This window comes from Paenibacillus sp. 8b26 (assembly GCF_050626875.1).
Lineage (GTDB): Bacteria > Bacillota > Bacilli > Paenibacillales > Paenibacillaceae > Paenibacillus.
Genome location: NZ_CP192445.1, coordinates 4355001 through 4470343, shown reverse-complemented (window position 1 = coordinate 4470343; position 115343 = coordinate 4355001). Strand labels below are relative to the sequence as shown.

At 46.7% G+C, this 115343-nt stretch carries 106 protein-coding genes, 15 tRNA genes, 1 rRNA gene, 5 pseudogenes and 2 riboswitches (2 of these 129 cut by a window edge); of the genes and pseudogenes, 32 read left to right on the top strand and 95 right to left on the bottom strand.

Translation table 11 applies throughout. The features are described from left to right. Positions 1 to 402 carry the 5' end (the start) of a TrkH family potassium uptake protein gene (locus tag ACQ4MX_RS20795; RefSeq protein ID WP_431087076.1) on the bottom strand. The gene continues 939 nt to the left of window position 1, outside the view, so the window shows 402 of its 1341 coding nt (coding positions 1-402); its start codon is at positions 400 to 402; its stop codon lies beyond the left edge, outside the window. A gap of 418 nt (positions 403 to 820) precedes the next feature. Then, a riboswitch (cyclic di-AMP (ydaO/yuaA leader) is annotated at positions 821 to 970 on the bottom strand. Positions 971 to 1233: 263 nt separating this feature from the next. Between ACQ4MX_RS20795 and ACQ4MX_RS20790 the strand changes: the two genes are divergently transcribed. Further along, positions 1234 to 2964 carry a CPBP family intramembrane glutamic endopeptidase gene (locus tag ACQ4MX_RS20790; protein ID WP_431087075.1) on the top strand — a complete coding sequence of 577 codons (1731 nt, stop codon included), beginning with the start codon at positions 1234 to 1236 and terminating at the stop codon, positions 2962 to 2964. Here the strand turns inward: ACQ4MX_RS20790 and uvrC are convergent. From uvrC to ACQ4MX_RS20770, 4 genes are all read right to left on the bottom strand, one after another. Beyond that, positions 2933 to 5023: an excinuclease ABC subunit UvrC gene (gene uvrC / locus ACQ4MX_RS20785; RefSeq protein WP_431087074.1), complete on the bottom strand. Its 2091-nt coding sequence runs from the start codon at positions 5021 to 5023 to the stop codon at positions 2933 to 2935. The two genes, ACQ4MX_RS20790 and uvrC, sit on opposite strands and share 32 nt — an antisense overlap. Positions 5024 to 5176: 153 nt before the next feature. Next, a complete protein-coding gene (gene trxA / locus ACQ4MX_RS20780) occupies positions 5177 to 5494 on the bottom strand; it encodes a thioredoxin (protein WP_010347861.1) in 318 nt (105 codons plus the stop codon). Between the two features lie 125 nt (positions 5495 to 5619). Then, the gene (gene dnaI / locus ACQ4MX_RS20775) at positions 5620 to 6567 is read right to left on the bottom strand and encodes a primosomal protein DnaI (RefSeq protein ID WP_431087073.1); all 948 of its coding nucleotides are present in this window, start codon (positions 6565 to 6567) and stop codon (positions 5620 to 5622) included. 228 nt (positions 6568 to 6795) lie between these two features. Further along, a complete protein-coding gene (locus tag ACQ4MX_RS20770; protein WP_431087072.1) occupies positions 6796 to 8313 on the bottom strand; it encodes a helicase DnaB in 1518 nt (505 codons plus the stop codon). 347 nt (positions 8314 to 8660) lie between these two features. Here ACQ4MX_RS20770 and hemQ point away from each other — a divergent pair, with 347 nt between their 5' ends. Continuing rightward, positions 8661 to 9440, top strand: coding sequence for a hydrogen peroxide-dependent heme synthase (gene hemQ / locus ACQ4MX_RS20765; RefSeq protein WP_431087071.1), 780 nt, complete (start codon positions 8661 to 8663; stop codon positions 9438 to 9440). Between the two features lie 155 nt (positions 9441 to 9595). Here the strand turns inward: hemQ and ACQ4MX_RS20760 are convergent, their stop codons facing one another. The 4 genes from ACQ4MX_RS20760 to ACQ4MX_RS20745 form a co-directional block, all read right to left on the bottom strand. Then, entirely contained in the window at positions 9596 to 10759 is a 1164-nt protein-coding gene (locus tag ACQ4MX_RS20760) for an ABC transporter permease (RefSeq protein WP_431087070.1), read from the bottom strand. Further along, positions 10756 to 12093 carry an HlyD family secretion protein gene (locus tag ACQ4MX_RS20755; protein ID WP_431087069.1) on the bottom strand — a complete coding sequence of 446 codons (1338 nt, stop codon included), beginning with the start codon at positions 12091 to 12093 and terminating at the stop codon, positions 10756 to 10758. The genes ACQ4MX_RS20760 and ACQ4MX_RS20755 overlap by 4 nt, the downstream gene beginning before the upstream one ends. Before the next feature lie 115 nt (positions 12094 to 12208). Then, entirely contained in the window at positions 12209 to 12715 is a 507-nt protein-coding gene (locus tag ACQ4MX_RS20750) for a MarR family winged helix-turn-helix transcriptional regulator (protein ID WP_431087067.1), read from the bottom strand. 166 nt (positions 12716 to 12881) lie between these two features. Further along, positions 12882 to 14072 (bottom strand): NAD(P)/FAD-dependent oxidoreductase, encoded by a 1191-nt coding sequence (locus ACQ4MX_RS20745; RefSeq protein WP_431087066.1) that lies wholly within the window; start codon positions 14070 to 14072, stop codon positions 12882 to 12884. A 244-nt stretch (positions 14073 to 14316) separates the two neighbouring features. Here ACQ4MX_RS20745 and ACQ4MX_RS20740 point away from each other — a divergent pair, with 244 nt between their 5' ends. Next, positions 14317 to 15321: an NAD(P)/FAD-dependent oxidoreductase gene (locus ACQ4MX_RS20740; protein WP_431087065.1), complete on the top strand. Its 1005-nt coding sequence runs from the start codon at positions 14317 to 14319 to the stop codon at positions 15319 to 15321. A gap of 160 nt (positions 15322 to 15481) precedes the next feature. Here the strand turns inward: ACQ4MX_RS20740 and ACQ4MX_RS20735 are convergent, their stop codons facing one another. Next, positions 15482 to 15625 (bottom strand): sporulation histidine kinase inhibitor Sda, encoded by a 144-nt coding sequence (locus ACQ4MX_RS20735; protein WP_007431918.1) that lies wholly within the window; start codon positions 15623 to 15625, stop codon positions 15482 to 15484. A 282-nt stretch (positions 15626 to 15907) separates the two neighbouring features. After that, positions 15908 to 16564 (bottom strand): YheC/YheD family protein, encoded by a 657-nt coding sequence (locus tag ACQ4MX_RS20730; RefSeq protein ID WP_431091374.1) that lies wholly within the window; start codon positions 16562 to 16564, stop codon positions 15908 to 15910. Positions 16565 to 16785: 221 nt separating this feature from the next. On the opposite strand from ACQ4MX_RS20730, the gene ACQ4MX_RS20725 reads away from it, so the two are divergent. Further along, a complete protein-coding gene (locus ACQ4MX_RS20725) occupies positions 16786 to 18333 on the top strand; it encodes a Ppx/GppA family phosphatase (protein WP_431087064.1) in 1548 nt (515 codons plus the stop codon). Here the strand turns inward: ACQ4MX_RS20725 and ppk1 are convergent. After that, positions 18293 to 20407 (bottom strand): polyphosphate kinase 1, encoded by a 2115-nt coding sequence (gene ppk1, locus ACQ4MX_RS20720; RefSeq protein WP_431087063.1) that lies wholly within the window; start codon positions 20405 to 20407, stop codon positions 18293 to 18295. The genes ACQ4MX_RS20725 and ppk1 overlap by 41 nt on opposite strands. 306 nt (positions 20408 to 20713) lie before the next feature. Here ppk1 and ACQ4MX_RS20715 point away from each other — a divergent pair, with 306 nt between their 5' ends. The 3 genes from ACQ4MX_RS20715 (at position 20714) to ACQ4MX_RS20705 (ending at position 22735) form a co-directional block, all read left to right on the top strand. After that, positions 20714 to 20959: a hypothetical protein gene (locus tag ACQ4MX_RS20715; protein ID WP_134912850.1), complete on the top strand. Its 246-nt coding sequence runs from the start codon at positions 20714 to 20716 to the stop codon at positions 20957 to 20959. A 261-nt stretch (positions 20960 to 21220) separates the two neighbouring features. Further along, the gene (locus ACQ4MX_RS20710; RefSeq protein WP_431087062.1) at positions 21221 to 21880 is read left to right on the top strand and encodes a futalosine hydrolase; all 660 of its coding nucleotides are present in this window, start codon (positions 21221 to 21223) and stop codon (positions 21878 to 21880) included. Beyond that, on the top strand, positions 21881 to 22735 hold the full coding sequence (locus tag ACQ4MX_RS20705) for a 1,4-dihydroxy-6-naphthoate synthase (protein WP_431087061.1): 855 nt from the start codon (positions 21881 to 21883) through the stop codon (positions 22733 to 22735). A gap of 151 nt (positions 22736 to 22886) precedes the next feature. On the opposite strand, the gene ACQ4MX_RS20700 is transcribed toward ACQ4MX_RS20705, so the two are convergent. The 6 genes from ACQ4MX_RS20700 to ACQ4MX_RS20675 all read right to left on the bottom strand — a co-directional run bounded on the left by ACQ4MX_RS20700 (position 22887) and on the right by ACQ4MX_RS20675 (position 26164). After that, complete coding sequence (locus ACQ4MX_RS20700) at positions 22887 to 23201, bottom strand: hypothetical protein (protein WP_013311820.1); 315 nt, start codon at positions 23199 to 23201, stop codon at positions 22887 to 22889. Positions 23202 to 23513: 312 nt separating this feature from the next. Continuing rightward, complete coding sequence (locus ACQ4MX_RS20695) at positions 23514 to 23804, bottom strand: hypothetical protein (RefSeq protein ID WP_025682160.1); 291 nt, start codon at positions 23802 to 23804, stop codon at positions 23514 to 23516. Between the two features lie 6 nt (positions 23805 to 23810). Beyond that, positions 23811 to 24149 (bottom strand): hypothetical protein, encoded by a 339-nt coding sequence (locus ACQ4MX_RS20690; RefSeq protein WP_044645459.1) that lies wholly within the window; start codon positions 24147 to 24149, stop codon positions 23811 to 23813. Between the two features lie 30 nt (positions 24150 to 24179). Continuing rightward, positions 24180 to 24524: a YkvA family protein gene (locus ACQ4MX_RS20685; protein ID WP_431087059.1), complete on the bottom strand. Its 345-nt coding sequence runs from the start codon at positions 24522 to 24524 to the stop codon at positions 24180 to 24182. Positions 24525 to 24534: 10 nt separating this feature from the next. After that, positions 24535 to 25149 carry a hypothetical protein gene (locus ACQ4MX_RS20680; protein ID WP_431087058.1) on the bottom strand — a complete coding sequence of 205 codons (615 nt, stop codon included), beginning with the start codon at positions 25147 to 25149 and terminating at the stop codon, positions 24535 to 24537. An 85-nt stretch (positions 25150 to 25234) separates the two neighbouring features. Beyond that, positions 25235 to 26164, bottom strand: a complete 930-nt coding sequence (locus ACQ4MX_RS20675) for a DMT family transporter (protein WP_431087057.1) — start codon at positions 26162 to 26164, stop codon at positions 25235 to 25237. A 152-nt stretch (positions 26165 to 26316) separates the two neighbouring features. Here ACQ4MX_RS20675 and ACQ4MX_RS20670 point away from each other — a divergent pair, with 152 nt between their 5' ends. After that, positions 26317 to 27195 carry a LysR family transcriptional regulator gene (locus ACQ4MX_RS20670; protein ID WP_431087056.1) on the top strand — a complete coding sequence of 293 codons (879 nt, stop codon included), beginning with the start codon at positions 26317 to 26319 and terminating at the stop codon, positions 27193 to 27195. A gap of 498 nt (positions 27196 to 27693) precedes the next feature. Here ACQ4MX_RS20670 and ACQ4MX_RS20665 read toward each other — a convergent pair whose 3' ends face one another. Both ACQ4MX_RS20665 and ACQ4MX_RS20660 read right to left on the bottom strand, forming a co-directional pair. Beyond that, positions 27694 to 29268 carry a sigma-70 family RNA polymerase sigma factor gene (locus ACQ4MX_RS20665; RefSeq protein ID WP_431087055.1) on the bottom strand — a complete coding sequence of 525 codons (1575 nt, stop codon included), beginning with the start codon at positions 29266 to 29268 and terminating at the stop codon, positions 27694 to 27696. Positions 29269 to 29461: 193 nt separating this feature from the next. Then, positions 29462 to 29827, bottom strand: a complete 366-nt coding sequence (locus ACQ4MX_RS20660) for a hypothetical protein (RefSeq protein WP_431087054.1) — start codon at positions 29825 to 29827, stop codon at positions 29462 to 29464. Between the two features lie 267 nt (positions 29828 to 30094). Here ACQ4MX_RS20660 and ACQ4MX_RS20655 point away from each other — a divergent pair, with 267 nt between their 5' ends. After that, on the top strand, positions 30095 to 30322 hold the full coding sequence (locus ACQ4MX_RS20655) for a helix-turn-helix domain-containing protein (protein ID WP_013311830.1): 228 nt from the start codon (positions 30095 to 30097) through the stop codon (positions 30320 to 30322). Between the two features lie 623 nt (positions 30323 to 30945). On the opposite strand, the gene ACQ4MX_RS20650 is transcribed toward ACQ4MX_RS20655, so the two are convergent. Further along, positions 30946 to 31719: an S-layer homology domain-containing protein gene (locus tag ACQ4MX_RS20650; RefSeq protein WP_431087053.1), complete on the bottom strand. Its 774-nt coding sequence runs from the start codon at positions 31717 to 31719 to the stop codon at positions 30946 to 30948. A 246-nt stretch (positions 31720 to 31965) separates the two neighbouring features. Beyond that, on the bottom strand, positions 31966 to 32325 hold the full coding sequence (locus ACQ4MX_RS20645) for a HesB/IscA family protein (protein ID WP_014277861.1): 360 nt from the start codon (positions 32323 to 32325) through the stop codon (positions 31966 to 31968). Between the two features lie 372 nt (positions 32326 to 32697). On the opposite strand from ACQ4MX_RS20645, the gene mqnE reads away from it, so the two are divergent. Both mqnE and ACQ4MX_RS20635 read left to right on the top strand, forming a co-directional pair. Next, on the top strand, positions 32698 to 33804 hold the full coding sequence (mqnE, locus tag ACQ4MX_RS20640; protein WP_431087052.1) for an aminofutalosine synthase MqnE: 1107 nt from the start codon (positions 32698 to 32700) through the stop codon (positions 33802 to 33804). A gap of 265 nt (positions 33805 to 34069) precedes the next feature. Then, complete coding sequence (locus tag ACQ4MX_RS20635; protein ID WP_431087051.1) at positions 34070 to 35137, top strand: NAD(P)/FAD-dependent oxidoreductase; 1068 nt, start codon at positions 34070 to 34072, stop codon at positions 35135 to 35137. Between the two features lie 120 nt (positions 35138 to 35257). On the opposite strand, the gene ACQ4MX_RS20630 is transcribed toward ACQ4MX_RS20635, so the two are convergent. Further along, positions 35258 to 35515, bottom strand: a complete 258-nt coding sequence (locus ACQ4MX_RS20630) for a YuzB family protein (protein ID WP_014277865.1) — start codon at positions 35513 to 35515, stop codon at positions 35258 to 35260. Between the two features lie 87 nt (positions 35516 to 35602). On the opposite strand from ACQ4MX_RS20630, the gene ACQ4MX_RS20625 reads away from it, so the two are divergent. Then, positions 35603 to 35848 carry a NifU family protein gene (locus ACQ4MX_RS20625; RefSeq protein WP_013311836.1) on the top strand — a complete coding sequence of 82 codons (246 nt, stop codon included), beginning with the start codon at positions 35603 to 35605 and terminating at the stop codon, positions 35846 to 35848. Positions 35849 to 35940: 92 nt separating this feature from the next. Here the strand turns inward: ACQ4MX_RS20625 and ACQ4MX_RS20620 are convergent, their stop codons facing one another. From ACQ4MX_RS20620 to ACQ4MX_RS20585, 8 genes are all read right to left on the bottom strand, one after another. Then, a complete protein-coding gene (locus ACQ4MX_RS20620; RefSeq protein WP_431087050.1) occupies positions 35941 to 36705 on the bottom strand; it encodes an SDR family oxidoreductase in 765 nt (254 codons plus the stop codon). 145 nt (positions 36706 to 36850) lie between these two features. Beyond that, positions 36851 to 37693 (bottom strand): MetQ/NlpA family ABC transporter substrate-binding protein, encoded by an 843-nt coding sequence (locus ACQ4MX_RS20615; RefSeq protein WP_044645446.1) that lies wholly within the window; start codon positions 37691 to 37693, stop codon positions 36851 to 36853. A 75-nt stretch (positions 37694 to 37768) separates the two neighbouring features. Next, positions 37769 to 38437: a methionine ABC transporter permease gene (locus ACQ4MX_RS20610; RefSeq protein ID WP_134912822.1), complete on the bottom strand. Its 669-nt coding sequence runs from the start codon at positions 38435 to 38437 to the stop codon at positions 37769 to 37771. After that, complete coding sequence (locus tag ACQ4MX_RS20605) at positions 38434 to 39456, bottom strand: methionine ABC transporter ATP-binding protein (RefSeq protein ID WP_431087049.1); 1023 nt, start codon at positions 39454 to 39456, stop codon at positions 38434 to 38436. The genes ACQ4MX_RS20610 and ACQ4MX_RS20605 overlap by 4 nt, the downstream gene beginning before the upstream one ends. 137 nt (positions 39457 to 39593) lie before the next feature. Beyond that, a riboswitch (SAM riboswitch) is annotated at positions 39594 to 39733 on the bottom strand. Between the two features lie 130 nt (positions 39734 to 39863). Then, entirely contained in the window at positions 39864 to 40583 is a 720-nt protein-coding gene (locus ACQ4MX_RS20600; RefSeq protein ID WP_431087048.1) for a Cthe_2314 family HEPN domain-containing protein, read from the bottom strand. Positions 40584 to 40636: 53 nt separating this feature from the next. Next, positions 40637 to 42403 (bottom strand): UbiD family decarboxylase, encoded by a 1767-nt coding sequence (locus ACQ4MX_RS20595; RefSeq protein ID WP_431087047.1) that lies wholly within the window; start codon positions 42401 to 42403, stop codon positions 40637 to 40639. A 129-nt stretch (positions 42404 to 42532) separates the two neighbouring features. Then, positions 42533 to 43465, bottom strand: coding sequence for a COX15/CtaA family protein (locus ACQ4MX_RS20590; protein WP_025684722.1), 933 nt, complete (start codon positions 43463 to 43465; stop codon positions 42533 to 42535). 197 nt (positions 43466 to 43662) lie between these two features. Continuing rightward, on the bottom strand, positions 43663 to 44007 hold the full coding sequence (locus ACQ4MX_RS20585) for a thioredoxin family protein (RefSeq protein WP_431087046.1): 345 nt from the start codon (positions 44005 to 44007) through the stop codon (positions 43663 to 43665). A 224-nt stretch (positions 44008 to 44231) separates the two neighbouring features. Between ACQ4MX_RS20585 and ACQ4MX_RS20580 the strand changes: the two genes are divergently transcribed. Beyond that, positions 44232 to 45521, top strand: a complete 1290-nt coding sequence (locus tag ACQ4MX_RS20580) for a DUF2515 family protein (protein ID WP_431087045.1) — start codon at positions 44232 to 44234, stop codon at positions 45519 to 45521. Positions 45522 to 45549: 28 nt separating this feature from the next. Here ACQ4MX_RS20580 and ACQ4MX_RS20575 read toward each other — a convergent pair whose 3' ends face one another. From ACQ4MX_RS20575 to ACQ4MX_RS20545, 7 genes are all read right to left on the bottom strand, one after another. Further along, positions 45550 to 47184: a putative polysaccharide biosynthesis protein gene (locus tag ACQ4MX_RS20575; RefSeq protein ID WP_431087044.1), complete on the bottom strand. Its 1635-nt coding sequence runs from the start codon at positions 47182 to 47184 to the stop codon at positions 45550 to 45552. 131 nt (positions 47185 to 47315) lie between these two features. Then, positions 47316 to 47795: a DUF456 domain-containing protein gene (locus ACQ4MX_RS20570; RefSeq protein ID WP_025684726.1), complete on the bottom strand. Its 480-nt coding sequence runs from the start codon at positions 47793 to 47795 to the stop codon at positions 47316 to 47318. Between the two features lie 51 nt (positions 47796 to 47846). Beyond that, positions 47847 to 48596 carry a Cof-type HAD-IIB family hydrolase gene (locus ACQ4MX_RS20565; RefSeq protein WP_431087042.1) on the bottom strand — a complete coding sequence of 250 codons (750 nt, stop codon included), beginning with the start codon at positions 48594 to 48596 and terminating at the stop codon, positions 47847 to 47849. A gap of 94 nt (positions 48597 to 48690) precedes the next feature. Further along, entirely contained in the window at positions 48691 to 50757 is a 2067-nt protein-coding gene (locus ACQ4MX_RS20560) for a peptidoglycan D,D-transpeptidase FtsI family protein (RefSeq protein ID WP_431087041.1), read from the bottom strand. 181 nt (positions 50758 to 50938) lie between these two features. After that, a complete protein-coding gene (locus ACQ4MX_RS20555) occupies positions 50939 to 53023 on the bottom strand; it encodes a peptidoglycan D,D-transpeptidase FtsI family protein (RefSeq protein WP_431087040.1) in 2085 nt (694 codons plus the stop codon). Between the two features lie 20 nt (positions 53024 to 53043). After that, the gene (locus tag ACQ4MX_RS20550; RefSeq protein WP_431091373.1) at positions 53044 to 54195 is read right to left on the bottom strand and encodes a transglutaminase domain-containing protein; all 1152 of its coding nucleotides are present in this window, start codon (positions 54193 to 54195) and stop codon (positions 53044 to 53046) included. A 16-nt stretch (positions 54196 to 54211) separates the two neighbouring features. Further along, positions 54212 to 54697 (bottom strand): hypothetical protein, encoded by a 486-nt coding sequence (locus tag ACQ4MX_RS20545; RefSeq protein ID WP_431087039.1) that lies wholly within the window; start codon positions 54695 to 54697, stop codon positions 54212 to 54214. 213 nt (positions 54698 to 54910) lie between these two features. On the opposite strand from ACQ4MX_RS20545, the gene ACQ4MX_RS20540 reads away from it, so the two are divergent. From ACQ4MX_RS20540 to ACQ4MX_RS20530, 3 genes are all read left to right on the top strand, one after another. Further along, positions 54911 to 56080 carry an MFS transporter gene (locus ACQ4MX_RS20540; protein WP_431087038.1) on the top strand — a complete coding sequence of 390 codons (1170 nt, stop codon included), beginning with the start codon at positions 54911 to 54913 and terminating at the stop codon, positions 56078 to 56080. Between the two features lie 146 nt (positions 56081 to 56226). Next, positions 56227 to 56325, top strand: coding sequence for a YjcZ family sporulation protein (locus tag ACQ4MX_RS20535; protein ID WP_223264362.1), 99 nt, complete (start codon positions 56227 to 56229; stop codon positions 56323 to 56325). A gap of 166 nt (positions 56326 to 56491) precedes the next feature. Further along, a complete protein-coding gene (locus tag ACQ4MX_RS20530) occupies positions 56492 to 56833 on the top strand; it encodes a toprim domain-containing protein (protein WP_431087037.1) in 342 nt (113 codons plus the stop codon). Positions 56834 to 56950: 117 nt separating this feature from the next. Here ACQ4MX_RS20530 and cyoE read toward each other — a convergent pair whose 3' ends face one another. Then, on the bottom strand, positions 56951 to 57895 hold the full coding sequence (cyoE, locus tag ACQ4MX_RS20525) for a heme o synthase (protein WP_431087036.1): 945 nt from the start codon (positions 57893 to 57895) through the stop codon (positions 56951 to 56953). Positions 57896 to 58099: 204 nt separating this feature from the next. On the opposite strand from cyoE, the gene ACQ4MX_RS20520 reads away from it, so the two are divergent. Continuing rightward, positions 58100 to 59083, top strand: coding sequence for a metal-dependent hydrolase (locus tag ACQ4MX_RS20520; RefSeq protein WP_431087035.1), 984 nt, complete (start codon positions 58100 to 58102; stop codon positions 59081 to 59083). 262 nt (positions 59084 to 59345) lie between these two features. On the opposite strand, the gene ACQ4MX_RS20515 is transcribed toward ACQ4MX_RS20520, so the two are convergent. Then, the gene (locus ACQ4MX_RS20515) at positions 59346 to 59567 is read right to left on the bottom strand and encodes an alpha/beta-type small acid-soluble spore protein (RefSeq protein WP_134912799.1); all 222 of its coding nucleotides are present in this window, start codon (positions 59565 to 59567) and stop codon (positions 59346 to 59348) included. Positions 59568 to 59687: 120 nt separating this feature from the next. On the opposite strand from ACQ4MX_RS20515, the gene ACQ4MX_RS20510 reads away from it, so the two are divergent. Then, positions 59688 to 59855: a hypothetical protein gene (locus ACQ4MX_RS20510; protein WP_014277888.1), complete on the top strand. Its 168-nt coding sequence runs from the start codon at positions 59688 to 59690 to the stop codon at positions 59853 to 59855. A gap of 43 nt (positions 59856 to 59898) precedes the next feature. Here the strand turns inward: ACQ4MX_RS20510 and trpS are convergent, their stop codons facing one another. After that, on the bottom strand, positions 59899 to 60888 hold the full coding sequence (gene trpS, locus ACQ4MX_RS20505; protein WP_431087034.1) for a tryptophan--tRNA ligase: 990 nt from the start codon (positions 60886 to 60888) through the stop codon (positions 59899 to 59901). A gap of 458 nt (positions 60889 to 61346) precedes the next feature. Between trpS and ACQ4MX_RS20500 the strand changes: the two genes are divergently transcribed. Together ACQ4MX_RS20500 and ACQ4MX_RS20495 are read left to right on the top strand one after the other, a co-directional pair. Beyond that, positions 61347 to 62312 carry an aldose 1-epimerase gene (locus ACQ4MX_RS20500; RefSeq protein ID WP_431087033.1) on the top strand — a complete coding sequence of 322 codons (966 nt, stop codon included), beginning with the start codon at positions 61347 to 61349 and terminating at the stop codon, positions 62310 to 62312. 90 nt (positions 62313 to 62402) lie between these two features. After that, on the top strand, positions 62403 to 62642 hold the full coding sequence (locus ACQ4MX_RS20495; RefSeq protein WP_044645425.1) for an alpha/beta-type small acid-soluble spore protein: 240 nt from the start codon (positions 62403 to 62405) through the stop codon (positions 62640 to 62642). A 124-nt stretch (positions 62643 to 62766) separates the two neighbouring features. Here the strand turns inward: ACQ4MX_RS20495 and ACQ4MX_RS20490 are convergent, their stop codons facing one another. Both ACQ4MX_RS20490 and ACQ4MX_RS20485 read right to left on the bottom strand, forming a co-directional pair. Continuing rightward, positions 62767 to 63168 (bottom strand): O-methyltransferase, encoded by a 402-nt coding sequence (locus tag ACQ4MX_RS20490; protein WP_044645424.1) that lies wholly within the window; start codon positions 63166 to 63168, stop codon positions 62767 to 62769. A gap of 258 nt (positions 63169 to 63426) precedes the next feature. Continuing rightward, on the bottom strand, positions 63427 to 65214 hold the full coding sequence (locus ACQ4MX_RS20485; RefSeq protein ID WP_149094656.1) for a M3 family oligoendopeptidase: 1788 nt from the start codon (positions 65212 to 65214) through the stop codon (positions 63427 to 63429). A 97-nt stretch (positions 65215 to 65311) separates the two neighbouring features. Between ACQ4MX_RS20485 and ACQ4MX_RS20480 the strand changes: the two genes are divergently transcribed. Further along, a complete protein-coding gene (locus ACQ4MX_RS20480) occupies positions 65312 to 65482 on the top strand; it encodes a YycC family protein (RefSeq protein WP_014277894.1) in 171 nt (56 codons plus the stop codon). Further along, on the top strand, positions 65479 to 65715 hold the full coding sequence (locus ACQ4MX_RS20475) for a hypothetical protein (RefSeq protein WP_082067120.1): 237 nt from the start codon (positions 65479 to 65481) through the stop codon (positions 65713 to 65715). The genes ACQ4MX_RS20480 and ACQ4MX_RS20475 overlap by 4 nt, the downstream gene beginning before the upstream one ends. 90 nt (positions 65716 to 65805) lie before the next feature. Here ACQ4MX_RS20475 and ACQ4MX_RS20470 read toward each other — a convergent pair whose 3' ends face one another. Continuing rightward, complete coding sequence (locus ACQ4MX_RS20470; protein ID WP_187644871.1) at positions 65806 to 66516, bottom strand: DUF2225 domain-containing protein; 711 nt, start codon at positions 66514 to 66516, stop codon at positions 65806 to 65808. Positions 66517 to 66558: 42 nt separating this feature from the next. After that, complete coding sequence (locus tag ACQ4MX_RS20465; RefSeq protein ID WP_134912784.1) at positions 66559 to 66936, bottom strand: globin; 378 nt, start codon at positions 66934 to 66936, stop codon at positions 66559 to 66561. 412 nt (positions 66937 to 67348) lie between these two features. On the opposite strand from ACQ4MX_RS20465, the gene ylbJ reads away from it, so the two are divergent. Continuing rightward, on the top strand, positions 67349 to 68686 hold the full coding sequence (ylbJ, locus tag ACQ4MX_RS20460; protein WP_431087031.1) for a sporulation integral membrane protein YlbJ: 1338 nt from the start codon (positions 67349 to 67351) through the stop codon (positions 68684 to 68686). 66 nt (positions 68687 to 68752) lie between these two features. Further along, positions 68753 to 69556, top strand: coding sequence for an NAD kinase (locus ACQ4MX_RS20455; RefSeq protein ID WP_354451846.1), 804 nt, complete (start codon positions 68753 to 68755; stop codon positions 69554 to 69556). A 139-nt stretch (positions 69557 to 69695) separates the two neighbouring features. Here ACQ4MX_RS20455 and ACQ4MX_RS20450 read toward each other — a convergent pair whose 3' ends face one another. Next, positions 69696 to 70613 carry a YutD-like domain-containing protein gene (locus tag ACQ4MX_RS20450; RefSeq protein ID WP_431087028.1) on the bottom strand — a complete coding sequence of 306 codons (918 nt, stop codon included), beginning with the start codon at positions 70611 to 70613 and terminating at the stop codon, positions 69696 to 69698. A gap of 24 nt (positions 70614 to 70637) precedes the next feature. Then, complete coding sequence (gene lipA / locus ACQ4MX_RS20445) at positions 70638 to 71540, bottom strand: lipoyl synthase (RefSeq protein ID WP_431087027.1); 903 nt, start codon at positions 71538 to 71540, stop codon at positions 70638 to 70640. 248 nt (positions 71541 to 71788) lie between these two features. On the opposite strand from lipA, the gene ACQ4MX_RS20440 reads away from it, so the two are divergent. Next, the gene (locus tag ACQ4MX_RS20440; RefSeq protein WP_431087026.1) at positions 71789 to 72892 is read left to right on the top strand and encodes a M23 family metallopeptidase; all 1104 of its coding nucleotides are present in this window, start codon (positions 71789 to 71791) and stop codon (positions 72890 to 72892) included. Positions 72893 to 72951: 59 nt separating this feature from the next. Here ACQ4MX_RS20440 and yunB read toward each other — a convergent pair whose 3' ends face one another. From yunB to ACQ4MX_RS20385, 11 genes are all read right to left on the bottom strand, one after another. Further along, positions 72952 to 73758 (bottom strand): sporulation protein YunB, encoded by an 807-nt coding sequence (gene yunB / locus ACQ4MX_RS20435; protein WP_431087025.1) that lies wholly within the window; start codon positions 73756 to 73758, stop codon positions 72952 to 72954. Positions 73759 to 73899: 141 nt separating this feature from the next. Next, positions 73900 to 74832 (bottom strand): aldo/keto reductase, encoded by a 933-nt coding sequence (locus ACQ4MX_RS20430; RefSeq protein ID WP_431087023.1) that lies wholly within the window; start codon positions 74830 to 74832, stop codon positions 73900 to 73902. Positions 74833 to 74941: 109 nt separating this feature from the next. Further along, the gene (locus tag ACQ4MX_RS20425) at positions 74942 to 75631 is read right to left on the bottom strand and encodes a DNA alkylation repair protein (protein ID WP_431087022.1); all 690 of its coding nucleotides are present in this window, start codon (positions 75629 to 75631) and stop codon (positions 74942 to 74944) included. 19 nt (positions 75632 to 75650) lie between these two features. Beyond that, the gene (locus ACQ4MX_RS20420; protein WP_431087021.1) at positions 75651 to 76268 is read right to left on the bottom strand and encodes a DNA-3-methyladenine glycosylase family protein; all 618 of its coding nucleotides are present in this window, start codon (positions 76266 to 76268) and stop codon (positions 75651 to 75653) included. Positions 76269 to 76338: 70 nt separating this feature from the next. Then, positions 76339 to 77157, bottom strand: a complete 819-nt coding sequence (locus tag ACQ4MX_RS20415) for a radical SAM protein (protein WP_431087020.1) — start codon at positions 77155 to 77157, stop codon at positions 76339 to 76341. 2 nt (positions 77158 to 77159) lie between these two features. Further along, positions 77160 to 77675 (bottom strand): methylated-DNA--[protein]-cysteine S-methyltransferase, encoded by a 516-nt coding sequence (locus ACQ4MX_RS20410; protein ID WP_431087018.1) that lies wholly within the window; start codon positions 77673 to 77675, stop codon positions 77160 to 77162. Next, positions 77656 to 78261 carry a bifunctional transcriptional activator/DNA repair enzyme AdaA gene (locus tag ACQ4MX_RS20405; RefSeq protein WP_431087017.1) on the bottom strand — a complete coding sequence of 202 codons (606 nt, stop codon included), beginning with the start codon at positions 78259 to 78261 and terminating at the stop codon, positions 77656 to 77658. Before ACQ4MX_RS20405 ends, ACQ4MX_RS20410 begins: the two co-directional genes overlap by 20 nt. A 161-nt stretch (positions 78262 to 78422) precedes the next feature. Further along, positions 78423 to 79913 (bottom strand): alanine/glycine:cation symporter family protein, encoded by a 1491-nt coding sequence (locus tag ACQ4MX_RS20400; protein WP_431087015.1) that lies wholly within the window; start codon positions 79911 to 79913, stop codon positions 78423 to 78425. 215 nt (positions 79914 to 80128) lie between these two features. After that, complete coding sequence (locus ACQ4MX_RS20395; RefSeq protein ID WP_431087014.1) at positions 80129 to 82018, bottom strand: beta-glucoside-specific PTS transporter subunit IIABC; 1890 nt, start codon at positions 82016 to 82018, stop codon at positions 80129 to 80131. 250 nt (positions 82019 to 82268) lie between these two features. Further along, the gene (licT, locus tag ACQ4MX_RS20390) at positions 82269 to 83099 is read right to left on the bottom strand and encodes a BglG family transcription antiterminator LicT (RefSeq protein ID WP_431087013.1); all 831 of its coding nucleotides are present in this window, start codon (positions 83097 to 83099) and stop codon (positions 82269 to 82271) included. A gap of 274 nt (positions 83100 to 83373) precedes the next feature. Then, positions 83374 to 84813 (bottom strand): 6-phospho-beta-glucosidase, encoded by a 1440-nt coding sequence (locus tag ACQ4MX_RS20385; protein ID WP_431087011.1) that lies wholly within the window; start codon positions 84811 to 84813, stop codon positions 83374 to 83376. Positions 84814 to 85451: 638 nt separating this feature from the next. Here ACQ4MX_RS20385 and ACQ4MX_RS20380 point away from each other — a divergent pair. After that, entirely contained in the window at positions 85452 to 86882 is a 1431-nt protein-coding gene (locus tag ACQ4MX_RS20380; protein WP_431087010.1) for a PLP-dependent aminotransferase family protein, read from the top strand. Between the two features lie 46 nt (positions 86883 to 86928). Here the strand turns inward: ACQ4MX_RS20380 and ACQ4MX_RS20375 are convergent. From ACQ4MX_RS20375 to ACQ4MX_RS20360, 4 genes and pseudogenes are all read right to left on the bottom strand, one after another. After that, a pseudogene (locus tag ACQ4MX_RS20375) lies at positions 86929 to 87249 on the bottom strand (carboxymuconolactone decarboxylase family protein); the annotation flags it as partial. A 121-nt stretch (positions 87250 to 87370) separates the two neighbouring features. Further along, entirely contained in the window at positions 87371 to 88597 is a 1227-nt protein-coding gene (locus ACQ4MX_RS20370; protein WP_431087009.1) for a benzoate/H(+) symporter BenE family transporter, read from the bottom strand. 10 nt (positions 88598 to 88607) lie between these two features. Then, on the bottom strand, positions 88608 to 89351 hold the full coding sequence (locus ACQ4MX_RS20365) for a YggS family pyridoxal phosphate-dependent enzyme (RefSeq protein ID WP_431087008.1): 744 nt from the start codon (positions 89349 to 89351) through the stop codon (positions 88608 to 88610). A 531-nt stretch (positions 89352 to 89882) separates the two neighbouring features. Beyond that, complete coding sequence (locus ACQ4MX_RS20360) at positions 89883 to 90404, bottom strand: pyridoxamine 5'-phosphate oxidase family protein (RefSeq protein ID WP_431087007.1); 522 nt, start codon at positions 90402 to 90404, stop codon at positions 89883 to 89885. Positions 90405 to 90699: 295 nt separating this feature from the next. Here ACQ4MX_RS20360 and ACQ4MX_RS20355 point away from each other — a divergent pair, with 295 nt between their 5' ends. Together ACQ4MX_RS20355 and ACQ4MX_RS20350 are read left to right on the top strand one after the other, a co-directional pair. Continuing rightward, complete coding sequence (locus tag ACQ4MX_RS20355) at positions 90700 to 91011, top strand: transposase (protein WP_431087005.1); 312 nt, start codon at positions 90700 to 90702, stop codon at positions 91009 to 91011. Between the two features lie 32 nt (positions 91012 to 91043). Continuing rightward, entirely contained in the window at positions 91044 to 91913 is an 870-nt protein-coding gene (locus ACQ4MX_RS20350) for an IS3 family transposase (protein ID WP_431087003.1), read from the top strand. Positions 91914 to 92185: 272 nt separating this feature from the next. On the opposite strand, the pseudogene ACQ4MX_RS20345 reads toward ACQ4MX_RS20350, so the two are convergent. The 3 genes and pseudogenes from ACQ4MX_RS20345 to licT (ACQ4MX_RS20335) all read right to left on the bottom strand — a co-directional run. After that, positions 92186 to 93519 (bottom strand): annotated as a pseudogene (locus tag ACQ4MX_RS20345) (family 1 glycosylhydrolase); the annotation flags it as partial. Between the two features lie 105 nt (positions 93520 to 93624). Then, entirely contained in the window at positions 93625 to 95520 is a 1896-nt protein-coding gene (locus ACQ4MX_RS20340; protein ID WP_431087002.1) for a beta-glucoside-specific PTS transporter subunit IIABC, read from the bottom strand. 148 nt (positions 95521 to 95668) lie between these two features. Then, positions 95669 to 96505, bottom strand: coding sequence for a BglG family transcription antiterminator LicT (gene licT / locus ACQ4MX_RS20335; protein ID WP_431087001.1), 837 nt, complete (start codon positions 96503 to 96505; stop codon positions 95669 to 95671). A gap of 420 nt (positions 96506 to 96925) precedes the next feature. Between licT (ACQ4MX_RS20335) and ACQ4MX_RS20330 the strand changes: the two genes are divergently transcribed. Then, a protein-coding gene (locus ACQ4MX_RS20330) for an IS3 family transposase (RefSeq protein ID WP_431087000.1) occupies positions 96926 to 98052 on the top strand; the annotation gives its coding sequence in 2 pieces (ribosomal slippage) (positions 96926 to 97175 and positions 97175 to 98052; 1128 coding nt in all). A 304-nt stretch (positions 98053 to 98356) separates the two neighbouring features. On the opposite strand, the pseudogene ACQ4MX_RS20325 reads toward ACQ4MX_RS20330, so the two are convergent. After that, a pseudogene (locus ACQ4MX_RS20325) lies at positions 98357 to 98493 on the bottom strand (family 1 glycosylhydrolase); the annotation flags it as partial. A 34-nt stretch (positions 98494 to 98527) separates the two neighbouring features. Here ACQ4MX_RS20325 and ACQ4MX_RS20320 point away from each other — a divergent pair. Then, complete coding sequence (locus ACQ4MX_RS20320; RefSeq protein ID WP_431091372.1) at positions 98528 to 98791, top strand: sigma factor-like helix-turn-helix DNA-binding protein; 264 nt, start codon at positions 98528 to 98530, stop codon at positions 98789 to 98791. A gap of 817 nt (positions 98792 to 99608) precedes the next feature. On the opposite strand, the gene ACQ4MX_RS20315 is transcribed toward ACQ4MX_RS20320, so the two are convergent. Both ACQ4MX_RS20315 and ACQ4MX_RS20310 read right to left on the bottom strand, forming a co-directional pair. Beyond that, on the bottom strand, positions 99609 to 100397 hold the full coding sequence (locus ACQ4MX_RS20315) for a TrmH family RNA methyltransferase (RefSeq protein WP_431086999.1): 789 nt from the start codon (positions 100395 to 100397) through the stop codon (positions 99609 to 99611). A 40-nt stretch (positions 100398 to 100437) separates the two neighbouring features. Further along, positions 100438 to 101103 (bottom strand): annotated as a pseudogene (locus ACQ4MX_RS20310) (potassium channel family protein); the annotation flags it as partial. A gap of 161 nt (positions 101104 to 101264) precedes the next feature. Between ACQ4MX_RS20310 and ACQ4MX_RS20305 the strand changes: the two are divergent. Further along, the gene (locus ACQ4MX_RS20305) at positions 101265 to 101498 is read left to right on the top strand and encodes a small acid-soluble spore protein SspI (protein ID WP_044648543.1); all 234 of its coding nucleotides are present in this window, start codon (positions 101265 to 101267) and stop codon (positions 101496 to 101498) included. Between the two features lie 146 nt (positions 101499 to 101644). On the opposite strand, the gene ACQ4MX_RS20300 is transcribed toward ACQ4MX_RS20305, so the two are convergent. The 3 genes from ACQ4MX_RS20300 to ACQ4MX_RS20290 form a co-directional block, all read right to left on the bottom strand. Then, the gene (locus tag ACQ4MX_RS20300) at positions 101645 to 103225 is read right to left on the bottom strand and encodes a peptide chain release factor 3 (RefSeq protein ID WP_134912754.1); all 1581 of its coding nucleotides are present in this window, start codon (positions 103223 to 103225) and stop codon (positions 101645 to 101647) included. 309 nt (positions 103226 to 103534) lie between these two features. Then, positions 103535 to 105091 carry a glucose-6-phosphate dehydrogenase gene (gene zwf / locus ACQ4MX_RS20295; protein WP_431086997.1) on the bottom strand — a complete coding sequence of 519 codons (1557 nt, stop codon included), beginning with the start codon at positions 105089 to 105091 and terminating at the stop codon, positions 103535 to 103537. Between the two features lie 186 nt (positions 105092 to 105277). Further along, positions 105278 to 106048, bottom strand: coding sequence for a YwmB family TATA-box binding protein (locus ACQ4MX_RS20290; RefSeq protein ID WP_431086996.1), 771 nt, complete (start codon positions 106046 to 106048; stop codon positions 105278 to 105280). A 244-nt stretch (positions 106049 to 106292) separates the two neighbouring features. Between ACQ4MX_RS20290 and ACQ4MX_RS20285 the strand changes: the two genes are divergently transcribed. After that, a complete protein-coding gene (locus tag ACQ4MX_RS20285) occupies positions 106293 to 106766 on the top strand; it encodes a hypothetical protein (protein ID WP_431086995.1) in 474 nt (157 codons plus the stop codon). Between the two features lie 145 nt (positions 106767 to 106911). Here ACQ4MX_RS20285 and ACQ4MX_RS20280 read toward each other — a convergent pair whose 3' ends face one another. From ACQ4MX_RS20280 to ACQ4MX_RS20165, 24 genes and pseudogenes are all read right to left on the bottom strand, one after another. Then, positions 106912 to 107562, bottom strand: a complete 651-nt coding sequence (locus tag ACQ4MX_RS20280) for a response regulator (RefSeq protein WP_431086994.1) — start codon at positions 107560 to 107562, stop codon at positions 106912 to 106914. Beyond that, positions 107540 to 108619, bottom strand: a complete 1080-nt coding sequence (locus ACQ4MX_RS20275) for a histidine kinase (protein WP_431086993.1) — start codon at positions 108617 to 108619, stop codon at positions 107540 to 107542. The genes ACQ4MX_RS20280 and ACQ4MX_RS20275 overlap by 23 nt, the downstream gene beginning before the upstream one ends. A 16-nt stretch (positions 108620 to 108635) precedes the next feature. Next, the gene (liaF, locus tag ACQ4MX_RS20270; protein ID WP_134912745.1) at positions 108636 to 109283 is read right to left on the bottom strand and encodes a cell wall-active antibiotics response protein LiaF; all 648 of its coding nucleotides are present in this window, start codon (positions 109281 to 109283) and stop codon (positions 108636 to 108638) included. Between the two features lie 150 nt (positions 109284 to 109433). After that, positions 109434 to 110138, bottom strand: a complete 705-nt coding sequence (locus ACQ4MX_RS20265; RefSeq protein WP_431086992.1) for a PspA/IM30 family protein — start codon at positions 110136 to 110138, stop codon at positions 109434 to 109436. Beyond that, entirely contained in the window at positions 110138 to 110626 is a 489-nt protein-coding gene (locus ACQ4MX_RS20260) for a PspC domain-containing protein (protein WP_134912743.1), read from the bottom strand. The genes ACQ4MX_RS20265 and ACQ4MX_RS20260 overlap by 1 nt, the downstream gene beginning before the upstream one ends. A 7-nt stretch (positions 110627 to 110633) precedes the next feature. Then, positions 110634 to 111302 carry a PspA/IM30 family protein gene (locus tag ACQ4MX_RS20255; RefSeq protein WP_134912741.1) on the bottom strand — a complete coding sequence of 223 codons (669 nt, stop codon included), beginning with the start codon at positions 111300 to 111302 and terminating at the stop codon, positions 110634 to 110636. An 86-nt stretch (positions 111303 to 111388) separates the two neighbouring features. Next, entirely contained in the window at positions 111389 to 111700 is a 312-nt protein-coding gene (locus tag ACQ4MX_RS20250; RefSeq protein WP_025686559.1) for a LiaF transmembrane domain-containing protein, read from the bottom strand. Between the two features lie 150 nt (positions 111701 to 111850). Beyond that, positions 111851 to 112504: pseudogene (locus tag ACQ4MX_RS20245) on the bottom strand (MFS transporter); the annotation flags it as partial. Between the two features lie 190 nt (positions 112505 to 112694). Continuing rightward, positions 112695 to 112773 (bottom strand) — tRNA-Leu (locus tag ACQ4MX_RS20240). 11 nt (positions 112774 to 112784) lie between these two features. Then, positions 112785 to 112858: transfer RNA gene (locus ACQ4MX_RS20235), tRNA-Cys, on the bottom strand. 12 nt (positions 112859 to 112870) lie between these two features. Then, a tRNA-Gly gene (locus ACQ4MX_RS20230) sits at positions 112871 to 112942 on the bottom strand. A gap of 7 nt (positions 112943 to 112949) precedes the next feature. Then, a tRNA-Gln gene (locus tag ACQ4MX_RS20225) sits at positions 112950 to 113024 on the bottom strand. Positions 113025 to 113036: 12 nt separating this feature from the next. Then, positions 113037 to 113109 (bottom strand) — tRNA-His (locus ACQ4MX_RS20220). Positions 113110 to 113129: 20 nt separating this feature from the next. Continuing rightward, a tRNA-Trp gene (locus tag ACQ4MX_RS20215) sits at positions 113130 to 113203 on the bottom strand. A 7-nt stretch (positions 113204 to 113210) separates the two neighbouring features. Continuing rightward, positions 113211 to 113296 (bottom strand) — tRNA-Tyr (locus ACQ4MX_RS20210). A 5-nt stretch (positions 113297 to 113301) separates the two neighbouring features. Further along, positions 113302 to 113377, bottom strand: a tRNA-Thr gene (locus ACQ4MX_RS20205). A gap of 22 nt (positions 113378 to 113399) precedes the next feature. Then, positions 113400 to 113472: transfer RNA gene (locus tag ACQ4MX_RS20200), tRNA-Phe, on the bottom strand. Positions 113473 to 113511: 39 nt separating this feature from the next. Next, a tRNA-Asp gene (locus ACQ4MX_RS20195) sits at positions 113512 to 113588 on the bottom strand. 25 nt (positions 113589 to 113613) lie between these two features. Beyond that, a tRNA-Met gene (locus tag ACQ4MX_RS20190) sits at positions 113614 to 113687 on the bottom strand. A 27-nt stretch (positions 113688 to 113714) separates the two neighbouring features. After that, positions 113715 to 113790, bottom strand: a tRNA-Val gene (locus tag ACQ4MX_RS20185). A 69-nt stretch (positions 113791 to 113859) separates the two neighbouring features. Next, positions 113860 to 113931, bottom strand: a tRNA-Glu gene (locus ACQ4MX_RS20180). A 17-nt stretch (positions 113932 to 113948) separates the two neighbouring features. After that, positions 113949 to 114040 (bottom strand) — tRNA-Ser (locus tag ACQ4MX_RS20175). Between the two features lie 3 nt (positions 114041 to 114043). Next, positions 114044 to 114119: transfer RNA gene (locus ACQ4MX_RS20170), tRNA-Asn, on the bottom strand. A 66-nt stretch (positions 114120 to 114185) separates the two neighbouring features. Beyond that, positions 114186 to 115343: ribosomal RNA gene (locus ACQ4MX_RS20165) — 23S ribosomal RNA — on the bottom strand (it continues 1769 nt past the right edge of the window).

The following is a 115343-nucleotide window of genomic DNA, read 5'->3' as shown; positions in this document are numbered from 1 at the left end:
GTACAGCAACACTCTGCGAATCAATCCGACAATTCCCTCAACAGAAGTCTGGTTCATTGCTTCCTTCAAAATCAGGCGCTCCCGCAAGGAAATGCGGCGCTTGAACACCAGCGCAATCAAGGTAGCCATCGTCATAAAGCCGAGACCACCAATCTGGATCAGCGCGGCGATAACCACCTGCCCAAAGGTGGTAAAGAAGGTGCCAGTATCCTTAACGACAAGACCTGTTACACAGGTTGCGGAGGCGGCTGTAAACAAAGCGTCTATAAATGCAAGCGGCTTTCCCGTTGTATTGGAAATCGGCAGCATTAACAACAAGCTACCTATAAGAATGATAATGGCAAATCCCACAACGAATATCTGCGGTGGAGAAAGCCGAAGCCATCTTGCATTGGGATTCATCTATTTATCACGGCTCCTACTTGGTGAATTATGAGCATGGAGACGCTCCAGCTCATAAAATCACCAATCTCTTTTCAGTTTCTTTAGTCCGTTTTTTTAGCAAACAGTAAAGTATCCGCAGGCAAAGATACTTTTACCTATCAGTACTCATCACACTTCATACCTCACTACCTCATGAAACGTTTAGTGACTTTAAGGCGGGCAGCAGCGCAGCGATCCATTTGAATCTGGAGAAGCGGTAGCGCTCGCCTTTGTCTATGAATTTTAACCTTAACAGGGCTTATCTAATCCAATAAAATTCAGAGACAACAGCTATCGGAAGATCAAATGGAACGCGAAGCGGACTTAACTCAGCAACGTTTTAATTATCCAACTTTTATTCGCACAAAAAAAGACACCGGAAATCCGAGTGCCTGACTTGGTTCCTGCTCACAGCCTACGAGGTTAGCTGACGGATTCGGGCTGCACAGTATGCCCTATTCACACTTCCGGTCCGGGACCGGCTGTAAAATTCACCCCAGTAACATGGTTCCCCCGTTTTCCTATGGAAATTCGGCTCAAATGTATATCGTTACCTATATATTTCATATGCATTGTCTCAACAGATTATAATCCTTCTATATACAGAGCACAAAACCGATTTCTTCGAAATAACGTTAAATTAGCGGTAATTTGAGAATAGTCCACCTTTAATCGCAGCTTATCTTATTTTATTGAAACTTTATAGTGCTTTCACTCCATTTTCATGAATATCCTAGGTCTGTTGGCGGGAACCTGTGCAGTATGATATCTTTAATGGATGTTCTTATTTACAGATTAAGGAGGAAACTCATGAATCCTATCGGGAAACCGGTCGTGCTCACGGCCAACTTCAAAAGATTAGGCTTGCTGGGCGGGATTGGCCTGATTTGCTTTTTTGTCTTTCAATTGCTTATTCCCTCGTTTAGTAATCCGAATCCGGAAGCACTGACGAATGCCAAGGTCATCAGCAAGCAGGAAGCAGTCATACACGCGCTGGACTTCGCTCGCTCCGAGCTGGGCTATACCGAATCGCAGCCGGAAAAGCCTGTCGTGACCTATCAGGCCGAAACGGACCTGTACGGTTATTTATCCAGAGAAAAGCTGCTTCAACAGTATGACCGTACATGGAAAAAAAGTTATCCTTACGAAACCTTCCGGGTCGATTTACCGGAACCTTCTTCCAAAAGCAAAGTGCAAGTTCATGTGGATTTGTCCACAGGCAAAGTCGTCAGCTTTAAACGAATTACCTCCAGCACCAGTTATACACAAGCTGATATTTCTACGGATGAGCAGGCACGTAGCAGGCTTGTACGCGCAGCCGAGGGAGATATGACGTTGGAAGCTAAAGAGCAGGCAGCGGCAGCCTGGATAAAACGCTTTGGCTTTAAACCATCGGACTTGAAGCTTGCGACATCCGAAGGCGAGGGCGGATTGAAGTACACCGTAAACGACAAAAAAATCGGCTCCTCTGTGCTTACACTGGCGTTTACGTTTGAAGACGGAAATGTTCGCTCGTTTACACAGAGCTTTTCCGCCCCATCGTCCTATACGGATTATGTCAAAAAGCAAACGTACTGGGCTAACTGGATGACCTACGCAGGCTATGCCTTATTTAGCTTGGTGTTAGGCATACTTGCCATCGTATACGCCTCACTCACACGACGCCACACTTCCTTTGTACGTGGCATTGTGCTGTCCATTGTATATTTTGCTGCCAGTATGGCAGGGACATTTAACATGCTGCCTATACTGCAAGCAGAAGCAGGCGGTCGGCGAGCACTTATATTTCTTATGATTTTGCAAGTTGTGGTTTCCTTCGTAATGGCTGTAGCGATCTACTTTTCCTTGGTTGGCGGTGACGGGCTGATGAGCAAGGTTGGACTGAATGCCTGGCCACGCGCCAAAGAGCCGGGCTACGGGCTGTATGTGCTTCGCAGCATGTATGTGGGCTACTTGTGGGCCTTTATTTTACTCGGTGTACAATCCATTTTGTTCTTTGTGCTGGAGCGTACGTTTAATACGTTCTCCACAACAGATGCCACACAATCTCCTTACAACATGGCCTATCCATGGTTACTGCCGATTATGGCATGGATGGCAGGCATTGGAGAGGAAGCCGTATACCGTCTGTTTGGTATCCCGATGGTGAAAAAGATGGTGAGAAATACTTTTGTTGCCTGTCTGATTACCACGCTGATTTGGGCATTGGGGCACACACTGTATCCAATCTATCCGGTCATTTCCAGACCGATTGAGCTGACCTTCCTTGGATTGCTGTTCAGTTTTGTGTTTCTGCGTTATGGCTTTATTGCCGCCATGTTCAGCCACGTTATTTTTGACAGCATTCTGATGGGACTGAGTGTGATGACGCTAGGAGATAGCGTGAACCTGTTCGCAGGTATATTCTGGATCGTGCTCCCTGCCATTGTGGCTTATATCATGTACTGGTTTAGTCCGAAGAAACCAAATCGAGTTATGTTTGAGCCCATAAAAAAAGAAGAGCCGTATTCTACGACTCCTCCTCCCGAAGGGCAGCTATAATCTGACGCGCAAGCTTATCACCAATAGAGAGAGGCCGGAAGTCTTCGACGCTGGCCTCTCTTATTTTTTTAAGCGAACCAAAATGCTTTAGCAGCAGCTTACGCCGCTTCTCGCCAATTCCCGGAATCGAGTCCAAACGAGAGGTTACCATGGATTTGCCCCGTTGCTCACGATGGAATGTAATGGCGAATCGGTGAACCTCGTCCTGAATCCGTTGCAGCAGGTAAAATTCTTCACTATTGCGGGCTAGTGTCACTGCCTCAGGAGAATCCCCCACCAGTAGTTGAGAGGTTCTGTGTTTGGCATCCTTCACCAGACCACACACAGGAATGAACAAACCTAGTTCATTCTCCAGCACATCCGCAGCGGCCTTAATCTGTCCGCGTCCACCATCGACGACGATCAAATTCGGACGCTCCAGATTTTCCTTGAGCACACGTTCATATCGACGCCGAATGACCTCACGCATCGTTTCATAATCATCCGGCCCCTGCACTGAACGGATTTTATATTTACGGTACTCCTTCTTGGCAGGCTTGCCATCAATGAACACAATCATTGCCGAGACTGGATCGGAGCCCTGTATGTTGGAGTTATCAAACGCCTCCACCCGATGCAGGCTATCCAGCCCAATCGCACGCCCCAGATTGCTTGCAGCCTTGGATGTCCGTTCCTCGTCCCGTTCAATCAGCTTAAACTTCTCATCCAAAGCGACCCGTGCATTTTCCGTAGCCATCCCTGTCATTTGCTTTTTCAGTCCACGCTGAGGCACCAGCACCTTTACATCCAGCCATTCAGCCAGAGCTAGAGCCGCCGTAGCTGGTTCCTCCAGCCCACCTGACAGTTGGGTTTCAGTATGGTCTCGATCCGTTGCTTCTCTATAAGAAGCACGCTCTTCGGCCACCAGCAGTGCATCCGCGGAACGCTCGAACGGCTGCTCTTCATTTGGCACATCCGATAATGTCCCTGCTTCTTGTACAGCATTGTTACTGGTCTGCGCGGTTTCCTCGGTTGTTGCAGTGTAAGAAACAGCTTCCGTCACAGCCGATTGACCGACATCCCCCTGTTCCGTCTGCTTCATCAGCTTCGGTGTATCCGGCAGCAATATTTCCTGCGGCACCGCCGGGTTATCACTATAATATTGCGTCACATAGGACATAAAGTCGCTGTAGGCCTCGCCGTAAAAAGGAAACGTAGACATATGCCGCTCGATCATTTTACCTTTACGAACATATAAGATCTGCACACACATCCAGCCCTTGTCTACCGAAAATCCGAATACATCGCGGTCCTTCGCATCGGCTGTCGTGATCTTCTGCTTTTCCATCATCGCGTCAATGCTAATAATCTGGTCACGTAGCTCCTTGGCACGCTCAAAGTACAGCTCCTCTGCGGCCTCCTGCATTTTGCGTTGAAGATCCTTTTTGATTTCCTCATGCCCGCCACTCAAAAAAGAACCGATCTCCTGACCAATCTGTTCATACGTTTCCTTCTCAACCTCTTTCACACAAGGCCCCAAGCATTGATGCATATGATAATAAAGGCACACTTCCTTCGGCATCACACCGCACTTGCGTAACGGATACATGCGGTCCAGCAGCTTCTTTGTCTGATGTGCTGCGTAGGAATTAGGATAAGGGCCAAAATATTTTGCTTTATCTTTCAGAACGCGCCGGGTCACCTCCAGCTTGGGGTGCTCCTCGTTCGTAATTTTCAAATACGGAAAAGTTTTGTCATCCTTCAACAGCACGTTATAGCGCGGCTGATGCTTTTTAATCAGGTTGCACTCCAGAATGAGCGCCTCCATATTACTGCCCGTAACGATATATTCAAAATCACGGATATCGGAAACCAGTCTTTGCGTCTTGCCGTTATGGCTACCTGTAAAATAGGAACGAACCCGGTTTTTCAGCACTTTGGCCTTGCCGACATAAATAATGGTGCCCTCGCTGTTCTTCATCAAGTAACAGCCCGATGCATCCGGCAGCAACGCTAATTTGTGCCTTATGTTCTCCAGCGCCTTCTCCTGATTCCGCAAGTCCTCCGCATAAGATTCCATTCGCCCGGTTCCTCCTTCCATTCTTAAATGACTTCGACTACTATATAATATGCAGGAATAATACACAAAAACGCCCCCGGTATTTACAACCGGAGGCATTGACCGTTCATGGCCGCTCCCAAGCTCTACAGGAGCATGGGCCACATGCGATGATTACTGGTGTTTGGTAAGCATGCTTTTCAGTGCTTCTTTGGAGTTCAGACCCACCACTTTATCAACGGGCTGTCCGTCTTTGAAGACGATCAGGGTAGGAATGCTCATAACGCCGAAACGGGAAGCAGACTCTGGATTTTCATCCACGTTCACTTTCGCGATTTTGACGCTGTCGCCAACTTCTGTGGAGAGATCCTCCAGAATAGGAGCGATCATTTTGCAAGGCCCGCACCATGGCGCCCAAAAATCAACTAAAACGGTTCCTGTACCTTCGACTTCTGCGTTGAAGGATTGGTCGGACACGTTAACAATTGCCATTGTATGTTCCTCCTTTATAGAAAAGTCAAGATTATTATAACCTGTAATTTCTTTTTTGACACCTTTTAATTATATCACAATAGTTTTTTAATTGTAAGATATCAAAATAGCAAATTGATTTACAATTATCCTCGCTGATTTTTCCCTTTAACGGTAATAACATCTACAAAAGGGCGAATCCGGTCCATCAAACGCTGTCCCTTGTACAATTCCTCACCGTCCTTGCTCGTAAAGCTCAGATGCTTCTCCAGCCCTTGCAACGAATAATTCGAAGTATAAAAGGTAGGTTTGCGGTTCATTCGATAATTTAAAATCGAGCCCATCACATGATCCCGTACCCATGGACTCAAATTTTCGGCTCCAATGTCGTCAAATACGAGCAGATCACAATTTTTAAGCATTTCAGTCGTTTCCTTCAGCTTCTGCCCTTCCTGAATCATGGACTTTAAGTCCTCCACAAAATCAGGCATATACACAATCACACCGTTCAGTCCGGACAAGGCCAGCTCGTGCAGCAGATATCCCATTAAAAAGGTCTTACCCGTACCAAACGTACCTTCCAGGTAGAGTCCTTTTTTGGATAAGCCCTGGCTTTTCGTTTCTTCGATGTAACGGAATAGCTGTGTAACTGCGGGCATACGTTGTGCATCCTTACGTGCAATCTCAAGGGCATTATAGCCTTCCAAGAGCGCACGCTCATCCACATAAAAGCTTTTAATCCGCTGGCGCACCCGCTGTTCGTGCTGTGAAGCTACCAGTTTGGCGCAAGGGGTACGGATGTCCACCATTTCGGCTGTACCATTTGGGTATTCTACGCCCAGCTTGCAAAAATGTCCCTGAAAATCGTTAGGACACTGTTCGAGTCCCGGACAATTGTCGCAATTTCGACGATCCCGGGCATACTGAAAAAGCATACTCATGTTTAATCGCAGTTGTGTTTCGTCAATATCGGGATGCGCAGCACAAAAATCCTGCACCAGCGGATCATTGAGAACCTGATCGGACACATTGCGCGTGCGCTGGCGAAACGAAGGGTTCTGCATCTGCTGTAGCAAATCGCCCAGTGATTCCAAGAACGCTCCTCCTTTCTAAAATGTGCAGAGTTATGGGGGGAGACGCTTCGCGTGCAGATTGTTCTTCCGATTGCTTTTATCCCCGGATTTTTCCTATTGAAATAAGGATTTAAAGGTTAAAATCCGGGGATAAAGGCAAACGCTTCGCTTCTTCAGAACAATTCTGCCCGCTCCGCTGCCGACCGCCATAAGGTCGACACATATTTGAATTGGCTTCGCTTAATATTTTTACACCTTTTTCTGTTTACCCGATTGCATTCGTTCGGCTAGGCGCAGCAGTTCATCCAGTTCTTCCTCGGATACGGATTCCTCGGAAGGATGATCCTGTACAATGGGAATGGATGGCTTGGATGGGCCGTTGTTTTTGGCATATGAACGGGAACGGCCGCCGGAAGGAGAGGCAGCGGACTGCTTGCCTTTTACCTTGGCTTGATCACGTATATATTGAACAGCCTTTTCGTAGGTACTTACCTGCTTTAACAGCATATTGGAAGCGACAGCCTCGACAAAGTTGCGGTTAATCCGCTGATCGCTTCCTGATACCAGCAGGGACATTAAATAATGGATAAGTACATTGATGACTTCACCGGGCAGCTTGTAGCTGATATCAATCTTTTCGAATATATCCAGCAGGTTACTGGGAACCTTGCCGGGGAAAAAGGTTTGCAGCAAACGACGATAAGGCTCGTTGCGCAGCATCATATTATATTGGTGAATGTCGCATTTGGCTGTGAACTGTGGCGGAACCTCCACATAAAATTCCATCTCCACGGCTTGCTCCGCAGGCGGCTCTTCCGGAGTGGCAGCTTCTCTCTGACGCAGGGCAACCACTTTCGCGGCCTGCACCTGCTGTTCCTCCTGTCGCTTTCGATCCTGTCTGGAATGCTGGCTGGCCCGAAGCTGGAGCTCGTCTAGCAACAAATCGCCTGTTTCGGTAAAAATGCCGTCCTCATCCAGCAAGCGGCTGATGTCCTGTACAGATAAGTCGAATTTGCGAACAACGTAATTGACCATGCCTAGCTGCTCGTGCTCAAAACGCAGACGCTCCACATGCTTGCGGTTGACGGATTCGCGCGGAAAACGGAGAATGATGTCCGCATAATTCAGCCCTTCCTCCGACTCTGCGGCCAAAGCCCCATTGTGACGGCCCGAAGACACCTCGGACAGCGCCTGCTCCAACTCGTAATCAATGACATGGGTGTTCAGCTCAAATAACTCGTAAAACGGAATAGATATATTCTCTTTATTATAGGAAGATTGCGACCATTCCGCAGATTCGCTGCTCCACAGCGATTCTCGCAGAGAAAGCACCGCAAACTTGCCAATTTTGTCTCTCAACAAAAGAGTAAGATGCTGCGTCCTAAAAAAATCGGCAGGCGCAAGCGGTGGCTGCATCTCATATTCATACATATAGTCGTCCGTTTCCGGTGCATACAGCCTGGACGTCTGCAACAGACCGACAGCCTCCAGCTTGGAGGTCTGTTCAATTAGATACTTGCGTCCCTTCTCGCTTGGCTCCAGCCCTAGTGTCAGAAAAAGACGACGCTGCTGCTCCAGCGGCGAATAACCGATCTGTCCGGCTGGCACATGCTGGAACAATAGCCGATACAGGCTGACCGCAAATGCGCCTACCATCGGCTGATAGACGCTTCCCAGCATCAATTCATCCAGTGCGCTCAAGCCGAATTCCCGATAAACGCAGTAGCGGTGGTTCTCAGTATAGTGCAGCAGGTTTTTCATCCGCATTCCAACATTCTTCCTTTCCTGACATAACGGTCTCCAAGATGTTTTTCTATTCTATCATACTTGCCCCCTGCTGAGACCAGCAAAATAAGTCCAATTGTCCTCCTTTTTGGCAGCCTCATTCGTCCGTGTTCCCCTTTTTTCGAGAATACTAACTATTTTACGACTTGTGACCTGCATCACGGAAAAAATAAAATTCTTCACATTTCTTTCATTGGTGAAAATCCTTTATTTGGGCTACAATATAATAGTTAAGCATTACACATTCTTTATTCGCAGGACATACTTAAAACGCACATGTTTCGGCCATGCCGATGATTATTTACAGATTTGAAAAAGGAGTGACCATTGTGAACCAACATCAACCTCAACAACCCCCATCAACGCCAAATGAAGTAGCATCCACGCTGGAAGGCTGGTATGCACTTCACGATTTCCGATCCATCAACTGGACGGCATGGAAAACAGCAGACGATGAAGAACGCGCCGGAGCGCTGGACGAGCTTCAAGAGTTTATGAAGGAATGGAGCGTTACCGAGGAAGCGGGTCTGGGCAGCTCTGCCGTATATACTGTAATCGGACAAAAGGCTGATTTTGTTATGTTACATCTACGCGAAACGCTGGAAGACCTCAACAAACTCGAAAATGAGTTTAACAAAACCACCTTTGCCAAATATACGACTAAAACCTACTCTTACGTGAGTGTGGTGGAGCTGAGCAACTATTTGAGCAAAGAAGAAGATCCGATGCAAAATCCGCAAATTGTTGCACGTCTGAAGCCTGTTTTGAACAAGGCTCGTTATATTTGCTTCTATCCGATGAACAAAAAACGCGATCTGGACGACAACTGGTACATGCTTTCGATGGATGAGCGCCGCACTCTGATGCGCAGTCACGGTTTGATCGGACGCAGCTACGCTGGCAAAGTGAAGCAAATCATTTCCGGTTCCGTCGGCTTTGACGATTGGGAATGGGGGGTTACGCTGTTCTCCGACGACGCCCTTCAATTCAAAAAGCTAATCTACGAAATGCGTTTTGATGAAGTTAGTGCCCGTTACGGTGAATTTGGCTCCTTCTATGTCGGCAGCGTGTTGAACGAAGAAACATTTGAAGACATGTTAAAGCTGTAAAACGTAAATCACCAGAAACATTTTTAAAATAAATCGACCAAGGATTTCGTGAACTCCCGCTTAAGGGAATGCGGAATCCTTTTTATATGCTGCAAAGCCGCACAAGATGAGAAAAGGCCCCCTCACAGGCGCCTGAAAAATCATATTCTTTGATATTAGTGTAACACAGGTTCAACCACTACAGCTGCATCCTCGCTTTTTGACTTTCTTTTCTCCAGAGCAATCAGAATAAAGATCAGAAGCAACAAAGCACTTAACAGGATCAAAAATCCTCCAATCTCAGGAATGAAATACTTCAAGCTTCCGCCCTTGAATCCCATCCCTCTCAAAAACTTAAAATGCCAGGTTAATGGAAGAATGTTACTTACATACTGCAACGATGGAGGTAGCATAGCTACCGGCAATTGAGCACCACTCAGCATAAACGAAGGCAATATAAGCAGCATGAGACGCGGGGAAGCTTTTCCCGGATTAGCCGCACTCCATCCCAGAACCATTGCAAACAAACCCAAAGTAATCGTATACATTAAAAACGGAATACTCATCTGCCATGCATTGGCTTCAAAACGGAGTCCGCCGATCTGCTTGAGCAAACCAATGGATAGAAAAAAGGATACACATCCTACTACCGCATACGGTATCACCCTCAAAATCAGACCGTATGAATGCTGCAGCTCTTCTTTTAATCGTTCTTCCTCCCGTAAGCGAGGAACAATCGTCAGCGTAGCAGCACCAATCAGCGAAATCATGATTGTATTCATAAACCCCATAACCGAGGTCATCAGCGTAACGTTAGTGGGATTATACAATAGCCGCTGCTGGAGCAGCATATTGGAGGTAAGCCCTGTAACCTGGCTGTCACTCATTCCCATGCCCTTTAGTCCACCAACAGCCAGCATCGCATTTTCCGTGGCAATGATCTCCGTCACCGCCGACCGCAGATTCCCTGTAGCCAGCCCGACCGTGTTATCTACATAAAAGCCGATGTTGCTCTGGACTCCCTTAACTCTATTCTCCTCCAGACCTGCCGGAAGATAAATCACTGCAAAAAACTTTTCATTATATAAGAGTAAATTCGGATCGGTTTCATTCTCTTGCACATAACGTACATCAATATACTGGGATGCATTTAATTTATTAATAAGCTGTCGGCTATAATTACTATGATCTAAATCCACTACAGCTACAGAGGCATCGTTAAGCTGGTTATTTTTAAATACAAATCCGAATGCTACGGCAACTACGATAGGAACGAGCAGCATAATGAAAACCAGTCTGCCACTGATCAAGAGCTTCCATTCTTCTATAAACGCCTTCATTTCGTCACAACCTCTACCGTCATTCCAGGTAGTAATTCAGATGTTCGCTGAACATCTACCCTTACCTGGAAGGAGCTTATATCCGACGAACCTTTATCCCGGCTCATTCTCATGTTGGTATATTGCGGAGCAGAGGTAACGTATCTCACCTTGCCTTGGATATTTTTGTCTAAAGCTACGACATGTGAAGCCACATTTTCCCCTGCTTTAAACTGTGAGATGGAATCCTCATCCACATAAATATCATAGTATAGCTGGTTGGTTTCAATAACGACGCCTGTTGCCCCCGTAGCAACGATTTCTCCCATCTTGGGAACAATGCGGGACACTTTACCGTCTGCGGATGCCTTCAGCACCGTACGTCCGCGCTGCAATTCCAAGGTTTTGAGCTGAACGGTTAATGCCTGCTTTTGTTGAGCCAGAAGATCCACGTTGTATTCACTATTTTTAACATCTTTACGTGTTTGGGAGGTCTGGGTTAATGCTTCCTTGGCCTTTTCTGTTTTGATGCGGGCCTGTTCGCGTTCCTCTGCGGTTGCACCTGCCTCCATTTTTTCCAGAGCGGTTTGCTGCTGGGCGATACTATTTTTAGCAATGTCGGATTGTTTGCTGGCCGCAGTAATCTGATTATTGGCAATCTCCACCTGATCCCGGGCTGTATCCAGCGCAATTTGTGCAGAATCCAGTTGGTTTTTAGCGTTATCCAGCTCCGCCTTGGTTCCAGCCCCAGCATCGTACAAAGCTTTGATACGGTTGTAATTGACTTTAGCCAGTTCCAGCGCCTGTTGTCTGGAGGTCACTGTCTTTTGCGCGATCTCTGCATTTCTTTTGGCTGTCTCCACTCCTGTCAGAGATGCGTCCAGCGATTGCTGCGCCGCTTCAATAGCCAGCTTTTGCTTTTGGATATCCTCCGCACGTGTGCCTTGGTTCAACAGGGATTCTCCCGCTTGCGCAGCCTGAATATCGAGTTGCCCCTGTTTTTCTGAAGTCGAAATTTTCTCCGACTGATTTTGCAGTCCGTCTTCAGCCTGCTTTATTTTTACATCAGCCTGCGCGATATCCGTTTTTAATTTCTCAATTTGCAGGTCGAGGTCCACAGGATCGAGGGTCATGAGCACATCCCCTTTTTTCACCTGTTGCTCCTCCTTCACCTCAATGGTGTTCACTCTTCCCCCAACGCCCTGAAAGGCAGCATTTACGGTATCTGCCGTAAGCAGCGTGTTTTTTTGTGTGGCAGCCATACTCACAGCATCCTTGCCGCTCATAGCCATCAGCGTACCTCCAGTACCTAACGCGGCAACAAGTATAACGTACACAATGATCTTTTTATTCATTGCAATGAACTCTCCTTCATGATGATTTAGCCAATAATAAGCGGAAAATGATTGTTTAAAAAATAAGTACGAAATCTGATAGTACGACGTCTAACTATCGGCCTCGGGAAAGGTATTATTCCCGTTTTATTCTCTCCAGACCTTTGGAAAGCTTCTGTAGCATCCCAGCGAAGTGAACATGATCTTCCTTCGTAAATTCCTTCAATAAATCCGAAAAAAGCTGAATGAACATCGGAATTCTTTCCGTCATTAACTGTCTTCCTTCCTCAGTCAAGTAGATCGCAGTCATACGGCGATCTACCAGTGTACTTCTTCGGATGATACCGTCACGTTCCAGCTTGTCGATTACACTGGTTACGGTTGAACGTGTAACTCCTGAATATTCGGCCAATTCAGATGGAGTCAACGCACGTTCATGCAGATACAGCGGAATTAAAATTTTCATACTTCCAATCGATAGTCCATATTCGGACAGTCTGGAGCACACACCATTGTATACTTCATGAGCTGTCTGAATGAAAAGCGCTAGCGTACTCAACGATTGGGGGTCCACATGGGGAAATTTTTCTGCCAATAAATTTATCTTTTTGGGATCACTCTTGAAGTTAAAATCAGAATACAACGTGAAGGCCCCCCTCTGTAATTAATATCCACACTATACGTCGCCGTATAGTTATGTGTCAATACCCTTTTTAGGGGTACATTAATAAAAAAGGTTTCCAAGCTCCCTGGCCAGGAGTCATGGAAACCTTCTCAATGCAAAGGATTTTTTGATGTCATGTTCAAGTTTAGAAAAACCGTCCCTTTTTCAGCACCAGCGGAATCCCGCCAATGATGAACAGATAGCGGATATCCACAATTTTTTTCAGCTGTGCGGCAATCCAGCCCTTTATTTTGCGATTGCCCACGACCGCGACAGCCTCCCCTTTTCCAAGAGAAGCAACCGTTCCTTTATTGGAAAATACGAACTTATGCAGCTCCTTTTTCCGTAGCGTAGCTGCTAAATTCTTCGCACAGAGTACCCCTTGCTGCATCGCAATTTGGGCGGTCGGCGGATACGGGCGTCCTTCGGGATTAAACATTAAAGAACTGTCCCCGATAATGAAAATGTCCTCATGACCCGGTGCACGCAGAAAATCGTCGATCTTCACACGTCCGCGCATCACTTCAAATCCGGCTTTCTCGATCAGACCGTTACCACGAATACCTCCAGTCCACACGACCGTGCAAGCTTCGATTTTCTCATCCTCACCGACAATGACGCCATCCTCAAGACATTCCTTAATGGGAACACCGATGCGGAAGGTGACGCCCTTGCGCTTGAGAACATCCATCGCGTACTCTACCAGCTCTGGATCGAAGCCCGGTAATGCCGTAGGAGCCGCCTCGACGTTAATAATTTGAATCCGGTTAAAATCAATATCATAGACTCTTGCCAATTGCGGCAGACGATCCGCCAGCTCCGCTACGAATTCAATCCCGCTAAAGCCCGCACCTCCGACTACAAAATTTAGTCGTCCGGGGTTCCCGTCATTTTTATACAGGGCAAGCTGGTATTCGACATGCTCACGAATCAAGCGGACCGAGTTAATACTTCGAATCGTAAGCGCGAACTTATCCATCCCCTGAATACCGAAGGTTTCCGGTTCCCCGCCCAATCCGATTACCAGATAATCGTAGGATAGCGATCCATCCTCCAGCACGATTTTTTTCTCCTTCGGTATGATTTCCTTAACCGTCCCTTTGATTAGATCCACCTTGAACTCATCGATCAGCTGCGAAATCGGAATCCGTGAATGCTCAATCGTATCCGTACCCGCCGCAGGCATGTGGAGATGCGTTGTTATATAGTGGTAATCATGGCGGTTAACCAGCGTGACATCCGCCTCGTTGTGCTTGAGCTCCTTTTGCAATTGCTGAGCCGTCAAAATACCGCCATACCCGGCGCCCACAATGACAATTTTGGGAACACTGCTCATGCTTCTACCCCTTCCGGTTTACGTAATCAGTGATTATTCACAGCTTTGCTCTCAAAATGGCTAATTTATACACGCCGGATAACCTTCATTAAAATATTAATCACTTAAACTTTCCAAGCGGAACCCGGCAGTTTATAATGATAAACAGTGAATCATGCGTTCGGCGGCTTTCTAAACCTCTATGCGGCTGATTCTACATTCAATATCCATTATCCATACTATCCCTTTCGGAGGTGTTTTTAGAGTGACAGTTCAATCCACAGGTGCGGAACTCCGCGATCTGATTATCATCGGAGGCGGCCCAGCCGGTATTTTCGCTGCTTTCTACGGGGGAATGCGTCAGGCATCCGTCACCTTAATTGAAAGTATGCCCCAACTCGGGGGCCAGCTTGCAGCCCTTTATCCTGAAAAATATATTTATGACGTCGCTGGCTTTCCTAAAGTGACTGCACAGGAACTAGTCAACAATCTGGTTCAGCAGATGAACCACTTTAATCCAGAAGTACAGTTAGAAGAGAAGGTCGTATCATTAGAGAAAAAGGAAGAACGCCACTTCATCGTCAAAACAGATAAAGGCGGCGAGTATCACGGAAAAGCGGTCATTATTACCGCTGGCGTGGGTGCTTTCGAGCCGCGTAGACTGGAACTGCCGGGCGCAGATCGTTTTGAAAAAACGAACCTGCATTACTTTGTCAGCGACCTGAGCAAATTTGCAGGCCGGAAAGTGCTGATCAGCGGCGGCGGCGACTCTGCGGTAGACTGGGCGCTCATGCTGGAACCGATTGCAGAACAGGTTACATTGATTCACCGCCGCGACAAGTTCCGTGCGCATGAACACAGTGTAGAAAACCTCCTCGCTTCCAAAGTAAACGTCGTTACACCGACTGAAATTACAGAGCTGCACGGGGAAGACTCAATTACGAAGGTTACCCTTGCTCATGTAAAAACCAAAGAAGCTCAGGAAATCGAAGTGGACGATGTGATCGTTAACTTTGGATTTGTATCTACTCTCGGCCCGATTGCCGAATGGGGAATCGAAATCGAAAGTAACTCCATCGTGGTCGATTCCCGTCAGGAAACGAATATTCCCGGCATTTTCGCCGCAGGGGACATTACGACCTATCCGGGCAAGCTCAAGCTGATTGCTGTCGGCTTCGGTGAAGCGCCTACGGCCGTCAACAACGCCAAGGTTTATGTAGATCCGGACGCCAAGCTGTCCCCGGGTCACAGCAGTAACATGAAACTGTAGTCTATTCTAGACTATGACAAAAAAGGGTATTTTACTCCAAATTTGAATCGTTGGAGTGAAATACCCTTTTCTACGGTGTGCCTATTCGTTGCAGTGATTGTCCGTAAAGTCATTCGAACCCTGAATGACTTCACAGTCGCAGTACGAGAGCTTGTCCGGTCTAATGAAGGACTACGGCTGTATTCATCTCTAAGTTTCTTTTGTGAATCTCAGCCAGCAACAGTGCAATGAAGTCACATTCAAGTTTAAGCTCGATTGCCATCTGATAGGAATCCAAAAGCATTTCATCCGTCAGCATAGCCATCCTCGACACAACCTTTCCTTTTATTTCAAAATCTATTCTATCAAAATACCAAAAACGGAACAAGCGTTCTGTTATCCACAGCATGTTGTGGAAATCCTGTGTATAAATTGTTGGTAAGTGTCGTTAACCCATATATGTGACAGGGGATAATGTGGACAATACTTATACACAGGGTTTTGACGCTTCTAAATAAAAAAAATATTTTTATAGTTTACACATATATATTATATTTACAATCTAATAAATTGAAATTAATGGAGGTTAATTTAAGAAATTCAACGATTATTGGGGTCTTGTGTTTACCTCCAAAATCCATATCCGTCCATTCGGATCAAGCCCATAATCAAATCCCAATTGTCCAATCCCCGGAAATCTGCCCTCCAGTACAGGAATACACCGCTGTGTAAGATTAACCATTTCACGTCGCTTTCGGGTAGCCACCCAGCGGGGATAAATCATCCGAAGCGCATTCATTCCCTTCATCAGAGTTCCCCCTTTGCAGAGGTTCGTAATAACCAGTCCGGGGCGAGCATGACGTGCGACCACCGACCGGAAACCCCATCTCTGGCCCACCTTCACCACTTTTACCCGATAGTCAACTGGTCTGCCCTGAATAGTGGCCAACCTAATACCCTGCTGAATCAAATACGGACGCTGGAGCCGGAGCTTTCCGATTCCGACAGCAAGCGCTCGAAAGCTACTAAACCGGTATGTGCGTTCCATGCGCGTGCAGGTGTATTCCCTGCGTTCCTTAGCCACACGCATAACTCCGATTCCACCGCCGCCCTTCACGGGCTTTATGAATACAAAGCCATACCGCCTTAGCATCATGCGCAACTGTTCCTCGTTATAAAGACTGGTTTCCGGTATATAAACGGCGGTATGTGGATGGTGCAACAGCGCCTTCGTCTTTAACCATTTGCTTGCAAGTTGTCTCATCATACCCTTTCTCCTTTCGCCGTCAGGTATACTTATACATACTCAACAGCAACTAACTATTCTTGGATGATAGTCCAAGGTTCAAGTCCATTTCGGCAAGATCCCTGCCAACGGTAGCATGCACCTGATATCACTGGTACAATGACAATAATCTGACTACCATTTGCACGGAGTAGCGAAATTTACGGGCAAATCGTTTTTTTCGACAAGGAGGTCATACCATGAATAGCAAAATCGGCATCATGGACATTGGATCAAACTCCATTCGTCTAGTAATTTATGAAATGACAGAGACAGGAGCCTACCGGATTGTGCAGGAATGTAAGGAAGCCGCACGACTGAGCGAGAAGGTTGGGGCGAATGGTCGTATGGAACGGGAGGCCGTTCGGAGCATCGCTCCATTGCTGAATCAATTTTTGGCGGTATGCCGTATGCACGGGGTCATTCGTATGCGAGCAGCAGCTACAGCCGCCATCCGCAATGCGGCGAATTCAGATGAAATTGTCCAATGGATCGCTGAGGATACGGGCTTAACGCTGGAAATACTGAGCGGAGAGCAGGAGGGCTATGCGGGCTTTCTGGGCGTGGTAAATACAATGAACGTGAACGATGGGATTATTATAGATATTGGGGGCGGCAGCACCGAAATTACACTGTTCCGTGAGCGGCAGCGGCTTCATACCATATCGTTTCCTTTTGGCGCGGTCAACATGAATTGGCGCTTTGGTCGGGAAGTCAGGAACGGTGAATGGTCCCCTCAGCAGATTGAGGAGATGGAGAGCTTCGTCCGTTCTTCGCTGCAAAACCATGATTGGATCTTTTCCAATCCGGGCCTGCCGTTCATCGGTCTGGGCGGTACCTTGCGTACCTTGGCTAAAATCAATCAGAAGCGGCAGGATTACTCGTTGCCCGTGACGCACCATTACGAAATGACGACAGAAGATGTCGATTATTTTTATGTCAGTCTGCCCCATCTTCCCTATGAAAAACGCAAAAAAACAGCCGGCCTGTCCAAAGACAGAGCCGACATTATTGTACCGGGGCTAATTATCTTGAAAACGATATTCGAGGCCGCTCAAGGCTCCACCTATTTGGTCAGCGGAGCGGGCTTGCGTGACGGACTGTTTCATGAGCTGGTCAATTCCGAACAGCCCGTGGTCGACAATCCACTCATCGCGTCGATCCGCAATATACTTTCATTCGCTGTTCCGGTTAGCGAAGCGCACGTCAAACGGGTTAACGAGTACGCTGTCCGACTTTATGACGAACTCGTTGACATATGGACTGACGTGTCATCCTCAGCGATGGACAAACGTTTGCTGCTGACCGCCGCAACACTGTACAAAACCGGAGCGGCCTTGAACTACTACCATTTCCGGCAGCATTCCGTGTTCTGGATTCTACATGCAGGCATCGGCGGTCTGTTCCATCGGGAAACGGTGCTGGCCGCGCTGATTGCGGACTACCATCCCAAGAATCGGACGCCTCGCCTATTGCGCACACATGCCGACATTCTGGAGTCTTCCGACGAGGCGCGTGTACATCGACTCGGCTCGCTGCTCCAGCTTGCGATTGGCATGGATCGGAGCGAATCCGGCATTATCACCAGCATCAATCCCGCCACAGGAGACGATGCACTGCATCTTCGTCTGGAAAGCATGGGTGAACCAATTCTGGAACAGCGGGAACTGGAGGCTGTCGCCAAAGATTTTCAAAAAGCATGGAACCTTACGTTATCATGGTCCATTCTTCCTTCTTCCAATTTCTAACCTTCATAGCTTCGGATTGGCTCCGCATAGGGGCCTCTTCGTCGTTTCTGGACACAAACTGATAGCTACCGTTAGGCAGAAGCTGCCGCGCCTTCACATTATCCCTCAAGGACAAATGCAAAATATCCGACAGCATCCCCTTGATCCGGTCATCATAAATCGGGCACATTAGTTCAATCCGACGTGTCAGGTTGCGAGTCATCCAGTCCGCGCTGGACAGGAACAACTCCGAAGCCCCCGCATTTTCAAAATAGAACAACCTTGAATGCTCCAGAAAGCGATCCACAATACTGATGACGCTGATATTCTCGCTGAATCCTTCCACACCGGGACGCAAGCAACAAACCCCTCTAATGATCAGATCAATCTTCACACCCGCCTGAGAAGCTGCATATAGTTCATCAATCATCTCCTGACTGGATAAGGAGTTGATTTTGGCGATAATCCGGGCGGGCTTGCCTGCCAAAGCTTGCTCTGCTTCCCTACGGATCAGCTCGAACAGCTTGTTCTTCATCCCTGTTGGAGCCACCGTGAAAGCCTGCAAGGTCTTGAGCGCGGAAAAGCCTGTAATTTCATTAAACAGCTCGGAAGCATCCTCGCCAAGCACCGGGTCGGATGTGAACAAACCAATATCCGTATACACCCGTGCTGTGCTTTCATTGTAATTGCCTGTGCCCACATGCACGTAGCGCTTGAGCGCGTTACGCTCGTGGCGTACCACGAGAATAATTTTGGCATGCGTCTTCAATCCGACCAGACCGTACACCACATGACAGCCTGCTTTTTCAAGCTTGCGTGCCCAGGCAATATTACGTTCCTCGTCAAAGCGGGCTTTCAGCTCCACGACCACCGTTACCTGCTTGCCCGATTCAGCCGCACGAGCTAATGCCGGGATCAACTTGGATTCACCGTTGACACGGTACAAAGTCATTTTGATCGCCATCACATCCGGGTCCTCGGACGCTTCAATCACAAAATCAGTCACCGCATCAAACGATTCATACGGATGGTACACCAGCACGTCCCGTTTACGGAGTACGTTGAAAATATCCTCCTGCGGAGGCAGCTCTTCCGGGTACAACGGCTTGATCGACGGAAACTTCAAATGCGAATACCCTTCCAATTGATCAGCAAAGGACGACAGAAACGTCAAATCCAGCGGCCCGTCCATCTCAAACACATGATCGAATAGTTTGAATTCGCGCTGAAGCTCCATCAAAGCAAAAGGATGAATCCCTTTTTCCACTTCCAGCCTTACCGGCGCACCGCGTCTTCTTCGACGCAGTTCTTTTTCAATCTCTTCGAGCAAATCTTCGATTTCTTCTTCATTAATGGACAAATCGGAATTGCGCGTGACACGAAAGGCTTGAACCGATTCCGGCACATAGCCCGTGAACAGCGTTTGAATATGATGCTTGATCAGCTCTTCAATTAAAATGAATGATTTCTTCTTGCTATTGGAACGTAGCGGCACAGACACGACACGCGGAATATTGGAAGGCACCTGCACGATGGCAAAAAACGGCTTATCCTCCTCCGTATCCCCTTGACGTCTCAATACAACTGCCAAATATACGTTTTTATTATGAACCAGTGGAAAAGGACGGCTCTGATCGACCGCCATCGGCGTCAGCACCGGAAATATAATTTCATGAAAGTAGGTATCCAGAGACTTGCGCTGTGTCGCATTCAAGCCCTCATATTCAAGCAGCAAAATCCCCTTTTTCGTCAACAGGCGAGAAATTTCGCGGTAGGTTCGATACTGCTCCGATACCATCGAGACCGTGCGCTTGATCAGCCGTTTGTATAAACCGGAGGGGGTATATCCGGTGAAGTCCTTTTGCATAAAACCGGCCTTGATCTTCTCCCGCGTTTCTGCCACCCGAACAGCCATAAATTCATCCAGATTGCTGGACACAATCGCCAAAAATTTGGCTCTCTCCAGCAACGGTGTATCTGTATCCTGCGCTTCCTGAAGCACACGGCGGTTAAATTCAATCCAGCTTAAATCCCGATTAAAGTAGCGTTCTGACCCAGCTTTATCTTTATCCTTATTCTGACTCTCTATCAACATATGGCCTCCATCAATCATGCAGTATAGTTATGCTTCATTGTACTATTAGATGAAACGCACTAGCATCATAGCTGTGTAAACGCAATGTAAAATGTGTGTAAACGCAGCCTGATGTTGAAAAGGTCACTCGGATACTTTACAAAAATAGCATTAAAGGGTACAGTGTTTACGTCTGTTTCATTGAGGTAAATTGTCGAACCGTACTTTTTTATTGTTTATTATGTTTATCATGTTGTTACTTACCACATAGCAACCATGTTCAATTGCTTTATTTTCAAATGGCATCATATAGGGAGGATTTACGTTATGGAACCCAAGAAAACGCCACGCGTACTGCAAAAAAACATCGAATTTTTCACCGCGGCGCTGTCTCAACACCTCGTTTCAGTCTGGCAGGAGGACCCGACGGGCGTATACTGCGAGATTGGCAACGGATATATCGAATTGTTCAGCAGCGAGATGATTCGGGTGCGCAATCAGGATGGGACCCAAAGCCATTATGACCGCAATATCACGATGTTTCAGTTGATCACCAAGGATCAGCCGATATAATTATTATATGCTATGCCTGTACTGTTCTTCCAGATTAGAATTGCTTTTTTACCTTGAAAATAACTGATGTCCAACTGTTACCACAGGGTAATCGTTATTATTTAAGGCAGCGATGCTGCTGGCTTTCGATTTGTGGAAATATTGCAGGTTTATACAAAAAGCGCCACAGAGCGCTTTTTTTGTCGTTATTTTTTGAACATCGTTTCAAAAAGCAGTATGATGAAGTAGCATATGATCTTAAATTTAAAGGGGTATCAACCGATGGAGCATACAACAGCAGACGGACGCATCCTGATCATGACCGCAGTTGAGGGCGAAAGGGAAGCCGTGCTGCGCGGGCTGAAAGGCGACAGCCGCTTTGCGGTTGAGCTGGCTGGTGTGGGCGCTCCGTCCGCAGCAGCTTCGACCGCGTTGGCACTGGCTGGCGGTGGCTACCGCCTAGTCATCAGCGCCGGAATCGGCGGCGGCTTCGTGGATGTAGCCGCACTGGAGAGCGTCGTCGTCGCTGACGCGATCATCGCCGCCGACCTCGGGGCCGAGACGGCGGAGGGCTTCAGCAGCGTGGACGAGCTGGGCTTCGGCTCCAGCCGAATCGCCGTGAACGGCGCAACCACGCATCGGCTCGTTCAGGCGCTGCGTGCCGCCGGACAGACAGCCGTCGCCAGGCCGATCCTGACCGTCACGACGGCGACAGGTACGGCGGCTACCGCAGAACGGCTGGCTGCGCGCATTCCCGGGGCTGCTGCCGAAGCGATGGAGGGCTACGGGGTAGCCGTAGCGGCGAACAAGCTGGAGCTGCCTGTGATGGAAATCCGCACGATTTCCAATGCCGTGGGTCCACGTGACCGCGCAGCCTGGCGGATCAAAGAGGCTTTGCAAGCGTTGGAAGCCGCATTCTCTACATTAACGGAGGTTATATAGATGCAAATTGCTTTTTCACCTTGTCCCAACGACACCTTTGTCTTCCATGCCCTGGCGCATGGCTTGATTCCCGGCGCACCTGAGCTGGACATCACTTTTGCTGATATCGACATCACCAACAATCTGGCGGTAACGCCAAACGGGCTGGATGTCATGAAAATCTCGTATGCCGCGCTCCCTTGGGTGCTGGATGAATACGCCCTGCTGCCTTGCGGTGGTGCTCTCGGCCGGGGCTGCGGACCGCTCGTGCTGACCAAGGAAGACACCACGGCTCAAGGCCCGGAAGCCCTGTCCGGCAAGCGCGTAGCCGTGCCGAGTGAACGCTCCACGGCCTATCTCCTGTTCCGTCTGTGGGCGGCCAAACATGTGCCGGGAGGGGTCGGCGAAATTGTCGTGATGCCGTTCGACCAGATCATGCCTGCTGTTCGTGACGGACATATGGATGCCGGGCTGGTTATTCACGAGGCACGTTTCACGTATCCATCCTACGGTCTCAGCAAGCAAGTGGATCTGGGCAGCTGGTGGGAAGAAGATACGGGTCTCCCGATCCCGCTTGGAGCCATTATTGCCCGCCGTTCTCTGGACCTCGATGCGATCGCAGGCTGGATACACGCCTCTGTCGAGTATGCTTGGAAGCATCCCGAGGCCTCGCGCGAATATGTATTGTCCCATGCACAGGAGCTGTCTCCGGATGTGGCCCAATCGCATATCGACCTGTATGTGAACGACTTTACCGCCAATCTGGGCGACAGTGGATACGCAGCCATCGAAGCACTGCTCGGACGCGCCGCACAGGAAGGACTTGTGCCTTCGTTTGATTTAGCCAAGCTACGCCTTGCATCCACCATCCGCTAACGGACCGACATTGCATGTTTTCCTGCTGAATAGAGCAGTTTAAACATATAAAACCTCCCGAACGAGCACATTGCCTAGCCATGCGCCCCATTCGGGAGGTTTTATGATTTCATATTGCGAATCATCATTCAGACTCGCCTGATCCTTGTCCTTAGTTCTGTTCCACGACCTCGGTCTTAAACACGTTATCCAATTTGGTACCCAATCTTTTGACCAGTGGCACCTTAATATCCCGGCTCAGCTCCTTGAAAAAAGCGTCCATGTCACAATTAATCTTATCCAACACGACCTTTACGGTGCCCTCTGCCAAGATCTGCTCATTCAGATCTTCCGGTACGGTAACCGAGATATCATACTTTTTGCTTAACGTTTTAATGTAGCGGGTAAAGATTTCGATAAGCTCCTCATTGTTGAACTTCTCGACTGCAACTTGCCCTTTGTTCGTAAATTTCAAATTCACTCTCACGTTAGCATTTCCCCTTTTCCTTTTGACCATTTATTTTGGATAAACGTTGAACCTTACGAGGCTCTTCAAAGAAAGGGCCTTACCGGTCGTTTTAGACTCTTGTCCTTTGATATACTAAGTATAACACATTAAGTCCGTTTTCATTTCCCAACTTGTCGTTTTATGATAAAAAATGATACAATTTGCGCATTTTCAACATTAATTCTTTCTTTTCATGCCAATCATTAGGAAGATTTTATACATAAATACACAAAAAAACGCCTATCTCGCAAAAGAAAGACGTTTCCGTATAGATGCTTATACAGTATGGATTTACAAAGGTTTTGTACATTCCCAACCATGTGAACGATACTCACGTACCGCATCCCGTACATCCTCAATATCATCGGTGTGCAGCAGAACTGCAGGTAAAATCACCCAGTATTCATTCTCTGCCAGATCAATAAATACATCCTCGACGTCATAATATTGCATATCGCCAAAAGCCGTATCCCTGATTTTCTGTCCAACCAAAGGTGTAAAATGGGAATCAAATGTTTTGATCACCTTCGTATATTCCTTCACGCCCGTTGCTGATATCTGCTGTGAAATAATGACGCTCAATGCTGTTTACCTCCCTGACTGATAATGCTCATTATAACCTCTTATCAGGCCTTCTACAAAACCTTGTGCTGCAAAAATAATAAAAATCAACAACCCGATGCCGATCCCAACGGAGCTTAAAACGATAATCAGGATGCCCTGTGTATTACGTTGCTCTATCCGTTTCGTCAAAATGCCGAAGACTAAACCCAGAATAGCCGACAGATTACCAATGACTAAAATACTTAATAGTAGCCCCAATCCTGCAAAAATCCAGCCAAACAAAGCAAGCACCCAGCCCTGCGGCTGCGGCTCACTCTGTCTCATCTGCCAGCGTTCCCTCGCTGTAGACGTGTACCTATCCATTCTTTAGCTCCCCCGCTCTTTAAGCAATACTCAAGAAAGAAATTCGTTCGCCTTCTCCCGGTGGGCAGGCTTGATATGCATGTCCAGCACTTTTAAGGCCGCCAGCACGACACCCGCATCATCCGTGAATCCCAGCACCGGAATGACATCCGATATCGCATCCAATGGAGAAATAAAATACGCCAAGGCCCCGAAGGCCACCCCTTTAGCATAAAGAGGCGTTTCAGGATCTATCGCACAATAGTACATGGCCACCGCATCCTTCACAAAAGGAACCTTTCCGGCCGTGGATTTCACCTTTTTGAAAAATCCCTTTTTCACCTGTTCTTCCTGCTTCGGATCATACTTGGCTTTAGTTACATCAAAATCCTTCATAAGGTACCTCCTATTTCTGACTGGCAAGCTTGAAAATTCCACCTTCTCGCTTTCCAAGTTCATAATTTTGTACCGTCATTTCCACCTTCGTATTTTTATCCCATACCGGAATCTTGTCCGACGTACCATACTGTTTCATAGCTATGTCTATGACTTCCTCCGCCTTCTTCGTCAAAGTAGAAGAAGCCATATTATATTTACCATAACCTTGATAAGCCCCACCCAAACCAAGATTCGGTTGATTGTTCACATTTAAAAGCACACCCTTCAACGTACCATTCTCTGCTACATCAAAGGTCACTTTTTCCAATACAAAATCATCAGTAACGACGGAAGTCTGCTCTAATGCATGCGATATGGACGACAGGTTGGCTGCTAATCTAACCCGTTGCAGCAGGGCCTCTGTATCCTTTTGTTGCTTTGTCAATGCTTGCGTTGTCTTGTTGAGTGAAGCATTCGCTGTAGTTAAAGTGTTTACCTTTGCAGTCAGATTATAATTCCATAACGCCAAGGTAATACATCCGAGTACAGCTATTCCTGAAATGACCGTGGCTACAACTGCGAGCTTACGAACAGCCTGTGGTTGCGGCTCCACAGACTGAGTATGACTGCTTAATTCCCCCATAGCAAACTTCCTCTCTATTTACATAGTCATATTTTACTATGACCCCCTTTTATAATCTAGTATATTCTTCCTACTTTCTCATTCTCTATTTATTGGTGCAGGTTTTCGTTTCATTGGCCCTTGAGCTTCGGTTGCCTCGTTTTCCCGGTAAAGCCGTATTCACCAGATACACACTGCCCGCGATCAGCACCAATCCCACCACGAACGTCAGGGTAAGCGATTCCTTGAGCATCACCATACTAAAGATCGTAGACAGCACCGGAATCATAAACGTATAGGAACCAACCGTTCCTGCTTCTCCGTTGTCAATCAGTTTAAAATAAATCATCCAGCCCATTGCAATCACGAATACGGATATAAACAGCAAGATACCGATAAAGGAAGGGCTCCAATGAATATCGCTCCATTTCTCCGTGGTAAGTCCAATCCCATTGAGTAGAATTCCCCCAAAAATGAGCTGCATCGTCACCGCCCAAATGGAGTCCAACTGCTTGCTTTTTTTCTTCATATAAATCGTTCCGAGCGCCCAACACAGTCCAGAGGCCAGCCCCAGCACGATACCCAAGACGGACAAATGCCCTGCCATCCCGCCGGAGCTAATCACGATCACCCCGCCAAAGCCAAGAACCAGTCCAATGACCTTCATCGGAAACATGCGCTCACCCAACCACAACCAGGAGAACAATCCAAGCAAGATCGGCTGTAGGAATACTAAAGTGGAAAATAACCCGGCAGGCAAATATCGTAGCCCCACCGTCTGCAAGCCATAGTAGCCTGCAATATTAAGTATCGCCAGAACGAGATAGGTCCACGCATTCTGCCTCAAACGCAAAGTTTCCCTGTGACGCATAGCAAACATAAGCAGGATTAGCCCGCCCAGCAACGTACGTATGCCTGAAAATAAAATCGGCGGTGTATCCGGCAAAGCCAGCTTGGTCAACGGCCAGTTAATCCCCCACACCATCACTAATATTAATACAAGCCACAGCGTAGCTTTAGGTGTTAATGTTTTCATAGATTTCTTCCTCTCCCCTAGCGATAATCATCGCTCATTTCATACGGCTATAATCATTTACAGCCATTTGCAAAACTTCACTTTACTAGCGTATACTGTGGGCACTAATAAATAAAATGAATGTTTTCGATAAGGGAGATAACTTTTCGCTTATGACCATTACCCAAATCATGATCTTTGTCCGCGTAGCTGAAACGCTAAACTTTACCCAAACTGCCCATGAACTGCATATGACACAACCCGCAGTCAGCCATGCCATCGCCAGTATTGAGAGTGAGCTGGATGTCCAGCTATTGCTGCGTGACCGGAAAAAAGGCGTGCTGCTGACAGATATCGGGCAAAAGGTACTGCTGCAATTCCGCATGATACTGCAAAGCATGGAAAAGGTAGAGCAGCAGGTCGCCGCCGAAAAAGGGCTGGACGTTGGCACCATCACCATCGGAGCCTTCCCTTCGGCATCCGCCTATTTTCTGCCTCCAATCATACATCATATTCGCCAGCATTACCCGAATCTCATATTCGACCTGCATGAAGGCTCCACCAATGAAGTTAAGGAATGGCTGCATAACAGAGAGATTGAAGCAGGTATCATTCTGCTGCCAGATCCGCAGGTGGATGTGATCCCTTTATGTCAGGATAATATGGTTATTCTCCTGCCGGACGGTCACCCTCTGCAATCGCAAAGCAAAATCGCCATTCGAGAATTGAGCCAGCAGGATATGATCTTCTGTAAAGGCGGACATGAGGTTGCCATTATGGAAGGCTTCGAGCGAGAACAAAGCCAGTTGCAGGCACGTTTCACTACTCACAATGTCAGCACCCTGGTCAGCATGGTTCGACAAGGACTAGGCATGGGGATCGTCTCATCCCTCTCCTTGTCCACATTCCCCCATGATCTGACTGTCAAGGAAACCACACCTCTGATTACGCGCCAGATTGGTATCGCTATGCCATCCCTGCACAATGCTTCTCTGGCTGTACAGTTATTTGTGCGCACCGCACAGGAGCTTTTTACCGATTTGGAGAAGTAGAAGCATTTGGAAATGAGATTTTAGCAGATGTATAATCATTCTTACAATACTTACTGATCGTAATCATAAGGGGGGCTATTCATTCCCGGTGGTTTTTCTTGTCTTTACGTGATGTACTTAAAATTAAAAAAAGAGTTTTCCATAACCGGAAAACTCTTTCGCACTTTATCTTTTGGTCGAGCCATCATAGCTCGAAATTACTTTTAGTTGGAGCTTCACGCCCACATTCTTATAGATATAAGACTACAATAACACGGATTTTTACAGAGATCCCAACCAATTTTTTCTTCTACGGATTACATTGTCGGAACTGTGATGCTTGTACGTATTATCTCCAATATTCCATTAGAACGATCCCTTTCAATGGCATACCACTCAAAGTTTTCGACTTGCTTAATTAATGTAGAAATTTTTAATTTATTCAACTGGTAGAATACTTTTTCGGCATGGGGGGTGGGACAAAACAATTCCCAAAATCCATCTGCTTCTATAGTGTCTTCAATGACGGACTAAACCTCCAGCCAAATCATCCCAGCGCCAAGAAACCTCATGTCCGTGAAGATGCAGCCCCCCAAACCACTCGTCGATACCCTGAACTGCAATACGGTCCGCTGATCCATTCAGTACCTCATTACCCAACTCTGTGAGAATTACCTTTCGGTTCAGAAACTCCGGAATTTGTCTGAAATCCAAGCCGGCCTCAGCCCCGTCAATAATCAGCAAAGGATGTTCACCTTGCACCAAAGCACGAATAACTTTCCAATATTCGAGATCGCCCATGCCGAGCACATGCAGGACGTCAGTTACCTGACGGAACAATTCCAATGGCGTATCCACTCCATTACGAACGGCCTGAAGCGTGGTCTGTTCCACAATGCCAAGACCATTCCGCTCCGAGGGCAGCCGCTTGAGATGCGCTGTGAAGGCTTCATAGGCAAAAGGCAGGCCGGATGCTGCCAGTTCTGCCTTCTTGTTTTCCAGCAAATCAGCCATTTGAACAGGGTCAGGAGAAGCATACGCCTGCCAAAGCTCGCTTCCGAGCTCCATTTCTTGCCGCCCAATGGTCCGCCAGGTACCGGATAATGTCTGAAGCTGTGCCGGAGTGAGCTGTCCCAGACCATAAAACCGTTCGATTCCCGGAAACTCCCCAATACAGAGCAGGCTCAGCTTCGTGCGGCCCAGTTTCTGTCTTTTGAACCAGTGGAGCAGATAGGCGAGCATGCTCTGATCAAACAGGTCATGCTCAAACCACAACACGACTTCATCGTACTTGGTATATTCACGAAGTTTCTGCTCTTGTTCCTCACAGCCCGTTATATATTCGCTGGCCGGAATACCCATCGTTTCTTCCAGAACCCGGGCCCGCAGTATCCGTTCTTCAGCCCCCGCTGGATTTGCAAATATCGGCCCTGCTGGATATACCTCTCTCCATACAAGCACATCACCCTGTACAACGCCCTGCTTCAACATCTCACCTACAACATCACCGTTAACAATATGCAGCATGTTTTGGCCTCCCTCATACAAATGATTGAACACGGAAACGAGATCGGCTACCGGGAGTGTACCTTTCAGCTTTTGGCGGGCGTCGTGCAGCCGCTTCTTGAGCGTCGGGACCGGAGTGCCCAGATAATCGGAAATCTCCTGAAGAGAGTAGCCATAAAAATAAAACAGCCGCAGAGGCACGCGCAGCTTGGCAGACAACGCCTCCACCGATTGTTGCAGAACTTGGCTCTCCTCCCTACGCTCCGCAATTTCCGCCAAACCTGGTACTTCTCCCGACACCTGCACAGCTTCATCCAGAGGAAGCATCGAATGATGCTTGCGCCGCAGCGTCCGCTGGCACTGTCTTACGACAATGGTCTTGAACCAGCCTGGAAAAGCGGACGGCTTCTGCAGCTTCTCCAGATTCTGATAAGCCTCCATGAACGCATCCTGAACGGCATCTTCCGCGAGATGAACATCCTTTAGCATGTCATAAGACACCGCATATGCCATCCCGCGAAAATGCAGCATCAGCTGGCCGAACGCTTCTGCATCCCCTTGCCGCGCCTTTTCAACCCACTGCCTCATACGTCCCTAGCCTCTTTTCTTTCGTGTTCTTAATCTTAAGTGCCGGCTCAGTGGGGGAAGGTTACAAATAATGTTGATGGAAAAATGAAATGATTGATAAAGAGCGTCACTGAACACAGCAACAATATTAACAGATTCTTTCTCAAAAGAAGCATAATGCAGTTACAGGCCGTTGGTTTCCAACAGAAATATATTATCCTTTATTTTTCACGAGGTTAAGTTCAATATGACTTCGACCTTGTAGCCATAGCAGTTCATCCAGTAAAAATGCTAATCCATCCTTACTACGTAAACGCTCGATCAGTTCTGTGACGACCTCCATAATCTCACGCTGTACATTCTTCGCTAGTTGGAGGCCCCCACTTTCCCCATCCACATAAAGATGCGGATGATCCGGTTGTTCTACCTTTCGTACATGCCGCAGACACAATATTCCATGTTCAAGATAAAAGAAATAGCTACGCTCATACAAAACTCCCTCAAATAATTCGTACATATGAGGATCATCATCAGGTCCATATACCATGGCAACTCTTTTCAATTCAACAGATTCGCTCATAAATAAATCCCCCTACCTTATAATATTACTGATTTAATTATGTATTGTATTGATATCCAGCATAAACATGTGTATGAATGATCTGGAAAACATAACGCCCCCCTTCACTCCCTAAATCATTGTTATAAGAAATTTTTCATAATTTTTTATACTTTTATTTGTATATACGTTTATGAGTAATAACATATACGACTTTTAGTATAAAGTCAACATCTATTTTACGGATATTCGTATATTGGATATAATGGGCTGGAGGATGGTGTACATATGAGAACGATTCGGCTTAAATTGAACGAAGTTTTGACACAGCGGAGACTTACGCAAACTCAACTTTCCGAACTATCTGGTGTTCGTCAGGCGGCTATATCAGAAATGTCACGGAACATTCGTGAACAAATAAATCTAAAAACACTTATCAAAATCGCGGATGCACTTGAAATTGATGATATATCTGAACTCATAGTAATTGAAAATTCTGAGAAGGATCGCCTATAAAAGCGGTCCTATTTTTGTTAAGTACTTTTCGTCTGCACTGGCTAAACTTAAGAAATGTACATGAAAAGCGGAGAAGACGGAATGGTGCTGTACAAGCGAAGCGGTCGCTTTTGTCCCCGGATTTCTACCCAATTATAAGCTTTATTCAAGAAATCCGGGGGCGGGGGCGATGGGAAGCACCATCCGTCTGCGGAGTGGCACTAAAGTAACTTTTAAGTTCCATTTATATATTCGATCTTTTGATTGGTTGCTCCACTGCTTTATAAGTCATGCCAGGGTAATCACTTATAATAAAATGGAGAGTGATAAAATGCACTTTATAAAATCGATTTACACAAAACAAAACATAAATACCTCAGTGCTCTTTTTTTCATTTTTAGTTCTATATAGTGTTTTTTCTGAGATTGAAATTAAACCCATAGCACTCTTACTTTTTACAGTTGTATTTGCCTTTTTCAATGCCCTGAGTAAGTTTGTCCAATCCACACGTAGTGATAATGATCTTTAAACACATTCAAAAAGGCCTCCATAGCATATAGTACGCGACTATACCGCTATAGAGGCCTTCACTTATAGTTGGATCATTTCTTTGCTTTCGTCTGATCCTTCAATTGCTTTAAAAATCACTTCGATTGCTTTGTCGCTTCGTACAAACGCTGTAAAATGGTAACCGCTTCAGCCCGTGTGACTAGCGCTTTGGGGTGAAGGTATCCATCATTGGCGGTAAGGACGCCCATATTAGTCAGGGTGTAGAATGCTTCTCCTTTTTGATCTTGGGAATCTCCATCATAATAGGGCTCCTCTTGAGTCGTGTCGATGTATATTACTGGATAGCTGAACGAGTAATTGTCATTGTAATTCGCCTGACGAATTTTTATATCCTTATACTGCGCAGCTGCAGAGATTACTTCCTTGATCTCAGGATGAAGAGTCTGATTCGTATAATCCGTCCGAACGGAAGCAATCATCATAACATCCCAGCGGGTCAGCGGTTTGTCGGGATTGATATAGAATTGATAGTTTGGATATTTGCCCCCTACTCTTTCAGTGAAGCCCCAAACATAATCCCCATTGAATAATGCTGCAAAATCTTTATTCGCCCAGTGCTTACGCGCATCCACAAATTCTGAAGCTTTTCCGGACGAATGATTGATCTCTGGAAAAAGCTTGTGAAACATATTTACAAATTCCGCTTTCGTTATGGTTTTGCCTGGCTTGAAGGTCCCATCCGCATAGCCCTTGACAACACCTTTGTCGACCATCGAACGAATAGATTCGGCAGCCCATTCATATTTTGTCCCGTTCACATCAGTAAACGTATTTGCCGCGAATGCGGATTGACTAAAAAACAGTGCCACCGCAACCAGCGAAGGGATAAGCCATTTCTTTTTCAACATCTTCTCTTGCCACTTCCTTTAGGTAAAATTTATGTAGAACATAGCTCTCCAGAACTCCATGTTATATCGGCATTTCAAAAGCAAATGATGATAATAAACAGAAAAAACAACACAAAAACGACCTCCGCAACGAGTAAAATCCCGTCACAAAGGCCGTTATCCGCAATCCGGAACATCTATTCCGCTAGGCTAATGCATCTACCTCCGAACAGATCATCGGAAGACAAAACATTGACGTAACGTGTGTTAACAAGGTTCTTCGTTCGGCTTCCCTGCATCCGTAGCTGTACGGAAGCTCGAACCGCAACCACAGGTAGCGATTGCATTCGGATTATGAATGGTAAAACCGCCTGACATACCAGACTCTTCAAAGTCGATTTCCAGACCGTCCAGGTAGCGGATGCTTTCTTTTTCCACTACAATCTTCATATCCTGTACGTTCATATATATATCCTGATCCGTCTCGTTGTCGTCAAAGCCCATGGCATACGAGAATCCGGTGCAACCGCCCGGCGTAACACCCAGACGCAAAAACATATTCGGCGTTTCCTGCTGCTCCAGCATATCTTTCAAGCGCTCGGCAGCGGAATCGGTGATGTTAATCATGACTCCATCCTCCTCTTTTACTTCATGTTCTCCTTCAGTATACTCCACTATTTGCAGGTGCTCAAGTCATGGAATGTCCTTCCCTTACAGGCTTAAAGACCTGTTTTTCTATTCGTTTGTATTGAACACAGGTGGTGTGAGGTTTATAATAGGTGAAGAGTGTGCAAAAGAAACTGTCGGAAATTTGTCATTTCAAAGGCGATATTTTGAGACATTCGTCATTGTAGCCTGGCATTGTAACATTTTTCACATATCGTATAGCCGCGCTGCCGGATTCTTACCGACGGAACGGGACATCCTGTGCGCACCTAGCGCTTGTGCCGCTGATTTGGCGGACAGCCTCGCACAGAGCAACTTGAAGGAGGAATAGGCATGTCCACATTAGTTACACCTTTTACAGACCGCAGAATGGCAGAGATTGTAGAAAAGGTACAGAACGGTATCCGTTTGAACCTTGAAGATGGTATATATTTGTACGAAACTGACGATATTCTCACACTGGGTCAGTTGGCTAACGAAGCGAATTTACGCAAGAACGGAAAAAAGGTTTATTTTATTGAGAACATGAGCCTGTACTTCACCAATGTATGCGAAGCGCGCTGCGCGTTCTGCAATTTCCGCAAGGATCAGGGGGAAGAAGGCTCTTATACGTTGTCCGGGCAGGAAATGATTGATTATGTAGAGCAACACATCCATCCGGGGGTAAGAGAATTTCATATCGTCGGTGGTCATAATAATCATGTGCCTTTCCAATACTATGTAGACTCATTGAAGGCGCTAAATGAAAAGTACCCCAACGTTACACTCAAAGCTTACACCGCAGCGGAAATTGACTTTTTCACACGTATTAGCGGCTTGAGCATTAAGGAAGTGCTTCAGGAGCTGCAAAAGGCAGGTCTGCAAACGCTGACCGGCGGTGGCGCAGAAATTTTATCGGATGAGTATCGCCAAAAGATGCGTGTCACCAAAGCGAATGTAGATCGCTATCTTGAGGTTCATCGCACGGCTCACCATCTCGGCATGAAAACTCATACGACGATGTTGTACGGTTCGGTTGAATCCTACGAGGATCGTATTGAACATATGCTGCAAATTCGCGCATTGCAGGACGAAACGAACGGATTTATGGTATTTATTCCACTGTCCATGCAGCCGAAAAGCAAAAATGCCAACATCATGCGCCGCAACTCCGCTTACGAGGATCTCAAAACGATTGCGATCAGCCGCCTGATGCTGGACAATATCGATCATGTTAAAGCTTACTTCATTAATATTGGTCCGCAATTGACGCAGGTCGCTCTGACCTTCGGCGCATCGGACGTCCACGGCACGATTGTGCGCGAGCAAATCAGCCATGCCGCAGGCGCACTGACCCCGGCCGGATTGACCCGTAAAGAGCTGATCTGGCTGGTCAAAGGTGCAGGACGCATCCCGGTTGAACGGGATACCTTCTATAACGAAATCGAAGTTTTCGAATAAAAGCAATATCGGATTCGGATTTTCCCGCGTGCATTTCATCCCCATTACTCACACCATGCAGCATCAAGCTGCCCCGGAATTTTCTGGTCTGCCTGCCTATAGGCGGGCCGGGAAGCCGGGTTTTATAACAACAACAAACTTGTGTCTGATCGGAAACATTGAATTTGCATGTCGCCGGGATAGACGTTAATTTGGCGAACAAGGTTTCCTGATGAGGCACCAGACATTTGCCGGGGACACGGCAGCGAAAGGACGGCGGATTTTGATGAAAAATTTCGTTATTCTGGGAGGCGGCTACGGTGGCCTTACCATTGCCAAGGAATTACTCAATAAATATATTCCCGATGATGTACAGGTTATTCTAGTGGATCGAATGCCCTTTCAGGGATTGAAAACAGAATACTACGCCCTCGCAGCGGGTACGGTATCTGATTTTGATTTACGTGTGCATTTTCCCGATGAACAACGGCTCATTCGCAAATACGGAGAAGTCACCTCGATGGATCTGGAAAATAAAATCGTACATTTTCAGGACGGCGAGCCTTTGCCGTATGAACAGCTTGTGATTGCGCTGGGCTGTACCGACCGTTTTCATAATACACCGGGAGCTGAAGAGCATAGCTGTACCATCCAGTCCTTTAACAATACACGTCAAACGTATCTGCGCCTGAATGAAATCAAGCCATACGGACATGTGCATATTGTAGGTGGCGGTCTGAGCGGTGTTGAGATTGCTGCAGAACTGCGTGAAAGCCGCGCGGATTTGAATATTACCATTATGGATCGGGGCGAGCGGGTGCTGTCGGCATTCCCGCAGCGTTTGTCTGCCTATGTGCATGCCTGGTTTAAGGAGCATCAAGTCGATGCGTTAAATCATGTGGGGGTTTGCCGCATTGAGCCGGGCTCTATTTACAACCATGATGAAGAAATTGTGACGGATGCGGTTGTATGGACAGCCGGGATTCAGCCCGTGAAAATCGTGCAGGATTTAGCTGTGCCCAAAGACCCTCAAGGCCGCATTGTACTAAATGAATATTACCAAATCCCAGATCATCCCGAGGTGTACGTGGTCGGAGACTGTGCCAGTCTCCCCTACTCTCCAAGTGCTCAGGCGGCGGAGGTGCAAGGTGAGCAGATTGCACACATTGTACACGACCTGTGGAAAGGCCACACGCCTCACCCGCATCCTTTGAAGCTGCGTGGCACATTGGGTGCGCTTGGCAAGAAAGCCGGATTCGGCTATGGTTTTATGGGCAGCACCTCGCTGCGTGGTCGTGTACCCCGCCTGCTCAAAAGCGGCGTGCTCTGGAAATCCAAACGCCATTTTGGCTAATCTGTTGGTACAACACACAAAGAAGACCTGCTCTGGAAGCGGGTCTTCTTTGTTTTAAGCATGTATGGACGGTGCATATATCATAGACAGAACGAAGCAGGCTGACGAATGATTAACATCTCAGTCGAGATCAAGATTATCCCATGCCTCGGCTTCTTTGATTTTGTTCATAATCACTTCGTACAGCAGCTCTGCTGAATCGGCAGATACAATCTCACCGTTGACCATCGCATACGGTTCTGCGTTACACTGACCACAATTGCTGAGACAGCCGTATTCAATGACGTCGTAATCCGGATTTTGCTCCAGTCTGGACATAATTTCATCGGTGCCAAAATGCATATTGCTGGTGCAAAATTCTATGATAGGTCTTAACATTTTTTCACCTGCTTTGGATGACGGGCATTTTAATTTGGCCCGCTTTGTAATATAATAAATAAGGTATAGGAAAGGAGTTGAATTCTAATGAGCGAAACACAAAGCGTTCAAATGTATGATGAAGTAGCAGATGTACTGGATAAGCTTCGTCCGTTCCTGCAACGCGATGGTGGCGACGTTGAGCTGGTTGATGTAGAAGATGGCATCGTTAAGCTGAAGCTGGTAGGCGCTTGCGGCAGTTGCCCAAGTTCCACAATCACGCTGAAAGCAGGGATTGAACGTGCTCTTCTCGAAGAAGTCGACGGCGTCCAAGAAGTGGTACAAGTATTCTAATGCTTGATGCATAATGATCATGAGAGTCTTGACTTCGGTAACGAAGCTCAAGACTCTTTTTTGTGTGACGGGATGTACTGAATCTCAATCCCTTATATGGTCGGTCGAATCGGATCCAGCCCTCCCGACACATCCATAATATTACCCGTTATAAAATCCGAATTCTCATCACACAAATAAGCAATCACACGCGCAATATCCTCTCCACTCCCCGGGCGTCCACGCGGTGTCTCTTTATCCTGCAAGCCGATGACGTCGGCAATTGACTTTTCCTTGTTCGCCCCCCGGATATCCCCGGGACAAATCATATTGACCGTGATACCATAAGGAGCTTCCTCCACAGCCAGTGACTTCGTAAATGACACCAGCCCCACCTTGGCGGCTGCGTATACCGCGCGATGCGGCCAAGCTCGTGCTTCTCCAGCATGACCGAAGCCAAAATGAATAATACGTCCCCATTGCTGGTTCCGCATATGAGGTAGTACCAGATGATCCAGCAGCATCGTACCGACCAGATTCCCCTGAATCATGGTATGAATCTCGGCTACACTGTAATCCGCAAACAAGCGACGTTCCCGGATGAATGGTCCCGCGTTATTCACCATAATATCTACGCCGCCCAGCCGATTCTGTACTTCGCCGATCAGCCTTGTAATATCTTCCTGAATCGAAATATCTCCTTGCAAAGATAGACAGCGTACTCCCTTGGCTTCAATCACCTGCCTAAGCTCTTCGGCTTCGGTTTGGCTATGCACATAATTCAGAGCAATGTCACAGCCTTCATCAGCCAGACGCAGTGCGGTCATTTTACCTAATCCTTTGGCACTGCCCGTTATGAGTGCGACTTTGTGTCTCAACAGTTTTCCTCCTCTTCACAGAGAACGGTCACCCCCAAGTATAAAATATTTAGGCTTCGCCTACAACTCCAAGCAAAAAAGAAACCCCAAATCCTCTTGTTCAAGAGAATTCGGGGTTGGGGTTCAACGCGTTCTCGTGTCCAGCTTAAAATGCCGGGATAATCGCGCCTTGGTATTTGTCTTCGATGAATTTTTTAGTTTCCGGGGATTGCAACGCTTTGATCAGCTTCTGAATCGCTTCGGAATCTTTATTATCCGGACGCGCTACCAGAACGTTAGCATATGGAGAATCTTTATCTTCCAATGCCAGTGCATCCTTTGTAGGGTTCAGCTTCGCTTCCAGAGCGTAGTTTGTGTTGATCAGTGCAATGTCCACTTCAGGCAACTGACGTGGCAGCATAGCCGCTTCCAGCTCCTTGAATTTCAGGTTTTTCGGGTTTTCTGTAATATCTTTTACGGTAGCTTCGATGTTGCTTGCGTCTTTCAGCTTGATCAGACCTTGTTTCTCCAACAACAACAATGCACGACCTCCATTGGTTGCATCGTTCGGGATGGCTACGGTAGCACCGTCCGGAATTTCATCAAGCTTTTTATATTTTTGGGAGTAGATACCGAATGGCTCCAGATGAACTGCGCCCACAGAAACCAGGTCCATTTTGCGCTCTTTGTTCATAACATCCATGTAAGGTACATGTTGATAGAAGTTAGCATCCAGTTGCTTGTCGAACAATTGTACGTTCGGTTGTACGTAGTCGTTAAACTGAACGACTTGAAGACGAACGCCCTCTTTCTCCAACTGAGGCTTGATCGCTTCCAAAATTTCCGCGTGCGGCACAGGAGAAGCGCCAACTTTCAGCTCGACTTCACGTGGTGACCCACCTGTGTTTTGGGTCGCATTGTTTGTATCGGATGTCGTGCTTTTTGTACCGCAAGCAGCTAGCACCGCAATTAATGTCAAGCTTAATACGGCCAATACCCATTTTTTCATGTGATTACCCCTCCAATAAATTGTAGTGTTCAGGATTCAGACGTCCTGATCAATAAGGATATCTATATGGTTTCCCTATTTTCGAGTATAATGCCGCACCAGACGATCCCCTGCCATTTGCAGCAGTTGCACCAGTACGACCATCAGTACGACCGCAACGATCATTACAGCCGTTTCATAACGGTAGTATCCATAGTTGATAGCCAGTGTACCCAGACCGCCGCCCCCGATCATACCGGACATCGCTGTATAGGATACGAGCGTAACAACGGTAATCGTTAATGCGGCGAGCAGACCCGGCAGTGCCTCACGCAACAACACCCGACGGATAATCTGTCCTGTAGAGGCGCCCATGGCTTGTGCAGCCTCGATGACACCCTTGTCCACTTCGCGCAGTGACGTCTCCACGAGACGGGCAAAGAATGGCGCAGCGCCAATCACCAGCGGCGGAATCGTACCCAGCACCCCCGTGGAAGTCCCCACCAGCGACCGTGTAAAAGGAATCAGTGCAACAATCAAAATAATAAACGGTACGGAACGCAAAATGTTTACGATAAAGGAAAGTACAACGTATATCACCTTCATCAGATTCCATGAAGAGCGGCTTGCCAAAAACAATAAAATCCCGAGAGGCAGACCAATAATAAGGGTGAACAACGCAGATGCACCGAGCATCTGAAGTGTCTCTAATGTAGAATTACCCAGTTCTTCCCAACTAACTTGTGAAAAATCAAGTTCACTCATTGTCCGATCACCTCCACATCAAGCCCCTGACCGGACACTTCCCGCAGCGTATGCTCAATATCCTCCTGATTTCCTTCAAAACGGACGATAAGCTGTCCATACGGTACGTTTTTAATTGTGGAGATGGTTCCCTGCAAGATCGCAAAATCAACGCCGGTACTACGAGCCGTTCGTGACAGAATCGCATCGTATGTCTTGCTGCCCAAAAATGAAATCCGTACAACATGCGCCGATTCGCCGCCTCCTGCTGCTGCAATCGCTGCTTGCAGCTCCTCGGGATGCTCAGACTCCCGCTGGATAAAGTCCTTGGTCACCTGATGCTGCGGCTTCAGGAATACTTCTGCCACCGGACCTTGCTCCACGATGTCGCCCTGATGAATGACGCCGACACGATCACAGATGCTTTGAATGACATGCATTTCATGCGTAATCAGCACGATGGTCAAATTAAAGCGCTGGTTAATGTCTAAAAGCAATTTCAGGATGGACCCTGTCGTCTGCGGATCAAGCGCCGAAGTTGCCTCGTCGCACAGCAGTACATGAGGATCACTGGCAAGCGCTCGTGCAATACCTACCCGCTGCTTTTGTCCACCCGAGAGCTGTGACGGATATTTAGCGCTGTGTTCTTCCAGACCGACCAGTTCCAGCAATTCACGAACCTTCTGGTCCAACTTCTCCTTCGGCGTATTTACCAAGCGCAACGGAAAGGCAATATTGTCATATACCGTCGCCGAGGATAACAAATTAAAATGCTGAAAGATCATTCCGATTTTACGACGCTGTTTCTGTAACTGGGATTGGCTTACCGTGGCGAGATTCACGCCATCTACCCATACCTCGCCCGAGGTCGGACGTTCCAATAAATTAATACAGCGGATCAGCGTACTTTTCCCCGCTCCGGAATGACCGATGACTCCAAATATTTCACCACGCTCTATGGAAAGATTCAAACCGGTCAGCGCACTAACGCGTCGGCTGCCTTTGCCATAATGCTTGGTTAATTGTTTAAGCTCTATCAACGTGCTGCGACCCCCTTCACTCTTCCTTACCCTTTTAAGCGACGTTCATCTCTCAGGAATTATAAAATTCCTTCTCTATAATTATACAAAAAGAGCCCCCTTCACAGAAATGAAAAGGGCCCCACCATGCGAACCTTTTCTCATCTGTCAAAACCGTTATAAGTCTAGCGGTTTTGTAGGAATTAGCACCATAATGTTCCCTTCCGGTGTTTCACACCGGAAAAGAACGGGTTGCCGGGCTTCATCGGGCCAGTCCCTCCACCTCTCTGGATAAGAAAATATGTTAAACTCCAGCTTTAGCTGTCCGTTAAATTTAATATATAAAATCATAATTCAAGCATTTTCTGAAACTAGATTTCAGTATAGATAGTTTACATAGCTTTGTCAAAGGATATTTTCTGACATAATTATGGATGAGCTTCCCGGTTCTCCCACTGTTTCGCCGTATAACAAAAGGCAGTCGCCAGGGAACGGTTCACCATCTCCAGACCTTGCTTCAAATCCTCCAGGTGATGATCCAGATCCTCCAGTTGTATCTTGCCGTACAAAGCACGATGCCGTTGCCAGAGATCATCCTGCATTTCCGTATTCATATAGTGTATTTCCGTGTTACGCCGCTTGCGCAGCCGATTGATCGGGTCCGTGTATGAGTCCTTGATAGCATTTAAGCTATCCGTCATTTCAGGATGCATCTTCAAATACCTGAACTGCCGTAGCACTGTAAAATACGAATAATGTGCCTTGTACTGACCTGTTTTCAGATCATACAAATCATTGAGCCAGTTCCCGAGCTTATCCAAAATGGAAAATACCCTCACAAACCCATCCTTATAAAAGAATACGTACAGCGCGTAATCCGATTTTTCATCAACGCTCATATCCTCGGCATATCCGGCCTTCACTTTCGTGCGGAAAAAGACGGCAGCATGATGGCTCTGCTCCAGCTCATCCAGAGATGACATCAGGCCGCGTGTCAAAATATCCGCCTTGCGAAAATCATGAGTCGGATCTCCGCTGGCCTGAATTTGCCGCTTCAGCACTTTCAGCATGTCTGACATGCTGTTCATAGCATCCAGCAGGATGCCCTTGTTCACACGTGGCGGCTCGCCTAGCAGCTTGCGTATCATGCTCACGCCTCCTTTTATGAATGTAAAATCCGGTTGTTGGGTTGGCTAGGGCGTCAAGCGAAATAACTCGTCCACCGTTGGTCTACAAGCTTAACAATATCCTCGCGCGGCAGCACTTCATCCGGGTAGCCCGGCTTCATACGTGCATCCACTACAATTGGCAGCTTGTAGTTCAAATGATGCAAACGGACCTCGCTGTCTGCATACATATCCGTAGCCGGGTTAAACCGCGTAAACACCGTCCACAGGAATGATGCTTGTGAGCGAACGACTTCCTCGGCATCATCTACAATAAAGACAAGCGGCCATTCCTGCTCACTCTCAGACAAACGCTCCAGCACCCGCGCTGCCAGCTCAGGCTCCTGCTCAAAGGTCGCGCCGGATACGACGAGACATCCTCCGCAATATGGCTCAATTTCTCGAATCCCCGGCAGATCGCCTCCCTCATAAGCACGAGGCAATTCACGCACAGGCTCGCCTATCCCCATCAGAATTGCTTTACTGCCATGATTCAGCTTGCGGCCCGTGTAATCAAGTGTATCGTGAGACGTATGATTGAAAATAAATAAATCCGTCGCTGGATTAAATCTCTCCAGAATGGTTTCCAGCAGCAGGTTAAAATCTGATAAATCAATGACTCGATCCGTCAGCATCAGGAATTTGGTCAATGACAATTGGCCCTGTCCCAAAATGGTAAAGCCTGATACCAGCGCTTCGCGGGAATAGCTTTCACGCACAACTGCCGCTGCCAATGCATGTACACCCGTTTCTGCGTAAGCCCACAGAGACTTAACGGAAGGCATCACAAGCGGATAGGCAGGTGACAGCAGACGTTGTAAAAATTCGCCGAGATAATAATCCTCCTGCCGTGGTTTACCTACAATGGTTGCTGGATAAATGGCATCCTTACGGTGGTACATATGCTTGACATGAAATACAGGGAAATCATGCTGTAAGGAATAGTAGCCAAAATGATCACCAAACGGTCCTTCCGGGCGACGTTCGTGAGGCGGCACATAGCCGCTGATCGCAAATTCGGCCTCTGCCGGAATCCGGTGACCGCCGAGTGGGTCTTCTGTCATTGGCAGCTTGCCGCCCATAATGAGCGAGGCAAGTAGCAGCTCAGGCAGATTTTCCGGTGCCGGAGCAATTGCGGATGCAATCAGAGCAGGTGGCCCGCCGATGATAACTGTCGTAGGCAACGGCTCATTACGCAGCTCAGCTTCATGATAATGAAAGCCGCCGCCTTTATGGATTTGCCAGTGAATCCCGGTGGTCTGATCATCATAAATCTGGATGCGATACATGCCCAAATTATGATCCTTGGACTGACCCGGCTTCTCGGTATATACGAGCGGAAGCGTGATAAACGGCCCCCCGTCATCCTGCCAACTCGTCACTCTTGGAAGTGGAGCCAGCGGAGCATCCGTACGGCGAACTCCCAGTACAGGAGCCTCGCTATGGGATACCGTTTTCAGCCCTACTTTTAGCATGTCCTTAATCAGTCCACGTTCATTCCACAATGCCTTGGGGGTAGGTGGAAGCAATGTTTTGGTCGCCCCTACAATCGCATCCATCAGTTGTTCCGGGCGAGGCCCAAAGGCCATATCCACACGACGGTTTGTGCCAAACAGATTGCTGGCTACAGGGAACGGAGTACCTTTTACATTGGTGAACAGCAATGCCGGGCCTTCTTCCTCAATAACTCTCCGATGAATTTCGGCCAGTTCCAAATAAGGATCGACAGGTGCTTCTATAATTTGAAGATTATTTTCTTTACGTAGCGCTTCAATAAATTGGCGCAAATTCTGGTAGATCAACTGGACGATTCCTCCTAAGCAAATCAAGCCCTCGAGAAACTCGCGGGCCTGGTTTGTTTCTTATATGCTATTATACGTGTTTCAACGCCTCTTGGGCAAAAATCCGCTCCACTATGATCTATGAAATGCTTAGGTACGTTGTGCTTGGGTCGGAACAAGCTTGCGGTCCGGTGACAATTGCCATACACGATAGCTCAGATAAGCCAAGATGGAGAACAACGATGCAATCACCAGCATATGTCCCAGCACGATAAACATGTAGATTTCAGGTCTGTTGACGTACAACAAGATAATTCCAATCACCACTTGAAGCAAGATTAACAAGACCGATACGACACCCAATATACGGATATCCCGGTGATTCGGGTGATAACGGTATGAGTAGTGACCCACAGCCAAGATAATGACGAACAGCAGACCAGCTGAAATCTGATGAAGCAGCAGCGGAGATATGAAGCCCCCAATATTTACAACCTTCTGGATGACCGAGTGACTAAGCAACGCCCCTGAATAGACAGCAATATAGGTATAAATCGTCGATAGCCATATAAAGTTACGAAAGCCCCGACTGACAGGCCCAGGAATCAGACGCGGGGTGTAGCGTGAATCCGCATGCTCCTGCCAGGCCCCCAGCGTCATCATGGTCGCACTGGCAAAAGCGATAAGCGCAAAACCAAAATGCAGCCCCATGACTGCAGCCGATTGGGAGAAGATGACAGCCAGCGCCCCCATCGCTCCTTGTATGATGACAAACATTAACGTCAGCAACGAGAATAACTGTAAATCCTTACGATGCTTCATAAACAGCAAAAAGCCAACAAAAGAGGCAATGGAGAGTATGCCAGCCATGGCACTAACAGAGCGATGCGTAAACTCAATAACAGATGCGATCGTATGCGCCGGAACCAGCTTGCCATTACAAAGCGGGAATTCCCGACCACAGCCCAGCCCCGAATCCGTCCGCGTCACGACGCCTCCACCGAAGGTAGCCAGAAACATGACAATACATGTTACGAGTGCAAGCCACTTTAATATTCTGATTTTGTTATTCAAAGAATTCACCCGTATCCTTCCAAATATAATATTTATTCACTTCATAATGTTGTGAAATGATCACTTAAAATAATTATAACTGATATATCGTTCCTTGACATACGTGCTTTGTTGACAAAATGTGAACGTGTCCCGTGAGAAAGCCGCCCCCTTTGGAAGGAAGCGGCTTTCTGAATGCCCTAATGAATAGAATTCCACAACATCAATTATTTAGCCAAGCTGGCGTGTACTTCTACTGCCCGGTCCAAAAATCGCTCGATTTCCTCACGGGATTTGCGCAGTTTGTTTACCAGACGCACTAGCTCGCGCCCTTCACTGTAAGCGATAAAGCTGGGAATACCCAACACATTCTGCTCCTGGCTGACACTTTCGGCCTGCTCTACATCAATTTCAATCAATGTAAGCTTGTCTGCATATTGCTGTTCCACATCAGGCATGAACGGATCAATGAAATGACAATCTCCGCACCAGTCCGCCTTAAACACAGCTACTGTTACGCCAGAAGTGGATATTGCCTTATTAAAGTCTTCATGAGAGACGATTTTTTGCATGGATGATTCCTCCTTGAATTCTGTTTGTAAAAAAGAGCTTGTGCTTTCTATCTATTGTAACGCCAAGTGGCGCTTTTGCACACTCCCCTATTATTCCCGAATCACCGATTGGAAGCCCTGCCATCGAGACATACTAACAATATACTTCAGAACACACTTAGAACATCCCTGCATACTTAGCGGAATACGGAGTGTTCTCAGACTTTGAAAGGAGGTTATCCAGTATGTCTTTCACCGAATGGTTTCATGTGGCATCACGCCAGCTTCAGGGGGGACTAAAGCTGCTCGGTTCCGTACCACGTGCTGCGGAGGAAGCGTGGGAAGGCAAGCGGGCGGCCTGGACCGAGTCCCGCAAGCTGCGCTATCCACTTCGTGAGCTGCCGTGGGATGACCAAGCCGCACAGGCCGCCATGGATGAAGCCGAAGCACTCATGCTGACGAACGCACCGGCTACGCGCCCCTCTTCTCTGAATATGCCCTTATGCGAAACAGACTGTGAGCTGCTGGAGCAGATCAAAAACGCTACCGCACACGAGAACCGCAGCAACATCACCCGGACAGCCGCTTATCTTGAGTGCTATCACGGCTACCCCGAGTTACATTGGGCTCTGCTGGCCCATCTGGTTTCTCGCAATGGTGGCTATAACATGACCGATTTGAAGGGCGGTCTGATCGACAGTCTGTTCGGCGAACAGGAAAAGGAATGGTTATATCGGTTGCTGGAGCGCTGCAATGCCCTTATTTTTCAGGACGCCTACCCGCAGCTGCAATTATACATGCACAGCCGTCATCTGGGCCGAAGCTGCTTTCATTTATTGCCCTATTTTCACGTATCGCCATTCATGAAACCTTTCTGGGAGCGTTTCTGGGCTTGGCGGGATAGCTCTCTGTTGACCGTCGCTCTCATTATCAACGAACAAAACTATATTGAAGGTCGTGTTGTGAAGGACCCGTATTTTCAAAAATTTGTGATGCACAAACCGGGCTTTTATATACATGATTGGCTCCAGCTCAACCAGGTTATTTTTCCGCTTGGGTTAAACGGCGGACTCGCCGGACTGGTGATAGAGCGTTTTGGCCATCTTGACGAGCGAATCGGCTTTGGGAAAAGCCTCTATGCCATGCTGTTCGGTCACCAGCAGGTGCTGGATCAAGTAACAGCATTCGCTACCAGCGTGCCTCACACTGGCTCGCGCAGCGACTATTGGCCAGGACTGTTCGCTCCGGACAAAGAAAAAACGCTGCGCTCTCCTGAAGAGAGTGCAGCGCTACTGGCACATGAATGGCTGCCACCGGGACAACGCCTGTACAGCCCAGAGCTGAACGCCGTCTGGTCGGATACGCCTTATGATCCGATCCCCCGTTACGACTGGTTTCAGGACGGCTCAACGCTCGGGCATTTCACCGAACCAAGGCGACCGCTGTTATTTGCCATGCGGCATGAACACCGCCATGGCATCCAAAAAACAGCGATGGCCCATGACGCGCATGCCAGCCTGCGGCCTTTCCACTGAAAAAGCTGGAGAGCTGCCTATGCATCTTTTAGCCTCGTTGCCCTGTGGACTCACGCTGGAGACGCATCAGTGGACGCAGTACCTTTTGCAACACACGCGGGTAGTTACCCAACTCGTCCCTGCGCAGTACGCGCAGCACAACCAGCAGCACCAAATAGCATACCAGTACAGCCGCCCCGGCAATACAGCACGCGATGAAGAAGGCCACACGTGCAGGCATGATATGAATCAGCAGAATACAAGCCTCATTCACACCGTATCCAATGGCTCCCGAAAGCACGACTGCGGTCAGAAAGCCTGCCCAGCGACGGCCCATGATGGAGAAGGATACGATGCCTTTGAGCACATGCAAATTCAGCAGCGTAATCACAAGGAAACATAATCCGGTTGCGGCAATGATGCCGTAAATTCCAAGCCAGCCAGCCAGCAGCCAGCTCACAGCCAGCTTAACAACGATACCGACCAAGACATTAACCATTGAAATACGCGGTTTACCCATACCGATCAAAATCGAGTTAGAGGTCATCATCGTAATCTGGAATATCGTTCCGAGTGTCAGAACAGCGATAATCCCGCTGCCTCCAAGCGAACTGAACAGTAAGCCATTGATGGAATAGGCGGTTACACACAAGGCCAGCACAATCGGCATTCCAGTCAAAATAGAGATTCGCAAGGCCAGCGTCATCTGATTTTGCAAATGCTGTTCATCCTTGCGGGCAAAAGCCGCCGAAATGATCGGAATGAGCGATTGACTGAGCGCGATAGCCAAAATCGGCGGAATTCCCGCCACACTCTGCGCACGTGCCCCCAAATAACCCAACTGGGTCGTTGCCTGATCCAAGCCGATTTGGACGGACAGTAGTCTAACCACAATCGACGTATCAATAAAGTTAACGGCCGGAACTGTCAAAGAAGACAATACAATTGGAATAGACAGCGTAAAAATGTCTTTGTAAATGCGCATCATCGGCAATGCGGAGCTTTCCTCCTGGAATTGCTCTTGTCGATCCTGACGATCCTGGCGACGTATTTTCACCGTGTAATACAGCATGACCGCCAGTGCGCCAATGCTTCCCATGACACCCCCGAACGATGCCCCGGCCGCAACCTCACGATCTCCATAACCGAGCTTCAAAATAATAAATGCGAGCAAAATAGCAGTAGCCACCCGTGCGACCTGCTCCACAATTTGTGAAATACCGCCTGCGGTCATGTTACCGCGCCCTTGGAAGTACCCGCGCATCATGGCAATGGCGGGAAACAGCAGCAAGGCAGGTGCCAATGCCTGAATAGCCAAGGCCGACTGAGGAACTCCCGCCACATGCTCGGAAAAATAAGGCGCGCCAAAATATAGCACCACCGTAATGATAATGCCAGCCGCCGCCGCAAACAGCAACGCCGCATGGTACACACGTCGTGCTTCTGAAGGCCGATTCAGCGCATAACGCTCGGAGACCATTTTGCTCAACGTGCTTGGAATACCTGCTGTAGCCACCGTGAGCAACATCAAATAAGCATTGTTCGCAATCGTAAACGAGGCGTTCCCTACGGAACCAAGCAAATGCTCTAACGGAACTCGCTGCACCAGACCCAGCACTCTCGCCACCAAGGCGGCTGCGGCTAAAATAAGCGTGCCTCTAAGAAATGTTTCTTTATTGGACAAAATGCGTTCCCTTCTTTCTTGCTGTTGACACGCATGCAAAAGCTCCGCAAAGCAGTCATGGCCTGAGCCATCACCGGTGCGGAGCCGCATGTCGATTCTGTCTCTGCAAATCACAAGCATAGGATGTTAAACTAGAACACCCAAATCAAGAATACAAGAATCATGACAAGCTGTAAAATTACTTTCATCACGGTGCTGGTAAACAGCCCTAATACAGAACCAAAGCCCACTTTAATCGCTCGATCCAGCGGGGCCTTGCTAATTAGCTCACCCAGCACAGCGCCAATAAACGGCCCTAAAATCAGACCAAACGCCGGAATAACAAAAGGGCCGATAATAATCCCGATGGTACTAAGGATCGTGGACAGACGTGAGCCGCCAAATCGTTTGACCCCCCACGCAGTGACGGCATAATCTGCAACAAATAGTGCAACTACTATTAGTGTCTGTATGATCCAAAACCATACATTGTATGGAGCAAACGAGAAAAACCAGCCGTACACAAAAAATGCAAAATAGATGGCGAGCGCCCCTGGCAATACGGGATATACTGCCCCGGCCATGCCAACAATGAACAGCGCAACGATAATAATCCAGCCTACAATGTCCACTGGCTCCCTCCTTCTCGTCCAATCACCCTAGATGCTTTATCATTCGTTTTCCTAGACAAGTACATAATCACGGATAACTTCTACGATGCCATCTTCATTATTCGAAGCTACGACCAGATCGGCCGCTTCTTTTAGCGTATCCTGTGCATTGCCCATCGCAACACCCAGTCCAACCGCTTGGATTACAGCCAAATCATTCAGACTGTCACCTACTGCAACTACCTGCTCCATTGTAATCCCGAGCAAATCGCATACTTCTGCAATCCCACTGGCTTTTGATATGCCCGCCGGGTTGATTTCCAGATTCGTCATGGAAGAGTTGGAAATTTCAAGTCCGCCCATGTCCTGAAGCTTGAGCAAAATTTGATTCCGAATTTCGTCATTTTCCGTATTATAACCGAATTTGAGCCATTCCTGTGTATCCAATGTATCCGGCCAACGATCTCTATTATATAATTCCTCCGTCGAGTAAGCCCAGAACCAGGAATCTGTTTCTACAGCAATCTGGTGCATTTTCCGAACTAGCTCCTTATCAAGCAAATAACGGCGCCACAGCTCATGAGGGGATTTCCATACCTCGCTGCCGTTTACCGTTACCATAGGTGTATCCAGGCCGAGCTGTTGCCCGTAAGGCAAGGCATGCATCGCTGCCCGTCCGGTAGACAAGCACACGTAAATCCCCTCTTGAATCGCCTTGTTAATCCAGTTGATCGTTTCCAGCGTAATTTCATGATTGTCGTTCAATAAAGTTCCATCCATGTCGAGCGCAAGCAGTTTGTATTTATATTGGTTTTCTCCCATGGGTTCTCTTCCTCCTGTATGTCCCTTATGTCCAACGACATTTTACCATGAAAAAGAGAAGCCCACAAAAGAATTCAAGTCCTCACTTCGCTGCCTACGGCTTTTTGGGGGTACCATCCAACCCGTAAACCTCGTCATAAGCTTCAAATATTTTACGTGCCACGGGTCCAGCGCTCGTCGCGCCAAAGCCCCCTTCAGGAATAATGACCGCTACGGCCAGCTTCGGATTTTGACGCGGAGCAAAAGCAATGAACACCCCGTTATCTTTAACCGCACGTCCCACTACCTGCTGGGAAGTCCCCGTTTTACGGGCATAATCATACGGAAACCCGTTAAATGCTTTAACATCCGTAGCCATACCGCGAATCACCGTATTCCAGTACGTATCTGAAAAAGCAACCTCATTCAGCACCTTGGGCTTGAACTCACGCACGAGGTTGCCTTGATCATCCACAATTTTACTGACCAAATGCGGCTGCATACGCTTGCCTTTCGTTGCCAGCACGGTCGTATACTGGGCAAGCTGCATCGTCGTATATTTCCCCTGTTGGCCAAAGGAAGCCTGTACCAAGCGTGTCAGCGCACTTTCATGCTTGCTCGTATACTCAAGTCTGCCTGCCCACTCGCCTGGCAGATCGACTTCAGTCGGTACGCCTAATCCAAATTCCTTCATATACTTGTCCCATACATCAATTCCCTGATGCACCCCTGCATTACTTCCATATTTGGCATACAGCGGCTTGCCGATCATATCCACCATGAAAGTATTCGATGAGACTTCAATTGCCCTGCTGGGGGTAAGAGGACCATACACGTGGCCACTCGAATTACCAACCCGGCTGGAACGATTTTTACCATAGTACGCGCTCCCCGTATCCAGATAAGTTTGTCCGGGAGAAAATAAGTTTTCCTTCAACCCGATCAGCACGGTTAGGGGTTTAATGGTTGAACCCAGCAGCACCGAGGATTCCGGGTGCGGACCCTCTTTTCCGCTAGGTACGGATTTAATCGTTCCGTTCCCCATTTTATGCTGAATTTCGTCATATACCGAAGGCGATGTACTTCCCGTCTTCCATACATTGGAGTCATAGTCCGGCATACTTGCCATCGCTACGACATTCCCTGTCTCGACCTCCATCGCTACAGCGAAGCCAGTAGTGGCATCGCCGTGGAGCTTACCCGATACCGGATGGGTATGAAGCCAACGAAGCTGATCCACAATCGCTTGTTCGGTTTTTTGCTGAATTTCCTTGTTGATGGTGGAATACAGATGGTATCCCTTTTTCGGCGGAGTAATGGATTCAATGCCCTCCGGCATGCTGCGCGGATTTACCTCTACCGTTTTATAGCCGTTTTTCCCTCTCAGCTCATTCTGATACTGAAGTTCCAAGCCATCATATCCGACGGTCTCACTTTCCGAGTAAACCTGTTCGGGTCTTAGGACCTCCGAATTGGCTTGATATAGCTCCTTGTACTTTGGCCGATTGGTCCGCGCTCCTTTGAACTTGTACATATATCCAATCGTTTGCACCGCCACCCGATCCGGGTCATAATGACGTACACTTTCTTCTACAATCTCAATTCCGGGAAACTCCTGCCGATGCTCCAGAAAATATGCGATTTCCTTCTGATTTAAGTCAGATTTGACCAGGCGCGGAGTAAAGCCCCTGTATTGAGTGTAGTCCTTGTCCAGCCGTTCCTTAATTTTCTCTACATCAAGTTGCTCACCCTCCGTACTTCCTAACTCACTCAGCTTGGCAGCAAGCTCTTTAGCAAAAGCATTAAACTCAGGAAGCAGCTTTTTTCCCGGCTTACGGTCTTTTTCTGCACGTTTGCTATAATCCTTTGATAAGGTCACATACAGCGACTGTACCGGAGTTGAATACGCCAGCTTGACGAGACCCGTAGAGTCATAAATCGTACCCCGACTCGGGGCTAACGGGACATTTTTCGTATTTACGGATTGTTGCTGCTCCTTCAGCTCTGCTGATTGCACAAACTGTAAGACCGCTAGTCTGGTAATAATAATGGCAAATAACACAAACACACTGAAAAAAAGAAGATTGGTTCGAAAAACCGTCCGCTTTTTTTGTGCCTCTTCATTCTCTTCATGGCTTTTCTTTTTGAATGAAAACTTCTTATCCAAACTTCCTCTGTCCATATTAGCTTGTCATTACTCCTTTCACCGGGGTTATCATATCCCTGATCCTACCATAATAGTGGTAAATAACGATGAATTTGGTGGTTACAATTTTGTAAGAAAACGGATAAAGATCATAAAAAAAGCTCCTCTTAGCACAAAGGCCGAGAGAAGCTTTAATGAATTGTTACGTAGTACTTTATTATGGCTGTTTAACTGCATTGGGATCGGATGCTGTAGCATCCTTTTTCTTAGGCACTCCGTCCAAACCATACACCTCATCATAGGCGTCAAAGATTTTGCGTGCCACAGGTCCAGCGCTCGTCGCGCCAAAACCTCCTTCGGGAATAATGACCGCTACGGCCAGCTTCGGATTCTTTCGTGGTGCAAAGGCGATAAACACCCCGTTATCTTTTAAATCTCTGCCTACACTTTGCTGAGATGTACCCGTTTTGCGGGCAAAGTCATACGGGAAACCCTTAAATGCGCTGACATCTGTAGCCATCCCGCGTATGACTTCATTCCAGTAAGCATCCGGGAATTTCACTTCATTCAGCACCTTCGGTTTAATCGTTTGGACAACATTGCCGTTAGTATCTTTAATTTGGCTAACCAAATGTGGCTCCATCCGTTTGCCCTTGGTCGCCAGCACTGTCGTATATTGTGCAAGCTGAAGCGTTGTATATTTACCCTGTTGACCAAAAGAAGCATACGCCAACTTGGACAGTGACGACTCCTTATCATTATGCGCATACTCTCTTCGTCCTGCCCATTCAGTTGGTAAGTCAACCCCCGTCAACACACCTAGTCCAAATTCCTTCATGTAACGGTCCCATACATTCACACCTTGATCTTCCTGTGCATTATTAATGTATTTGTTATACAATCTTTTACCGACCATATCGACCATAAATGCGTTAGAGGAATGGCGAATGGCAGAAGCCGGGTCCAGCCCACCATATACATGACCCGAAGAGTTACGTACCCGAGACGAATTGTTACGTCCAAAATAAGCAGCACCCGTATCCTGATAATAGGACGATGTACTGAATAGATTTTCCTCTAGACCCACTAATACAGACAGCGGTTTGATGGTGGAACCGAGCAGTACAACTGACTCTGGATGTTGACCCGATTGACCGGAGCCGAAGGAGCGAATAGTACCATTCAAATATACATTTTGAATTTTCTTATAATTATCAGATGATATATTTCCGGTTTGCCAATAGTTCGCATCATAATCCGGCATACTGGCCATCGCGACTACATTCCCTGTATCCACTTCCATGGCTACAGCAAAGCCTGTTTTGGCATAAGGATGAGTCTTGCCAGAAACAGCATGGGTATGCAGCCATCTCAATTGATCCATAATGGCGTTTTCTGTTTTGACCTGAATCTCTTTGTTAATGGTGGAATAAATGTTGTTTCCTTTTTGCGGAGGAGTAACGGAATCTACACCCTCCGGCATATTGCGCGGATCAATCGGGACCGTTTTGTACCCATTTTTCCCTCGTAACTGCTCCTGATATTGAAATTCCAATCCATCAAAGCCAACAGATTCGTTATCCATATAGATGAGTCCCGGATCATTTTCCGCTGACATGGATTTTTGAATATTTTTATATTTATCCAGGTTTTCACGCGCACTTTTATAGCTTTTAATGTAACCCACTGTTTGGACAGCCACCGTATCAGGATCATAATGTCGTACGGTTTCCTCCACAACATCTACCCCTGGAAACTCACTCTTATGCTGCATGAAATAGGCAACTTCATCTTTATTAAGATTGGTTTTAATCAGGCGGGGCGTAAAACCGCTAAACCGTTGATAGTTCCGGTCCATAGCGTCCATAATTTGCGCTGCCGTCATTTTGGGCTCATCTTTATTGCCATATTCAGCAAACCGATTTGCCAGCTTTTGTGTCATATTCTCCAGCTCAGGCAACAGCTTTTTATCATCATTACGCAATTTTTCCATACTATCACTGTAGTTCTTGGAGAGCGTGATATAGAGCGACTGTACCGGTGTAGAATATGCCAGCCTGTTCTGACCGGTTGAGTCGTAAATCGTTCCGCGAATCGGCGTAAGCGGTACATTTTTGGTAACATTACTGGCCTCCTGCTGCTTAAGCTGAGGGCCCTCCACAAATTGAAGTATCGCCAGTCTTACGATAATGACCGTAAATATAATGAACGAGCTGAAAAAGAACAGATTGATCCGGAAGCTGAATCTTTTTCGGTCGGACGTCTCGTTGTCTTTTCCCTGCTCGTTGTCCATCTTTCTCATGTGCCCTTTTCCACTCCTTTTTAAATCACTTTATCCTTGATATGTGTCTGGGCAAAACCAGGCGGATTAAACCAGTCTCCACTCTGTGCCCAGGTCGGGTCTAACGGTACCCACTGATTCTGCCCACTCAAGTACACTTCATTCCAGGCATGTGAACCGTAGCCTCCCTGCCCATTGTAGCCAAGCCCGGTCACCACCTTGACCTGAAGCCCCTGAGAGCGAGCCATCACCGCATACAGACGGGCATAGTCAATGCAGACACCCTTGCGTGTATCAAACGTATCTCTGGGCGTCTGCTCATGCCAGTCACCACGCTGCTCATAGGCTTCTACTTTGCCGTAATCATAGCTAATGCGAGTGCCTACCCACTGATACAGCGCTCTGGCTTTTTGCTCATCGCCGCTTGCACCCTCTGTAATCTTGGTCGCGGCCTGCTCAATATCGTTCGGAATATCCCGGTCGATCATTTCATATTTACGCTGCAAAATGCCGTTCAATTCCTTGGTGACGGCCTGCGTAAATACGGGCAGCTTATCCTTAATCAGCGTACCGGATAAAGGTTCAATGACCGATTGCGCCCCTTGTTTATAAATCGGTGAAGCCTGAACATAGCTGCTAAACCCGCTGTCCGGGTATAAACTTACACCTATAAACAGTAACGCTATGACCATCACAGCGCGTGCTCCACCGATAAGGGTACCAATCCCGGCCCCCGCCAGCCTGCTGAAAAAGCCCGATCTCTTTTCCTGCTCACGCAGAGAGGAATCCGATCTGCCACCCACCACCATCACATAAATCGCACGCAGCACAAATTGCGCAACAGCATAGCTGAGCATGAACAAGACGGCAAATCGCAGCAGCGGAAAGCCTTCAAGCCCTGCTACAAGCGTATAATAAAATTGCTCAATTCCGCTCAGTCCCCGCTGCGGCAAATGCTCCATATAAGCGGCCAGCCATTGCTGCACCTTCGGTGAAAGCCACATTGCCAACCCTAATGAGCACAAAATCCCGGCAACGGTCAGTATGCCATCCACAATGAGACCGAATAGCGCACCTACAGATCTGGAAGCTCCTCGCCGCCAGCCCTGTATTAACGACAAAAGAACGATAGCGATCAAAAACACCGTCACGCCATTCCAATGAAGGACAGGCTCCAGCCAGGATGGTTTCATCATGCTCCCCCTGTCTTTACGGCGACTGCGGCGACTGTTGTGTTACAGCCGAGCCTTTCGCACTTTCGATATATTTCTTGACGGTGTCGCTCATGCTCCACTCGCCCAGCGGCATGCCCTGAAACCATACCTTGACCTTATCGCCATCGAACGGACCTTTTACCTCCAGATTGGAGCTGATTACCGAAAATGTACCGTCTCCGTTAGAGGTGTATTTCGCATCCCGTCCTTCCTTGATCATCATGTTCAGGGCCTCGCTCTGAAACTTGTTAATCGCATCATCCTTCGCTTGGGTAACCACCTTACCGACCTGATCAAAGGAAATACCGCTGTAGATCAGCAAGCCCACAACCACCACTATGACAATCAGCCATTTAACAAGGGTTCTCACAACCTTCAATATGACAAGCAATAGGACAAGCCCGATTAATATATACAGCCAGTTATCCTGAACGATCTGCCAATTTTGTTTTAAAAACTCTGTCCAGACGCTCTTATCCATTTCACTACACTCCCGTTTTCAACTGCATCTTTTGAATTGTAAAATCGTCTCTGTAATTATACATGATTACATAACTCCCTGTCAGCTTAGCTCTTTTCCGCCCCTTGTCCGCACAAAAAGGGTCTATGTTCGTCCACTCCAGCGTACAACTTAGAAAGAGCTAATGCCACATAGCAGCATAGAAAGTCCATTTAAGGGAAGGGGGTCATCCACTTGAAAACAGCCCTCTGGCTGTATCTGTTTTTGTTCATCGCTTTTTTTGATCTGCATGCACAATATCCTATTCTGACACCATTCGCCATCTCTCTGGGCGCAGCGCCCACCTTTATCGGCTGGATGCTGGGCATATACTCCCTGACTCATCTGCCCGGTAACTTAATGGCGGGGCCAAGAGTAGATAAACACGGCAGCCGCCGATATATTATGTTCAGCCTGACAGCCGCAGGGATCATCCTGATCATTCAGGCATACATTCATACGCCATGGGAGCTGCTTTTTTTACGTGCCATCAGCGGCTTTGTGCTGGCCTTTTTGTCCCCTGCTTGCATGACTATGCTGGCGCAGCTATCCGATCATCCGGTTACGCAGGGCAAATATATGTCAGGACATGGCGTCGTTCACACGTTGGCCTCCGTCCTGTCTCCAGCGGCAGGCGCGTTCATCGTAGCCAGCTTTGGGTTTAGCGAAACCTTCCGTTCTCTGGGCATCATTCTCGTGGTCACAGGACTGATGGCTTATTTTACCTTGCCTAAAAAGGTACCTGCTCTCCAGGCTCAACTGTCTGATGGGCAAGTAGCACCCGCTTCATTGACCGGAGCGCAGCCGCTTTTACCATTCAATTGGCGCTACCTGCTTGTGCCTTTTGTTTTGGCGTGCGCACAAGGCATTTTATTTTATGAAATCCCGTTACGCAACAATGGCACTGCGTCCATGATGTCCACGGGACTGCTCTTTTCCATTATCAGTCTGGGAGCGCTCTGTACACTCAGTCTGCTTTTTCTGAACAAGTATTCACCCATGATCCGGCTGATTTGCGGCATCATACTGATGTCTCTGAGCTTCTATGCTCTTGCCACCTTACCCGAATCCGTGATTGGAGTCGTACTCTTTATACTCGGAACAGCCAAAGGCATTACGTTTCCAGCCTTGGCCTCACTCTTTATACGGCTTGGAGGAGAAAGGTTGGGCAAAACCTTTGCACTGCAATCCATTGCCACGTCTATCGGCTCCTTTGCCGGACCAGTGCTTGCCGGGCAGCTCCCTGTTCATTTTTCACCTTTTTTTATCGCTTTTCTGATTTTAATGACCGGCTTGCTGTTCATTCCCATTCAGCGGTTATTCCCGACACCGCCGCTGTCTGCCCCAGGGCCGTATCATTCCTAGATCGCTTGAGATGCTCCCCCCTTTAACGCCCAAAGTACCTTACAAGAAGGCGAATGCACAGTACCTAAAGCCCTTATCAACATAGACTGGTTTGACTGAACATTTATGTATGAAGGGAGGTGCATTCTGTGAGCCACTGTCATCCTGTGAGCCCTGTTTCTTGTGGTGGATTTGGGACTTCGACTGGCATCATTCTCGTTCTTTATATTCTGCTCGTCATTATTCTCCGTACTTGCTGGATTTAATGTCTGAATTGCCCTAACATGCCGCCCCTGTACCCATGCCTGCCACTTCTGGCAGGCTGTTTTGTTGCTTTTTTGCATGAGAACCCTGTTTGGAGCTACACTATACACATATTCTTTCATTTCCCGGGGAATTTCGAGCACAGGCTTTAAGCAGGGGGTGAGTAAGATGACGATTACCGTTATCGTTGAAGGGAAAAATGACCGCAGTAAACTTCGTCGTTTACTTGATCCCGAGGTTCATATTTTATGCACCTTCGGTACGCTAAACTCAGTAAAACTGGAATCCCTCCGCAAGAAGGCCAAGCATGACGAAATATACTTGTTTATGGACAATGACAGCTCAGGCAAAAAAATACGTGGTGTGCTTGCCGACTCTTTTCCAGATGCTCATCATATATATACCCGCAAAGGATACGCAGGAGTCGAAGGCACACCAGATGAATATGTGATCGCCCAATTGGAAAAGGCAGGATTGGAAGAGTATATTTTATACCCGCCTGTTCTATAGTTATGAGAACCCTAGTCATGAAAACCATTCACAAAAAAAACTGTCCGCCAGGCCCCTTTATGCCTGATGGACAGCTAAATGTTACACGTAACAAATTTCATTAAAAATGTCTTGGTCTTAGAACTTGTGAACCGTATCCACGATCATCAGCAGAAAGCTGAGCGTCAGATGGTTAATGGAAAAGAAAAATACTTTTTTAGCCCATGAATCCGTCTCTTCTTCTTTAATGGTGAAACCTTTAAAGGCATAAAATGCCCAGACCACTGACAGTAGCACGGAAACAATCATGAAAATCATGCCAGCATAACCATAAGCATACATCAGGATCGGTACCGGAATCAGCAGCACGATATAAGGAATCATTTGAATTTTAGTACGCTGAATGCCTTTCACGACAGGCAACAACGGAAATCCTGCTGCGCGGTATTCTTCGACCCTGCGGATTGCAAGTGCCCAAAAATGAGGCGGCTGCCATAGGAACAAAAGAGCGAATAAGAGCCATGCGCCCATATCAATACGACCCGAAGCGGCCACATAGCCGATCACAGGAGGCATTGCGCCCGAAATACCGCCAATGGATGTACTCCATGTAGATGAGCGTTTCAGCCAAAGCGTGTAAATACCGACGTATACGAACATACCAAGTATACCGAGTAATCCTGCCTTGATACCAGAGAAAGAGAACAAAACAGTCAACCCGACAACACCCAAAATAATAGCGTATGACAACACCGTTGTGGGAGTCAAACGCCCTGTTGGCAGTGAGCGATTGCGTGTACGCTCCATTTTCAAATCCAGTTCACGATCAAAATAGTTATTAAAAACACAAGAAGACGCCATAACCAGCATTGTACCTACCAAGGTCAGAATCAGCTTTATATAGTCAACGTCCCATTGTGAAGCCAACCAAAAACCGCCAAATGCCGCAACCAGATTGGTGCGCAGAATACCTGGCTTGGTGACCGTTATAAAATCTTTCCATGTCCCAGCCTTACCAGGTGGTTTGGATTTAACCGAATAGGTAGTCGTATCTGAAGTAGCCTTATAACTAATATTATCCACTGTGAGTAACTCCCCCTTTGAGATGTATGAATTCGGGAGTAAGTTGAACTCCGATATAAATTTTATCATATAGTACCCGTAAAAAGTTTGACAGAAAACGCACAAAACGTTCACAATTTCGATGACGAATCGACCCTGCTGATCGTTTACAGTAAATTTGGGTAGTAATAAGTACAGGATTTAATACAAAAAGGAGCGACAGATATGGATACAGCCACACACTTTGTCATGGGGATCGGATTGGCCGGGCTGGCCTACACCGATCCTGCCGTCGCCGCAGATCCAAAGTTGGCGGCAGTCATACTGCTGGCCACGGTCGTAGGGTCACAGGCACCGGATTTTGACACCTTGCTGCGATTAAAAAACAATGCAGCCTACATCCGCAATCATCGTGGACTGTCGCACTCCATCCCCTTCTGGTTGATATGGATTTTGTCCATCACGGGATTAATTGGCCTTATATTCAGGGATGTACCTATCGAACATGTCGCCTTGTGGGTCACGATTGCTGTCTGCCTGCACGTATTTGTAGATTTGTTCAATACGTACGGGACACAGGCATTTCGACCGTTTACGCCCAAATGGATATCATGGAATATTATTCACATCTTTGATCCCTTTATATTCGGCACCCATGTTGCTGCTATTCTACTGTGGGTCACTGGACTGGTTTTACCAGCTCCCTTATTTATTACGTTGTACATCATTACAGGCCTGTACTATATTTGGCGTACCTGGAGTCATTTCCGTACCAGAAATGCGGTACGAGATATGGACAACGAGCGTCAGCCGGACGATATATATTATATCATTCCCACAGTTTCATGGAACCGGTGGCATGTGGTAAAAGCTCATCAGAATGGAAGTTATGACATTGGTGGACTGAACGGGAAGCATCTTTTTTGGACAAAACATGCGGTTCCGTCCACACATCCGGCCGTAGAAGCATCCAAATCCTACCGTGATGTGCAAGCATTCCGCTATTTTTCTTCCTTTGCTGTTGCGGAAGTGGAAGAGCTGGAATGGGGCTACATTGTTCGTTGGGCGGATGTTCGGTATCGGCACCGGAGACAATATCCGTTCGTGGCCGTGGTCGCCATGGATAAGCAGTTTGGACTGATCAACAGCTATATCGGCTGGCTTAGCCATGAAAAGATGCAGAAACGCCTCTCCCTGCATACGAATTAAAAAAGCATATTTGCAAGCAACGCAAACGACAAAAAACAGCAAGTCTCCCCTGACCCCCGGAGCTTGCTGTTTTTTGTCGTTCATATAAAAATCCATCCCTCCATGAAATATCTACATGAAAGCGCCCTCTTGACGAAGCGGACCGGTGTGATTCACAATGGTCATAAGCCATGCACGCAAAAAATCCGGAGCATGATTGCTCCGGATTTTCTTCATCACAGTTGCTCATAATACAGCTTCCAAGATGGAGGGTTTATGTGTATTACTGCAAACGGCCACTGCCCGACAAGGATTGCTCTGCTTGTTGGACGAGCTTTTTCGTGATGTATCCCCCGAGAGAACCTGTTTCGCGGGAAACGACGTTTCCGAAGTAACCGTCTTGAGGGATTGTGATGCCGAGTTCTTGAGCGGCCTCATATTTTAATTGTTGTAAAGCGGCGTTGGCCTGCGGTACTTGCAGGTTGTTTGAACGACGTCTGCTCATATTTGAATCTCCTTTCAGTTCTTTGTGAGTGAGGTTCATTGCAAGCTTGCAAGATTATTATGGCTCGCTTACACCTGCTTATTCCTAAAATTCAACATTCGAACGCTGGAGGTTTTTCCCATGAGCAAAGGTCTATCATTGTGGTTCGCCGTTTCATCCATTGTCCTGCTGACGGCAGCCGCCATATCCATCAGTTATTCCGCTTGGCTTGCCATTTTACTGGGCCTTCTCTCTGTCGGCAACATCGGCTGGGGCTTTGTTATCAAGGCCAAACAACGTCGCTCCTGAGACATTCACACTGTCAAAAGCCTGATTGCGTTGGCCTGCGTTCTTAGCGCTTGCGGGGCAGAAACCCCATACGTTCTTTGACCGCAGCCAGCGTGATTTCAGCCGCTTCTTGCGCCCGCTCTGCGGATTGGCCCAAAATGCGTCCAATTTCACCGGACTCCCGAATGTCACGATAACGCTGTTGAATAGGCTCCAGGGTGGCTACAACCGCCTCTGCCAGCTCTTTTTTGAACGTACCGTACATTTGACCTTCATAACGATTCTGCACTTCCTGAAGCGACAGACCCGTACATTGGCTGTAAATTCCCATCAGATTGCTGATCTCCGGTTTGCCTGCCGGATCATATTTAACCTCACTGCCAGAATCAGTGGTAGCGCGACTGATTTTCTTGCGAATGACTTTCGGTTCATCCAGCAGAGCAATATAGCTGCCCGCATTCGGATTGCTTTTGCTCATTTTTTTGGAGGCATCATCCAATGACATAATTCGTGCGCCCACCTCAGGGATATACGGCTCGGGAACAGTGAAATAATCTCCATAACGATGATTGAAACGACCTGCCAAATCGCGCGTCAGCTCCAGATGCTGCTTCTGATCGTCACCTACAGGAACCAAATCCGCATTGTAAAGCAAAATGTCAGCTGCCATCAGCGCTGGATATACGAACAATCCCGCACCTACCGAGTCCTTACCCTCCGATTTGTCCTTGAACTGGGTCATACGTTCCAGCTCGCCCATATTGGTCAGGGTTGTCATCAACCATCCCAGCTCCGCATGCTGAGGTACATGTGACTGTAAAAAGACGTTGGATTGCTCGGGGTTAATACCTGCTGCAATAAATAATGCCGCCACGGCCTCCGACTGTTCACGCAATTGAGCCGGTTCCTGGGGCACCGTAATGGCATGAAGGTCTACGACCATAAAGTAACAGCGATGATCCTCTTGCAACTTGACAAAGTTTTTTATTGCACCAATATAATTGCCTAAAGTAAGCTGTCCGCTGGGCTGAATGCCTGAAAGCACCGTTTTCATATTCATCATTCCTCCTGAGATTTATTTAAATAATTGAACGCAAAAAGGCCCCGCATCCTCAAGGGACGCGAGACCGTGGTACCACCCTTATTCATTGCCTTCAGCCTGTTACTTGTCGGAGTCATGCTCCGTGGCTGCTTGCAATCTTATAGCTCCGTTAACGGGGAGCAATCGGCCGTCATACTGAGGAAGAATGCTTCCTGTTCTGTGCGGCACTCCAAGGTCCATTCAGCAGTGCAGGCTCACCGGTTCGCATCTACCACCGGCTTTCTGAAGAGCGTATGCGAAGGCTTACTTGTCCTTATCATCGCGTTATTCATGTCATTACATTGTAAACTACATTTATGATAATTCCGCATCCTGTTATTGTCAAATGTCGATTGTGCCCTGCGGTCGAAAATCTGTTATCATAATGACACGAAGCTTCAACCGATTATAGTGGACAAAGGAGCATGGATATGAAACAAGTGACCAAAGAACATTGGAATGGTTACGACACGTATGTTTTACATAGCCCTGAGCTGGAAGTTACGATGATCCCCCGTCTCGGGAATAATATTATCTCGGTGCGTGATCTGAAGCTGGATCGGGATATCGTACGGCGTCCTGGCGAGGAAGAACTGGCCTTTTATTTGCAAAAGCCGTATCATTTTGGCTTGCCGATTCTGATCCCTCCCGGCCGAATCCGCAAAGGACAATTCGAGTTTGACGGTGTTCCCTATCAGTTTGATCGGAATACGGCCAACGACAATCATATACATGGGCTGCATCGTAATCAATCCTGGCGTTGCAGTGATATTGAAGAAGATGAGGAAGGTTGCAGCGTGACCACCGAGCTGTTGACGGAAAGTGATCCGCACTGGATGGAGCAGTTTCCTATTCCCCTACGGCTGGAGATGACTTACCGCTTGCAGGGGCCTGTATTGAGTCAAACGCTGCGTGTAACGAATCTGGGTGACAAAGCAGCCCCATTCGGCTTGGGATATCACACCTGGTTTATGGTAGACGGAGAGCCTGAACGCTGGCGCCTGAAGCTGCCTGTGAACGGGGTATATGAGCAAGACGCTGAACAGCTCCCAACAGGTACAATTACCCCTTTGAATGACTTGGAGCTGCTCTCTACGGGACTTTCCCTGAAAGGAACGAATCTGGATACGCTGCTGCGAGCATCGGAAGGGCCTGCTGAGGCCCTGTTGACCCGTGATGACGGTTATCAGATTCGCTACACGGCGGATGAACAATACTTTAAGTATTGGGTGTTGTATACCAAGGGTGAATGCGATCAGTATCTTTGCATCGAGCCTTATACCTGGCTGTCTGATGCACCCAATTTACACGATCCTGTGGGGACAGGCGGACTGATTCGTCTGGAGCCTCAGCAATCCATTAACCTGAAAACTCAGATTCATATGATATATCCGTAATTTCCCTCTATTCATTTTCCTTCCTTCGGCGCATATTTTCATAACTCTGTCGCATAATAACCTCATCACAGCCGAAGGAGGTGACTACACATGGCTAATGGAGCTAATCAAGGCAGAGGACGCCGCAGTAACAACCTGGTCGTTCCTCAAGCCACCAACGCACTGCAACAATTGAAATATGAAGCAGCACAAGAACTGGGCATCACCATTCCGGCAGACGGTTATTATGGTGACATGCCATCCCGTGAGGCTGGTTCTCTGGGAGGTTATATCACTAAACGCTTGGTACAGCTGGCCGAACAGCAATTATCAGGACGTTCAGGTCAATAAGCGTCATTATTCCACATGTTGCATTCCATTCATCGCATTTAGCCAAAATGCGGTAGGGCGGGCATATAACAAAGGCGGTCTTCCCCAGGAAGGCCGCCCTTTCTTTACCCTTTTCTATGGATGACTATTCCGATTTAGCCGCTCGGTATGTAGGCTTGTTATAACGGATCATGAGATTCGCCATGTTATAGTTCGATTCCAGCGTAGCATCCACCAGAATGGTTCCCTGTCTGACGGCAAAATCGAAAGCAATTTCGCCATGAGTCCAACTTCGCTTGTGATTTAGTGTATCCAGCGCCATACGACGGAAGTCCGCCCGATGATCTACAGACAGTCCCGGCTCCACCGCTCCAAATGTACCTCCTTTGCCTGCAATCGGATTATGACGGATACCAAATTTCCCAACCACGTTGTTACGTATTTGTACAAATACAGTTCCTGACGACAAACCCGCCAGTTCATCATCCAGTTCTTTAAAAACGATATCCATCTGCCTTGCTAACGACAATTGACCTACTTCATCCATTAAAAAATCCCCCTATATACCTGTTTCAAAACCATTAATAGGTCTTATGACTCAATTATATGCGAAACTTTTTAACGTTACAATCATAAACAACATAAATGGGCATTTATAACTAATTTCTAAGTATATCCATCAATTTAAATTTCGCCAACAGGTAATACCAACGCTTATTCGACACATTACGACTTTATTCCTCATCTTCTGCAAGAATCGCAAAAAAGGCCCCCTTCGTGGGAGACCTGATTTGGAGTATATCCGTTATTCCGTCATTTGCAAAAATTGCTCAATATCCTGAATGGTGACTTGCGCGGCATTACGCCAGAAGTCTGCCTGTGTTAAATCGGTTCCCAGATGCTTGGAGGCCAACTCTTCCACCGTCATGCGACCTGTATCACGCAACAAAGCATCATATTGATCGGCAAAGCCGTCGGCATTTTTCTTCGCAAAAGCGTAAATCCCGGCACTGAACATGTACCCAAATGTATATGGGAAGTTATAGAATGGAGTATTCGTAATATAGAAATGCAGCTTGGAGGCCCAAAAATGAGGATGAGCCTCATCCAAAACACCGCTGAACGCTTCACGCTGTGCTTGCTCCATCAATTCGCCCAGTTGATGTGCTCCTACGACCCCTTTTTTCCGCAGCTCGTAAAAACGGGTTTCAAACAGGAAGCGGGCATGGATATTCATGAAAAAGGCTACGCCGCGCTGAATTTTATCCTCCAGCAATGCTACCTTCTCCTGACCCTCGGCAGCCTCCAGCAAAGCATCCGATACAATTAGTTCTGCCAGCGTGGAAGCCGTCTCGGCTACATTCATCGCATAATTTTGATTCAATGGATGCATTTCATTCATCACATGCTGATGATAACCGTGTCCAAGCTCATGGGCCAGTGTCGAAACGTTGGAAGGCGATCCGGCATAGGTCATGAAAATACGGGTCTCTTTGCTAAGACGTAGGGAAGTACAGAATCCACCAGGACGTTTCCCCGGACGATCCTCTGCTTCGATCCAACTTTTCTCAAAAGCCATTTGAGCAAAATCAGCCATTCTTGGACTGAATTTACCGAATTGCTCAACAATGGTGACGGCTGCATCGTCGTATGGGATTTTAGTAGTAGACGTTCCCAGCGGGGCTTCAACGTCATGCCAAGACAGTTTCTCCAAGCCCAGCAGCTTCGCCTTCCGCTCGAGATATTTAACCAGTACAGGTTTCGTTTCGTTAATGACCTGCCACATCGTATCCAGTGTCTGTGCCGACATGCGGCTGATTTCCAGCGGCTCCTTGAGAACATCCGTCCAGCCCCGGTTTTCATACAGCTTGAGGCGAAAGCCAGCCAGATGGTTCAGCGTATCCGCACAATAGTCCTCCACCTTGGTCCATGCTTCTTCCCAACGTGTGAACACTTCTTGACGCACACTACGATCTGGTTCATCCAGCTTGTTGGCAGCCTGTCCTACGGACAGATTTACGATTTCTCCATTCTCAGGAACAGGGATAGTCATATTTTTGACAATCGTGTCATAAAAATCCCCCCAACCGTGGTAGCCGTCCACAGCCAAATCCAATGCGAGACTTTCCAGCTCAGGTGCCATTTTCTCACGAGCTTCGTTCCGGTATTCATTCAGGACAAAAGAGATCGGCTTAATCGCTTCCCGGTCCATCCACTTCTGCCAAATGTCTTCACTCGTTTGTGCCAGCAGGTTTTGGAAGGATACCAAAGTACTTTTCCCCTGTGCATACAGCGTATTTATGCGTGCGCCCAGTTCAACAGCCTGCTTGTCATGTTGGTTTTGAGCAGTTAGACAGGAAACAAAAGAACCAGCTTGCGATGCTCCGTTAAACAGCTCCTGTATAGCATTCAGCACACTATCCAGACGCTCGGTATCCAATACCGTTTGCGGTACTTTGGCTGATTTAAGCTGAGACTGCAATTGTTGAACCTTGCTCTCCAACTCCTCCAAAAATGCTTTAAATGAGGGAGAGGAAGACCCTCCACTAAATATGGATTCCAAATCCCATGTTTGCTTCAATGGTGTTTTCATAGCAGTTCCACCTTTCTTTTTGGCGAATTCATGTGGTTTCATATACAATAAAGCTACATCGTGATGGTAAAATCACTACAATTAGGAGGAATACAGGATGAGACCTTTACAAATTTCGCCGGAAACGGCTGTGAAATTATCCGAAAAGCTCGGCATTCCGCTGGAACATCTCATGCATACACCCCAGCATATTCTGATGCAAAAGCTGGCCGAACTGGCCAAAGAAGAAACCGCTGACCCGAACGGCGGTGAATCGGACAAATCATGATTCCTTTTCACAAAACCTGGCCTTATGACATTGTCATGGGAGACGTTTATGTACAATATTGTCCGTTTTGCGACCATGAGAACGTCCTGCTACCCCTAAAGCCCAAAGAGCTTAAGCTCATACATGAAGGGATGAAAAAGCTGCTTGTGTTTCCATGCTGCCACAGCAGGATTACTTTGGTAGATTGTGACAACGATTATTTGCTGTCAGATACCACCCTGCGCCATCATTAATTCATGAGGAAATTTAGAGAAAGGTAGCCGTTGTTGATAAACAAGGTGTGAACCATGAGCCTGAACCGGCCATAGTACACACCTTTTTTATCAGGAGGTGCTTGCGTTCTGCATTTCCTCCGGCAACTGAATATCCTTAGCGAGCATTTGCTCTCTCAATACAGCCCATTGTTCACGGGAAGCCCGGATCATAGCCGCATCCATAATATTCTTGTCATTAATGACACGTGAAAACCAGCGTACCGCTTCGTTAAAGTTGCCTGTACGTCGATGCAATTCTCCAATCAGATAGAGAAGCTTGGCATTATTCGCTCCGACACCCTCCAGCTCATAGACCCGAATATAGGAGTCCAGACTAAACTTTAGAAACCGAAGCTCCTGCTCCTCGTCCCCCTGGTATCGGTACATCCACGCGATATGCTGTAACAGACTGGCTATCACCCGTTCCTTTTCCCCGATGACCTGCGCACACAGTAAACCCAGCTTATACGTTTCCAACGCCTCTTCCCAGTTGCGATGTCCGTCATATTCGCGGGATTGCCACCGATTACCAATTTTGTCCTTAAACAGCTTGTTCTGCTGATCGCTTAACTGAACGGTAGAATGCTCTGTCGAGGTAAATCCGCAATGAGGACAAACCCGTACGACATAAAAATCGGGATTTTCATTCTTGTAATACGCGCAGAAGTCTGAATCCGTACGAATTGCCTTCTTTAGGCTCGGTCTGACACGAGATGTCTGAAATTCTTCTTCACAAAGCGGACAAGAGATTTTAATCTGATATAACGGTTCAATTTCCAATGTTTTTACAACCCTCTCCAAAATTCGGCAATCCCCGCAAGCTTACGGGGTATTTACAAAATGATGCGCAGGACCGGACAAACGATTAAGTATAAATGAACGAAGCGGCTCCTCAATGCCCGCATCCGTTAACGCACCCGCCATACAGGACAGCCACGCCTCTGCTCGTTCTTCCGTTACGGGAAACTTCATATGCCGGGCACGTAACATCGGGTGACCATAAGCATCTGAAAACAGGGACGGTCCGCCAAAAAACTGGCTCAGGAACATATACTGTCTTTCCTTCACCGACTCTATGCCTTCAGGAAACAGCGGACTTAACAACGGATCTTTATAAACTCTTGGGTAGAAGGCCTCAATAATAGCACGAACACCCTCCGCACCCCCAAGATTGTCATAAATGCTCAGGCTAGGATTCACTTTTCCCCCAACTTTCTGTGCTATGGTAATAAATATACACCCGTATTATAACAAAAAACAAAAAATGACGCTAAGAATAAGCGTCATTTCATCATTTCACGTATGAAGACAAGCTTGCACGACTTGCAAACAGCCTGCCATTCTACAAATACAGCTAATAACTCCGCCAATCCTCTTCACCGGGATGGACGAGAGAGGCACGAATGACATACACAAAAGCACACACGAGTAGACCGGCAACGATGCTCATCCTGATCACTCCATCCTTAAGGTTATGGATCGTTGTTTTTTTAATTTTAACATAATCTTTACAAAAATACAGCACTTCATGCAAACGCTTTCTTGTTTTTTTGGTACTCTTTGTCCATCCTCGTCATAGGAATAGTAGTAGAACTCCAAAGGAGGGGCCTCTATGCCGCTGTACCGTCGTTACTCGCTCCCTTTGCTCATTCTTATGCTGCTATTCCTATTTATACTTATGGCGGCGCACCCGCAATCTTCTCTAAATGCCGGACTTCGTGGTCTGGCCATTTGGTGGGACGTGCTGTTCCCGTCCTTATTCCCGTTTTTCGTTATTTCCGAGCTGCTGCTCGGTTTTGGCATCGTCCATTTTATAGGTGCGCTGCTGGACCCGCTCATGCAACCTTTGTTCCGTGTGCCCGGTTGTGGAGGCTTTGTCGCCGCTGTCAGTTGTGCATCAGGCTACCCGATTGGAGCCAAATTAACGGCCAAGCTGTGGGAGCAAAAATGGATCACCCGCATCGAAGGAGAACGGCTGGTCGCCTTTACAACCTCCTCTGATCCCATATTCCTGATCGGTGCCGTTTCCGTCGGGTTCTTCCATCAGCCTGAAATTGCGGTCGTGCTGGGTGCTGCCCATTATGGTGGCGTGCTGATCATCGGCCTGCTCATGCGCTTCCACGGTTCCGGTTCGGGGAACGCTGATACTCACGGCAAGCGTCCCCAGTCTGCTGCAACCGAAGCAGGCGGCCACACCGGGCAGCCTACACCAACATCCCTCACTGTCACTCCAAATGCCAAGTCAGACACGTCCTCTGTTCAGCAACGCGGACGACTGCGCCAAGCGATATATGCCATGCATACAGCGCGCCTGGAAGATGGCCGTCCATTTGGCGAGTTGCTGCGTCAAGCTATTGCTTCCTCCCTCCGTCTTATTATTGTCGTAGGAGGACTGGTTGTATTCTTCTGCGTCATTCTGGAAGCTTTAACGAACTCCGGTTTAATGAGCGGGCTTCGCCTGCTTACAGCAAGCTTATTGTCCGCCTGCGGCCTTCCTCCTACGTTAACAGATTCCATTGTAGGCGGTATCTTCGAAGTCACTTTAGGGGCACAAGCCGCTGGTGAAGCCACAGGAGCTGCTTTACCGTTCAAGGTAGCCGCAGCAGCCTTTGTTCTCTCCTGGGGCGGACTATCGGTTCATGCGCAGGTCGCGAGTATTTTGAATACAACGAATCTCCGGTACCTGCCTTTTTTGCTAGCCCGCGCTGCGCACGGCATCATCTCTGCTCTGCTGGCTCTCGTGCTATGGCGTCCGCTCATGGGACAGGGAAGCTCGCCAGTCTTTTCTCCGATACACGATATCACCTGGTCTCCCGGCTTCTCATCCACTGTGTTGTGGCAAAGCCTGCTATTCCTCACTTGTCTGCTGATAGCCATGCTCTGTCTCTCTTGGTTGAGTGCAGGCACAAGCCGCTTATTCGCACGTCTAAGGGGAGCGTCCAGGCAATGAACGATTGTGTTCTTGCTCATAATTGATTATGATCGGTATATACCCATGACAAAGGAGCTTTTCATCTTGAGATATTATGTTCTGGATCGCGGGGATCAGCACTCCATGGACTTGAGTCAGCAGTTTCACCGTCTTGCCCAAGAAAAGAATTTCAAGCTGGATGCCGAATCGCCGGAAATCGTCGTGTCAATTGGAGGCGACGGTACTATGCTTCATGCGTTTCATACCTTCATCGACCGACTTTCGGATATAGCCTTTGTTGGTGTACATACCGGTCATCTGGGCTTTTATGCCGATTGGCGTGCGGACGAGCTAGAGGAGCTAATCCACCTGATGAGCCAAAGCGGATCTGAGGGACCCCTTAAACCGAGAATTGTCAAGTATCCATTGATCGAGCTGGAGATTCACAAGAAGTCGGGAAATGCTTCTTTTATTGCGTTGAATGAATTTACGTTAAAAGGGGTCGATGGTACGGTCGTTGCACAAGTGGATATTAACGATGTCACGTTCGAAATGTTCCGTGGAGACGGAATATGCGTTTCTACCCCTTCAGGTACGACTGCCTATAACAAAGCACTCGGCGGAGCTATGGTTCACCCCACCATTGAAGCGTTGCAATTAACCGAGATTGCCTCCATTAACAACCGGGTGTATCGGACACTTGGATCGCCATTGCTGCTGCCCAAGCACCATCATTGTGATATTTTTTCGAGAAAAGATCAGCGTCTTCTGCTGACGGTAGATCATCTGAACTTCCCTGTGGATGATTTGATTTCCGTTCGCTGTCAGGTTTCCAGTCACAAAATCAGCTTCGCTCGTTATCGTCCCTTTCCATTTTGGGATCGGGTACGCAATGCTTTTCTTAATTAGGCAAGCTGCTTTGAAATACACATAGAACTGAAAAGCACTAGTACATGCAAAAGAGCCGATCTTGGCTCTTTTTTGTATGATAGAGCCAACTCAATCCACGGTTGATCCTTTTGCCATAAATAAAAACGGCTCCTGAAATTCAGGAACCGTTTTGTTGTGGAGCGGTAAATGTTTTATTCTTTTTGCTTCCCTCAGCTCTTTCGGCTTTGGCAGCAGGCTGCGCCTGAGGCTGGCCTCCGGAATCACGTGAGACGCGGACTTGCCGTCCCTCCCGGTTTTCCTTCGGTTGACGCTCATAGCGTGGGCCACGGGATTCCTTTTTATCGAAATTCCCTTGCTGATTGCGCTGTTTCCGTGGTTCCCGGGCTTGCTGTCCTTCACCGGAAATTCGCCCGTCCTTCGCCTCACGCGGTTCTCTCGGCGGGCGCGAATCACGTGCTTCCCGTGGCTCACGCTGCCGATTTCCTTCACGCCCTTCTCTGGGCGGACGGTTTTCACGGAATTCCCGTGGCTGTCGCTCACGCGGTTCCTGGACTTCCCTTGGTTCCCGTCGTTGCAACTCCCGAATTTCCTGAGCTTCACGCGGCTGCTCCACTCGCAGCTCCTCGGCTTCCCTGGACTCGCGACTTGGCTCCGGCCACTCCCGTTCTTCTCCGTCTGCGCGTTGCAGCACTTCTTGCGGCTCTCCGGTTTCTACCGTTTCCGTTGGTTCCGCTTGAGATTCTTCCAACTGTTGATGATCCGGCGTAACGGATTCATCATTGTTTTCAATCTTACTGATCACTTCGCGGCTCTTAAGCAGCACAAAATAAGCACAACCGAAATTACAATATTCATTAATGTAATCGTCCAGTACTGCTATGGATGTATCTTTGTTGGCCTTAGGATGCCCGTCACGGTAAAAACCCTTTAGACGTAGCTGATTGTAACCCCAATCACCAATAATATAATCATAGCGCTCCAGCACTTCACTATACCGGTCACGAAAAGCTTCGGGATTCCACCCGTTCTTGTGATCCTGCAACACTTCATAGTTTTTACCACCGATATGAAACAAGCTAATCTGACCGCCTTTCCCGGATCAAGCCTGCGAAAGGGCGCTTTCTTCCTTATGCTGAGCGGCGGACTTCACCTGCTCATGCGCTTGGTAGGAGCTGCGGACCAACGGACCGGATTCGACGTGGCTGAATCCCCGCTGTAATCCCTCTTCCTTTAACTTCGCAAAATCTTCCGGTGGATAATATTTTTGGACATACAAATGCTTCTCGGACGGTTGCAAATATTGTCCAATTGTTAAAATATCACAATCAAATTTACGCAGATCATCCATGGCTTGCAAGATCTCGTCCCACTCTTCTCCGACACCCAGCATGATGCTTGATTTGGTCGGAATGGACGGATTTAATTGCTTTGCACGTTGAAGAAGCTCCAGGGAGCGACGGTATTTGGCCTTGGCCCGTACTTTATCAGACATCCGCTCCACCGTTTCAATATTATGATTCAAAATATCTGGCTTGGCATCCATGACAATTCGCAGCGATTCGATATCGCCCATAAAATCTGGAATCAACACTTCTACGCTGCAAAAAGGCAAACGGCGGCGAATCGCACGCACCGTTTCTGCAAATATAGTGGCTCCCCCATCCTTCAAATCATCGCGGGCCACACTGGTTACGACACAATGTTTCAAGTTCATGTTTTCAGCCGCTTCCGCGACGCGTTCAGGCTCCTGTAAGTCCAGTTCCGTAGGCATTCCCGTATTCACTGCGCAAAAACGACACGCACGCGTACAAATTTCACCCAAAATCATAAATGTAGCTGTCCTGTTGGCCCAGCATTCATATATATTAGGGCATCGCGCCTCCTCACATACGGTATGTAAGGTCTTGGAACGCATCATGCTCTTGATTTCCTGATAGTTATCGCCTGTCGTGAGTTTAATTCGAATCCAGTCGGGCTTGGCTTCCTTCACTTTTCTAGACAATGGTATAGACCTTCTTTCTGATAAGCTTGAGCTGTCATTGCCATACATTATAACATGAAAGCCATGGAAAAACCTCCATTCATTGTTCCCTTTTTGATATGACTTTGATGCCGGAAAAGTAAACTCCTTAGATGGATAAAAGCGACGGATATGGCTCAATCTAAACCAAAGCGCCCGTACCGATGCCGTTGGATGCGGGCCTGTAATCTACGGGGCTGTCAAGCTCCTTCATGAGGAGGTCGGTTCACGTGCCTTACCCTATACGTACAGCCCGCGCTATTCGCCTGTTGCCGCTGCTGTTGTGCGCCACTACACTAACAATGGCCTGTCCGCTTCCTGCTCAGGCCTTGGCTAAACCTTTAGAAGCCTCATCCCAAAGCATCCAGACAGCACATATTGCTACTCCAAATTCCCAGTCATCACTGTATAGATCGAGGCTTGCTCTATATCGTTCCGTCGAAGCCCTGACAGGGATTCCGTGGTACAGGCTGGCCGCTATCGACCAGTATGAACGCACGCTTACGATTGCGCATCCCAAGGATCGCAAGCATGCGGAGCGAGTAACAGGTATCTTTGTCACAGGCCCCGTCTGGTCCGGTTTGATGAATCCTGATCCCGAGGACCGGCATCCACGTTCCATTTCTTTTTTTTCCGGGCTGGGACAGGACGGCTCGGGTGACGGAATTGCCGACCGCGATGATGACAGGGACTTGCTGCTCAGCATGGCCTCTTATCTCGGTAAATATGGGAACACAGAGGACGAATTTTCCATTGCGGTATGGGAATATTACCACAACAGCCGTGCGGTTCAAAGGGTACAGCAGTTTGCCAAGCTTTACCGGACCTATGGAAAGCTGGAGCTTGGCAAACAAGCCTTCCCGCTTCCCTTGGGCAGCATTTATAGCTATCGCAGCACTTGGGGCAGTCGTCGAAGTTGGGGCGGTTACCGCATTCATGAAGGAACAGACCTGTTCGCCGGCTATGGCGTTCCGGTTCGAAGTACCTGCTACGGTGTAGTCGAAATGAAAGGCTGGAATCCTTTCGGTGGGTGGCGAATCGGGATTCGGGATCTCAACAATCGCTATCACTACTATGCGCACCTCTCCGGCTTTGACAAGACTGTTCACAATGGGGACATTGTCTCGCCAGGTCAGATTGTCGGCTGGGTCGGTAGCTCGGGTTACGGCAAGCCCGGAACCCAAGGCAAATTCCCGCCACATCTACACTATGGCATATACCGGGACAGCGGTTGGATGGACTGGTCCTTTGACCCATATCCGTTATTAAGACAATGGGAGCAAACGGAGCGCAAAGCGCTCAAAACCAGCGAAGCAAAAGGGACCTCCACATAAGGTCCCTTTTGCTTTTCATATACAACGATCAAGCCCTCTCACACTCCACTTGCCTTCGCTTATGGCGTTGGGGATGAAGTGGTGGGTTCATCTTCCTGCATTTGTGGAATACTCTCTATGCCGGAATCCGCAACGCCGCCTGTCTCTATCGAATGGGGTGGCAGCGCCAAATTGGGGGCGACAGCTCCATTTTTACCGACGGGCTTACCCTGATTATCATAGTAATACATCGGGACATTGCCCACCACGAGCAAATAAGACACCGGAATTTCCGTCTCCACAACCTGAGGCTGCATTTCAAAAGGAATCACGACGGACACCTCCGTCGTAATCCGAATATACACTTCCACCAAAATCATGTTGATGCCCGCATCCTGCTGGCGTGTATTTAAATCTACCTTGATAGCTCCATGCGGCTCCACCTTGAGTGGAACCTTCGGCCCATAAGCAGCCAGCAGCGGACTATCCAATGCCTGACCGATCGGAACGCTCTCATCAAAATGGCTCATGCTGTCCATCGTTGCCTTGACTGCCTTGAGCGTATCCGAAGTAATTCTCATATGCTCCGCATAATTCAGAACAAAGCCGGAGGTTTTCCCTTGCGCATCCGTTCTCCATTCAATCAGTTTATCAGCGGTCTCGCCCTGCTCTACCTGCGCAGTAATCGCTGAATTAATGGCCTCCGTCGCCATTTGCTTGACCCGTACTTTTGCCAAATGCATCATAGGCGGCTTCAAATGCTGCTCTACATAAGAGGCAACCTGTACGATTCCTACCAGCAGTATCAGCCCCACAATGAGCCATACTCTGTGTCTTCCGTGTCGCCTTCTGTTAGGCCTGCTGTGCCAATGCGGTCTTCTCTTCATCCCGATCCCTCCGCAGCGATGAGCTTACCCTACAAGGATATGCGGCGGGTACACGAAAAAGAAGCCGCCCGTCCGGCAGCTCCTTTTAGTATGCTAAAAATATATAATCCCACGATGTGACTCTTAAGTATTATTTGAAAATTATTTAAAAATATGGTCAATCTTTTCAATATTTGCCTGACTCAGCTTAACATCCAGCGTTTTTAGATTCGCCAGCACCTGCTCCGGCCCCTTCGCCCCTGGAATGAGGGCATCAATCGAATCGCGGGTCAAATACCATGCAAGCACAACATGAGCGACCTCTGCATTCAACGCATTGGCAATTTGCCGTACCTGCTCCACTTTGTCCAAATTACGAGCAAATGCTTCTCCCTGAAATAATGGACTTTTCGCTCTGTTGTCTGTGAAGGTTGTGTCTTTCGTATACTTACCGCCCAGCAATCCGGAAGCCAGCGGGAAATAAGGCACAAACGAAATGCCATTGGCTTTGGTGTAAGGCAGCAGTTCCTTTTCCGCTTCCCGTTGGAGCAAATTATATTCGGATTGAAGCACATCTACATAGCCGTCACTATTCGCATCCTTAAGTTGTTCAATGGAAAAGTTAGATACGCCAATGGCCTTGATTTTGCCTTCGTCCTTGAGCTTCTTCAATTCTCCGACAGCCTCTGCCTTCGGCGTAGCTTCATCCGGGAAATGGATATAGAACAGATCAATATAATCGGTCTGCAATCTTTTCAGACTGGATTCAACAGATTCACGTAAAAAAGCAGGCGAGTTGTCAAAAACAACCTCTCCGTTCACAAATTTGTGTGCCCCCTTGGTCGCAATGACAGCCTCCTCACGTTTGCCGCGCTCCTTCAGCACCTCACCGATCAACCGCTCTGAGTGCTCAGGTCCGTAAATAAAAGCCGTATCCAGAAAATTGATGCCGTTGTCCAAAGCGGTGCGAACGACTTCTTTGCCCGTTTCATCGTTCAAGCCGGAAAAAAGATTATGTCCTCCCACCTTATTTGCACCCAAACCGATTGGTTTTACATATAGATCTGTTTTTCCAATACGCACTTGCTCTGCCAATTCACGTCATCTCCTTTTCGAAAGTTACTTCCATTTTAATATTTAATTCCAAAAAAAGCAAATATAATACGCTTAAAATCAAATAGGAATAATAAGAAATAAACTGATACTATTTTCTTTTTCGCTTCATACTGCGAATAATTGTTTTCGTTGCCTGTTCCACCCGGTATGATTCCGTGATCTTTTGCAAAGCTTTGTTGAACGTAAAATCATCCAGTGCATTGTTTTTCAAGTAATTCATCGTAATCTCAGGCAGCTTGATATAACAGATAGATATTGCCCATGCGACCGCCATTTGTACATAATAATCCTCACGGTGGGTTTGATCCATCCATTGCAGTACCCAGATGATATACTCTTCCTCAATATAAAAATTCAGAAGCATGACCACTCCAAACCGAATTTCATATTCTTTTCTGGATAACAGATACGGCTGGATAAAGTCCCATACCCGTTCCTTATGATTTTTCGTACATTTTAATCCGGCGCAGAAGCTATCACACACTGACCAATTATCAATTTTAGGAATAAAGCTGGTGACGTAGCCCAAAACTTCCTCTATATCCGCTTTCACATAGCCAATCACCATACCTTGCAGCATTACTTCTTCGAAATGTTCACTTTCAGCGGTTTCAAGGTAGAGACGCCAATCGCCCTTGGCAATATCCTGAGCCAGCTTACGTAGTACCGGCAGACGTACGCCCAGCACATTATCAATATTCGGAATCAATGCTGCCGTAAATTTTTGAAAATCTGAATCGACATATGATAGTATTTGTTCTCTGATTGTTGTTTTCACCGTTCCCACTCCCTGATCCTTAACGAAATGAAATACTCCATAAATAAATAGAGGCCACCGAACCATAAGGCGAATAGACTCGACGGTACTCTTCGAATCGCTTCCAGGTAAGTGAATCCAGATTGTACAGCTTCATCATCCCCCGCCGAATAGCTATATCGCCCCAACTGACGACATCCGGACGTTCCATGCAATTAATCAGCATCATTTCAGCCGTCCACGGGCCGATCCCATGCAGCGAGGACAATTTTTGAATCACTTGTATATCGGAGAGCTCATATAGTTCCTGCAAATCCAACAAGCCCTGTTCTATGGTTTGGGCTATATTCAGGATACAAGCCGCCTTTTTCATCGTGATACCACTGCTTTGAATAGCTTCAACCGACTGGGTCGCTATATTTTCCGGTGTCATCGCACCCAGCTTCTCCTGCATTCTTGCCCATATCGTTTGAACCGCCTTCGCAGAAATAAGCTGTCCCACAATCGCATGAACAAGCGCGGCGAACAGATCGGGAATAATCACTCGTTCGACCTTGCCCATTTGCATCATTGCTGTACCGAGTACGGTATCCACGCTTTTCAGATAGTTGATTTCCTTCTCTCCATAGTCAAAATTTTTCGTGATCACGGTTTGCACACTCCGCTTCCTCCTCTGCAATTCTCATGCAGTTCCACCACATTCCATTTGAATGCAGTCTACACCAAAATCAGGGCTCAAATCCTTCACGGCTTACATAAAGCTGTTCTTCTGGAAAAACATTACGAAACTGTTTGTAGACTGCCTTGTAGGCAGCCGGATGATACCAATCCTCCAGCCCTAACGGCTCGTACAGCGCACCGATATTTAAGCTTCGTGTACGCCTTCCTCCACTGCCGTCTCCCATAAAATAATCATCAATACAGACACGGTTGACCAGTGGCAAAAGCTTGTCCGCAAATTGCTCGCTGCTTGGAAGCATCGGAGCGATGGTCGCTTGCGTTGGTACTCCTGCCTCTTTTAACAGTTGCAGCGTCTTGAAACGAGCCTGAATGGGGGGCGCATCCGGCGTAAAATGTTTGCGTATATCTTCGCGGTCTGTTTCTACCGTCATGCTCACCCGTACGCGATCCTCTAATCGGAGTAACAAGTCGATATCCCGCCGTACAAGCGGACTGCGAGTCTGTACAAATAGGAAATCCGGCGGATCTTCCACCATCACCTCCATCAGTGAACGGGTCACCTCTTCCTTGTACTCGACAGGTTGATAAGGATCTGTGCTGGACGACATAAAAATAGTGACTTTGCCCCTGGATTTGGCCCGCCGAAGCTCCTTGCGAAGAAGATCTGCCGCCTGCTTTTTAATATCAACCCATGTGCCCCATTCCTTGCCGCGAAACGTCGAAACCGGCATTTGGCGTACATAGCAATACGAGCAACCAAAGGTACAGCCTGTATACGGGTTTAGCGAATGCGTATACCCTGACAAGAAACCTGTTCCTTTATTCAGAAGGGTCTTGGGGTATTTGTATATATGATGTGCTTCCATTGTTAACCTCTTTCGAGCTGCAAAAGCTTTACCTTCATGTCCAAACCGCCACGATATCCGGTTAAAGCACCATTTTTGCCGATGACCCGATGGCATGGGACGGTGACCAGAATCGGGTTAGCACCGATTGCGGCTCCCACCGCACGAACAGACGCGGGCTTCTGAATCGCGTTCGCAATGTCTGAGTAGGATTGTGTCTCTCCATACGGAATGTCACACAGTGCGTTCCAGACCGCCATTTGAAACGCAGTCCCCCGAAAGTCAAAAGGAACGGTAAAACTTGTGCGTTTCCCTTGAAAATATTCAATAAGCTCTGTGGCATAGGGCTGCAAGACCTCATCATCTTCAACTAATGGACTGCCGGGAAATCGACTCCCTGCCCACGAAGCCAATTCCTCTATAGGTTTATCGGGTGAGCCTACGTAACATAATCCATCCGATGTAGCTGCAATATATAAATTCCAATCCTCGTGGGTTAATAATGACCAATAGATTGTTTTAGGGGGTTGGGTTAACATGGTGTATACCTCCATTTTGTAATTGTTCTGATTTAAGGTGACGATATTGCAAAGGGGTGTAGCCTGTATTCTTTTTAAATAACGTAATAAAGTAAGGGGTATTGAACAAACCTACGCTCTCCCCTACTTTCGCAACGGACTTATCCGAGTCCATTAGCTGTTGCTTGGCATGCTCCAATCTGGTTTGCTGTATATATTCCATCGGGGTTATATCCATGACCCGCTTGAAGGTACGATGTAAATGGTACGGGCTCCCATGACTCATCTCTGCAAGCAGATGCAGCGTTAAATTTTCCTTGTAGTTAGCATCCACGTACTCTGTAACCAGCGCAATCCATTCATGATCAGGCAAGCGTTCCCCCGTCGGTTTACACCTTTTGCATGGTCGAAAATGCTCAGCTAAAGCCTGTTCTACTGTTTTGAATAAGCGGATGTTTTCTCTTTTGGGAGGACGGGATTTGCAGGAGGGGCGACAACATATTCCTGTTGTCTTCACAGCATAAAAAAATTCACCATCATAAGACTTGTCGTTCTCCACAATAGCTCTCCACTTCTCGTCAGTGATGGGCAACTCGGATTTCTTCATTACATTCACCTCTCATTTGCGATGTAGCCTCCCATTTATCTATGTCTAAATTATAAACCAAACAGTGAACATATGTACCCCTCTTGGAATGTAAAGGCAAGATAACAAAAAAAAAGATGACTCCATCGGAGCCACCTTTGATCTTACATGCCCATCTTCTTTTATGCTTGAAGCTTGTTCAGTTCAACTTTGATTTCCAACTCATCTGAGGGGTGTTTATATTCCTTTGACCAATAATCAGCATTTTTGATGCCCGCCCTCTCTGGAACGAACACCGGGTCTAGCCCTTGCTTCCGCTGACGCTCGTAATCCTTGAGAACAAGCAGAGCAGGCTTGGCCAGCAGGATCATGGCGATTAGATTCACCCAGAGCATAATACCGACCCCCATATCTCCCAGGGTCCAAGCCAGAGCCGACTCCTTGACGGACGTTCCATAGAACGACGAAGCCAGAATAACCAACTTTAGCATGAACATTGGCCATTTGGCTTTTTTGTCGGCAACCAGATAGGCCATATTCGTTTCTGCGATGTAATAATAAGCAATAATGGTCGTAAACGCGAAAAAGAACAGCGTAATCGACAGCAAACTTGAACCAAAGCCCGGAAATACAGATTCGATAGCTGCCTGCGTATATTGGGTTCCCTCTTCAACACCGGGGAGATGCTGTACAATAAAATCTCCACCAGGTCCCTTCACGTTATACATACCTGTGAACAACACCATGAAAGCCGTAGACGTACAGACCAAAAAAGTATCTACATATACGGAAAATGCCTGTACCAGTCCTTGCTTTGCCGGATGGGAAACTTCTGCAGCAGCCGCCGGATGCGCACCCGACCCTTGTCCGGCTTCGTTGGAGTAAATGCCCCGTTTTACACCCCAGGCTATCGCCGTCCCTGCCATACCGCCAAACACAGAATCCATGCCAAAGGCACTGCGAAAGATCAGTGAAAACACGCCCGGAAGCGCAGTAATGTTCGTAATCATAATATAGAAAGCGACAAGAATGTATCCAAGCGCCATAAACGGAATAATAACCTGAGCCACATTTGCAATCCTTTTGACACCGCCAAAAATAATAAGCGCCAGCAGCACAACAACCAAGATCCCGGAAACCTTCATATCCATACCAAACGAACTGTGAAAAGCTACCGCAATTGAATTCGATTGGGTTCCCGGCATAAGCAGGCACATGGCAACCAACGCCGCGACAGCAAAAATAACGGCAAACCACTTTAAGCCCGTCCCTTTTTCGATATAAAAGGCAGGACCGCCCCGGTACTGACCATCACGTTTTACTTTATATACCTGAGCCAGTGCGGATTCGACAAACGCTGTAGCCGACCCAATAAAGGCCATCACCCACATCCAGAAAATCGCACCCGGTCCACCCATGCCAACGGCTAAGGCAATACCTGCAATATTCCCAGTCCCTACGCGCCCTGATAGCGCCATGGTAAAAGCCTGAAAGGAGGATACACCTGCCTCTGAGCTTTTACCTTTAAATACCAACCAAATCATCTCTTTAAAATGCCTGATTTGTAAAAATCGAGTCATAATCGAAAATAAAAGTCCCACTCCCAAACAGACATATACCACTGGACTGCTCCAAATGACACTACTTACGGCCCCGGCCCACTTCTCTAACATCCTTGCATTTCCCCCTGGTAAATCGAATGATTTTATAGCCTGCGTTTTCAGAAATTTTGCATAATTACAAAAAAATTATAGAGTAGTTTTTATTACCGTACAAGTTAATTTAATTGACACATTGTCAATTAAATTAACTTTTTAGGCAGTATAAAACAAGAAAAAAGCTCTGAGGATCCGGGAAGGTGGACCCTCAGAGCTTATTTTTATGTCATTCAGGCAATGCCCTCTTTCTCATTGGTACCGCCGAACAGTTTTAAGAGCGGTTCCTGCACCCTTACCTGTCCTTTGGTGGTTGGAAGGATTTCTGAATAAGCGGAAGAATTCGTAACGATAATCGGCGTAATCGTAGGATAGCCTGCTGCCCTGATCTGCTCAACATCAAATTCGAGCAGAAGGTCCCCCGCTTTTACCTGGTCGCCTTCTTTGATATGGGAGGTAAAATGTTTACCGTCCAGCTTAACCGTATCTACTCCGACATGAATCAGAATTTCTGCGCCTTTGGGCGAAACAACCGCAAGCGCATGTTTTTTCTTGAACGCCACGGTAATCGTCCCGTCGAAAGGGGCTACAACTTTGCCCGATGTCGGTTCGATGGCGACGCCTTTACCCATAGCTTCCGACGCAAATGCTGGATCGGGAACTTCCGAGAGGGAAACAACGGTTCCTTCAATCGGACTAAATACCTCTTCGTTAGAAACATCTGTTGTATGCGCTGGTTCTTTAGTCGAATTTTCGGGTGATTCTTCCGCTTCAACCGGATCTTCAAACCCTAAAATATAAGTCAAAATGGCCGAAACCAGAAACGATACCGAAATTCCTAAAATCAGTCCCGGGAAGCCTTGTCCGCCAGGGCCGTAGAAGATGGGCAAGGTCAGCAGTCCCGGCGCGCCGGAAGCGAATGCTTGCGTTCCCGCTTGGCCGATAATTGCACCACCGATAGCACCGCCGATAATACCTGCAATAAACGGACGTTTCAGCGGAAGCGTGACTCCATAGACGGCTGGTTCTGTGATACCGAACAATGCGGTAAGCGTAGCGGAACCCGCCAAGGTCTTCAACTTTTTATTTTTTGTTTTAAGCATGACACCAAACGCAGCACCGGTTTGGGCGAAGATGGAAGCCGCAGCGGAAGGTTTGATTCCGTCTCTGCCGTTAACAGCAATGTTATTAATGAATACAGGTACGAGGCCCCAATGGACACCGAAGATAACGAGAATTTGCCAGCAAGCACCCATAATTGCGCCAGCCAATAACGGGCTGAAGCCGAACGCGGCAATGAGTCCAGTTGCGATGCCGTTGCCCACGTAGACCCCGAATGGACCAAACACGATCAAGGTCAGAGGAAGCATAATCACGAGCAGGATCAATGGCGTAATAAAATTTTTGACGCTTTCATGGATCAACCGATTACACCATTTTTCTAGCTTGCTCATGACAATGATAGCAATAATAATGGGAATAACCGTAGACGAATAACTCATCATGACAATTGGAATACCGAAAAAGTCAGTAGGTGTACCTTCCGTTTTCAACGTGACGATGGACGGGTAAAGCAATCCTCCGGCAATGGTCAGGGCGACGAAGATGTTACCTTCAAATTTTCGGGCTGTTGTAACCGCTAACAAGAGCGGGAGAAAATAAAACAGACTGTCAGCAGCGGCCAGCAAAATAATGTAGGTGGTGTCCTTCGGTGTCAGCCATCCAGCGTTGCTGGCAATCAGCAGCAGGCCTTTCAGAATACCGGCTCCCGCCATGACTCCGAGTAGCGGTGCAAAAATGCTGGAAACAACGTCTATAATGGCACCGAAGCCTTTGTTGACTTTAGCAGGTTTTTCATCTTTTTTGGACTCGTCCAAAATGTTGGATACCTTGCTGATAGCACTGTATACTTCTGGTACTTTGTTACCGACTACGACCTGAAACTGGCCACCGCTTTGCTTAACCGTGATAATCCCATCGGTTTTTTCTAGTTTTTCTTTGTCCGCTTTCGCCTCGTCCTTTAGCACAAAACGCAAGCGGGTGGCGCAGTGAACGAGTGATACCACATTTTTTTCACCGCCTACCAGATGAACGATTTCCTTAGCCAATTTTTCATAACTCATGTTAGACACCTCCATGTTCTAAGGGCATTTTACATATTTAGGCACACAAAAAACCTAAGCCTTGAAAAATGGTGGGCGCTTTTTGTCCCGCAATTTTTCATGACTTAGGTTTTGCCTGCATAACCAGTAACAATCCCAGTTAAAGCTTATTAAATTCCTGTTGTTCTCATAATACAATTAATATTACATATTTGTCAACAAAAAGATTTAACCTTATATTCTTGATTCATTTTCGTTGAAAGAATTCGACTTATCTATTCACCACCCGTTCAATATGCACAGTCAGATACAACTTTTCTTCGTTCGTCAATTCGTGGTTGTATTCTTTTTCCACAAAAGCTCCGATTTTCTCCGTGCAAGCAGCCGCGTCTCTGTGCTTTTCCTTGATCATGTCATACAAGTGATCGTAGTTGTTTTCGTAGTGATTCCCCTTAAACACACGCTGGGCGAAAAATTTCAGATGCGTAATAAAACGGAAATAACTCAGAGAATCCTCGTCAAAATCGACCTTAAAATGATATTTTGCAATATTGATAATTTGCTGCATGAATTTTGTAATACTCATAGTGGTGATAACTTCCTCGTTCATTTCGGCATTCACGATGTGAATCGCGATAAAAGCCGCTTCGTCCACAGGCAGTTCAATATCGAGCTTTTGTTTAATTTGTTCCAGCGTTTTCAGACCGATCGCAAATTCTTCTTTGTACAACTGCTTGACTTCCCACAATAACGCGTTTTTGATCTCCAATCCTTCCCGGTATCTTTCAACGGCAAAATTGATATGGTCGGTCAAGGAAACATAAATATTTTCGTTCAGCTTTTTGTTCAAATTGTGCTTGGCGTCATTAATGATTTCTTCCACAATCACAATCAGTTCCAGTGGAACCTCACGCAGTAGCATTTTGAAGTTGTCGGACGTCTCCTTGTTTTTCAGGGCAAATACTTTCTGAATTCTGGTTTCGTCTACTTTATCTCCGGGCTTTTTCTTAAAAGCAACCCCGCGGCCCATCACCACGAGCTCTGTACCGTCCGTCTGGTAGACGCTGATTACATTGTTGTTGATGACCTTTGCTATTTTCATCTAAATCCCCCCATATGCCAGCAAGAGCCACACTCCTATTCCATCCTGTTTATGGCAAACAAAAAAAACCGAAGCTCAACAAATAAACAAGACTGTAAAATCCGCTTATTGGTGGCTTAGGTTTTGCCTGCCTTTGCAGTAACAATCCTAAAAATGATGGAATTGCGTCAAGTATAGCCCGAAGACGAGAGATTGTCAACGCTTTCAATCAAGAAACATAGACCGGAAATCCCCTTTACAATCGGGATGTCCGATCTATTTTCTTACGAGATTCTTACTCGCCCAGATTCTCGCCATCGGAATGAATTACGTTTTTGTACCAGTGGAAGCTTTTCTTTTTAATCCGGTTCAGCGAGCCGTTGCCTTCATTGTCCCGGTCCACGTAGATATAGCCGTAGCGTTTTCTCATCTCTCCCGAGGAAGCGCTGACAATATCAATAGGTCCCCAGCTTGTATAACCGATAATCTCGACCCCGTCCTGAAGAGCCTCGCCCATTTCAGCAATATGCCGTTTCAAATAGTCGATCCGGTAATCGTCGTTGACTTCTCCTTCAGGAGAAACCTCATCGTTGGCACCAAAGCCGTTTTCCACTACAAACAAAGGCTTCTGATAGCGGTCGTGCAATTGGTTTGCCGTGATACGGAACCCTTTCGGATCAATCGTCCAGCCCCATTCGGACTTGTCCAGATACGGGTTGGACACAGAGCCGAACACATTGCCGCTCGTCATGTTTTTAACAACTTCCGGGTCTGTGCTGGTGGTTCGGCTGGAATAGTAACTGAAACCAATATAATCGACGGTATGATGTTTCAAAATTTCCGCGTCGTCCGACTCCATCTCGATTGTTAGTCCATGATCCTTGAAGAACCGCTTTGCATAACCTGGATATTCCCCGCGTGATTGAACGTCGATGAAGAAGTAGGACTCGCGGTCCTTTTCCATTCCCTGATAAACATCTTCGGGATTGCACGTATACGGATAGAAGCTGCCGGCAGCCAGCATACAGCCAATTTTGGCATCTGGAATGATCTCGTGGCACGCTTTTACAGCCAGTGCACTTGCAACAAGCTGGTGATGTGCAGCCTGATACTGAATTTGTTTGACGTTTTCACCTTCTTGGAAAACAAGCCCGGCGCCAATAAACGGCAAATGGAGCAGCATGTTAATTTCATTGAACGTCATCCAGTATTTTACTTTATCCTTGTAACGGGTGAATACTGTTTTGGCATAGGTTTCAAACAGGCTTACCAGTTTCCGGCTTCGCCAGCTTCCGTACTTAGCAATCAGATTTACCGGTACGTCAAAGTGAGCGAGCGTAACCACTGGCTGGATGCCATGTTTAAGCAATTCGTCGAATAGATCATCGTAAAATTGTAACCCGGCTTCATTCGGTGCAGCATCTTCTCCCGTTGGGAAAATACGGGCCCAGGCAATGGAAACACGCAGCGCCTTGAAACCCATTTCTGCAAATAGCGCAATATCCTCGCGATAGCGATGGTAAAAATCAATCGCTTCGTGGGAAGGATAGAATTCGCCTTCGAGCGGAGTGAGCGAGGGAACATTCCCCTGCATGATGCTTCTTCTTTTCTCGCCAGTCGGCAACAGGTCCACCAAACTCAATCCTTTGCCGTCTTCCAGATAAGCACCCTCGGCCTGATTGGCAGCAAGAGCACCACCCCATAAAAAGTCTTTCGGAAAAATAAAGCTGGACATAAACGTTCTCCTTCCAAATGTGTGATGAAGGGAAAGCCGAAAGGGTTTGGAGAAATAAAAAAACCCAAACTAGCCCAGATACACATGTAGTGTAGACAAGCCGGTTCAGGTTATGCCCTAACGGTAACATTCCATGAAAAGGTTATACGTATTTGATGAAACTCTAACAAAGATTTGGAAGTCTGTCAAATTCATTTGATGCTACAATCCATAAATATTGTGGGTTATAACATCATGCTTGAAATGATTATTTTTGGCTCTTCGCTCTATTGGATGGGTAAAGCCAGCTAGAGTAGAAACATAGGTTGGACCATTTTAATAGACTTCTAACTCCTTGGTATAAAAGGGGAGGGGAACTACCCTCGACGAGCTGCGAGCGTTGGAAGTCTAAGCTTATTCGCCGTCATGTACACCATTGCGATCAAGTTTCGGACATTACGGTAGCCCCGTGCCTTTCTCTTAGCAGCTTGGATCAGCCCATTTATACCGTTTTTAGAGATCGGTAGAATCATTATCATGTTGCTTGATCAACTAACACCATGATAGTATATCAATTAATGGAATGTTACATAATATCCTTACAGAAGTAAATTAAGCAATCCATATTTTTGACGCGAATACAACTAGAGGTGAAACGGATGCTAAAAGTTAACCGTGACGACGAACGCCCAATATGGCAACAACTGCTTGGCCAGGCTATCAATAATATCACAACCGGAAAATGGCCACCAGGAGAATTACTGCTGCCTTCTCGTGAACTCGCGCTACTGGTTGGTGTCTCTCGCTCAACTATACAGATTGTATATGAGGAATTATTCAGCCGTGGCTACACCGTTACTTCCCGACGCGGCGGAACAAGGGTAAGTGACTGGACCTGCAGAGCCAGCTTTACAGAGGATGTTAAAACTCAAGGGCCTATGCCCCCTGAGTTACCTTTATTAAACGATGCAATCAGCCACTTGCATTGCTGGTTAAGAGGTAAAGAATACCGAAATGTTGAGATCGATTTCAGCCCACACGAGCCTTATTTGGATCAACATTTTCAAACAAACTGGAGATATTCATTTTTACATGCCTCCAAAGAAACAGACCTAGCCAGTTGGGCTTACGGCAACGCCTACGGCTTCGTGCCGCTGCGCAAACAAATTCAACGTTATTTGTCACTTGAGCGTGGCATCCACGTCCATATCGATCAAATTATATTAACTTCGGGAGCACAGCATAGCCTAGATTTAATCGCCCAAGCACTTTTAAATGAAGGAGAAACGGTTTCTATTGAAGATCCCGGCTTCCCCGCTGCATGGATGGCGATGAAATATCGGCGGTTGAATGTTATTCCAGTCCCTGTTGATGATTACGGACTGCAAGCAGACCACATTCACCCTCAATCAAAGCTTGTCTATGTTACGCCTTCACATCAGTGTGCAGTTGGGGTGATCATGTCGGAACCCCGCAGGCAGCAATTGCTACATTTGGCCGCTCAACATCAATTTTGGATTGTTGAGGACGACTATGATAGCGAGTTTCGATATCGTGGCGACCCACTTCCAACCTTGTTCAGCCAGCAACCTCAAAACACGTTGTATATGATGAGTTTTTCCAAAATGGTTGCTCCTGGTATTCGTATATCGGCAATCGTTGGCCCAACAGAGGCCATTCGCCAGCTTGCCCATGTCCATGAATTAACCTATCGTCATCTTCCGATTATGGAGCAATTGACCCTTGCTCATTTTATCGAGCACGGGCATTTCATGCGCCACATGAGAAGAGTCAGAAATGTATATCGGCGTAGACACAAAGCTATGACGAAGGCCATCATCGCGACCGGCCTAAGCGAACGTTTTAAACTCAGTGGCGTAGAAACGGGATTGCATATGCTTCTTGAAGCTGAAAACTCGTTTGATGAAGAAACCAGAACAAACCAAGCACTCGAAAAAGGAGTACGTGTTTATCCGCTTAGCAATTATTGTTTAGAAAGCGATCGAAAAGGATGGGTGCTAGGCTTTGCTAAAGTAGATGAGTCAGCTATAGAAGCAGGCATTTATCGTCTTGCGGAGATGCTTTTATAATACAAGCATCTCCGGCTAAGCTTTATACATATTCTGTACCCACGCATTATTCGGCTTCATTTCCTATCGCAATCGAAATCCGGTTCCAACTATTGATTTGATTGATAATGATGATTAACTCCGTGCATTCCTTTTCTCCATAATGTTGCCGCACGCGGTCGTACACGTGTTCAGGAACACGCTTACGGGGAATAAGTGTGACATATTCGGTGAGCTCTAAAACAATCTTTTCACGCTCAGAATAAAATGTACATTCTCCCCAGGCGCTCACACAATAAATACGCTGCTCGCTTTCGCCCAATTTCCTAGCATCAGCAGCGTGCATATTGAGGCAAAATGTACATTCATTCAATTGTGAAGCTCTGATTCAAGCTCATCCTCCTCGTATATCCTTATTATCTCCAATTATTTTACTGACCTCGTTCCTTTTTGTACTTCCGTCTCTCATTTGAGCAGATCTGTACCTGTAATCATTTTCATGCCTTACATTATTTCTGTTCAGCTTGTTGTATCCCACTCGTCCTACATTCTTTTTGACGAAAATGTCCATGCATCAAAATATGTGCCACCAAACCCGCTACAAGACCCCAAAATGCACCACCGACACCAAGTAATGTAACATTTGCATCCGTTGCTAAAAAAGTAATCAGAGCTGTCTCACGTCCCTTAAGATCACTTAAGGCGTTGGCAAGGCTGCCGCCAATTGTTCCGAGCAACGCCAATCCCGCTAACGTCGCGATGAAGGTAGCTGGTAGAATCAGAAACAGAGCAGCCAGTGTTACACCAAATATGCCGACAACAATGTAAAAAATGCCGCAAGCAATACCAGCAATGTAACGTTTCTTGGAATCCTCATGCGCGTCTTTACCTGTACAAATCGCCGCTGTAATGGCTGCTACATTAAAAGCGTGCGAGCCGAATGGCGCTGCAAGGAGTGAGCCCAAACCCGTTACTGTCAAAATCGGATTCGCGCTCGTCTTAAACCCATCATTTCGCAAGACTAGCATCCCAGGCATATATTGTCCCGTTAAGGTAATAATGAACAACGGCAATGCCACACCCAATAAAGCATGAAACGAAAACTCTGGAACGATGAATACCGGTGATGCGATAGCCAGTTTGATCGTGCTGAAATCTACTTTCCCCAAACTGATCAAATAAAGAAGTCCAATTACTAAAATGCCGACGATAGCATAACGGGACGTAAACCTTCTTAACAGTGCATAAGCAGCAAACATGGCAATTACAAGCAAAGGGTCAACTTTCGCACCACCAAAGGCTGAAATACCAAACTGCAATAAAATACCTGCCAGTAGCCCGGACGCAATGCCTGGAGGAATAAGCCGGACGAAACGTTCGAACATTCCCGATATCCCTAAAACAATAAATCCTAAAGCAGAGATGATATAAGCCCCAATAGCTTCCGCATAGGGGGTTACCGCTAATGCTGAAACGAGAAAAGCTACACCTGGTGTTGACCAAGCCGTAATAATCGGTTCACGGTATCGATAGCTTAGCCATATACCCGTTATCCCCACACCAACGGAAATCGACAATATCCATGAAGCGGTCATTTCGGGACTCAAATCCGCTACTTTTGCTGCTTGAAACACGAGAATAAATGTCCCACCATAGTTGACAATGGCAGATATTAAAGCAGCTATAGTGGGTGATATCAAATCACGACCGCGCAGTGAAGATGATGTTGTGTTCATATGCACTCTCCTAATCGTCCTGATGCGCGTTTTCGTTCCAGTAATACTCGTCCGGCAAATAACGTTGACCAAATATGCTTGTTCCTACTCTTATGATGGTTGCTCCCTCTTCGATGGCAAGCTTGAAATCCCCGCTCATGCCCATCGAGAGAATATTCATTTTTACACGTGGAAACTCCTTCTCCCTAATCTGTGCTTGAATTTGTTTCAACAATCGGAAGCAATGACGGGTCTCGTCATTTGTCGCACCCAGTTTTCCAATAGTCATCAAGCCTTTAACGTTTAACGTTTCGAATTGAGACAATTGTTCAACCAACTCCAGTGCTGATTCCGTGGGAATGCCAAATTTGCTTTCTTCGCAAGACGTATTGACTTGCACCAAAATATCCATGGTCTTGTTTTCCTTGAGAAGCTGATGATGCAAGGCCTGCCCCAGTTTCAAACGGTCCACAGAATGAATGAGCGTGACATATTTTATAACGTCCTTCACTTTATTTGTTTGAAGATGTCCTATAAAATGCCATTCCACTTGATTGTACTGCTGCATAAGTGGGAATTTGTCTCGAAGTTCTTGAGCTTTATTTTCCCCTACTAATGTCTCACCCGCTTGTATGGCAATTTGCAACTTTTCAAGCTGTACCGTTTTGGTCGCTAACAACAGTTTCACGTCTTCTATCTTGCGTCCTGAGGCTTGGCAAGCTAATTCCATCCGGTGCCTTACCGATCTAAGATTTTCTTCAACTAAATGGCCCATGTTCGTTCTGCCTTCTTTCTGCTTTCAAACCACATATGTTTTTGCTTACTTGTAAGCCTTTAATTTAGAATCATTGAAATAACACTTATTTTGTTTACGCTACCTACTCCGATTGATAATAAAGCCATTCTCTATTTTTTCAAAACCAACTTTAGGGTAATACTCCATTGCACCTGGATAAAAGAATGAGTGTAACTTCTTCCCCAATTTTTTTTTGTAATATTGCAATAACTTGCTCTATTATCGTTTTAATCCGTTCAGGTTGATCAATCGGTCTTATAATTCCACTATTTTGAAACACGCGGATCACATCTTCAACGTTTACATCCTTATTACTCCTGTAGGAGATATTCAAAATATTCTAATCCCTTCCAGCCATGGAAATATAATTTAAAAATAGATTTCTCTATTCATGCATCTTGTCCTTGGTGATGATTGTACTTCTACTTTAGGTCAGAAACTCAGATCACAACGAAAGGAACACGCAGACCACACAAAAATTTACACAATTCTCCATTACATTGTTTGTTCCTATTTGTACATTTTTACTTCTTCACTCGGATTTTCTTTCGCCGTTATTTGATAGGCATCAACACGGTAAACCTGAACAGGGGAATTGAATATAGCAGACCTATATTTGTCTACATGCTGCTTGGACAACGGACGGTCATAGTAACCAGGCACATATTTTTGGAGCATTTCCTGCAACATATATGTTGCTTCATCAAGATCGACGATGAGCTCGGCCTTTCCAAAAATCATAACACTCATATATGCAGTGTCCGTCTTAGCTGGTACTGGATTGGTAATGGTTCCATATTCTTCGCAAACCGTAAAACAGACCTCAGGATTCGCACTCATAACCTGATTGCGTCTCCCGCCTGTGGCTCCGTGAAAATAAAGCTTCCCGTTTGCCCAAACAAAATTGAGCGGAACAACATATGGCAGCTGTCCATCAACCATACCGAGGTGTCCAATTCTCGCTTTACTTAGAAAAGCTTCAATTTTGTCGTTGTCCAACACTTCTCTTATCTTGTAACGAACCCCATCCATTCTCAACCACTCCTATAATACTGAATTATTTTCGTTAGTATATCAGTCATTGGAGTGTAAGAATACATCCATAAATAAGATAATTAAGCAGTCCATATTTTTTCACTTACCAATCCATTTCAATAAACCCTGTGGCTATACTAATTCATGTTGATTAGCAGGGTATACTAACGTACGGATTGAGGTCCTATGAAAGTATGTATCACTTGAAGCAGCCTATCTCTTTAGCCCCCTAGTGAACTTGGACACTAAAAGTGTATATGGATTACACTACTAGTGATAAGGGGATGAGGAAATGACACGAAATAAACATTCTAGAGAATTTAAACGCCAAATCGTCAAGGAAGCCATCGAAACCGGGAATAAGGCGGCTGTAGCCCGGAGATATGAAATTGCCGTCAATATGCTTCACCGTTGGGTAAAGGAATTTGAAGAAGGTAAATATGGTGAAACTTCACTGGAAACCATACATGGACTGGATTCCAAAGTGCTTTCCCAAGAAAATGATCAATTGAAGAAACTACTGGGTGAACAGGCACTAGAGATTGCGATACTGCGTGACTTGATAAAAAAGGAAAACCCTCATTTGCTGAAAAAGTTGAAGTAGCGGAACACTACATTCATGAAGGATATGCCATCATGCTTGTACTGCGACTGGCTAAAATCCCGAGATCCAGCTACTACTACCATAAAAATGGAAAAGCGATCGAGAAAACAGCAAGTGAGGGACGACAAAAGCCAGGATATTCGCTGCGTTCGGACGGCGTAAAAGTACCGGATGCTCAGATTATGGAACGGATTATGGAACTGGTTTCTGCTGACGGCAATGCGTATGGATACCGAAAATTAACCGTCGCTTTACGCCGAGATTATGGCCTAATCATTAACAAAAAGAAGGTTTACCGATTGTGCAGAGAACTGAACATCCTGCGACCACAGCGAAAAGTGAACTCGTCTTACCCACGGAAACTGGCACGAAATCGGATCATTACGAATTCGAACCAACTGTTTGAGACGGACATTAAGTACGGTTATATTGCAGGAGAAGACCGATTCTTCTTCATTCAGTCTTGCCTCGATGTTTACGACCGTTCTGTGGTCGCTTACCACATAGGATTGCGGTGCGAGGCCAAAGATGTGATCCGAACGCTACAAACGGCCTTGCTTAAGAGACAATTATTTGAGGCGCAAACCAAACCTGTGATTCGTTCAGACAATGGCCCTCAGTTTATTTCTCATGGGTTTGAAGCTGCCTGTGAAAGCTTTGGAGTGGAGCATGAACGCATTCCTCCACGAACACCGAATATGAACGCACATATTGAATCTTTTCATAGGTTATTGCAGGATGAATGCTTGGCTCGCTACGACTTTGAAACGTACAGCGAAGCTTATGAAGCCGTTACAGAATTCATTCATTTTTATAATGAACGAAGAATTCATTCCAGCATTCGCGATTTGTCGCCATCTCAGTTTTATGAGAAAAACCAGATAAAACCGATTCCGATCTGAGAAGTTCGTGTATAATTTCAAAAACAAAGTCTCGATGAGCGAGAGAGAGTTAGTGTCCAAACTTAGGGGGTTAATCCGCTTTTTGGAGTGTCGTTACTTCATAAGTGTCTATCCTGGGTACCTCCTATGCACCGTTAGAGCCATAGGCTCACAGTATTGTTGTGTTCTATTACCTTACAGCTTAGCACGTAATACACTCGATGATTAAATATAATTATTCTCGACGTAAAAGCCGTCCTTAATGAAAGGACGGCTTTTATGTCTGCAATATTTTAGTCTAAATCAGACCCGTTTGAGGCAATTACCTTCTTGTACCAAGCAAAGCTTTTCTTTTTTATTCTTCTTATGGTTCCTTCACCCGCATTATCTTTATCGACATAAATGTATCCATACCGTTTTTTCATTTCTCCAGTAGATGCACTGATTAAGTCAATCGGCCCCCAGCTTGTGTATCCGATTAAATCGACACCATCCTGAATAGCCTTGGCGACCTCAGAGAGATGCTCCCGCAAATAAATGACACGGTAATCATCATTAATCACGTCGTCTGCTTCCAGGATGTCTGCTGCACCCAGACCATTCTCCACAATAAATAATGGCTTCTGATAACGATCATATAATAGATTCAGAGCGATTCTTAGACCAAGCGGGTCAATCTGCCAGCCCCATTCCGATGAAGGCAAATAAGGATTTTTGACACCACCGAAGAGATTGCCAGCCGTTAGTCTCCCTCCCCTCCGGATTTGCGCTCACAGCACGGCTCATGTAGTAGCTAAAGCCAATAAAATCAACAGGGTAGCTTTTTAGAATAAGATCATCCCCGGATTCTTTTTCAAGAACACATCATTCTCTTTAAAAAATTGTGCTGCATATGAAGGATATCCTCCTCTGGCCTGCACATCACCGAACATTAGGATTTCCCGTTCTCCTTGCAGAGCCGCAAAAACATCCTCCGGTGCACTCGTCAATGGATATGCAGGAATATAAGCCAACATACATCCGATTTGGGCATCAGAAATAGCTTCATGACAAGCCTTAACGTCGAGAGCACTCGCTACGAACTGATGGTGTGCAGCCTGATATTGGATCTGTTTCTTGTTTTCTCCTTCTCGGACGATAATTCCACCGCCTGTGAACGGATAGTGGGCAAGAATATTAATTTCATTAAAAGTCATCCAATACTTTACTTTCCCTTTAAATCTCTCAAATAGAACCTTGGCATACCGTTCATAACATTCGATGGTCTTGCGGCTTCTCCAGCCCCCATATTTCTTGGCCAGTCCTAAAGGCATTTCATAATGAGATATCGTAATGACAGGTTCAATATTGTATTTGAGCAATCATCGATCAACCGCTCATAGAAACGGAGGCCCTCTTCGTTAGGTAGCTCTTCATCTCCCTCAGGAAAAATACGTGTCCATGCAACTGATGTCCGGAAACAGCGGAACCCCATTTCTGCGAAAAGTGCGATATCTTCTTTATACCGATGGTAAAAATCGATAGCTTCGTGAGAGGGATATTTGCCTTCGGGAATTTCCATAATCGGCCCTGTAATTCTATGAGGCAATACATCTGCTGTGGACAATCCTTTTCCATCCTCTAAAAATGCACCTTCTACCTGGTTGGCCGCTACCGCGCCGCCCCATAAGAAGTTTTCTGGAAAACTGTATGTTGGATTGCAAAGGTGAGTCTCCTTTCTGACTAGTTCTGCTTAGACAACAAGCGTCAGCAACTTATCTTGTGCCAAAACCGATGAGTTTGTTGTTTCAATAACATCCAAATAATCGCCGGTATTCGAGATTATAACTGGAGTGATCGGATTATATCCGGCTTCCTTAATCTTCTCAAGATCAAAATCAATCAATAGATCCCCTTTGCGGACCTGATCTCCTGCCTTAACCCGAGGGGTGAAATATTGCCCTTTTAATTGAACGGTGTTGATTCCAATGTGAATCAATATTTCCGCACCACTCTCAGACAAAATAATTACAGCATGACCTGACTTGAGGATTGTGCCAATCGTACCGTTCACTGGAGATACGGCTTGGCCAACACTCGGAATAATTGCAATCCCTTTCCCCATAGCACCTTCTGCAAAAGCAGGATCGGGAACTTCAGTCAAGGATTTCACATCTCCTGTTAATGGGCTGAGGAGTACCTCTTTCTTCAAGATCTGCGAAACACCAGTAAGGTTGACACTTGCTTCCGGTTGAACAGCCTTTACTTCTACAGTAGGAGTTGCGTCACTTGGCTCAGTCACTGCAACAGCTTGTTTGTCTTGGTAACCGAAAAGAATCGTCAGAATCAAACCAATCCCCATGGCGGCGGCAATCCCTATTAAATAATACCCGACAGGTTCAAATGCACCGATTGAAAAAATATTTTGGAAGACAAATGCTGTAGCATACGTATGGAAACCGCCATTAATCGCCCCTCCGACAGCTCCGGCAATAATAACATATGGGATCGTGCGCTTGTAACGCAGCAATATCCCGTATACGGTCGGCTCAGAGACACCGGCTAACAACAGACTTAACGTAGAGGAACCGGCAATTGATTTCAAAGACTTTTCTTTAGATTTAAGAAAAACAGCCAGTGCCACCCCTGCCATTGCAAAGTTAGAAGCTGCCCACATCGCAAGGATCGGATCGGTTCCATTCGTAAGATTTGCCAGAACGATCGGAATAATGCCCCAATGAAGACCAAAAACAACAAGGAAAAAGATTAACCCGCCAATGACAGCTCCTGTTAACAGCCCGCTTACTCCCATGAGATAATTAATAGCATCTGCTATCGCGTTTCCGATATATACTCCAAATGGGCCAAAGATCATCGCAGTGAGTGGCACAATGATGACTAAGGATAATAACGGAACCAAAAACGTCTGCAGCTCTTTATGGATGATTTTCTTTAGATATTTCTCCACGTAAGAGAATATCCAAATAGCTACGAATACCGGAAAGACGGTTGCTGAATAATCCATTAAGACTACAGGAATGCCTAGAAAGGAAGAAGTATCTCCATTAGCCAATAACCCCGTAAAGTTCGGTTCCATTAATGCTGCACCGATAACTCCACCTACATAAGGATTGGCGCCAAATTTGATCGCTGCAGAGACGCCCAGGAATATAGGCAGGAAATAGAAGACGGCATTAGCTGCTGCAGCCAGAATGAGGTAGGTTCCACTTTCCGCAGATACCCAGCCAAAGGTTGTGAACAGGGTTAAGAAAGCTTTTAGTATCCCCGCTCCGGCCATTGCAGGCAACAGAGGAGAAAGACTTCCGGAAATCACTGCAAAAATTGTGGACAGAATCTTCTCCTTAGGTTTATCTGCATCCTCTGATGCAGAATTCCCTGTCCCAAGTTTGCTGGTTTTCATAATCTCTTGATATACGTGTGCAACGTCATTTCCGATAACCACTTGAAATTGACCGCCACTTTCTACGACAGTCAGCACTCCTTCTAAGCTTGTCAGCTTCTCTTTATCAGGTAAATGATTGTCTTTTAAATTAAATCTCAACCGGGTTGCACAATGGACAAGATTCGTAACATTCTCTTCTCCACCGATGTTCTGCACGATATCTTTCGCTAATCTTTCGTACTTCATTTGTGCTCGCTCCTTTAGACCTCATTCTGGTTTATATGAAATAAAAAAACCTGAATAGGTGATTAAGTACACTGAAAAACAGTACACTTATCACTTATCCAGGCTTTGCCCAACTAATGGTAACAACCCTGCTATTTATTGTAATATGCTAATCTCTGCTGGTCACACGCCTAATATGGAGCATGAAATAGACCATTTCACCTTCGGTTGTCTCAACTTGATACTCTTCCCGTAAATATGCTCTTACCTTCTCACTGCAGGCAAAAGCTTCAGGATACTTGGCAACGACTTGTTCGTAGAGCTCATCATCCTCAGAAGGAATCGATTCATGGCGCATGGTGCGATAAGAAAAATATTTTAAGTGAGTCACAAAGCGGCTATAATTTAACGAATCCTCATCTAGCTCAATCCCATAATGAAGTGTTACTATATTAAGAATTCCTTGAACCATCTGGGTAACCATCAAGGTCTGTTCCATTTCCTGACCATCCTGCTGACCATTCACAAAATGCATTGCGATAAAGCCAGCTTCATCTACAGGCAGTTTAATTCCGGTTTCCTTTTCAATTAAGTGTAAAGCATGCATTGCCGTGTGATATTCTTTAGGATAGAACTTCTGTATCTCCCAGAGCAGCGCATTCTTGAGACTCAATCCCTGCGCGGAGCGCGTAATTGCATAACTAATATGATCTGTAAGAGCCAGGTAGATATTATTACTAAAGGAAGTGTGTAAATCCTTTACTGCATAACGGATAATTTGATCTGTCAATTCTAGATGCTTTGGAGGAATCTCACTCAGTAATGTAGATAGCCGCTCAGATAATTCCTTAGTCTCCATCACGAAGGTCTTTTCAATTCTGGATGGATCTATATTTCCACCTGGATTTTTCTGATAGGCTAGTCCCTTTCCAATAACAATGATCTCGGATCGATTCGGCCCTTCAACCAGTGCAACATTATTGTTAAATACTTTTTTAATCCTCATGAGTTCGCCCACTTTATATTTTTTACTAACAAAAAAAGCCTAAACTAATCCTAAACTAAATATAATTTAGCACGGATTGGTTTAGGCTTTGCCTGCGATGCAGTAACAACCCTAATATTAATTGTAGATTTATTATATAAGATGGGGAGAACGTTTTCAACAAAAAAATAATCTCAAATCTGGATTTGAACACCTGTCGCTTAATTTTGGAATTGCATAGCTAAAATATCACCTGAACGAGGTTTAGCTGTACGATGTGAATAAACTGTAATTCTCCGATTCAAATAATGTTTAAGATATCCTCTATTTCTATCCATTCCAATTGATCTCTAATAGTTGGATCGGCTACACTCTTCTAGACAGAAAAAATGTGGTCTAATATAGTAGACTACAGATGCACTCTAGAAGGAGCGAACGGACATGAAAAAAAAGGAAAGACGTACCTTTAGCACTGAATTTAAAGCACAGATGGTTCAACTCTATCAGAGTGGCAAACCACGCAAGGATATCATTCAAGAATATGATTTGAATCCTTCATCGTTAGATAAATGGGTGAAACAGAGTTCCACATCTGGATCCTTTAAAGAGAAAGACAACCGAACTCCAGAGGAATTAGAACTCATCGAACTTCGAAAACAGAACAAGCAACTGCTCATGGAGAATGACATTTTAAAGCAAGCCGCGCTGATCATGGGACGAAAGTAAATGTCATTCGCCAGAATAAACATAAATACTCGGTATCAGCCATGTGCGACGTCCTAAAACTCCCTAGAAGCACGTATTATTATGAAGAAAACAAAGTGGAAGTGACATCGGAGGATGAGCTTCCCTCCCTGATTATGGACATTTTTCAAAGCAGCCGCCAAAACTACGGTACGCGTAAGATTAAAAAAGAGCTGTACCAGCAAGGCCTTACGGTATCCAGGCGGAGAATTGGACGAATCATGAAGGAACTCGGGTTGGTTTCCTCGTATACAGTCGCCCAGTACAAGCCTCATCCCACGAGATGCAATGAAGCCAAGCAAGCGAATGTATTGGACCGAAAATTTGAACAAGAGCAGGCGTTATCTGTTGTCGTAAGCGATCTGACGTACGTCCCAGTGGGTTCATATTGGAACTACGTATGCTTCTTTGTAGATCTGTTTAACCGCGAGATTATCGGCTACAGTGCAGGCCCCCATAAGGATGCCAAGCTGGTTTACCGTGCTTTGGCTTCAATTAAGGGCAACCTGAATGACATTCAGCTCTTCCACACTGACCGAGGAAATGAATTCAAGAATAAGCTCATTGACGATGCTCTGGAGGCTTTTCAGATTAAACGTTCTTTGAGCATGAAAGGCTGTCCCTATGACAATGCCGTTGCGGAAGCCACGTTTAAAATTTTCAAAACGGAGTTTGTGAAGAAACGTCATTTTGAAAGTCTTGCTGAGCTAACCACAGAATTACATGACTATGTACACTGGTTTAACCATATTCGGATTCACGGTTCTCTGGATTACTTGAGTCCGGCTGAGTTCAAGCAGAGGCACCACAAAAAAATTGTCTAGTTTAGTGTTGACAATCCAAGTTCTCAGTTCAATTCGTTGTAGCTGATAATCAGCAGTCATTACGATACCGTGTAATACTTTATCATAATTTGCAGGAAATACTTTTAATCATAATGGGCTATGATCTTCAATCCGGATAGGTTACTTTATTTCACAAATTCTCATCTATAAAAGTTGATTTAAAGATCTACCTGTACTCTTCTTTGTGTTTATGCAACTATTTTAGTACTACCTCTACTTCTTCGTAAGGCTCTATCACCTAAACCACATTTCCAAAGAAGTAGTTGTTTTTGGCATAGATTTATTAAACTAAATCTTCTCCGTTTGTCGTACTAATATTCTTATACCAGTTGAGCTCTTCTTCTTAAGACGATGCATGTTGTCTTTCCCTTCACTGTCTTTTTCTACATAAATGAAGCCATAACGCTCCTTCATCTCCGCGAAATAATTCAAATATATCTTTTGCTAATTTAGCATTATCTATAAAGAGCACCTAGCTACCTATGAGTTAAATTTCATCCTTGATGTCTATTCAAGTCAAAATCTAGTTGTTGAATATACAAGTCTTTCGCAAGCAGTAGCTGATTTATCTATCATAGAAAAGAAAGTATTATTCTTAAAATTCTATAAAGACAAAACTGATAGAGAAATTGCAGAAACTCTTGGAGTCTCAAGACAAGCCATTTCAAAATTACGCAAAACCATACTGGTGAAACTCAAATATTATATGGAGTTGTAGTCAAAGATCTGCCTTTCTCATGCTCCTTCATCTCTAAATTAGATACAGAAAAAAGGGGGACACATCAATGTATGAAGTAATTGATTTAATTAAATTAGCTCAAAATGGGAACAGAGTAGCTGAAGCAGAACTTATAAAACGTTACGAAACTTAATCTTAATCTCCTCCCTTTTCATTTTCATCATCAGGATACTCGTATATCATACGAAATAGACAATTTACATATCTAATATTTCTCAAAATTAATAAACAAAATGAAATAGCTGATGAGCACTTCTTCACCAGCTTAACAAATACAATCTAAAAACAGCTTGTTAATTATCTAAATATCCCCGAAAGCTAAAGACAAACTTTGCCTGAGTATCGACGGATGCAGCCTCCAAATAGCAGAAAGAGATTTGAATGAGGGTAACATTTCCCCAAAAACGGGTCACCATTTCACCTACCATCCATAACGTAAAAACAGCCCCGAAATAGAGAGCTTTTCATCGGGACTGTTTAGATTAGAGATATTAAATTGCCCTGTAGCTAAGATTTGTATAACAAATTTTTATTGTAGTTGAGCAAAGGTAATTTTCCCTTTAGATATTGTTTATCTTACTTCTTGTTAAAAAACAGGCTGTCTTTTTTCACCATAAAATAAGAAAACTTAGATCAGTCATTAACAGATGATTTTGTATTTACTTAACCCTTATTCCCGATTTTACTGGGTTTTCGGGGACATTGACTGTCTCATTTAGATGGTATAAACAGTCTCATTTGATAATATAATTAGTCTCAATTGATGTTATAAACCACAAATTTATAGTTATTTCCACTAGCTTCGCTGTCTCATCGCCTCAAAAAGCAGCACCGTGGAGGCCATCGCTGCGTTCAGTGATTCCGCCTGCCCCTGCATCGGAATGAACACCGATTCATCCACCATACGTGCGGTGGATGCAGAAATACCCTGCCCCTCGTTACCAATGACGAGCCAAGCGGAAACACGCAAATCAACGGCATAGCACGACAGGCTTGCGTCCAGCGAGGTGCTGATCAGTCGGGCACCTTTGCTTTTGGCCTGTGGCAAAAGCTCCTCCAGACTGCCCTCAATCACGGGCAGGTGAAAAAGCGATCCCATCGTAGAGCGGATCGTCTTCGGGTTGTACAGGTCGGCGCAGCCGTGACCTAGAATGACGCCTGCGGCTCCGGCGGCGTCGGCACTACGAATAATGGTGCCTACATTGCCGGGGTCCTGTACCCCGTCCAGCACCATCACCAGCGCATCCGCCTGCTCCAGCAATGCCGGGAATGCGCCACGCTCCTTCTTGCGCACGATAGCAAAGACGGACTGCGGTGTCTTCGTATCGGTGCATTTGGCAATGACCGCCGCCGATACGGGAATCCATTCCACCGGCTGGTCAGCTTGGTCCAAGCCATTCAGCTCGGCAGGAATGCCCTTGTCCAAATCATAGGCAACACTTTCGACAGCTGCGTCCGAACGCAGCGCTTCCTGCACCAGATGAATGCCCTCGACGATATATTTATGCTGGCGGGTACGATGCTTTTTTTCCAGCAGTTGTGCCCATTCCTTTACACGTGTATTGTTTGGTGAAATGATTTCCATTCGTTATCCGTCCGTTCCTTTATAAATAAATGATTCATCATCATACTGCAAAAGCCAGCTCCAGCTTGGTTAAATCATCCTTGTGGCCTACAATAACAAGCACATCCCCCGTCTCCAGCCGATCCTCAGCATAAGGGGAGATATTCATTTCCTGATCTCGACGAATCGCCATCACGTTACAGCCAAAACGGGCGCGTATATCAAGTTCCTTCAGATTTTTTCCTATCATGGAATCCGCCGCTTTCATCTCCAGAATACTATAATCCTTGGACAGCTCAATATAATCCAGAATATTTGGAGACGTCAAATGATGGGCTACTCGCAGCCCCATGTCCCGCTCAGGATAAACCACCTTATCCGCGCCTATCTTTTGCAGCACTTTCCCATGCAATTCATTTTGCGCTTTTACGATCAGAGCTGGCACGCCCATATCCTTGAGGATTAATGTCGTCAATATGCTTGCCTGTATATCTTCGCCAATTGCCACCACGATGACATCAAAATTGCGAATACCGAGCGCACGCAACGCTTCCTCATCCGTTGAATCGGCAGATACCGCGTGGGTCACAATATTCGACATTTCCTGTGTGCGCTGCTCGTCCGAATCGATCGCCAACACATCAAAGCCCATTTCGCTCAATGCAGTGGCAACACTGGAGCCAAAACGCCCCATACCAATTACTGCATACTGCTTCTTTGCCATTCCTTCCTTACCTCCCGATCACCGTACTGTCCGTCATAGTATAGCATAACACGCCAAAAACATAAATTTGGTATGCTTATGCCAAATGCTTCTTCATGTATACCGGGCAGCAGCCCAAGCCATAATACACCCGACAACAATTACAAACATACGGGAGGTACCACATGCCCATTACACTGGATTTACGACAAGCCATTGTTCACAAAGTTCACGGCAAATCAGAAGCTGATCTTACCGATATGATTATCGGGTCAGTGGATGGACCAGAGGCCGCTTTGCCCGGATTGGGTGTCATTCTTGAGGTGGCATGGAAGCACATGAACCAGACCCAGCAACAAGAGTTTGTCCACCTGGCACATGAGCAGCTTGATAAAATCAAGCCCGTCCCGCTAACCTAAGACTTATCTTCAAACTTTTGTTCAACCCTGCTTCATCCTACCGCCCGTATACGAAAATAGTCCACTCGCCGTAACAATGAGTGGACTATTCGTTGTACAGATCAAATAACAGTTTTCATTCCTGTCCTGCTTATCAAATCCAAATCTTATGGAGCCATCTCCAAAAACTTGGCTGTAGGATTTTTCTCAATAGCAGTCCGCATCGCATACTCATTTTCGAACAAGGCAACATAATTACCCTTCTTGTCCTTCACCAACGTAGAGTTAATACGGAATTTGCTTGGATCAATCTGATCATCCACAATCCAGCGTGCAAATTGGAATGGCATACGCTGAAGCTGTACATCAACTCCATATTCACCCTTCATGCGGTACTCAAATACTTCAAATTGCAGTTGACCGACAACGCCCAGCAGCGTATCGTCAAAGCTTACCGTACGGAACACCTGAATCATACCTTCCTCGGTCAACTGGTCAATACCCTTCAAATACTGCTTGTGCTTCAAGGCATTTTTCACCGTTACCTTGGCAAAAATCTCAGGCGAGAAGGTCGGCAATTCATCAAATATGACCTCTCCACCTTGACTAAGTGAATCGCCAATACGGAAAATGCCCGGATCAAACAATCCGATAATATCGCCTGGGAAAGCTTCCTCGACAATATCACGGTCCTGCGCTAAAAATTGCTGTGGCTGGGACAGCTTAATCTCCTTGCCCATCCGTACATGCTTAACACTCATGCCCCGTTGGAACTTACCAGATACGATACGCAGGAATGCGATGCGGTCACGGTGAGCCGGGTTCATGTTTGCTTGAATTTTAAATACATAACCAGTAAATTTCTCGTTCGTCGGCTCGATTTCCCCCGCTGTACTGCGACGCGGTTCCGGCTTGGGAGCAAGCTGAAGAAAGTTTTCCAGAAACGTTTGAACTCCAAAGTTATTAATCGCACTACCGAAGAATACAGGCGTTAATTCACCACGCTGTACTTTCTCCATGTCAAAAGGGTCACCCGCGACATCGAGTAGCTCCAGGTCCTGACATAATTGGTCATGCAAATATTCACCCGCCATTTCGCGAATGATTGGATCATTGTAATCCTCCACTTTTTGTACCTTGATCGTGGAATGGTCGTCTCCCTGAAACAGCTCGACCTGATTTTTGACACGGTCATAGACACCGCACAACTCACGTCCTGTACCAATTGGCCAGTTCATAGGCACCGAACGGATGCCGAGTACCTGCTCCAGCTCCTCCATCAGATCAAAAGGACTGCGTCCCTCACGGTCCAGCTTATTAATGAAGGTGAAAATCGGAATTCCACGCTTGGCACACACCTGAAACAGCTTAATCGTTTGCGCTTCCACACCTTTCGCTACGTCAATCAGCATGACTGCGCTATCCGCTGCTGTTAATGTACGATAAGTGTCTTCACTGAAATCCTGGTGACCCGGGGTGTCCAGAATGTTAATACGGTGCCCATTATAATCAAATTGCATAACTGAGGATGTAACCGAAATCCCCCGCTGCTTTTCAATCTCCATCCAGTCACTCGTCGCGTGCTTGCTTGCTTTACGCGCTTTGACTGAACCGGCAAGACGAATTGCGCCCCCGAACAGCAACAGCTTCTCCGTCAGTGTCGTTTTCCCCGCATCCGGGTGAGAAATAATCGCAAACGTGCGCCGTTTGTCGACTTCCTGTTGAAGTATATCCAGTGTTTTACTCATTTCACATATCCCTTCATGATCAAATCCATTGCGTTCCTGCTCAAGCTATTCATAAAAAGGCCATGATGCACGCCTGTTAACGTAAATTCGTCGGTGCTATCGGTTTCTTTACCGTTAGATCCAGTATTCGGCGTACTCCGTTACCATATTCATTATAAATACGATCTATTTACATGTTTTAGCCTGCCTTTAACGTATAATCAGTTGCAAACTGAAAACCTGAGACTAAGTTATTATAGCACACTCCGAACGCAAAGCATCCCCTTACATCCTGAACAGGACGTAGGGGGATGCTGAACAATATCAGGATTACTGAGTGCCGCCTACCCGCCAGATGACATTATCTTCATCCTGACCGCTGACCGGCCACCATTTAAAGCCATCTTGCTCCAGCAGCTTGCGAGCGCCTTCCGGTCCCCATGAGCCTGCAGGATAGGTTTCCAGCGTATCCGGGGCTTGTTGCCAAGCTTTGGCGATCCGATCCACGAATCTCCATGCTGTCGCAACCTCATCCCAACGCGTGAAGTACGTAGAGTCCCCTTCAATCGCGTCCATTAACAACCGTTCATAAGCCTCCGGTGAGTTGATGCCGACCATACAACTTTGGCAGAAATCCATAGCCAGCGGTTCAATATCCGATTCCGAACCCGGCTTCTTGGCATTAATTTTGATGTAAATACCCTCCATCGGATTCACCCGGATCACGAGCAAGTTCGGTTCCAGCTTATGCTTTTGACCAAGATATACGTTCGTAGGCATGCTCTTAAATTCCACAACGATCTCGGTTGTCTTTACAGGAAGACGTTTGCCGGTACGAATGTAGAACGGAACCCCTGCCCAACGGAAATTATCCACAAATACGCGTGAAGCAAAATAAGTCTCTGTGCTCGACTGTGGATCAACCTTGTCCTCTTCACGATACCCCGGCAACTGCTGACCGCGATAGCTTCCTTCCGTGTATTGACCGCGTACCACATTAGTCAGCACATCCTCTGCTGATTCAAAGGGACGCAGCGAACGCAGCACTTTCACCTTTTCATCACGGATATCCTCAGGGAGCAAACGGCTCGGTGGTTCCATTGCAATCATTGTCAGCATTTGCAGCATATGGTTCTGTCCCATATCCCGCAGAGCACCGGAATGATCGTAATAACCTCCGCGTTCCTCCACGCCCACGGTTTCACTAAGCGTAATTTGCACATTGGAAATATGCTTATTATTCCACAATGGTTCAAAGAAGGCGTTTGCGAAGCGGATCACTTCGATATTTTGCACCATTTCCTTACCAAGATAGTGATCAATCCGATAAATTTCTTCCTCTTCAAATACTTCGCGTATTTCAATATTCAGCTCTTGCGCAGATTCCAGGTTATAACCGAACGGCTTCTCAATGACAAGACGATTCCAGCCCTTGCCATCCATCATACCGCCTTCTTTGAGACTCTTCGATACACTTCCAAATAGTTCAGGGGCCAAGGCCAAATAAAACAAACGGTTCCCCGGAATACTGAATTTCGTCTCTATGGTCTCCGTCTGCTGTCTCAGTTCATGAAATCCTTCGACATTGTTGATATCCAGTGATTTATATTCAAAATGCTCGGCAAATGCCTGCCATTCTTGATCATTTTCTGCCTTGTAGCGGCTAAACTCCTGTATCGAAGAGTACAGGTCATTACGGAATTCTTCCTCTGTGCGAGGGCGTCTCGCTACGCCAATAACGGCAAAATCCTCACCAAGCTTCCCTTCGCGGTACAAGCTGTAGATCGCAGGAAAAAGCTTGCGGCGAGCCAAATCGCCCGTAGCACCAAAAATAAATAACACTGCGCCTTGCGTCACAACAGATTCATTATTAGGTATGTCAGCCATGAAGTACCTCATTCTTCCCATGACAAGATTCCGCTTCCACAACCCTCGAAATCCGCATGTAGTATTGTGTATATTTATACAAGATCATACTTGATTTTCGACAAACATGAAACTGAAGATTTGATGACATTTTAGCATATTCCGCATGGATAAGCTATCCGACGAATCATAAATTTACCTTATAAGTCAGTATTCTATCGTAATCAGCGGAAAACCGATCGTAATACGTGTATCCTGATGCTCCTCGTCTTCATGCACAGCCATCTGCATATGCACCAGATGCTTACCACTTTGAACCGCCAGGGGCAGTTTCGGTGCTTCATAGGATACAGCTACCGTCGTCGCATCTGTATATCTTTCTTTTGCCTTCATGGACAAGCTTCCTGCTAAACGTGTCTCTGTCAGCTTCATCAGTTGGTCCACGGGCTCATTTGAATGCAGCGAATGCTGAATGGACGTATTCCATACTGCTTTTACTCCCACAGTCGCCAATTGTGTAGCACAAAGCTTATGCAGCCGAATTAACTGCTCACGTCCAGCATTGTTACTCTCCAGTTGAACAACCGTATACCATTGACCCGTAAGCTGTTCCATTACGTTCAAGCGGATTTTCAGTTCTCCGCTACCGCCAACCGAACGATACACTGTGTGTCCGTTTTCCTCTACCTTGTTTACGGTGGGAATATTTAGTTGATCGGCTATCCGGGCCGCCATGGCTGCCGGATCATCACCGTAAGAAGTCCAGTCACCTTGCCATTTCACAACCACCTTATCCAGTGTACCGGGAGCAGGATCCGAGACAGTCAATACAGAGCGCAAATCCGTTTCTGCCTTGCGGGAATACGAATCATATTCAGTCGTTTGAAACGTCCCATAACGCCAGCCAACGAGTAACAGCACCGTTCCGAACACCGCAATAGCTACCATCCCTTTTTTGATGACCTCTGCTTTTAACATCGTCGTTCCTCCCGCTCCACAAGCATCCGATTCTTACAGGCACATTCTTGGCGCTTTTTCGGCTGGCTTGGAATCTATCAATCTATCAATAGCTTTCCCGTTGCCGGAGGTTTTATACACGCAAAACGCAGAAGCCCACGTTTTAAAAATTATCGTTTACCTGCTGGGTGTTTAACCATACGTTATAGGCATCGTGAGAATAGACTATGATCACAACGTATCTTATACAGAAAGAGGTGAAATCATGTTTCCCATATATCCTGTAAATGAAGCCAATGTGGCACCTCATGGTGGACGATTGGTCTGTGCTGTTCTGTATGACGGAACACGACATGTTGGTATTCTCAGCGGGTGTGGCAAAGGCAAGTTGATGTTAAACGGATATCCATCCTCCTTCTCCAACAGTCCCAATGCCGGAAACTATAATAACAAGGGAAAACAAGAAGCCAAGAAGATATCCTCTAAAAAGAAAAAACGAAACTCTAAAAACAAAGCACGTTCCTCTGCCAAAATAAACAGCTTAATCAAACCTCGCAGTGAGCCCTTAAGTCCGTCCTTTCCCTATGACACAGGTGGATTTGCCGGAAATAGCTACGGTGGATATGGAAAAGGTGGACCTGGCTATGGCCGCGGATATGGTAGTTATGGTGGATATGGATACGGAGCTGGACTTGTGCTGGATTTGGCCTTAATCGCCTTTCTGTTCTTACTTATTTAAATACCGTTTTCAAGAGCACAAAAAAACCGGAGAACTAATACAAGTCTCCGGTTCATTGTATTTCCCTATTTAAATTGTGGAACCTGTTCAACAGCGTAGAAGTGCTCTACTCTTGGTATCTCATAGTATCAGTCCGTTCTGCACGCTACTCTGCTAATCCGTTTTTGTAGGCATAGATTGCCGCCTGTGTGCGGTCCTCCACTTCCAGCTTGGCGAGAAGATTGGTGACATGGAATTTAACTGTCTTAATCCCGATGATCAGCTCATCCGCAATATCCTGATTGGATTTACCTTGTGCTAACAGCCGAAGCACTTCCATTTCACGATCCGTCAGTTCCGCATGCGCAGGCGCTTCAGCCTGTGGCTGTCGAAATCGGTTCATCATCTTGGAAGCAACCTGCGACTCCAGCACGGATTGTCCGCGTGCCGCTGCACGAATCGCATCCGCAACCTCGGAAGCGCGGGACGTTTTGAGCAGATAGCTGAACGCACCCGCTTCAATAACCGGATACATTTTCTCATCGTCCAAATAACTCGTCAGTACGATGACCTTCGTCTCTGGAAGCAGGCGTGTCACTTGGCGAGTCGTTTCGATTCCATCCATACCGTCCATAACCAGATCCATTAAAATTACGTCCGGCTTGTACTCTGTAGCCAGTCGTATGCCTTCTTCCCCACTCCCGGCCTCGCCTACCACTTCAATGCCATCTTCCGTGCCCAGCACCGCCGCCAGACCAATTCGTACCATTTCATGGTCGTCTACCAGCAGTACGCTAATCGGCAATTCCGTTTCCATGAGCATCGTTCCTTCCGCTTTCATCATTTAAAACCGGCACCGATACCTCAATTCGTGTCCCTTTCCCCAGGGCCGTTATATATTGGATAGCTCCCCCAATCTCGCTGACACGCTCCTGCATTGTGGACAATCCATACGAAGTCTGCTTTTTCTCATCCAGCTCGAATCCAATTCCGTTATCCCTAATCGTTAACCGAACAGAATCCGTGCGTTGCACGATACGAATCTCCATACGGCTTGCTTTGGCATGACGCAACGTGTTGGACATCGCTTCCTGAACAATGCGAAACAAATGATTCTCAATGCCTTTAACTAACTGTACTCCGCTCTCCATCTCAAAATCAATCTCCATGGGAACCTTGGCCTGCAATTCCTGTATCAAATCACGTAATCCCTGCTCCAGCCGCTTGCCTTCCAGATAAACAGGCCGTAGATGAAGCAGCAACGCTCGCATTTCGGATTGCGCCACCGAGGACATTTCTTCAATCAAAGCAACCTGACGCTGCGCCTTATCAAAATCCTTATCCAGCGTCCTGCCTACAGCCGTTGCCGTCATCGAAATCGCAAACAATTGCTGTGACACTGCATCATGTAGCTCCCTCGCCAATCGTTGCCTTTCCTCGACAATCGCGGTCACTCTGGCCTGTTCTGCCAGCTGTGCATTGTTGGTGGACAAGCGTTGTAAAGAAGTAACCTGCTCTTGCCATTTGCGCCCGATTCGCTCCAGTTGCTCACCCAGCCTGCCCAACTCATCATGACCCAGTGGCGGCAGCTCCCGAGCAGGGGTCCCCTTTTCCCACATCAGTAGCGTCTCCCGCAGCTTTTCCAGCCTGCTTTTGAAGCGGTAGCTCTCATAAAAACCATATATTGCCCCGGTGCCAATTAGTACCATGACAACGGCTCCCGCAAATTTCAGTATCATTCCCCAAGTCGGGAACGACTTTACATAACCATATGTATACAGCATATAAATGACGACCGCGCCCACAACAACACACAGGAGGATACCTTCACCCATACTGCGGGTTACCATATTGGACGTTTTTTTATGATTCATCCTGGCTCCTCCTGATTCAATAAAATCGGAAACGGACATCGCCCGCCAAGTACGAAACGACAAACTTCACCTTATATTCACTCTCCGCATAATTAGGAGACCTCACAACCAAACGATTGAGCATACCCGCCTCATGATCCCGGTCAAAGTGAATCTGCCCAAACAATACGAAGATCTCCACCTCTACACCGTAATTATCCGGCAGCGTGATATCAATATCACCGAAGATCCCCTGCAAAAATACAACCGGTTCACGTTCTTCCAGAATGGCCAGCGTTAGATCTGCGTCCACATCCCCAACTACATGCCATATACTCGTGCTCCGCAAGCTCCACGGAACTTCATCCCATTTATGATTGGATATGAAATTGTGCTTGAATATCGAGCTTTGACCCTTATGCAGCTTTCTTGAACGTGAATAGAATACAGCTAATGATGCCAGTGTAACTACCACAAACAGGAACAAATGATCCAGCACCAACAGTCCGGCACCAATCGCGAGCATCGTGTAACCCTTTTTAATCTTGGAATTGCGAATCTTATATATTCCGGTCAACATCAGGATCAGTGCAACCACGGAGAGGAACCCAATCCACTGACCGAATAAAATGATAACTCCGATGGCGATCCCTGCCAGTGCCAAGGCTGATTTTCTTCTCTCCATGCCGCACCCCCTTTTTGTTTATACAGGAAGGAAAAGCCATAGTGGCGCGATATTTCGGCCATATGGCTTTCCCGAACCATACAGATTGAGCACGATCATTGACCAGTGTCCATTCCATACAGCATATCATAATGTCTTATTTTCGAGTAGTCAGTCCTTCTTGATATCTACTGGTTTAGCACCCGTTTGAATTTTGGATTTGAGTTGTTGAAGCTGCTCATCCACTTTAAACTGTTTTTCAGCCTCAGCCGGGTTGACATAAGCTTCCCCCGGAGCTTGACGGTAAGGGGCACGCAGCACGTCAGCTTCCGCTTCCAATTGCATAATTTTTTCTTCCATCCGGTGGAAGCCTAGCGAAGCAGAACCGCTTTCAATGGTATGCAGACTGTTGATCTGCGACAATTGCTTTTTCGCCTTCGCCATTTGAGCACGGGATACCAGCTCATTGCGCTTGTTGCGCATTTTGTAGAATTCATCCTTCATCTCGTGAAGCTGTTGTACCAGTTCTTTGGCTTGAAGTTCGGCTTGAGTGTGCAGATCACGGTACTCATCCTGCTTTTGTGCAAAATAAATCTTTTCGCCCAGCAGCTTGCGTGCTACTTCCTCCTGGCCGTTCCGCAACGCGGATTCTGCTTGTTGTTCACGCTCATTAGATACTCGTACTGCTTCCTCCAAGCGCTGTTTCATGCGACGTTCATTTGCCATTTGCTTGGCTACCGTTACTTCGGCCTCGTGAATTTCCGCCTCCATATCGCGCAGATATTGGTTCAGCATAATAATCGGGTCTTCCACTTTATCCAGCACTTCATTCACCGATGCTCTTGTCATATCCTTCATTCTTTTAAAGATTCCCATTATTTACGATCTCCCTTCTCGAATTGCTCTACTTTTTTGCGTAACTCTGCCAACTCTTTTTTCATTGCTTTTTTCTCGATATCTTCCATCATGGAATCCAGATCACTGTTAGGACCTGTGTTAAATTTGGATGAATGGCGGGCATCTTGACCAAAAGATTGGCTCGTATTACCGTATGCTCCACCTTGATTGTAGCCAGTACCCGGTCCGTATTGCGATCCGGTGCTGTTCCCGCCATAATAGCGTGAGTCCTGTTGGTTGTAAGGCCCGCTGTTGGGACCAAATCCTCCATCATAAGGAGATCTCGGCTCCTTGGAGATAACCAATGCTGCAATCACATAAATCATAAACGTGGTTCCTGCTGTAATAAAGAAACTGATCACAACCAGAATACGAATCCACGTTGAGTCCATCCCTGTTGCATCAGACAGACCGCCGCATACACCTGTTAATACTCTATCCCGGTTTGATCGGTAAATTCGGGTCATAATCAACTTACTCCTTCCCGCTGTTGTTCAGCTTACTTTTCAGTCTCGCCCACTCTTGTTCGAGCAGCGATCCACCGCCTTGGGCATCCAGCTGACTGCCTTCTCCCCGCCGCAAATCACGTAGGCTCAGCGTTTCTGCTTCCATATCAGCTACCCGGTCTTCCAAGCGGTTGAACATTCGGGGAACATTTCGTCCACCGTATGTACCTGCCCGTTCGTTCATCTGCTGCTGGAGTCTCAACGTTTGTACACGTGCCGCATAATACTGACGCTTGCTGTTTACCGTTTGATATTCCGTTTTTAAGGTATCCAGCTGTTGCTCCAACTCACACAACGATTCACGGCTCTGCTCCCACAGTTCTCTGTACTGTTCTTCTTTTTCCGCATACAACATTTTCTCCTGGAGGGCCAGCTTCGCAACATGCTCTTCATCAGCCTTTAAAGCCAGCAGCGCCTGTTCCTCCCGTTTAATCTGCATGGACACTGCGTGATCCAGCTGTTGCTTCATCTGTCTTGTGTGCACTGCGTATTGCTGATGAAGCTTTTCCGCTTCTGCAATATCCTTGCGGGTGTTATACAAGAACTGGTCAATCAGTTGTATCGGATCTTGACTTTGTTCCAAATGCTCATTAAAGGTCGCTACGGTAATATCACGCATTCTACGAAAAACACTCATTTGCTTCTGCTCCTTTCACATTTCGTATTTTCATATCTTCATACTTTCGTTTCTGTAATTCACATTCACCCGCAAGTCCATCAATCTTAATAACGTCTTCTGCGGTCACTCAGTAGTGAAACACCGAATATGATTAACCCGATTGCCAGCAGTGGCCCCAAAAGCCAGGACAGTTTGCCGAGTAAAACGAGTACTCCAATTACAAGTACAATCCATCCGAAGACCACATTTCCTCTTTTCACACCGTAGTAACCTAACATGATCATCGCTATCGGGATTAAGTAACCGATCAAGTGTCCTACAAAGTGACCGAAAAACGGAGTAAACTTACCGAGCAGCATAATCGAACCCAACACAATCAGTACAATAGCCAACCCATTCCCTTTGTTAACTCTCATCATCTCTCACCGCCTTTCACTGTGTCTTGCTTATGTCCTTATTGTACGCTGATCTGGAGTTCTCCAAAACGGACCCCAGACGGTTTTTGAACCTAGACCTAAGTCGGGGGTGCATACAGACCTGCGGCTATCACCCTCTATGTTGTCCTGCTACACGGGCTGTTGGGTGTTGGAGCGTAGTGAATGGACAAGACAAGCCAGTAACACTATAGCTACAACCATATAAGGCAAGTTAATATGAACATCAAACAGCAGTCCTGCAATCAGTGGTCCGATCACATTACCCAAACTTGTATAAGATGAGTTCATTCCAGCCACAAACCCCTGCTCATCCCCGGCCCGCCGTGACAAGGATGTGCTTACAGCCGGACGAAGGATGTCCATGGCCAGAAAAATGATGAAGGTCGTCAACATAATCATGGCATACTGCTCGGCAAACAGTGTCAGAAAAATGAATAATCCCGCAACAGCCAGACAGATATGAATGATCTTTTTCTCGCCAAAACGATTAATAATCCAGCCAAATATAGTCGCTTTGACAACTGCCCTCAGAATGGAGCCTGTCGTTATAATGATGGCAATATCCACCGGCGTAAAACCATATTTATGATCTACAAACAGTCCAAATACCGTTTCAAAGTTAGCTAAGCCAAAAGCAACGACAAATACAATGAGTAAACCCATGAAAAAAGGAGATTGATATGGCTTGGCAAATTGCTGCAAAAGATTTTCTTTCTGATGTGGAAGCTCTCTATTGTACTGTTTCTTTTCCTTGCTTACGGATTCAGGCAGCACTAACAGGCTTCCTCTAAAAAAGCTTCCAAGATTCTCTCCTGCATACTCATCCCCACTTCCTATGCACCTAATAAACTATATGGGCAGTTTTTATATTCCAAGTATGTATTAAAAATTGCAGCCAGCATTATGATTAAAATCTAAAGAAAAAAGAGTTATGAAATTACTGATATCAGCAATTTCATAACTCTTTTTGGTATACCGGCGAGAGGACTCGAACCTCCACGGTTTCCCACTCGATTTTGAGTCGAGCGCGTCTGCCATTCCGCCACGCCGGCATATATAATTATGGAGGCGCCACCCAGACTCGAACTGGGGATAAAGCTTTTGCAGAGCTTTGCCTTACCACTTGGCTATGGCGCCAAAGTATAACGAAGCGGACGACGGGAATCGAACCCGCGACCCTCGCCTTGGCAAGGCGATGCTCTACCGCTGAGCCACGTCCGCATTAAGATGGCTGGGGATATAGGATTTGAACCTATGCATGACGGAGTCAAAGTCCGTTGCCTTACCGCTTGGCTAATCCCCACTAAAGGTAAAGGGCGACCGATGGGGCTTGAACCCACGAATGCCGGAGTCACAGTCCGGTGCGTTAACCACTTCGCCACGATCGCCGCAAAGACAAAAAAAAATTTGGCAGGGGCAGCAGGAATTGAACCCACACCAACGGTTTTGGAGACCGTTGTTCTACCTTTAAACTATGCCCCTATAAAACTGGTGGAGGATGATGGATTCGAACCACCGAACCCGTAAGGGAGCAGATTTACAGTCTGATGCGTTTGGCCACTTCGCTAATCCTCCAAAAATGGTGCCGGCGAGAGGACTTGAACCCCCAACCTACTGATTACAAGTCAGTTGCTCTACCAGTTGAGCTACACCGGCACATAAATTATTCAATTAAAAGTGGCTCGGGACGGAATCGAACCGCCGACACGAGGATTTTCAGTCCTCTGCTCTACCGACTGAGCTACCGAGCCTTATTCTAAGGCTCTTCGACAAATATTATATTACTAAAATGGCGGAACTGACGGGATTCGAACCCGCGATCTCCTGCGTGACAGGCAGGCATGTTAGGCCTCTACACCACAGTTCCAAGGCTATTTCCTAAAGGAAATTAATTGCGGGGACAGGATTTGAACCTGTGACCTTCGGGTTATGAGCCCGACGAGCTACCGAACTGCTCCACCCCGCGACAATAATAAGTATTCAATTTTCCAAGTGGTGGAGGCTGAGGGGCTCGAACCCCCGACCCTCTGCTTGTAAGGCAGATGCTCTCCCAGCTGAGCTAAGCCTCCACAACGCAACACTTCACATATTATACCATTACAAGCTTTTTATTTCAAGCTCTTTTATAGAATAGTTAATGACCCGTAGGGGAATCGAACCCCTGTTACCTCCGTGAAAGGGAGGTGTCTTAACCGCTTGACCAACGGGCCACAGAATAAATAATATCTGGCGGAGAGAGAGGGATTCGAACCCTCGAGACGCTTTTGGCGCCTACACGATTTCCAATCGTGCTCCTTCGGCCAACTCGGACACCTCTCCATATGGCTCCCCGAACAGGACTCGAACCTGTGACAACTCGATTAACAGTCGAGTGCTCTACCAACTGAGCTATCAGGGAATAACAAACATTTGTTTCAAGGTTACACCCTGAAAACTGGATCCGAAACTCCATTGCATCTTATCTTAGGATAAGCCCTCGACCGATTAGTATTGGTCAGCTCCATGCATTACTGCACTTCCACCCCCAACCTATCTACCTCGTCGTCTTCAAGGGGTCTTACTAATTGGGAAATCTCATCTTGAGGGGGGCTTCACGCTTAGATGCTTTCAGCGCTTATCCCTTCCGTACATAGCTACCCAGCGGTGCTCCTGGCGGAACAACTGGTACACCAGCGGTACGTCCATCCCGGTCCTCTCGTACTAAGGACAGCTCCTCTCAAATTTCCTACGCCCACGACAGATAGGGACCGAACTGTCTCACGACGTTCTGAACCCAGCTCGCGTACCGCTTTAATGGGCGAACAGCCCAACCCTTGGGACCTACTTCAGCCCCAGGATGCGATGAGCCGACATCGAGGTGCCAAACCTCCCCGTCGATGTGGACTCTTGGGGGAGATAAGCCTGTTATCCCCAGGGTAGCTTTTATCCGTTGAGCGATGGCCCTTCCATGCGGTACCACCGGATCACTAAGCCCGACTTTCGTCCCTGCTCGACTTGTAGGTCTCGCAGTCAAGCTCCCTTCTGCCTTTGCACTCTTCGAATGATTTCCAACCATTCTGAGGGAACCTTGGGGCGCCTCCGTTACTCTTTAGGAGGCGACCGCCCCAGTCAAACTGCCCACCTGACACTGTCCTCGTACCGGATCACGGTACCAAGTTAGAACCTAGATACGATCAGGGTGGTATCCCAAGGATGCCTCCTCTCAAGCTGGCGCTCAAGTCTCTTAGGCTCCCACCTATCCTGTACAGATCGTACCCAAATTCAATATCAAGCTGCAGTAAAGCTCCATGGGGTCTTTCCGTCTTGTCGCGGGTAACCTGCATCTTCACAGGTATTAAAATTTCACCGGATCTCTCGTTGAGACAGCGCCCAAGTCGTTACGCCATTCGTGCGGGTCAGAATTTACCTGACAAGGAATTTCGCTACCTTAGGACCGTTATAGTTACGGCCGCCGTTTACTGGGGCTTCGGTTCATAGCTTCGCCCCGAAGGACTTACCACTCCCCTTAACCTTCCAGCACCGGGCAGGCGTCAGCCCGTATACTTCGCCTTGCGGCTTCGCACAGACCTGTGTTTTTGCTAAACAGTCGCTTGGGCCTTTTCACTGCGGCCCCCTCGGGCTA

What these genes read in the sequence shown, in the direction of transcription:
- ACQ4MX_RS20645 (WP_014277861.1), bottom strand. Translation starts at nt 32,325, where the DNA reads ATGATTAACATCACCGATTCCGCTGCCGAGCGCTTGAAAGATATGCTG.
- ACQ4MX_RS20615 (WP_044645446.1), bottom strand. Translation starts at nt 37,693, where the DNA reads ATGAAAAAATGGGTATTGGCCGTATTAAGCTTGACATTAATTGCGGTG.
- uvrC (WP_431087074.1), bottom strand. Translation starts at nt 5,023, where the DNA reads ATGGAATCTTATGCGGAGGACTTGCGGAATCAGGAGAAGGCGCTGGAG.
- ACQ4MX_RS20715 (WP_134912850.1), top strand. Translation starts at nt 20,714, where the DNA reads ATGGAACCCAAGAAAACGCCACGCGTACTGCAAAAAAACATCGAATTT.
- ACQ4MX_RS20485 (WP_149094656.1), bottom strand. Translation starts at nt 65,214, where the DNA reads ATGAAAACACCATTGAAGCAAACATGGGATTTGGAATCCATATTTAGT.
- ACQ4MX_RS20275 (WP_431086993.1), bottom strand. Translation starts at nt 108,619, where the DNA reads ATGAATCATAAAAAAACGTCCAATATGGTAACCCGCAGTATGGGTGAA.
- ACQ4MX_RS20690 (WP_044645459.1), bottom strand. Translation starts at nt 24,149, where the DNA reads ATGGATAGGTACACGTCTACAGCGAGGGAACGCTGGCAGATGAGACAG.
- liaF (WP_134912745.1), bottom strand. Translation starts at nt 109,283, where the DNA reads ATGGAGAGAAGAAAATCAGCCTTGGCACTGGCAGGGATCGCCATCGGA.
- ACQ4MX_RS20545 (WP_431087039.1), bottom strand. Translation starts at nt 54,697, where the DNA reads ATGGATAAGAGCGTCTGGACAGAGTTTTTAAAACAAAATTGGCAGATC.
- ACQ4MX_RS20730 (WP_431091374.1), bottom strand. Translation starts at nt 16,564, where the DNA reads ATGAGACAACTTGCAAGCAAATGGTTAAAGACGAAGGCGCTGTTGCAC.
- ACQ4MX_RS20415 (WP_431087020.1), bottom strand. Translation starts at nt 77,157, where the DNA reads ATGGAAGCACATCATATATACAAATACCCCAAGACCCTTCTGAATAAA.
- ACQ4MX_RS20515 (WP_134912799.1), bottom strand. Translation starts at nt 59,567, where the DNA reads ATGAGCAGACGTCGTTCAAACAACCTGCAAGTACCGCAGGCCAACGCC.
- ACQ4MX_RS20520 (WP_431087035.1), top strand. Translation starts at nt 58,100, where the DNA reads ATGGATACAGCCACACACTTTGTCATGGGGATCGGATTGGCCGGGCTG.
- ACQ4MX_RS20290 (WP_431086996.1), bottom strand. Translation starts at nt 106,048, where the DNA reads ATGTTAAAAGCAGAGGTCATCAAAAAAGGGATGGTAGCTATTGCGGTG.
- trxA (WP_010347861.1), bottom strand. Translation starts at nt 5,494, where the DNA reads ATGGCAATTGTTAACGTGTCCGACCAATCCTTCAACGCAGAAGTCGAA.
- ACQ4MX_RS20365 (WP_431087008.1), bottom strand. Translation starts at nt 89,351, where the DNA reads ATGGGCCATTTAGTTGAAGAAAATCTTAGATCGGTAAGGCACCGGATG.
- ACQ4MX_RS20350 (WP_431087003.1), top strand. Translation starts at nt 91,044, where the DNA reads ATGCTTGTACTGCGACTGGCTAAAATCCCGAGATCCAGCTACTACTAC.
- ACQ4MX_RS20760 (WP_431087070.1), bottom strand. Translation starts at nt 10,759, where the DNA reads ATGAAGGCGTTTATAGAAGAATGGAAGCTCTTGATCAGTGGCAGACTG.
- ACQ4MX_RS20260 (WP_134912743.1), bottom strand. Translation starts at nt 110,626, where the DNA reads ATGACCCGAATTTACCGATCAAACCGGGATAGAGTATTAACAGGTGTA.
- ylbJ (WP_431087031.1), top strand. Translation starts at nt 67,349, where the DNA reads ATGCCGCTGTACCGTCGTTACTCGCTCCCTTTGCTCATTCTTATGCTG.
- trpS (WP_431087034.1), bottom strand. Translation starts at nt 60,888, where the DNA reads ATGAAAACGGTGCTTTCAGGCATTCAGCCCAGCGGACAGCTTACTTTA.
- ACQ4MX_RS20265 (WP_431086992.1), bottom strand. Translation starts at nt 110,138, where the DNA reads ATGGGAATCTTTAAAAGAATGAAGGATATGACAAGAGCATCGGTGAAT.
- ACQ4MX_RS20705 (WP_431087061.1), top strand. Translation starts at nt 21,881, where the DNA reads ATGCAAATTGCTTTTTCACCTTGTCCCAACGACACCTTTGTCTTCCAT.
- ACQ4MX_RS20385 (WP_431087011.1), bottom strand. Translation starts at nt 84,813, where the DNA reads ATGTCCAGCTTTATTTTTCCGAAAGACTTTTTATGGGGTGGTGCTCTT.
- ACQ4MX_RS20670 (WP_431087056.1), top strand. Translation starts at nt 26,317, where the DNA reads ATGACCATTACCCAAATCATGATCTTTGTCCGCGTAGCTGAAACGCTA.
- ACQ4MX_RS20340 (WP_431087002.1), bottom strand. Translation starts at nt 95,520, where the DNA reads ATGAAGTACGAAAGATTAGCGAAAGATATCGTGCAGAACATCGGTGGA.
- ACQ4MX_RS20665 (WP_431087055.1), bottom strand. Translation starts at nt 29,268, where the DNA reads ATGAGGCAGTGGGTTGAAAAGGCGCGGCAAGGGGATGCAGAAGCGTTC.
- ACQ4MX_RS20280 (WP_431086994.1), bottom strand. Translation starts at nt 107,562, where the DNA reads ATGGAAACGGAATTGCCGATTAGCGTACTGCTGGTAGACGACCATGAA.
- ppk1 (WP_431087063.1), bottom strand. Translation starts at nt 20,407, where the DNA reads ATGTTGATAGAGAGTCAGAATAAGGATAAAGATAAAGCTGGGTCAGAA.
- ACQ4MX_RS20400 (WP_431087015.1), bottom strand. Translation starts at nt 79,913, where the DNA reads ATGTTAGAGAAGTGGGCCGGGGCCGTAAGTAGTGTCATTTGGAGCAGT.
- ACQ4MX_RS20735 (WP_007431918.1), bottom strand. Translation starts at nt 15,625, where the DNA reads ATGGCTATGCTGACGGATGAAATGCTTTTGGATTCCTATCAGATGGCA.
- ACQ4MX_RS20380 (WP_431087010.1), top strand. Translation starts at nt 85,452, where the DNA reads ATGCTAAAAGTTAACCGTGACGACGAACGCCCAATATGGCAACAACTG.
- ACQ4MX_RS20495 (WP_044645425.1), top strand. Translation starts at nt 62,403, where the DNA reads ATGGCTAATGGAGCTAATCAAGGCAGAGGACGCCGCAGTAACAACCTG.
- ACQ4MX_RS20405 (WP_431087017.1), bottom strand. Translation starts at nt 78,261, where the DNA reads ATGAAGAAATCCGAGTTGCCCATCACTGACGAGAAGTGGAGAGCTATT.
- ACQ4MX_RS20300 (WP_134912754.1), bottom strand. Translation starts at nt 103,225, where the DNA reads ATGAGTAAAACACTGGATATACTTCAACAGGAAGTCGACAAACGGCGC.
- ACQ4MX_RS20580 (WP_431087045.1), top strand. Translation starts at nt 44,232, where the DNA reads ATGTCTTTCACCGAATGGTTTCATGTGGCATCACGCCAGCTTCAGGGG.
- ACQ4MX_RS20635 (WP_431087051.1), top strand. Translation starts at nt 34,070, where the DNA reads ATGAAAAATTTCGTTATTCTGGGAGGCGGCTACGGTGGCCTTACCATT.
- yunB (WP_431087025.1), bottom strand. Translation starts at nt 73,758, where the DNA reads ATGAAGAGAAGACCGCATTGGCACAGCAGGCCTAACAGAAGGCGACAC.
- ACQ4MX_RS20745 (WP_431087066.1), bottom strand. Translation starts at nt 14,072, where the DNA reads ATGAGCAGTGTTCCCAAAATTGTCATTGTGGGCGCCGGGTATGGCGGT.
- ACQ4MX_RS20255 (WP_134912741.1), bottom strand. Translation starts at nt 111,302, where the DNA reads ATGAGTGTTTTTCGTAGAATGCGTGATATTACCGTAGCGACCTTTAAT.
- ACQ4MX_RS20480 (WP_014277894.1), top strand. Translation starts at nt 65,312, where the DNA reads ATGAGACCTTTACAAATTTCGCCGGAAACGGCTGTGAAATTATCCGAA.
- ACQ4MX_RS20610 (WP_134912822.1), bottom strand. Translation starts at nt 38,437, where the DNA reads ATGAGTGAACTTGATTTTTCACAAGTTAGTTGGGAAGAACTGGGTAAT.
- zwf (WP_431086997.1), bottom strand. Translation starts at nt 105,091, where the DNA reads ATGGCTGACATACCTAATAATGAATCTGTTGTGACGCAAGGCGCAGTG.
- ACQ4MX_RS20410 (WP_431087018.1), bottom strand. Translation starts at nt 77,675, where the DNA reads ATGTTAACCCAACCCCCTAAAACAATCTATTGGTCATTATTAACCCAC.
- ACQ4MX_RS20655 (WP_013311830.1), top strand. Translation starts at nt 30,095, where the DNA reads ATGAGAACGATTCGGCTTAAATTGAACGAAGTTTTGACACAGCGGAGA.
- ACQ4MX_RS20630 (WP_014277865.1), bottom strand. Translation starts at nt 35,515, where the DNA reads ATGTTAAGACCTATCATAGAATTTTGCACCAGCAATATGCATTTTGGC.
- ACQ4MX_RS20355 (WP_431087005.1), top strand. Translation starts at nt 90,700, where the DNA reads ATGACACGAAATAAACATTCTAGAGAATTTAAACGCCAAATCGTCAAG.
- ACQ4MX_RS20555 (WP_431087040.1), bottom strand. Translation starts at nt 53,023, where the DNA reads ATGAGAAAGATGGACAACGAGCAGGGAAAAGACAACGAGACGTCCGAC.
- ACQ4MX_RS20600 (WP_431087048.1), bottom strand. Translation starts at nt 40,583, where the DNA reads ATGATACGCAAGCTGCTAGGCGAGCCGCCACGTGTGAACAAGGGCATC.
- ACQ4MX_RS20285 (WP_431086995.1), top strand. Translation starts at nt 106,293, where the DNA reads ATGTTTCCCATATATCCTGTAAATGAAGCCAATGTGGCACCTCATGGT.
- ACQ4MX_RS20585 (WP_431087046.1), bottom strand. Translation starts at nt 44,007, where the DNA reads ATGCAAAAAATCGTCTCTCATGAAGACTTTAATAAGGCAATATCCACT.
- ACQ4MX_RS20680 (WP_431087058.1), bottom strand. Translation starts at nt 25,149, where the DNA reads ATGGGGGAATTAAGCAGTCATACTCAGTCTGTGGAGCCGCAACCACAG.
- ACQ4MX_RS20565 (WP_431087042.1), bottom strand. Translation starts at nt 48,596, where the DNA reads ATGGGAGAAAACCAATATAAATACAAACTGCTTGCGCTCGACATGGAT.
- ACQ4MX_RS20560 (WP_431087041.1), bottom strand. Translation starts at nt 50,757, where the DNA reads ATGGACAGAGGAAGTTTGGATAAGAAGTTTTCATTCAAAAAGAAAAGC.
- ACQ4MX_RS20770 (WP_431087072.1), bottom strand. Translation starts at nt 8,313, where the DNA reads ATGCGGATGAAAAACCTGCTGCACTATACTGAGAACCACCGCTACTGC.
- ACQ4MX_RS20685 (WP_431087059.1), bottom strand. Translation starts at nt 24,524, where the DNA reads ATGAAGGATTTTGATGTAACTAAAGCCAAGTATGATCCGAAGCAGGAA.
- ACQ4MX_RS20725 (WP_431087064.1), top strand. Translation starts at nt 16,786, where the DNA reads ATGAATAGCAAAATCGGCATCATGGACATTGGATCAAACTCCATTCGT.
- ACQ4MX_RS20790 (WP_431087075.1), top strand. Translation starts at nt 1,234, where the DNA reads ATGAATCCTATCGGGAAACCGGTCGTGCTCACGGCCAACTTCAAAAGA.
- ACQ4MX_RS20650 (WP_431087053.1), bottom strand. Translation starts at nt 31,719, where the DNA reads ATGTTGAAAAAGAAATGGCTTATCCCTTCGCTGGTTGCGGTGGCACTG.
- ACQ4MX_RS20490 (WP_044645424.1), bottom strand. Translation starts at nt 63,168, where the DNA reads ATGGATGAAGTAGGTCAATTGTCGTTAGCAAGGCAGATGGATATCGTT.
- ACQ4MX_RS20475 (WP_082067120.1), top strand. Translation starts at nt 65,479, where the DNA reads ATGATTCCTTTTCACAAAACCTGGCCTTATGACATTGTCATGGGAGAC.
- ACQ4MX_RS20305 (WP_044648543.1), top strand. Translation starts at nt 101,265, where the DNA reads ATGCCCATTACACTGGATTTACGACAAGCCATTGTTCACAAAGTTCAC.
- ACQ4MX_RS20530 (WP_431087037.1), top strand. Translation starts at nt 56,492, where the DNA reads ATGACGATTACCGTTATCGTTGAAGGGAAAAATGACCGCAGTAAACTT.
- ACQ4MX_RS20550 (WP_431091373.1), bottom strand. Translation starts at nt 54,195, where the DNA reads ATGAAACCATCCTGGCTGGAGCCTGTCCTTCATTGGAATGGCGTGACG.
- licT (WP_431087013.1), bottom strand. Translation starts at nt 83,099, where the DNA reads ATGAAAATAGCAAAGGTCATCAACAACAATGTAATCAGCGTCTACCAG.
- ACQ4MX_RS20315 (WP_431086999.1), bottom strand. Translation starts at nt 100,397, where the DNA reads ATGGAAATCATTTCACCAAACAATACACGTGTAAAGGAATGGGCACAA.
- ACQ4MX_RS20250 (WP_025686559.1), bottom strand. Translation starts at nt 111,700, where the DNA reads ATGAGAGTTAACAAAGGGAATGGGTTGGCTATTGTACTGATTGTGTTG.
- ACQ4MX_RS20710 (WP_431087062.1), top strand. Translation starts at nt 21,221, where the DNA reads ATGGAGCATACAACAGCAGACGGACGCATCCTGATCATGACCGCAGTT.
- ACQ4MX_RS20360 (WP_431087007.1), bottom strand. Translation starts at nt 90,404, where the DNA reads ATGGATGGGGTTCGTTACAAGATAAGAGAAGTGTTGGACAACGACAAA.
- licT (WP_431087001.1), bottom strand. Translation starts at nt 96,505, where the DNA reads ATGAGGATTAAAAAAGTATTTAACAATAATGTTGCACTGGTTGAAGGG.
- ACQ4MX_RS20625 (WP_013311836.1), top strand. Translation starts at nt 35,603, where the DNA reads ATGAGCGAAACACAAAGCGTTCAAATGTATGATGAAGTAGCAGATGTA.
- ACQ4MX_RS20395 (WP_431087014.1), bottom strand. Translation starts at nt 82,018, where the DNA reads ATGAGTTATGAAAAATTGGCTAAGGAAATCGTTCATCTGGTAGGCGGT.
- mqnE (WP_431087052.1), top strand. Translation starts at nt 32,698, where the DNA reads ATGTCCACATTAGTTACACCTTTTACAGACCGCAGAATGGCAGAGATT.
- ACQ4MX_RS20675 (WP_431087057.1), bottom strand. Translation starts at nt 26,164, where the DNA reads ATGAAAACATTAACACCTAAAGCTACGCTGTGGCTTGTATTAATATTA.
- ACQ4MX_RS20500 (WP_431087033.1), top strand. Translation starts at nt 61,347, where the DNA reads ATGAAACAAGTGACCAAAGAACATTGGAATGGTTACGACACGTATGTT.
- ACQ4MX_RS20370 (WP_431087009.1), bottom strand. Translation starts at nt 88,597, where the DNA reads ATGAACACAACATCATCTTCACTGCGCGGTCGTGATTTGATATCACCC.
- ACQ4MX_RS20755 (WP_431087069.1), bottom strand. Translation starts at nt 12,093, where the DNA reads ATGAATAAAAAGATCATTGTGTACGTTATACTTGTTGCCGCGTTAGGT.
- ACQ4MX_RS20510 (WP_014277888.1), top strand. Translation starts at nt 59,688, where the DNA reads ATGAGCAAAGGTCTATCATTGTGGTTCGCCGTTTCATCCATTGTCCTG.
- ACQ4MX_RS20660 (WP_431087054.1), bottom strand. Translation starts at nt 29,827, where the DNA reads ATGAGCGAATCTGTTGAATTGAAAAGAGTTGCCATGGTATATGGACCT.